Below are 115,343 nucleotides of genomic sequence, written 5' to 3' on the forward strand. Positions count from 1 at the left end.
TTAATATCAGCTCCGGTTCAGGCAGGGTAACCCGTCCATTCATGGGGCCTTATTCGGCTTCAAAGTTTGCCCTGGAATCTATGTCTGATGCTTTCAGAAGAGAACTTCTTGATATGGGTATCAAGGTAACCGTAGTAGAACCGGGTCCTATCAAGACTGATATCTGGACCAAGGCAAAAAACGAAGCTGATGATAATAAATATGCGGCTACAGTGTATGGGAAGGTCTACAAGAACCTGGAGAAGATGGTAGGTCAAATGGAAGCCATTGCACTGGACACTGAAAAGGTGGCAGCCTTGATCTATGATATCGCAGAAGGTAAGAAAAACAAGACAAGATATTTGATAGCACCCAAGCGGTGGATGTTCCTGGCAGCCATATATTTACTGCCAGACAGAACCCTTGATAAGCTCTTTAAAAAGCAATTTGAACGCCTGGTTGAAGGGGATAATTAATTTGTGATAAGAGATTTAAATTAGTTACTTTTGCCAGCTGAAAAACGACAATTTTTAAACACTCCATATACATGAGAGATTTATTTGATAGAATTATTGAGAACAAAGGGCCTTTAGGCAAATGGGCCTCACAGGCTGAAGGATACTTTGTTTTTCCAAAATTGGAAGGACAAATCTCCAACAGGATGAAGTTTAATGGTAAGGAAGTGATCACGTGGAGTATTAATGATTATTTAGGACTGGCCAATCATCCTGAGGTAATCAAGGCAGATGCCGAAGCAGCCGCTGAACACGGTGCTGCTTACCCCATGGGAGCCAGAATGATGAGTGGACATACTGATCTTCACGAGCAGCTTCAAAATGAACTGGCAGCCTTTGTAAATAAGCAGTCAGCCTATTTATTAAACTTCGGGTATCAGGGTATTATGTCGGCTATAGACGCCCTTGTTACCAAAGACGATATCATTGTTTATGATGTTGACTCTCATGCCTGTATCATTGACGGGGTTCGTTTACATATGGGGAAACGATTCACCTATCAGCACAATGATATGGAGAGCCTGGAGAAAAACCTTGAGCGCGCCACTAAAATGGCTGAGCAAACCGGAGGAGGTATCCTTGTAATTTCTGAAGGAGTGTTCGGAATGAGAGGTGAGCAGGGTCGTCTAAAAGAGATCGTTGCCCTAAAAGAGAAATTTAAGTTCAGACTCCTGGTAGATGATGCACACGGATTTGGTACCCTGGGTGCTACCGGGGCAGGAGCAGGAGAAGAGCAGGGAGTACAGGACGGGATTGATGTGTACTTTGCTACTTTCGCAAAATCTATGGCCAGTATTGGTGCTTTTCTTGCCGGTGATAAAGAAGTTATTGATTACCTGAAATACAACCTTCGTTCGCAAATGTTCGCGAAGTCATTGCCTATGATCTTTGTGAAAGGAGCTCTTAAAAGATTAGACATGCTGCGCACCATGCCTGAACTGAAGCAGAAGCTTTGGGATAATGTAAATGCGCTGCAGAATGGTCTTAAAGAAAGAGGTTTTGATATCGGAAACACCCAGAGTTGTGTAACCCCGGTATACCTGAATGGTAGTATTCCGGAGGCTATGGCCCTGGTAAAAGACCTGAGAGAAAATTACGGTATCTTCTGTTCTATCGTGGTATATCCTGTTATTCCTAAAGGATTGATCCTTCTTAGAATGATCCCTACCGCAACCCATACCATGGAAGATATCCAGGCTACCCTCGATGCCTTCTCAGCAATTCGTTCAAGACTGGAGAACGGAACTTATAAGCGCCTTTCCCAGGCCGTAGCAATGGCGATGGGAGAATAAATCAGAAACCTGATCATTACTATAAAAAAAGGGATCCGAAATTAACGGATCCCTTTTTTTATACTTCACTTCCTGTAAAAGAAGTGTGCTTTATTAGAGCTATGAAAGCTCCTTACGATACGTTCTCCATTTCTTGATAAGCCTAGGGTCGTAGTCTTTCCAAAGTGCCTGGATCTGGTTGTTTGTCTCCAACTCAGGGTTGGTTTCCACCACCTTGATCCCTTTACGATTAAAAAGCTCAATAACTTCTTTAAAAATAATGGCTGTTACCCCTTTTCCTGTATAGTCAGGGTGTACTCCGATCAACAGCAAAGTAGCCTTGTCATTGGTTTTCATGGCCTTCATCAAATGGTAGAACCCAAAAGGGAAGAGTTTTCCGTTGGCTTTTTGAAGGGCCTCCGTAAAAGAGGGCATCACTACAGAAAAAGCCACAAGGTCTCCGTTCTTATCTTCGATCAGTGAGATGTAATCAGGATGTATGAACTTAAGGAACTTTTCTTTGTAGTGGGCGATCTGATAGGGTTTGATGGGGGTGAAAGACTGTAGTGAACTATAGGTTTTGTTCATAAGGTCAAAAATACGATCTGCCTGTGGCAATAATTCCTTGTTCGATTTGAACCGAAGTAGCTTGAACCCGAATTTTTTCATGATCAGCCCTGAGAATTTGGCCACCTTATCCGGAATGCCTTTGGGTACATCGATCTCGTATTCCTTCCAATCGATCTCCTTGGTAAAGCCTTCTTTTTCCAGTAACTCATTGTAATAGGCAGGATTGTAATAGGTTGACATGCTTCCGGGACGGTCAAACCCTTCAAGGAGCATCCCTGCCTTATCCATATTGGTGAACCCAGCGGGTCCTTCTATATATTTCAAACCTAATTCGGCTCCTTTTTCTGCTACCTTCTGAAAGAGTCTGGAGGTAACTTCTGCATCATTTACAGCCTCGAACCACCCAAACCTTATTTTGGGTTTGTTCATTTCTTTAACTTCCGGCCAATTCACGATCACAGCAATACGTCCAACAGGTTTGCCCTGTTTGTAAGCCATATAGAACCATGCATCAGCTTCCTGATAGGCCGGATTCTTTTCAGGGTCAAAATTATCAACCTCTTCCTTAATGATGGGAGGTACCCAATAAGGAGAATTCTTATAAAGGGAAAAAGGAAATTTAACGAACTTCTCAAGATCTTTTCGTGAAGTGATCTCTTTTACCGTTACAGATTGTTCACTCATAGTTTAACCCTGCTCAAAGGGATTCTTTTTTTTAGACTTCTTCATTTTACGCAACGCTTTCTTTTCATAATCCGACATATTATCAATGCGCTTCTTCGGATCCTCGTGGAAATCCAATCGATAAGAGATCCCGGCTTCCCCAAAAATCCTGCTCGGAGTATCTTTGATATTCATCCCTCCGGAAACATCCACCTGCAGATTTTTATTGATAAGATAGGCTGCGCCTGCTCTGAACAATCCGTCTCCGTAAAAATCACTCTTAAACCCCTGGTGTTCGGCAAACAGAGAATATCTTCCGTTTGCAAGGGCATGAGTAAGGGTGATCACATAATTCAAAGACGGATCATCGGTGGTAAATTTATCATAAATGATATTGGAAACCAAGACCCATCGCGGGGTTATATGTTGTTGGGTGGCCAGCATGACCTTCGGACTTACCGTAGGTTCATTAGGAGGAAGAAAGGGGTTGTCGCCAAAATTAAAATTAGCACCTGCATAGATGGCTATGGCAGGCATCAGGTTTTTCCATTGAAAACTGTTGTTGGCTTTCCAACTGTAGATATTGGGTTTGCTGTTCGCATCATTCTTGAAAGGGTCGTAAATAAGGTATTTTATCCCAAGGGTGTTTCTCAGGAAATTGGTGCGATCGTATTCGGAAGCCGGTAGGGTTGAATTATCGGTTACAGATTCATAGGCAGCACTTCCGTCAAGAATAATTTCGAGGGCTTCAAAAAAAACTCCGTACCGTATCACATAATCCAGTCCCATTCGGCTTGCCTCGGTTCTGAGACCGGAATGATCTCTCATTTCATAAAAGAATCCGTTTTCACCCTGTATGACCCCGGTACCCACCGCATAAGCACTGTAGGAGTTACCCGGACGATTGGAGTTGATAACATCAGTATATTGAGCTTTTGCTGTTACTGTGATGCCTAAAACTAAAATAGCGCAGATCAAAAAATGTTTCATAGTAAGCTTGATTTTAAAGGGCTTTGGGTCAATGTGAATATTATTGTCTAAAATAAAAATATTGTATTATAAATCTTTCAAAATCTTGGCGACAATTTGGTTATATAACCCAATTATGGGGAATTTATTATTTTTTTAAGGTCGGCGGGTGCGGAAACCTTTATTTTTGCGCAGTAACCTTAAGTAGTATCGCATGCAGTTATTGAGAACCTTGCTCGTTATTTTACTCATTCTATTTGGTATGAGATTTTTTGCACGCCTGTTCGGACCATGGCTGGTAAAATATGCCTCCAAAAAGATACAGGATAAATTCAGGCAACGGTATGAACAACAATACGCTCAGCAATCCCGTAATTCGCGATATAAGGAGGGTGAGACCATTGTAGAGCCGGTTAAACCTTCTTCATCGTCAAAAAATTCTTCTGAAAAAGTTGGAGAATACATCGAATTTGAAGAAATTGATTAACCTAAACAACTACGCATCTTAATGACCGACCGATTTAAAAAAGCAGTACCTCATCTTGTGGTACTGTTGCTGTTTATTGCAACCTCTCTATTGTATTTCTCTCCTGTACTCCAGGGTAAAAAGATCTTTCAAAGTGATATCGTACAGTATATCGGAATGGCCCATGAGCGGGATGAATACAAACAGGCTACCGGAGAAGAGTCATACTGGACCAACAGTGCCTTTGGTGGTATGCCTACTTATCAGTTAGGAGCCAACTACCCTCATAATTATATAAAAGAACTGGATAGGGCCTTGCGATTTTTACCCAGGCCGGCCGATTATCTTTTTCTTTATTTCATAGGATGCTATCTGTTGTTGCTGGTATTGAGAGTGCCCTGGAAACTGGCAGCGATCGGTGCGCTTGGATTTGGGTTTTCTACCTATCTCATTATAATCCTTGGGGTGGGACATAACGCTAAAGCCCATGCGGTAGCTTATTTTCCCTGGGTGCTTTCGGGAATTATTCTTGCCCTGCGTAAAAAATATGTTTTCGGGTTCTTATTAACTGCTCTGGGTATGGCACTGGAGATCAGTGCTAACCATTTTCAAATGACCTATTATTTGTTATTGCTGGTATTGGTTTTGGGAGCCGTTTATTTGTATGATGCCATCAGGAAAAAGGAACTGCCTTCTTTTCTTAAATCTATAGGTGTTTTGGCAGCGGCAGTGGTTTTGGCAATAGGTACCAATGCCACGAATATAATGGCAACAAGTGAATATGCGAAATGGTCAACCAGAGGCCCTAGTGAATTAACCACAGACCCTCAGGGGAATGAATTAAAGAAGGAGAGCGGACTCGATAAGGAGTATATCACTGCTTACAGTTATGGTTTAATGGAGTCTTTTAACCTCTTCGCTTCCCGCTTGTTCGGAGGAGGAGATCAGGAGGATGTGGGACAGGAATCCAACACGTATAAATTTCTGATCAACCAGGGAGTTCCCCGTTCTCAGGCGCTTAATTTTACCAAAGCCTTGCCGATGTACTGGGGTGGTCAACCGGGGGTTGCCGCACCGGCCTATGTCGGGGCAGTGCTTTTGTTCTTCTTCGTGGTTGGTTTGTTTCTGGTTAAAGAAAAGCACAAATGGTGGTTGTTTGGGGGAGCGGTTTTATCCCTGGTCTTGTCATGGGGTAAGAATTTTGATCTCCTGACGAATTTTATGATCGACTATTTCCCTTTATATAACAAATTCAGAGCTATCACCTCAATTCAGGTGATTCTTGAACTTTGTGTGCCTGTATTGGCTGTGATGGCCCTGGCGGCTTTAATTGATAGATCGGTTAAAAGTTCAGAGAAGTTAACGGCCACACGCAATGCTGCCCTGGTGTTTGGTGGTATAGGTTTATTGCTTTTTATGATCAAGGGGAATTTTGATTTTTCCGGATCCTATGATGATTACTTCGCACAATCCATGGGGCCTGAATTGGTTGATATGATCGTTAGAGACCGTAAAGACTTTTATACCCACGACCTTCTCAGAAGTCTTTTATTTGTTGGAATTTCAGGTGTATTGTCATGGCTTCTCATTAAAGGAAAGGTTAAAGAGAATCTCTTCATTGCAGGAGTGGGGCTGCTGGTACTCATAGATCTGGTGAGCGTTGATAAGCGTTATGTGAATAAAGATGATTTTGTACAAGCCAGGGTTATGAATAAACCTTTTCAGGCAGATGCAGCTGATGCACAGATCCTTCAGGATGAGGGGCATTTCAGGGTATATGATACCCAGGAAGGACTCAACGGAGCAAAAAATTCTTATTTCCACAATTCCATAGGAGGTTATCATGCCGCAAAACCAAAACGCCTTCAAGAGCTCTTTGAATACCAGGTGTCGAAGAATAATACCGAGATCCTTTCCATGTTTAATGTAAAATACATTAAAAGAAGAACAGAAGAGGGGCAGGTAGTGGCTATGGAAAATCCGGAGGCTAACGGAAATGCCTGGTTTATTCAGGAACTTTCGGGAGTTAATGGTGCCGATGCTGAAATGAATGCTTTAGGAACTATAAACACCAGGAAACAAGCTGTCATTGACACGACCAAAGCAACATCAAAATCCATTTTGAATTATATCGGGAATTATGACCAGGATTCTACCTCAGTGATCACTCTGAAGAGTTCTAGTCCTGACAAGATGGTATATCAAAGTGAGAATGAACATGCAGGGTTTGCTGTTTTTTCTGAAATGTATTATCCCCATGGGTGGAAGGTAACCATAGACGGAGAAGAGGCACCTCACTATCGCGTAAATTATACCTTACGAGGATTGTATGTTCCGGAAGGTTCACATGAGATCATTTTTGAGTTCGTTCCACAGGTAGTGAAAACCGGAAGCACCATTTCGTTAATTAGCAGTCTGATTCTGGTCTTGTGTTTTGGAGGAGCCATTTACCGGTTTCGTAAACAAAATACTTTATGTGCATAGAAGTGGGTAAAGATGCTTTAAAAAAAGTCCTGATCATTACCTATTACTGGCCACCTGCCGGCGGACCGGGTGTTCAGCGTTGGCTGAAGTTTGTAAAATATCTCGGTGATTATGGGGTAGATCCTGTGATCTACGCACCCTCTAATCCGAATTACCCACTTATAGATGATAGCCTTGAAAAGGAAATTCCTAAGGGCGTTAAAGTATTTAAACAACCTATTTTTGAGCCCTATAAACTGGCGTCGATCCTCTCCAGGAAAGGTACCCAAAATATGAGCAGGGGCCTGATCCGGGAAAAACAACAGAGCTGGGTAGAAAAAGTTCTTCTGTGGATAAGGGGAAATTTATTTATTCCCGATGCGAGAAAGTTCTGGGTGAAGCCTTCTGTAAAATATTTAAAGAAACTCATTTCAGACGAAGATATAGAGGTTGTTATTACCACCGGACCCCCTCACAGCCTGCATTTGATCGGTGCTGAACTAAAGGGGTTGCCCGGGGTGAAATGGATCGCTGATTTCAGGGATCCCTGGACAGGGATAGGTTATCACAATAAATTAAAGCCGGGAAAAAGAGCCCGGAGCTTACACAAAACTCTTGAGAAAAAGGTGTTGCAGGAGGCAGATATGGTTCTGGCTACCAGTAAGACCACCGCAAAAGAGCTTTCTGATATTTCGGGGCGAAAGGTTAAAACCATCACCAATGGGTTCGACGAGGTTGATGCTTTGGAACATCCGGTATCTGAAAAATTTTGTCTTTCACATATAGGGTCATTATTAACCGGCAGAGATCCTGAGATCTTATGGGAGGTACTGGGGGAATTGTCAAGTGAGGTAGAAGGGTTTCAGGAACAATTAGAAGTAAGGCTTGTTGGAGCGGTGAGCGAAGATGTTTTGGGATCGATCAAAAAAGCCGGGATTGGTGAACATGTGAATGTGATAGGGTATGTATCTCATGACAAGGCTCTGGAATTGCAAAGGGAAGCGAGGGTCTTATTGTTACTGGAGATAGATTCTGAAATTACCCGTGGTATCATACCCGGGAAGCTTTTTGAATACATGGCTGCGCAGCGTCCAATCGTTGCTATCGGGCCCCAAGGTTGGGAGGTTGGCTCTATTCTCAAGGAAACAGGTGCCGGCCATATCTTCACCTATGGGGATAAAACTTCACTAAAAAAGAACATATTGGCATTGTATCAGGATTTCCTTAGCAACCGTAACCTTGCCAATCTGCAAATAGCACAATACTCCAGAAAAGCGCTGACAGAGGTGTTGGCGGGAGTCATAAAACAACTCTGATGGGGATCGTTAAAAAGCAATCTTTACAAAATATGATCAGTACCTATGCCGGATTTGGTATCGGTGCTATCAATACGATCTTATTGTACCCATACCTGCTTTCAGACAATCAATTTGGTTTAGTGAGTTTCCTGCTTTCTACTGCCAACCTGATGATGCCGCTTATGGCTTTTGGAGTTCAAAATACCTTGATCAAGTTCTATACCTCCTTTGATAAGGATGCAGAACGCGGAAAGTTTACAGCCTTAATGCTTTGCTTGCCTCTGGTGGTTGCCGTCTTAGTCGGATTGGTAGGAACTGTTGCTTATGAATGGATCTCATCTTTTCTGAGCAATAAGAACAAGGAGGTATCCGGTTATATCTGGATCATTTTTGTGATCGGCTTTGCCATGTCTTACTTTGAGGTATTTTACGCATGGACCAAGGTGCATTTGCAATCGGTTTATGGTAACTTTCTCAAAGAGGTTTTTCCCCGGCTTTGCGTATTGCTTTTATTGGCGGGGATCTTCTTTAATTGGCTGACTGTTTATCAATTTATCCTGGCACTCTCTGGTGTATACCTGTTAAGAATGCTTTTGATGGGGCTTAATGCCCTTAGTGTACAACGCCCTGAAATGGTTTGGGGTTTGCCACATAATACCTCGGCCATTTTGAAGTATACCACCCTTATTATTCTGGGGGGATCTGTGGCAGTTGTTTTTCTCGATATAGATAAGTTTATGCTCAACCAGTATCTGGATCTTAGTAACATAGCCTATTACAATGTTGCAGTTTATATTGCAGTGGTTATTGCAGTTCCTGCACGAGCGCTTCACCAGATCACTTATCCCTTGACCTCTAAATTGATGAATGAGGGCAATTTTAAAGAACTCAGCGCACTTTATAAGAAAAGCTCCATCAACCTATTTGTTGTAAGCGGACTCATATTTCTGTTGATCATTCTGAACATAGGGCAGTTATATGAGCTGTTGCCGGAGACCTACAGGGGAGGGGTCAGTGTGGTCTTTTTAATATCCATTGCTAAATTAGGAGATAACCTGATAGGCAATAATAATGCGATCATCTATAACAGCAACTATTACAGGATGGTATTATTTTTTGGCCTGCTTTTGGCAGTGCTGACCATTCTGCTGAATATGATATTCATACCTATTTGGGGAATAAACGGAGCTGCTTTCGCTTCTTTACTGGCATTTTTCCTTTATAATGCCGTTAAAATATGGTTTGTAAAACGTAAAATGGCACTTTTTCCATTTAGCCGTAATACCGTAGGGGTGTTGTTCTTGATCGCAGGATGTTCGGGGGTATTTTATTTCTGGGATTTTCCTTTTCACCCTGTGATCAACATACTTCTAAAATCTGTTTTGATCGCGGTGGTGTACCTGTTTTTAGCCTATCGTTTTAAGCTTGCTCCTGAAGTAAACGAAGAGATCAATAAATACCTTTAAAAAAAGGGTGCCTTGACAGACACCCTTTTCGTACTAACTAACTCAAATTTAAATTCCGGATTAAATTATTCTGACCTTTTCCCGGCATTTCCGTTTCTGGACGTTCTTGCGGTACTTTTTCTTCTTTCAACCTTTGAGGGTTTACTGCTTCTGGAATAGCTTTTACTTCTGCTTTCTGCCTTCCTGTAATCACGCCCTCCTTTGTTATAAGATCTATTTACATCAGACTTTTTTGATCCTTCAGTCCTCGAAACCCGTGTGGTTTTGGTGACTGTTTTTCCCGGACGCTTCACTGTGGTACTTCTTGTAGTAACCACCTTTCTGTTGGGAGATGCAGAACCGCTGTATCTTTTACCGTTATTTACCGTATTATTAGTGTTTCTGCTTCGCGGAGGCTTCGTATAGCCTCTATTTGTTTTGGCTTTAACCCGCTTCCCATTATTTCCTCTGTAGGCTTCATTCTTATTGTATCCTCGAGCGTTAACATAACCAAGACTTCGGTTTCTTACATCATTACGGGCTTTCATATCATTTCTTCGAACCACTCTTCGATCGTTTCTGTAAACATCTCTTCTGGGGTTCGCATCCTTATAGTGATATGTTCTTCCTATATGTGCGTGAGCCCTGCGGTAATTATTTCTATAAGGCCTGTAATAGGTATATCTGACAGGTTGATAATATCTTCTGTAAGGCCTTGGATTTACAAGACATAAACCAACGGCAGGTCTTACGAAATAATCGTAAACAGGTCTGTAAACGAAGTGTCTGTTGTACACATTTACGTAGCCTTGGAATCTGTTGAATTGTCCATAAGGATTGTAATACAGGTATAATCCGCCCACACGAGCCAAATGTCCACCATTGTAGTATACATTGATACTTCCTATTCGGTTGATACGCCCGTAAAAGTCATAGTAAATAGGAGTATTCTCGATCTGAATTACAGCACCATAGTCATCGTATTGCACCCAGGGACTGTAATTGTATCCTGCATTGAAGCTGATGTTAACTCCATTGCTATGGTATGAGGCACCAACATAGGCAGGATTATCGATGAAAAAGTCGAATTCACCATCAGGATATATAGAAAATGTAATTCCGTTCTCTACAAAGATCACTGCGTTGGTGGCACCAAAAGTACGGTTATGAGCAAAAGCTTCAGCTTCCTTGGCGAAGAGTGCTCCATAGCTTATTAAAAAGCTCAACAGGGTAGTAATTACGTGTCTCATAGTCATTAGGTTTTAAGGTTCAACAACTTTTGGTTGGTATGTATTATTTAAGAATCAAACAGCGTGCCAAAATTCAAAACGCTTGATTTTACTGGGGTTTCCAAAGACCTTGTATTTTTTGTAAAGCACTGAACCTCAGTAAAAAGAAAACTCCGCAAACCGGAAAATTTCCGATGTTGCGGAGTTTAGCAACTAACCAACCAATAATCAAAAAATTAGCCTAAGGCCAATACGTATATTTTTTTCAGGATCAGATTCGCCTGTGAAGAGTGTTGACGAACACAAAGAATACTTTGTTCAATGGTGTGCGGTCAAGCTTCTACTGATCCAGGGTTCTGATTCGATATGTATATTACAATTAGTGTGCCAAAAAATTTAAAACCCGGCTGAACCTGATTTTCCTTTTCTTATGAAACAATGTAGGGCTCAGGATTTTCCTTTGGATGATTATTGGTGAAAACACGGCGCATATGTTCGGATCAATCCCTTATTAAATTTGCCATTACGAGGTTTTTGAAATCCGGATTTCTTGTGGAGTTGGATGACGGATTGTAAATTAAAACATAAATGGGCTCCTTCCCCTGGTCAGGGAGGGATGAGCGTGAAGAAAATGTCCTGAGGACATTTTTAGCGATATAGCCGGCTGGCGAGAGTGATATGCCGCTATAAGCGGGGTCGGAAGGGGTTGTTTATTTAGGTTAATAACAACCCACCCCGTCTCGAGACCTTGTCTCGATTGCCCTCGCGCCATCTGGCTCCTTCACTAAAAACAGCCACTGGCTGTTTTCTAAACGTTCGGCCCTCTAACTAGGGCGGGGAGTCTCTATATATTTTTTCGTTTTATTAAAATCCATCAGTGACAGGAGCTACCTTGAATTATTGTACCTGTACTATCCCAATTAACTCTTAATGATGCTATAGCTTGTCTTTGAGGTACTCCCAGGTGTACCCTTTTTTGGCGGCAACCACTTCTTCAGGGGTTCCCCGGGCAATAACCTCTCCACCCTTGATTCCGCCATCGGGCCCCAGGTCTATAAGGTGGTCTGCACATTTAATGAGGTCCAGATTATGCTCTATAACGATTACAGAATGGCCCTTTTCAATAAGAGCATTCAGGGAGGTTAATAGTTTTTTAATGTCATGAAAATGAAGACCTGTGGTGGGTTCGTCAAAAATAAACAAGGCTTTATCCTTACTGTTTCCTTTCACTAAAAAGGAGGCCAGCTTGATTCGCTGAGCTTCTCCTCCCGAAAGGGTAGAAGAAGACTGTCCGAGCGTTACATAGCCAAGGCCGACGTCTTGAAGAGGTTTCAATTTGCTTACGATCTTCTTTTGCTCATGCACTCTGAAAAACTCAACAGCATCATCAATGGTCATATTCAGAATGTCATTAATGTTCTTATCCTGAAACCTTACTTCAAGCACGTCTTTTTTGAATCGTTTACCTCCGCAGGTTTCACATTCAAGATGCACATCGGCCATAAACTGCATCTCTATGGTTACTTCACCCTCTCCTTTACAGGTTTCACAGCGACCACCTTCTACATTAAAAGAGAAGTGTTTTGGTTTATAACCCCGCATCTTTGCCAGCTTTTGATTTGCCAGCAGGCTGCGAATATCATCGTATGCTTTGATATAGGTAACCGGATTGGAACGTGAGGAACGGCCGATAGGATTTTGGTCAACGAACTCTACTTGTTTCAGGTTACCCAGGTTACCCTCCAGGCTGCTGAATTGACCGGCTTTTTCACCATAACCACCAATTTCTTTTAATACGGCAGGGTAGAGGATCTTTTTAACCAGCGTACTTTTACCACTTCCTGATACCCCGGTAACTACCGTAAGACACTGCAGCGGGAAGCGAACATCTATATTTTTAAGATTGTTTTCACGGGCACCTTTGATTTCCACATAAAAGCTTCCTTTACGGCGTTTTTCGGGTACGGCGATACTTTCTTCGGTATTCAGGTATTTTGCGGTTAATGAGTCACTTTTGAGAATTTCCTCGAAACTTCCTGTGGCAACAACTTGACCGCCATGGGTTCCTGCTTCAGGACCGATATCTATAATTTCATCAGCGGCTTTCATAATGTCTTCATCATGCTCTACCACTATGACCGTATTCCCCAGATCTCTTAAAGAGCGGAGTACCCCGATCAGTTTTTCGGTGTCTTTAGGATGCAGACCAATACTGGGTTCGTCAAGTATGTACATAGATCCCACGAGGCTGCTTCCCAGAGATGTGGCAAGGTTAATACGTTGAGATTCTCCGCCGCTCAGGGTGTTTGACTTACGGTTTAGGGTAAGATAGTCCAGGCCTACATTCCCTAAGAACTCCAATCGGCTTCTGATCTCCTTTAGAAGGCGTTTTGCAATGGCCGTTTCATGATCATCGAGTTGCAACTGATCAAAATAAGTCTTGAGATCTTCAATTGGGAGTTCTACGAGTTCGGTGATATTCTTATCGCCAACTCTTACGTACGATGCCTCTTTGCGAAGGCGACGCCCTTTACAGACATCGCATCGTGTTTTACCCCGGTAGCGGGAAAGCATTACCCGGTTTTGTATCTTATAGCTTTTCTCTTCCAATTCAGTAAAGAACTCACTGAGACCGGTAAAATATTTATTTCCCTGCCAAACCAGGTCCCTTTGATCCTGTGTAAGCTCGTACCATGGTTTATGGATCGGAAAATCGAATTTATAGGCGTTATTAACCAGCTGATCGCGATACCAGCTCATACTTTCACCTCTCCAGGCAAAAATGGCATTCTCATAAACCGAAAGGCCGGTGTTGGGCACTATAAGCTCTTCATCAAGCCCGATCACATCACCATAGCCTTCACATTTAGGACAGGCCCCGTAAGGGTTGTTAAAACTGAACAGATGCACGTTGGGCTCTAAAAAACTGACTCCATCGAGTTCAAATCGATTACTGAAGTGATGTTCCTTGCCGGTTTTCAGATCTTCGATGATACATTCGCCCTTTCCTTCAAAAAAGGCTGTATCAACAGCATCTCCCAGCCGGTTGTAAAAGTCTTCTTCATGTTTTACAATGATCCGGTCGACCACCAGGAAAAAATCGTGATCAATTTCTTCGGTGATCTCATCGATACGAAGTACTTCTCCCTGGTATTTTATTCTGGCATATCCCTGTTGGGCGAGGATCTCAAGAGTTTTGAGAACACTTCGGTCATCAGGTATATGTACGGGGGCCAGTAATAAAAGCTTACTGCGTTCTTCGTAGTTCTTTACAAAACGGAGCACGTCAGAAACCGTGTGTTTTTTTACCATTTCTCCCGATAGAGGAGAGTAGGTTTTACCCACCCTGGCAAAAAGAAGTTTCAGGTAATCATAGATCTCGGTAGTAGTTCCAACCGTAGATCGTGGGTTGGTAGAGTTCACCTTTTGTTCTATGGCTATGGCGGGAGCAATTCCTTTTATATAATCTACTTTAGGCTTGTTGAGTCTTCCAAGAAATTGTCGGGCATAGGAGGAAAGACTCTCCACATACCGGCGTTGTCCTTCTGCGTATAAAGTATCAAAGGCCAGACTTGATTTACCACTTCCGGAGAGCCCGGTGATCACTACCAGTTTATTCCTTGGAATAGCAACATCTATATTGCGTAGGTTGTGGAGACGGGCTCCTTTTATAAGAATGTTTTTTTTGGGATCTAACGTCGAAATATCAGTCATAGCCTGCTTTGAAAAGAACAAAGATAAGAATCTAATAGGATTGATTTTAAACGCCTTGTAAAAGAAAGATTATAAAAAAATGCTAAAAATTTTTTGCTTATGTCTTTGAAATATTTTTATATTTGGTTCAACCAATGCCTAAATATACTACGCCTATACTATAAAATTACTTTTTATCAATCAACTAATTGCTATGCCTTTTTTTGAGAGGCAGCGGCGTTTAAAAAGTAATTTTATGGACCAACAGCTTCAGGATTCATGTTTGGTAGCCAACTACCTACGAGGTGATGAGAAGGCACTTGAAGTGCTGATTAACAGACATTCCCAACGTATTTACAGTTTTATTTTTTCGAAAGTCTACAACAGAGACATTACGGAGGATATTTTTCAGGATACCTTTATTAAGGTGATCAAAACCCTGAAAAAAGGAAAGTATAACGAAGAAGGTAAATTTTTACCCTGGGTCATGCGCATTGCGCATAACCTTGTTATTGATCACTTCAGGAGAAATGCGAGAATGCCAAAATTTGAAGGCAGTGATGATTTTAATATTTTTTCAGTTCTGGGCGATTCTTCCCTGAACGCAGAAAAACAAATAATTAAAGACCAGGTAGAGCTTGATGTAAGGCGTTTGATCGCAGAATTACCTGAGGATCAGCGTGAGGTGTTGAAAATGCGACTTTATAAGGATATGAGCTTTAAAGAGATCGCAGAAGTGACCGGGGTATCTATTAATACCGCGCTGGGCCGGATGCGTTATGCGGTGATCAACCTGAGAAAACTCATCGAAAAAAATAATATTATTTTAACCAATTAACACAATAACAGGAAGTTTGCCACGTTAAAAGAGAAGTAATCGTAAACTAACAGCATGGCAAATCTCTACATTTCAGAATCTTTTAAGAAACAAGAACTTAAGCCAAAAAAGGAAACCATTGATTTTCTGCTTAATTATTCTAAAGCTTTAAGTGTTACCAAGTACAAGGAATTAAGTTTTGAGACGATCTCAAACTGATCTTTGTTTAAAAGCCCGGTGAATCTCAGGATCTACCGGGGTTTTTTGTTTTTATACCAGGCATCGATCACACTTTTTCTTCCGATGGTTTTGGTAATAATATCCTTCTCCAGGTCCCAGCCACGTGCTGGAGAGTATTCACGACCATAGTATATGATCTGTAAATGAAGTTTATTCCATTTCTCTTTTGGGAATAATCTTTTTGCGTCCTTCTCAGTCTGCACTACATTTTTACCCGTGGTCAGATTCCATCGGTACATAAGTCTGTGAATATGGGTGTCTACAGGAAAGGCAGGAATTCCGAAAGCTTGTGCCACCACCACACTGGCGGTTTTATGTCCCACCCCGGGTAACTCCTCCAAAGCCTCTAAGGAGGTGGGTACTTCTCCCTCATGTTTATCGATAAGGATCTGCGAGAGTTCATGAATGGCCTTCGATTTAGAAGGAGATAAACCGACCGGTTTAATGATCTCCCTGATCTCATCCACACTCAGCTTCACCATATGATAGGGTGTTTGAGCTCGTTTAAATAGGATGGGGGTGATGGTGTTTACCCGTGCATCGGTACTTTGTGCAGATAACAAAACCGCTATCAACAAGGTGTAAGGGTCAGTATGGTCTAAGGGTATTGGTACTTGTGGATATAATTCTTCGAGAGTGTCTACCACGAAGGCTGCTTTTTCTGCTTTAGTCATTATTTCCTAATTTAGAGCGACGTAAAACTATTAAAAAAAATCTATGAAAACATTGAAAGCAGGAGATAAGGTGCCTTCTTTTACCGGTACTACGGATAAAGGTGAAACCCTGAGCCTGGATGATTTTAAAGGAAAAAAACTGATCGTATTTTTTTATCCTAAAGCGAGTACTCCGGGATGTACGGCAGAAGCCTGCAACCTTCGCGACCATTACAGCGAACTGCAGTCAAAAGGTTATGAACTACTGGGTGTCAGTGCCGATTCTGTGAAACGCCAATCCAATTTCAGCAATAAATATGAATTCCCTTTTCCGTTGCTGGCAGATGAAAATAAAGAAGTTATAGAGGCCTTCGGTGTTTGGGGACCGAAAAAATTTATGGGTAAGGAGTATGATGGAATTCATCGAATGACCTTTATAATTGATGAAACCGGTACGGTAGAGCGTGTTATTCAAAAGGTAAAGACCAAAGATCACGCTGCTCAGATCCTGGAGGATTAAGCCTGAAATAGAGAAGTAAAAAAGCCCTGAATGTTCAGGGCTTTTTTTATAGAATGCTTTTAAATCAGGATTTCGTCTTTTCTGTAAGCTGTTCAGGAGATTTGTATTCAAACAAATTCTTTTTCTTTATCAGCTCTGCGATACCCTTGGGCAACATATCCTCCCAGCCTTCTTCATTATTGGTGATCTTTTTAAGTACTTCTCTCGAGAAAATATTGAGGATCTCCGGATCGTAGTCAAAAATATCAACCACTTTGCCGTTGTATTTAAAGAACTTGTAAAGCTCTTTCATCCGTGGATGTACCTTCAGATTGTTGCTGGTAACCAGAAGACCTGTTTCCGGATCTACCATAGGGTAGAGGTATACCCTGAGGTCTTTATAGAAGAGTTTTCCGAATGCTTCCAGAATACCACCGCTCAGGTGACGATAATAGCGTTCATCAAAGATCTCCACCAGGTTATTAACGCCCATGGTCAAGGCCATGCGCTCACGGGTGTAGTTAGAGAAGTACTCTACCAACTTGTAATACTCCTGGAAATTCGAGATCAATACCGTCTGCCCCAGGGAACATAACAGGCGTGCTCTGTCCATGAAATCTTCTTCATCGATCTCACCTTCTGCTCTCAGGTTGGAAAGCGTGATCTCAAAGATCACAACCGTTTTTTCTTCTTCTACCTTGTTCTCGCGGATAAAGATGTCATAAGACTTCTGGAACATATCCATATTCACCTTGGTCACCGGTCGGAAACTACCTCTTAGTGCCAGAATATTCTTTTTGTAAAGAATGGCTGCAGGTAAAATATTGTTCCCGTCAGGTCCGAACATTACCGCTTCGGTCATTCCGTTCTTCACCAGTTGAAGACTCATCAGCCTGTTATCAACGTTCTCGAACCTGGGTCCTGAAAAGTTGATCATATCGATCTCAATAGTATCCTTGTCGATGTGATCGTAGAGGTATTTAAGTAGTTTCTTAGGCTTGTGGTGCTTGTAAAAAGCCCCATAGATAAGGTTAACACCTAAGATACCCAGGGTTTCCTGTTGCAGGCGTGCTTCGGTTTGCTTAAAACGAATATGTAAAACAATATCGTTATAAGCTTCTCCCGGTTCGAGTTGGAATTTTATTCCCAGCCAGCCATGACCAAGATACTTCTTGGCAAAATCAATGGTAGCTACCGTATTGGCGAAGGAAAAGAAAATTTTATTTGGATGCTCTTCTCTTGAGATTCGCTGCTCCATGAGTTTCATTTCATGGTCCAGCATTTTCTCAAGCCTGGCCTCTGTTACGTAACGTCCGTCATCTTCAGCACCGTAAATAGCGTCACTGAACGATTTGTCATAGGCACTCATAGCCTTGGCTATGGTACCCGATGCTCCACCGGCTCGGAAAAAGTGTCGTACCGTTTCTTGCCCGGCACCGATCTCCGAAAAGGTTCCGTATATGGTCTCGTTGAGATTTATTCTTAAGGCCTTGGCCTTGAGAGAAGGGACATTTTCGAAATTTTTATCACCTTTTAAAACTATTGGCATAGTTCAATATTCTTTGTGGCAAAGTTAAAAAAGTTTCATGAAGCTAATCAGATAATAAATGATAAATTTGGTAAAAAATCAGTGTGGAAGTTACATTTTTAGGCACCGGAACATCACAGGGAATCCCAGTAATTGCGAGTGATCATCCTGTTTGTAAAAGTGAAGACCCAAAGGATAAACGCCTTAGGGTGTCGGTTATGGTTTCCTGGAATAACCATAACTATATTATAGACTGTGGTCCTGATTTCAGGCAGCAGATGCTGGCCAACAATGTACAACACATAGAGGGTATTCTTTTTACTCATGAACATGCAGACCATATTATGGGGATGGATGATATACGCCCCTTTTTCTTCAGGCAGGGAGATATCCCTATTTATGCGCATAAACGGGTGTTAAGATCGCTGCAGGTAAAATTTGATTACATATTTGCCACCGAAGATCGTTACCCCGGGGCTCCGGCGGTAGATGCCCGGGAAGTTGTCAACGGAAAGCCGATCATGCTCAATGGGATAGAGGTAATACCTGTAAGCGCCAGGCACAACCGGCTTCAGGTCTTCGGATATCGCTTTAAAGATTTTGCCTACCTTACTGATGTGAGTGCCATAGAAGAAGAAGAGGTGGCTAAGCTTCACGGAGTAAAGGTTTTGGTGGTTAATGCCCTCAGAAAAGAACCGCATCACTCTCACTTCAACCTTGATGAAGCCCTGGCATTTGTCAGAGAGGTCAATCCTGAGCGTGCTTATTTTACTCATATCAGTGCTCATATGGGATTTCATGAGGAGGTTCAAAAAGAACTGCCTCCGAACATATATCTAGCATACGATAACCTTAAGATTAATATTTAAATAACCCAGACTAATTATGAAGACAAAGATCTTTATCTACCTCTTTCTGTTTTCTGCCTTGATAAACCTGTATCAGTTTGTAAGTGCTAAAAACTATGTAGACCGGGAAACTGCTAAGAACGACAGCCTCAGTATTCAAAACGATAAACTTCAGGATTCTGTACAGTCATTACTGCTTGATCGTATGGACCTTCAATATTTTGATCTTGACAATAACGATGATGCCTTTGCTTACTATGAGCATCTTAATATGGAGAATCCTTCTCGTTATATATCAGATAAGCTTCTGGAGACCAATGAACAAAGCGGTAACAATCCGTTGGTACCCTATGATGGTATGAGCGGGGCACCGATGAAGATCAATAAGATCAAGGTTTTGAACCACAAGTGGATCATTGCCGATTTCTCCGATGGAAAATACTGGGGGGAGATCTTGATTGAATACTACCTGAATGATGATCAAAGCATTGATTTTACTACCCTCGATCATTTATTATACACCAGAAGCTGAACACCGTGACCTGAGCATTAATTCCTCCCCTTAATTAAATTCCTGCCTCATGACAGAACGATTGGGAAAAGTCTTCACAGACGTCTATAAACGCAATATGCCTGATGCCTTTGTATTCGCTTTGTTGCTTACCGTTTTATGTACTGTATTGGCCCTCATCTTTATGCCTGTCAGCCCACTGGAAGTGGTCAGTGCCTGGTATGAAGGCTTCTGGATGTTACTTGAATTTGGGATGCAAATGGTATTGTTGGTCATTACCGGGTACAGTATAGCCTTGTCGCCATTTCTTAATAAACGTATTGATGCCCTGGGGGCTCTCTTAAAAAGCCCCAGGCAGGTATATTTTTTTGTGACCCTTGTAGGATGCGTACTTTGTTTGATAAGTTGGGGGTGGATCATTATTACGGCTATTCTTGCACGCGAACTGGCCTTAAGAGTAAAGGGGGTGCATTATCCGTATTTGATCGCGTGTGTTTATTGTTCCTTCATTAGCTGGGTTACAGGATTGTCAAGCAGTATTCCTTTATTGCTAAATACTGAAAATAATTTCCTGATAGAAGCAGGGGTTCTTAAGGATACTATTGGTACTGCTTTGACATTGGGTTCGGGGCTGAATCTTTTCATGATCGTTTTAATCCTGCTGCTTACCCCTCTGTTAATGCTGGTGTTAATGCCCCGGGAAACGGGAAGTAAGGAACTCTCAGACCTGTTGCAATCTGAAGAAAACACCCATGAGGAACGATCTATAAAGATGGAGGCAGAATCCATGCGTTTGCCCGGTAAGAACCTGTCTGATGTGCTGAACAATAATTTTCTGCTACAGTTATTGATCACTGTTTGCGGGTTCAGTTTTATCCTATATCATTTTTACAGCAGGGGACTTGATCTGAACCTGAACATCATGATCTTTATCTTTCTTATGCTCGGCATGCTGCTTCATCGCACTCCCTTGCGATATGGTTTAGCCATGAAACGAGCCAGCAGCAATGTTTCAGCTATTTTATTCCAATTCCCGTTTTATGCCGGAATCATGGGCATCATGATACATACAGGGCTGGCCAATGAGTTGGCATTATGGATGTCTTCTTCGGCTACGGCTACAAATTTCCCTGTGTTTGCTTATGTCACCGGTGGCTTGGTGAATTTTGCCATACCTTCTGCAGGCGGAGAATTTGCGGTTATCGGTCCGAGTGTATTGGAGGCGGTTGGCTACCTTGCCCATAGTGAAGTTCAAGGTCTTGAAATGATGGCCAGGTCGGCTATGGCTATCGCCTACGGTGAATCGCTGAGTAATTTATTGCAGCCGTTCTTTCTGCTATTGGTAATTCCCGTTATGGCTAAAGGGATAAAAATTCAAGCCAGAGATGTTATGGGCTACCTGGTATTACCCTTCATAGCTTTCTTTCTAGTGCAAATTCTGGTACTTTATTTCTGGCCGTTATAATTTGGTATTTATTTTGTCTAAGGGCCTTACCCGGTAATATTCGTGGGTAAAATATTTTACTGAACCGACCCGGAGCAGGGGTTTCCGTTTATCAGAAGAGTATACAAACAGGAGAAGCTATTTTTTTTCGATCAGTATAGCTTAGCTTACCGGTCATGGTATCTCTTTTGAATGCGACAAGTTCTCCTGACCGTTCATTGGCCACGACCAGAAATTGGTTGTCGGGTGTTATGGCAAAATTACGGGGCCAGTCTCCTTGGATATCTTCCCACCCGGATACTGTCAGGGTACCGTCTGATTGCGCTACTTCATAAATGACCAGTGATTGATGTCCGCGATTTGAAGCATATAAAAATTTACCGCTTTGATCCAAATGAAGATCGGCTCCCTGGCTATGCCCCGTAAAGTCTTCCGGCAGGGTAGAGATGGTTTGAATGAGCTTGAATTCGTTTTCTTTTTCTTTTTTACCAAGAACACTGATGGTGTTACTGAGTTCGTTCATCACATAGATACGATCTTGTTCAGCATTAAACTCCAGGTGTCTCGGTCCTGATCCTGGCTCCATGGCTATAGAAGTTACCGGTTGAAGACGCAGAGTATCATCCTTTTTTACGATCTGGTTTATCCACAAACGATCACTGCCAAGATCTGAGGTGATCAGGGTAGTGTCGTTTAAAAAATAGGAGCTATGGGCATGAGGGGCTTGCTGTCGATCATGGATGCTGTTTCCGGAAAAATTAAGGGTATCGTGCAAGATCAGGTCTTGATGCTCATTGACACCTAAAAGGGCAATGTTACCACTGCTGTAATTGGAAACAATGATGAGGCTGTCTTGGTGAATACTGATATGACAGGGATGTTCTCCCGGGATGGAAACGGCGTTTACAGTGCTCAGACCATCCGCTTCATTCATAAAGACACTCACCTGTCCGGAAGAATTTTCATTGACCGCATACAATAGTTTTCCTGAAGATGATCTGGCAAGAAATGAAGGGTTTTCACTTTCTTCGGCAAGCAGGGGGGCGCTAAGTAAACCTGCTACATTGATGGTTGCCTTATAGATGCCCCGGCTGTTTTCTCCGGTATAGGTTCCAATTAAAAAATCCATTTCAGAGCGCTCTGTTGTTGGTTTATCCTCTTTACAAGCCATCAAAGAGATCAGTAATAACAATACCGAAAGAAAGCGTTTTAAGCACATATTAGTTATGATTGTTTAACCATTGCAGCATGGAAAAGAAGTTTTGCGGGGCCACGCCGTGACCCACCGGGAACTCCTGGTATTCGTGTTCAATTTTAAGTTGGCTTAAAATTTCGGGAGTTTTACGGGCCCATTCCACAGGAATCACCTGATCTACACTGCCATGAGAGGCGTAAACAGCCAATTGGGAGTGATCTTTTGAAACATAAGACTCTTCCAGTAGTTCCGGGTTAACATATCCACTAAGGGCGATTACATTGCTTATTAAATGGGGGTGACTCAGGGCTACCGCATAGCTTAATATGCTTCCCTGACTAAAGCCCATCAGATTGACACTGGATCTATTGAGACCATAAGCGTTACAGACCTCCCCAATAAATTGAATGATCAGGTCTCTTGATTGTTTAGCCTGTTCATGGTCGCTCCATTTACCATCGGTTGCATCAAAGTTGATCGCGTACCACGCATATCCATAAGGCATAAGAGAGTAGGGGGCCCGGGCAGAAATGACAAAATATTTTTCAGGTAATTCGGAGGCGAAAGAAAAAAGATCCTCCTCGTTGCTGCCATACCCATGGAGCATAATAATTACGGGGGCCTGGTCAGTGTCAATGCCCTGTGATGGACGTATGAGATGTTTTAGAGATAGTTCTTTTACGTTCAAGGTGTAATGTATTTTTGTGATTAGAACTTAATGAATAAAGGTAAACCACTTTTGGCACAAGGGACCGATAACGGGAATGCTATTGTATTTTTGTTGGAGGGCTCCAATAAAACCATAGACCCACAGAGTGATGAACAGGATCCAATAGGCGGTATGCAGCATCCACAGATCAAAATTTCCAACGAAATAACCCAGCGTCCAATAAAGAATATGAAGGCCGAAAGCCTGCCTGATATGAAAACGGGCAAACGGGTTCCTGGGTTCCTGGTTCATAAAAATGGCAATAAGGGCACCAATGATAGTAAGGTAACTAACTATTGCGGTGGTCTTACCTTGTTCTTCGGTTGTTTTCATGGTGATCTTTAACTAAGGTCGGCTTCCAGATGATTCGCCCTGATAATTCCGTATACCTTGCCTTTAAGCTTCTGATCATAGAAAGCACTATTGGCAGAGGTAGAGATAACATGCGACTTCTTAAAAACATATTCCGGGGAAGGGTCAAAAAGCGATAAGTTAGCCATAGCACCTTTTTCGATTGCAGGTAGCTCCATTTTAAAACGACCTCTTCCTGAGGTAAGCAGGCTGATTGTTTTGTCAAGAGGCAGCAGGGTGTTCAAGGCCCCAAAAGCACTTTCAAGACCAATGGTTCCGTAATCAGCATAATCAAATTCAACCTTTTTACCCTCTATGTCCCTTGGGTCGTGGTCGCTCGTCACCATATCGATAACCCCGTCGGTTAACCCTTTTAAGAGCGCCTTTCTGTCTTCTTCTGTTCTCAGTGGCGGCATGGTTTTATAACGGGTGTCAAATCCATCAAGAACACTGTCATTCAAGAATAAGTTATGTATAGCAACACTACAGGTTACATCCAGTCCTTTTTTCCTGGCAGCCGAGATCAATTCCACCGATCTTTTTGTTGAAATGGTAGGGATATGCAGTTTACCACCGGTATATTCCAGTATGTAAAGATCTCTGGCTATCTGTAATTCTTCAGAAAGGGCCGGGATACCTTTTAAGCCAAGCCTTAATGCCGTTTCTTCTTCATTTACCACTCCTTTCCCGGCGATGCTTTTTTCAAGGGGGAAGGAAATGACCATTCCGTCAAAGTTCTGAACGTATTGAAGGGCGATCTTTAACAGGTTGGGGTTTGCTACCGGAGACCGATAATCACCGAAAGCAATGGCACCTGACCGGCTCATATCAAATAACTCGGCCAGATCAACACCCTCTCCCTTAGCGGTGAGGGCTCCGATCGGAAAAATTTCAGTTGCAGCCCCGTTACCCCGGGCTTTGATAAATGCCATATCAGCATTGGAATCTGCTACCGGGTGGGTGTTCGGATTCACTGCAACGGCGGTAAAACCACTTCTTGCGGCGGTAAATAAGCCATGGGCAATCGTTTCTCTTTCTTCAAAGCCCGGTTCACCAAAACTTACACTGCTGTCAAACCATCCCGGAGATACGTGCAATCCGGGGATCTCGATGATCTGAGTACCTTTCTCCGGCCCAATCTCAGGATCGATGTTTTCAATAATGCCGTTTTTAATGTAAATATCAGCAACTTGCTGGTTGTGCTTGCCTTGCGGATCGATGATCTTGACTGATCTGAGAAGAATATTCATTTAAGATATTTTAAAATGAGCATTTCGGTTAAGAAAAAGGCTATTGCAAAAATAACAAACCATTTCCAAAGCTCGTTGACCATGTTTTCACTTTTTACCTGGTCAAAACCGGCTGCAATTTCCTTATAGGTGGTAAGTTCAGGAAAATTAGTGTCTTCCAGGTATCGGAGTTGACTTTCTTCTCTTGAATGATTAATACTAAATGTTTCGATAACCTCTTCTGAGCGCAGCACATCGAAGTGCCCGGTACTTTTCCATTGTTCATCCAGAAAAAGGGTTACAAAACTACTGTAATTCTGTTGCCTTGGTATAAACCTGTTTTCACTACTCCCTACCTTCAGAATTTCATCTTTTTCCAGGGGGGTTCGAAGATCGGCTTGCTCATCTTTCCCTAAGGTAAAATAAGGCTGTGGTAGTTTCAGGCTTTGGAGCCCCAGGGAATAGAATACCGGGACCACAAGGGCAGAACTTAACAGATCTGAATTCTCAGGAGAAATAGATGCACTGAAGGCATAATTACCATTACTACCGTATAAAAAAGGAACCCCACCGGAGAATTCCAGAATATTTTGAGAACGTGAATTAAGGGTGTAATAACTTTTAACTACGGGATATTTAAAATTTGCAACACGGTCGTTAAACACCCCTTGTAACAAAGGGTGGTCGTAGTTAATGCGGTTTACCAGAACCTCATTAGCTACCACGCTGTCACGAGAGGGAAGACCCATCGCCAGGTTGAGGCTTTGCCAACTTTCGCGGTTTTCCTGCATGGAGGGTATCTGAAGAATGCTTATGCCGTTCTCCGACATCTCCTTCAGACTTCGTTGAAGTATTACAGGAAGTATCGGTAACTGATCGAGAATGATCAGGTTTTGCTCGCCTAAGGTATTGTAATCAATCCGGTTTGGAGGGGTAGATAACAGGTTGAATTCATCCTCGGTATAAATTCTCGACAGATAGGATGGGAGGGAGTCTCCTATATGTAAAACATTGATCTTAACATCTGAGGGCAGGTTAAAGTAGAATCGGTTATCATAATCCAGCCCGGGGTCTGAGATCTCGATCCTTGCCCTTTCAAGCCGGTCTTTTTTCAGGGTGAATTGTGCCGTTGCCATTTGGTCATTTAAGGTAACGGTACTCCGTGCTAACAGTTTATCTACGGAGAACACGGAAACAGGAACAGGTTTGGAATCAGCAGAATTACTGCTGCTAAGGAATACGGATATGGTAACATTTTCCGGGTCTGTATCAACCACAGCCATTGAGTCAATGGCAATATTATCGGCCTGAGATGGGGTAAGCTTAATTAATCTAAGATCAGTATTTCCGGGGTCGATGCTCGTTCCGGGATCCATTCTTTGTTGCAGGTCGCTCACCACATACAATACCCGGGGCTGAGACATGTTGGAAGCAGGAGCCGATTTAAGCAGGACCTCATTCAGGTCAAGCTGCCGGGTAGTGAAGTCGATACCCAGAAGCAGGTTACGTAATTCACCTTTTGGTGCCGGACCGTAGTCATTGTCATTAGTGATCACCTTAAGCGGTATATCTTCCGGCCAGTTATCCAATAATTGATTGATGGCCTGTTGCAATAAACTCCCTTGTGGCGCAGGCAATTGCATGGAATAGGAATTGTCAAGATATACGGTATAATCTACGGTTGTATCGTCCTGGGCATTATCTGCTGAGTAAGGCTGCGCAAAGGCTATTACCAGCATAGCGATTCCCAGCATTCTCATCAACAAAACGAGTAATTTTTTCAGGGTGGCGCTTTTGCGGGTTTGTAATTCGATCTCTTTGAGAAATCTGACATTGGTAAAGGCTTCCTTTTTAAAACGCCTCAAACGGAATAAATGAACTATGAGCGGGATAAACAGGAGTAAAAGTGCCCAAAGAATTTCCGGATGTTTCAAATGCATTCCCAATGATATATAGTCAAATATAGTATTATTAATCTATTACATCGCTCCTTTTATTGAACCAGGAGGTGAGCTGTTGCCAGAAGCCGGGTTCTGTTTTCTCCGGAATATCAAAGGATTGTTCTTTGGTATAGTTATAACCAATCTCAAAAAGCTCATCGGCTTTCTGGGTGTCAAAAATAGGGTAGGAGGCCAGCTCTTCCGGTCTCAGGTATATATCGCATTGGCCCTCGATACTCCGGTTGGCGGCATTAACACTTAATTGAAAGGTACGTGCGGCTATGCTGGCAATACCCCCCAGGGTTTCTATCTTATCCATTGGACTGATATTGATCACCACGGTATGATCGCAGCAATCTTTTAGGGGTTCCAGAGGGACATTGTTAAAAACTCCACCATCTACATAATACAGATCGTTGATCTTTACCGGAGAGAATAGCACAGGAATCGATGCCGATGCCTGTACAATAGTAGAAAGGTCACCTTCTTTAAAGTAGGTGACCTTACCGTTTAATATGTCTGTTGCCGCAATAACCAGGGGTATCTCCAGGTCTTTGATATCTTTATCGCCCAGATGTTCCTGCAGGAGACTTTTGAGACGATTCAGGTTGAACAGTCCAGTTTTGGGCATCTGAAAATTAGTGAGATCCCGAATGCTGAGCGACTTCATCAGCTCGTGGGTTGCTTCGGGAGATCTGCCCGCGGCAATGAAAGCTCCGGCTACGGCGCCGGCACTGACCCCGGAAATGATATCGGGTCTGATCCCTTTTTCTTCGAGAGCTTTGATGGCACCAAGATGGGCAAAACCCCTTGCCCCGCCCCCTCCAAGAACAAACCCGAATCGATATGGTTTTTGCGATTTAGCGCTCATATTTTGCTGCCTTATTGGTCGCTGCAGTATTGGAAATAAAAGTTCGCAGGTCATCATTGGCTTTTTGAAGATCTTCAGCCCTGAGGTACATCATATGACCACTTCGATATCCTTTAAAGCTTAAACGATCTTTCATTTTGCCTGATGGATCCAGCTGCCACATACTGTATTTTGTGTTGAAGTAGGTGGTGGCCCCATCGTAATATCCGGCCTGGTACAGTACATTCAGGTACGGATTTTGTGCCATGGCCTGACGCAGGTTGTCTCTGGTGTTATCGTTCTCTTCGTTCCAGGGACGTACAGGTCCGAATACATTGTATTTAATGTCTGTTCTGAACCCTAATTCTTCCTGAAGGTAATAGTTGATGGCCGGAGTAAATGAATGTAGCCATGATGTAAGCTCTGCACTGTAATCAGGCTCATCTCCTGAGTCTTTTTTATCAATACCCAGGTATCTTGAATCAAGTCGCCCTACCGTATATCCTTCTTCTCTTAAAAGCTCTTTCCAGAAAAAACGATTAGGTACCGATAAATTATGTTGCAGAATTACCCCTGCATCCATTCCGGTGTACATAGCCATTTTAGCAGCGATCCCGGATTTCTCCTCCTGACTGAGAAAACCACCCTTAGCCAGTGCGGGAATAAGTTCGTTAATGGTGAAATCTTCAGATTCCGGTAAAACTTCCAGCAGGTCCTTATTTTGAAGCGATGATTCCAGTACACCATGATGCCAGGCGGCAGCAGTGTAATACGGGGTATTAAGTGCTTCTGCCACAGGACCTCCTTGACGCAACACCTGGTAATCTGCCGGCGATACCATGATAACACCGTTGAGATACATCCATTCGCTGTTCTGTAATTCGAGGGCAAGACCGGCTACCCGGGTGCCTCCATAGCTTTCTCCAATGATATACTTCGGGCTCCTCCATCGGTTATGACGGGTAACAAACGTATTGATCCAATCAGCCAGGTATTGTATATCCTCATTGACACCGAAAAATAATTCCCGATCCGGCATTTCACCATCTTTATTCGGAATCATCCTCGAATATCCCGTGTTTACCGGGTTTACATAAACCACATCGGCTATATCAAGAATGGAGTGAGGGTTGTCTTTTACACCATAGGGCTGCACAGGGTACCCTTCTTCATCAATGCGAAGTACTTTGGGACCGGTATACGCCAGATGCATCCAAACAGAAGCAGATCCGGGCCCTCCGTTGAAGGATATCAATAAAGGTCTTTCTGCATTGTTCTTTACATCGGTTCGGTAATAATAGGTGTGGTACAAGGAGGCAATAACCTCACCCTCTTCGTTCCAGACGGGTTGGGTTCCGGTAGCCGCTTTATAATTAACCTGATTCCCTTTTATTCTAACCGAATGATCTGTAACTATCAGGGTATCAACAGGCAGCTGCTGCTTTTGTCCGTAACTGAATGAAGTTAAAGACATACAAATTCCTAGTACAAGTAGTTTAAGTCTCATAAATAGTGTGAATTTTAACGATAAAAATAGGGATTCCATTACATTTTTTAAGACCGGTGGACAGAAAATAATACACGGAAGCTTCTTTTTAAAGCTTTTGAAGCTCAGCCTTAGAATTTTTCGAAAACTCCCAGCCCAAAAAGGGCAAAATCATAACGAACGGGATCCTGAGGATCGAGCTCTCTTAAGGAGTAGTCCAGTTCCTCCAGGGCTTTTGCATCATTTTGTTTGCGTTTCAAAAGACCCAGTTTTCTGGCTACCTTACCCGAATGTACGTCTAAGGGGCAGGACAATTGGGAAGGAGATACGTTTTGCCAGATACCCAAGTCAACCCCCATATTGTCCTTTCTAACCATCCATCGGAGAAACATATTGATACGCTTGGCTGCAGAGCCTTTTAAGGGATTAGAAACATGTTTTTCTGAGCGGCTTAAATGTGGAATTTCGAAAAATTTTGAACGAAATTCTGCAATAGCACCTTGTAATCTGGGTTCATTTTGATGGGCTGCAAAAACAGCTTCCATCCCCCCATGATAGGTATAGATATGCCTGAGTGCACGTATAAAATGCTTTAGGTCGTCACCGTTAAACGTTCGGTGAACAAAGGTTTCAAAGCGCTGCAGATCCTCTTCAGAGGCGTTCATAACAAAATCAAAAGGACTATTGCCCATCAGCTCCATCATCCTGTCGGCATTATTGATAATGCTCTTGCGATTTCCCCAGGCGATTGTTGCTGTGAGAAACCCGGCAATTTCAATATCTTCCTTTAGTGCATAACGATGAATTACCTGGATAGGGTCACTGTCAATAAAATCCGGGTTGTTGTATTGGGTTGCCTTTTCATCCAGAAAGGCCTTTAGTTCCGGTTTTGACAACATTTAATCGGAGGTTTGCAGGTTCTCTACATCTTGGGGCACAATATTACCGTCTACCATGGTAAGCTTCCTGTCGGCCATATCAGCCAGTTCTTCGTTGTGGGTAACGATCACAAAGGTTTGACCAAATTGTTCCCGCAGTTCAAAAAATAACTTATGAAGGCGGTCGGCACTCTCAGAGTCCAGGTTTCCGCTGGGCTCATCGGCAAAAACAATATCAGGATTGTTCATCAGGGCTCTGGCTACCGCCACCCGCTGTTGTTCTCCTCCCGACAAGGTGTCGGGTTTATGGTGAAGCCTGTGTGACAGACCCAGAAAGCCAAGTAATTCAATTGCCCGCTTTTCTGCTTCAGCCTTAGGTGTTTTTTTGATGTAAGCGGGAATACACACATTTTCAAGAGCTGTGAATTCAGGAAGAAGCTGGTGAAACTGAAAGATGAAACCTATATGATCATTCCTGAAACGCGCAAGGGCCTTATCTTTTAAAGTATCTACCCTGATGCCGTTGATGATGATACTGGTATCGTTGCGGCGATCGGCCGTGTCAAGGGTTCCCAGGATCTGGAGGAGGGTGGTTTTTCCGGCTCCGGAAGCCCCCACCACAGAAACGATCTCTCCCTTTTTTATGTTCAGATCCACTCCCTTAAGTACCTCTAAAGTTCCATAGGTTTTGTGGATGTTACGAGCTTTTATCATAACTTGTCTAATATCTGAGCCAAAATACAGATTAAGCCACAGACTCCAAAAAATATCATCATTGGAATCTGAATTGACTCAGCCAAAATATCGTTAAAGAGGAGTTGTATGTTTAATAAATAAATATATTTGTTAAACAAAATAATCAAAGATCGGTTTTCAATAAAATAACTTACATGAACGTGGAGAAGGCTATATTGGCAGGTGGGTGCTTCTGGTGTACAGAGGCTGTATTTGAACGCCTGGAAGGTGTGTTATCGGTTCGATCCGGGTACACCGGAGGACAGATCAAGAACCCGGCATACCGCGAAATATGTACGGGAAGAACCGGTCATGCCGAGGCCGTTGAAATAGCATATGATCCGGAGGTGATCAGTTTCAGGGGATTACTAGAGATATTTTTTGCCACCCATGATCCCACAACGCTTAACAGGCAGGGTAACGATATGGGCACGCAATACCGTTCAGGAATCTTTTACCTGACCGAAGAGCAAAAGCTGCAGGCTGAAGCTTTTATTGAGATGTTGGAGGAAGAGAGGGTGTTTGACGATAAGATCGTAACAGAGGTTACTGAAGCAGGTCCGTTTTATGAGGCAGAAGATTATCACCAGGATTATTATGCTTATCATAAAGAACAACCTTATTGCAGGGTGATCATTGACCCGAAAATAAATAAGCTTAAAACATACTATTCACATAAACTAAAAAAGACGAATGCCATATAAGACCTTTGAGGAATACAATATGAAGATCACGGATGAAGTTCGTGATCGTTATAAGCAGATCATTACAGAATTAGGAGAAGATGCAGATCGTGAAGGTCTGATTAAAACTCCTGAACGTGCCGCCAAGGCCATGCAATTTCTTACCCAGGGATATTACCAGGATGCCTCTGCGATCATGAAAAGTGCCATGTTCAAGGAGAGTTATAATGAAATGGTCATTGTTAAAGACATTGAGTTGTATTCTCTTTGTGAACACCATATTCTGCCTTTTTTCGGGAAGGCACATATCGCTTACATTCCTGATGGTTACATTGTAGGGTTAAGCAAACTGCCCAGGGTGGTGGATGTCTTTGCCCGCAGGCTGCAAGTTCAGGAGCGGTTAACCCATGACATTTTGGAGTGTATCAATGAAACCTTAAAGCCAAAGGGTGTAGCAGTTGTTATTGAAGCCTCTCATATGTGTATGATGATGCGGGGAGTACAAAAGCAGAACTCAGTAACAACAACCTCAGGGTTTCGTGGTCAATTCGAAAAAATTGAAACAAGAAATGAATTCTTAAAACTCATCAGTTCTGATCTGACCTGATCTTAAGGCTTCCAAATTCTATTTTTAGTGTTACATTAGGGTCATGAAGTACGGAAAATTGGCTCTGGGACTGTTATTTGACCTTATCGGCATGGCCACTTATTTTGTGCCGGGATGGGGAGAGCTTGCCGATATTGCGTGGGCACCGGTATCAGGTTATCTGATCACTAGGATGTACCCTGACAAAAGCGGCAGGATAGGAGGCGTGATAGGGTTTCTGGAAGAACTGATCCCCGGAACCGATTTTATACCAACTTTCACCTTAATGTGGTTATACACCTATGTGTATAAAAAAGATACTGCCGGAAAGAAAGCACTGGGTAAATCTATTTGACCTTAATACCCAGGCGATACAGCATTTTCTTCTCAAAGTTCCAGAAGAATTCAAATTGCCCGAAGAGCCATCCGAAAACAACAAGAAGCACCTGGTAGACCGGGAATATCACCAAAATACGTACAGGCCAGTAGATAAAGCCGGAAGTGGTATCCTGATGTATCCCAATAAGATGGGTGAGGGGTTCTGCCAATTTAGCGGCCGAGGAACCGGTAACAGCAAATACAATAAATATTACTGCTAATTGAAAATTAGAATCGATTCCCCAACGTTCTTTGAGCTTCTTCATGTACTAAAATTTCAGGCTGCAAATATAAGCTAATTTATCCGTGGATAAAAAGGTCCCAACCTTTGATTGTATTTGCGTTGAAAATAAATGAAATAATTAAAAAGCATATAATTTACTTCGTAACCGTAATCGATATTCGGGTCATAATCAATACGCCAGAGATAGAGGTTCGGGTCATAGAGCTGTGGTTGTTGCGCTCGAATATTCCAATTCGTAACGAATATCCGGTTCCTGTTCTCCATAAAGCTTTGGGAATAATAACCTCTCGGCTGGGCAATACGATTTACCCATACCGAGAACCCGGGATCAATGATGATGATCTCGTACTCGGTAGAATCATTGCCAATTCGAACCGTATCACCTTCCTGCGCCTTAAAAACTTCCTGCTCTGCCCGACTGATGTCTTCAAGAGGTAGCTCATTCATTTTCTTTGTTCCGGAACAGGATGCAATGGCAGCTATGACTAAAATGGTAAGTATCATTCTCATTGTAAGCAGAAGATACAAAAAATAAAACAGGGAAGGGAGAGATGCTTTGATTCAAAGAAGCGGTGCTTCAACCTCCAAAGAGTCCGTCAAGTAATCCGGATAAGCCGCCCTTTTTACTTTTACTACCCAAAACAATATCACTCACATCATCCAGAACGCTGCCGTCTCCGTCGGCATCCAGCAGAGAAGTGATCAGGTCTTTGTTCTGCGAGGGTTGCCCACCCAACATACTTCCTAATAACGTGTTCAGATCTCCTGAAGAATTGATATTATTTTGTCTTGATTGTTTACCTAAGAGCCCCATGGCGATGGGAGCAAGGGTCATGAGCATTTTGCCGATATCCCCGGTATCCAGCCCTGTACGTTTACTCAACTGGTTCTCTACCTCAGGTTGTTGACCACCAAAAAGATGTCCAAGGATCCCTTTTCCGTCGTCCAGAACCTCCTGATTAACTCCACCTTGAAATAAGCCACCCAGGTCATCCAAAATACTTCCGTCATGACGATCAGAACCCACGGCACCCATAAGGCCATCAGCCATATCAGATTTCCGGGCATTCTTTTTCATGGCTCCCATGAGCAGGGGAAGGGCCATACTTAGCACCTCAGCAGTTTTATCTTTTTCAACCCTGGTTTCATTACTTAACCCATTGATCAATTCATTTCCTAACTCTCCTTCTAATAATTGCATTAACCCTGACATACCGTATGATTTTTAAAAATTGACACCGGAATATACAAAAAAAAGCCTTCCTTGATTAAGGAAAGCTTTTGATAATTAGGTAGTTAAGTGTTATTTCAGCAATTCTGATATCTGATCTGCCAGTTCAATTCCGATCCTGTCCTGAGCCTCTTCGGTAGCTGCCCCGATATGAGGAGTTAGTGAAACCTTGGGGTGCATAAGAACTCTTATGGCAGGGGTAGGCTCATTTTCAAAAACGTCCAGCCCTGCAAATGCAAGCTGTTCATTGTCAAGGGCCTCTACCATGGCCACCTCATCAATAACACCGCCACGGGCAGCATTAATAAGGCCTGCGCCCTTTTTCATGACCTTGAACTCTTCTTTCCCGATTACATAATCTTTTTGAGCCGGTACGTGAAGACTGATAAAATCTGAGGAGCTTAGCACCTCTTCCTTGGAAATGGTTTTGATCTTAAAGTCCAGGCTTTGTCCGTCATAAAAGGGTAAGTTCAACGTGACCTCTTCAATAAAGGGGTCAAAGGCTACTACCTTCATCCCCAATCCGATCGCGATCTTGGCAGTTTCCTGTCCGATACGTCCAATACCGATAATCCCCATGGTTTTACCTCTCAGTTCAGAACCTCTGGCGTAGGCTTTCTTGAGCTGTCCGAATTTACTTTCTCCCTCCAGGGGCATGTTACGGTTTGCATCGTGTAGATATCGTACCCCGCCAAAAAGGTGAGCAAATACCAGTTCTGCCACAGAAGACGAAGATGCTGCAGGGGTATTAATAACATGCAGCCCTTTTGATCTGGCATAATCTACGTCAATATTATCCATACCAACGCCTCCACGTCCGATAATTTTGAGGGAAGGACAGGCATCTATAAGTTCTTTTCGCACTTTGGTAGCACTTCTTACGAGCAGTACCCCAACCTCATGCTCGTTAATGTAATTTTCCAGTTGTTCCTGGGCTACTTTTGTAGTAATAACTTCATATCCGGCATTCTCCAAAGCGGCCTTTCCACTTGTTGAAATTCCGTCATTAGCTAATATTTTCATGGTATTAAGTTCTTTCTTAATTATTGATTCGGTTTATGCTTTGTTTTCGAGCTCTTTCATAATATCGGCAAGTACCTGAACACTCTCCGGTTCCATGGCATTATACATAGAAGCGCGGTAGCCGCCAACACTTCGGTGTCCGTTGATCCCATTTATCCCGGCCTCTTTGGCCATCTGGTCAAAAACAGGCTTCAGGGCTTCATCAGTAAGATTAAACGTCGCATTCATGATCGAACGATCTTCAGTGGCGGCAAATCCTTTAAACAATGGGTTTCTGTCTATTTCACGGTAAATGATGCCCGCTTTTTCGCGGTTTCGGGCTTCAATAGCTTCAATACCTCCGAGGTTCTTAAGCCATCTCATGGTTAACATCGATACATAGACGGCAAAAACAGGGGGGGTATTAAACATACTCTCCTTGCTTAGATGTATTTTATAGTCAAGCATAGACGGAATGATGCGGGTCACCTTTCCGAGAATATCTTCCTTAATAACCACTAACACTGTACCGGCAGGTCCCATATTCTTTTGAGCACCGGCATAGATGAGTGAAAATTTTGAGAAATCCAGTTTTCTGGAGAAAATATCAGAACTCATATCGGCAACCACAGGAACCGAGGTTTGAGGAAAATCAAACATCTGTGTTCCGAAAATGGTATTATTGGAGGTGCAGTGAAAGTAGTCTGCATCTTCCGGTATGGTGTAATTCTTAGGGATATAATTAAAGTTTGCATCCTTGGAAGATGCCACTTCAACAACCTCACCCAACAGTTTTGCCTCTTTCAGCGCCTTTGATGACCAGGTACCTGTATTGAGATAAGCGGCCTTATTCTCTAATAAATTATAGGCGACATTCAGGAATTGAAGACTGGCTCCACCTTGTAAGAACAAGGCTTTATAACCCTTATCCTGAAGTCCTAGTAGTTCAAGTGCCAGGCTCTGGGCTTCTTCCATGACTGCAATAAATTCTTTGCTTCGGTGGGAGATCTCCAGTATAGAGAGATCGATTCCGTTAAAATTTAAAACGGCCTGTGAGGCTTCCCGGAATACAGATTGAGGTAAGATACAAGGGCCTGCACTGAAGTTGTGTTTTTTCATAGAATAAATGGTACGTTGTGTTTTTGAAACCACTACAAAGTTGCTAATAATTGATCGAATAGCCTTGCATTAAAATCATAATTTTCGATGGTTATTTCATCTGGAAATTGTTGATAATTTAAAAGTTTCAGGCCTTCATTGGCATAATAATAATTTCAGCGCCAAGCTCCTATCTATCTTTAGGTTCGGGCCGGAAATTAAAAAATCCGAGGGATTCTATAAAGAACCCTTCGGATTTATGATCATTTACAATTAAATTACTGATGGTTTTGAAGCAACAGCCGGTTGATTAATTGCGATTGTGAACATCAACGACAACCACTCTGCTGTCATTTCCGTTACTTAAGTGCATCTTATATTCTTTTTTGATGAGCTTGTCATTTTTGAAAACAGATTTGTATTGATTTTTATCAATTTGCCATCCTTCATTTTCGTTATATACCTGGTCTCTTACAGGTTTAGGCAAGGAAATATCCTTATAGCGCTCAGAGCAAACTGAGATATCTCCGTTCTCATCATATAAAGCATACATATACCCCTTAGTAGAGAAGAACTCTACCACATAATCGGTTTCGGTAATATTATCGAGATGGGTTAAATAATAGGGGGTATGTGGCTGATTCAGTTCATAACGGGCAGCCAGGGCTTCCATTTCTCTGGCAACATCCGGTGTATAATCATCCTGAACCGCATTCAGGAATTTTTGATTTTTTGAAGATACTACCACATCTTCAAGAACCACAGGGGTTTCCTGTGCGGTAATGATCCCGAATGACAGGATCGCTAAAACGGTTACAACTAAAGTTTTCATGATTGTTAGATTTTTAAAGGTTGTTTAAATGATTCTCTTAAATGAGAAACTGATTGTGTAGCAGGAAAAAATTCAGACTTTTTGTTTGCATATCTATAGTGGTTTTAAATTGATGAATTCTTTAAAAGGAGGAAGGAATCCTGCCCTGGCAGAATTCCGACCTTCCTGTATATTGGTTGGGTGTTGTATTGGATAAGAAGATCCTATCTCAGGTCAATGATCATTATTTTTCGATCTTTCCCTTTTTTCAAAGTGATCTTATAAACCTTTTTATATACGGCTTCATCCTTGTACAGGGTAGCGTACTCCGTTCCTTTGAGTTCCCATCCTATATTATCCTTCAGGATCTCATCTCTTACTTCTACCGGGAGCGCAATATCTCTGTAATTCTCACGTGACTTGGTGATCTCACCTGTTTTGTCATAGGTGGTATACATACTTCCTTTGTCACTTTTGAATTCAATAAAATACTCTGATTTGGTACCTCCGCGGTATAGCTCACTATGAATAAGATCATAGGTAGCAGCTCTGTTTTGCATTTTTACGGCGTGATTTGGCGTATACTCATCCTGCATGGAGCTGATGTAATGAGAGTTCTTGGCTCTAACCTCTACGTCTTCTAACTCTACCGGCTTATCCTGTGCTATTAGTATGCTGAAACTAAATAGGGCGATAAGGCTTAATACTACAGTTTTCATAATTATTGGTTTAAATTGGTTTGTGATGCTTACAGGACAAAGATGTGAAGAATTACAAGGCAGGTGGTAGCACTAACGTCCCAACGTTTTATACTAACATCCCAATTTGTTAAAAGGATTTTTTAAAGGCTTTAAAATTTTTTTTAAATCCTGTAAATTATGTTTCAAGGATCTCCCGGAAGCCTTGTATTTATTGACTTTTAAGAAGTGTAAGCGAGTAAATAACCTCCGGAGGTATCACCCGTGATTTTTTAGGTGAAATCATGGATTACGGACGTATTTTATAGATAATTACAGTATGGTTTGTATAATAACTTCTGCAATGCAACGGAGTTTTATAAGATTTCGACATAAATTCACTCCATTTTTACTTTAAAATCAGATAAATACGTTAGATATTTCAATTAGTTCATCACGGTTAGTGCAGAGTGGTGAGAAAAAAAATCGATGTGGTTAATCCAGAAAACTGTTTTTTACATGCTTTCGCGCAGATTCGGGAAAATTCATGCTGTCTAATAAGGCCTGGTAGCGGGGTTCATTACCCAGAGGTGCCAGATCGGGTTCCTGGGCCAGCCAGGTCATTTCGACCTCCCGGGCGGCGTATGATCTTTCCAGCCAATCCAGGGCCTTTTCGTGGTCGTCCATATGGGCGTGATATAGGGCAAGGAACCAGGCCGGGCTTCCGGAGTCCCCTGTATGGTAAGCTGCTCTTAACCAATCAAGTTCCTTGTTTATGGTATACTGATCACCCGTTTGTTTTGCTGTGAGCGCACTTAACCAATGCATAATTGCAGGACGAGTTTCAAACGTATCATAATAGGTTCTAACAGCGAGCTCCATTTTTTCATATTCGCTAAGAAAATAGTAGGCTTTAGCGGCTTCTCTGAGATAATCATGATCATGTGTATACAGCCAATAACTATCTTCAAGCAGCTGTAAGGCTTTTTGGGTATCTCCTGTGAAATAGCTGATTAATGCCATCAAGGCTTCTATGTTTGGCCTCATAGATATCGCAGACTCACTGGAAGCCAACACATCTGCTGCTTTATCATATAACCCTAATTTAAGGGTGTAATCATAGTAACTATCCTCTAATTTATAATCGTTAATTTGGGGGTACTTTTGGCTTTTTGGATTAACGTTTAACTCATAATAAAATTCCCCCGTTTTTAATAAACGAATAGCTTTTTCATTCAAAGAATCCAGGTCCAAAACCCGGTACAGGTATTTTTGCGCTTGCCGCCATGCCAAATCTTGATTTGTATATGACCAAATAGTTCCGGAAACAAACCAATTAGCTGCGAGTTGATAATATGCGTTAACAAAGCCAGGGTCTTCAGCTATGGCCTGTTTGAGTAATTCATTAGAATTTTTTAGTCCGGTATTACTCTTTATTTGGGCCTGGTGTAAACTTTTCATGTATAAATTGTAGGCTTTATCAGATTTGGTAGGTTGTTCCTTTTTTGATAATTCGGGTGCTTTTAAACCCATTAGGGCGACAACATCTTTAGCAATGTTCTGTTGCATTTCAAATACCCCGGAATACTGTTGAAGAGGGAAGGTGAATACTCTTGACCACAATTGATGGTTATTTTCGGTATCGACCAAGTGAACAGAAAATTTGAGTTGATCACCTGATAATTCCATAATGCCTGTAAACAGGTGGCTCAAAGCTAATGATTTAGCAATTTCAGGATGGGTGTAGCCTTTTTCCATATAAGGCATGACTGACGACATTGGGACCACTTTTTCTATGATATTCAGATTGGAAATTTCGCTTATAATTTCATTTGCTACACTAAATCCCAAATAATCATAGGATTCATTACCCGTGAGATTCTTTAAGGGAGTCATAGCAACTGCCTTTATGTCTGTGGGGGAAGATTTACCTGAATTCTTATTATTATTGGAAGAGGCTACATAATACCAATAACCAAACCCTGACAAAAAAGCAAGGATAAACAATAGCCATATGCGGCGAGGAGTCCAAAACCCCGAAGATTTAGGTTTGGTATACTTCAAATGGTCATCATAGAGACTACCTCTGATAGGGGTTAAGCCGGAATCGGCCTCTCCGGGAGTGATCCCGAACTTGTCTTTGAAGCATTTACTGAAGTAGGTCGGGCTGTTAAAACCCACCTTATAGCCCACCTCAGAAGCGGTCCAGTCGGTATGCTGAAGAAGTTTTAGAGATTCTTCGAGGCGGATATCCCTGATGAAGTGGGTAACCGACTTTCCGGTAAGTTTTTTTATACGCCTGTAGAGTTCTGAGCGACTCACTCCGGCAAGGGCAGCGAATTCTTCCACATCGAAGTCTTCGCGCTCCATGTTTTCGTGAACAAGGTCGGACAACATTTTTATGGCAGTAGACGACTTATCAGGCATAGGGTTTCCAGTCATATGCTATTAATTCTTGATGATAATGGAATTATTAACGTGTTTTCTGGCTACAGGGGGAAATTGCATACTGTCGAGTAAGGCCCGGTATCTGGGGTGGTTGCCCAGGGGAGCGAGATCCGGTTCCTGGGCCAGCCAGGTCATTTCGACCTCCCGGGCGGCATAAGAACGCTCCAGCCATTCGAGGGCCATCTCATAATTTCCGTTACGGGCTTCATAAAGGGCCAGGAACCAGGCCGGACTTCCCGATCTGCCTTCATGATAGCTCTCCTGTAATATGGCCAGCTGTGCCTTCACTGTTTCTGTATCGCCCTGCTGATCGGCGGCAATGGCCTTCAGCCACCTCATAATTGGCGGTCGCTCTTTGAAATTTTCGAAGAAATAGTTAACGGCTTCACGCATCTTTTCATGGTCTCCCAGAAAATAATAAGCCTTAGCTGTTTCTCTCAGAAAATTAAGATCGTCTTTATACAGGTCGTAGTTATCATCTAATAAGGCTCTGCATTCAGACGTATTACCGATAAAGTAATTATCGATGGCCAGCAGGGCATAGGCGGCACCACTGAAAGGCTCCTGCTTTAACCATTTCGTATTTCCTGCTAAAGCCTCTTCATAACGTCCTGTTTTAAGAGCGTAATCTGAATTGGTGGCCATATGCACTTTGGCGGTAACACCGCTGATTTCAGGGATACGGTCGGCCGCATTTAACTCGTAATAGAAGTACCCGTCTCTTAGATAAACCGGGATGGAGGTGTTGTCTGGATCCAGGGTCAATGCCATTTCCAGGTATTTCCGATAATTCGTCCATGCCTCCTCCTGGGTAGTATACGACCAGATGAGTCCGCCCAAATGCCAGGTAAATGCCAGATATATATATGCCTGGAGGTATTCCGGATCTTCTTCAATAGCCTTATTGAAGAAGTGGATAGAGTTTTCCCAGGAAGCCTTAGTGAAAATATTGTACTGGTAAAACCCTTGCAGAAAGTAGTCATAGGCCTTTTTAGAGCTGGTAGGGGCATCATTATGCAAATAGGGTCTGCTATCAACCCCCAGGGCCATGACCACCTCATTGGCAATTTTTGATTGCATCTTAAATGCCTCTTCCGGTACCCAATCAATGATAAAATCGTCAGACCAGGTAATATCGTTGTTGAGTATGTTAATGAGTTGCACTGAGAACTTTAATTGGCTGCCTGCCTTTTGCACACTGCCGTGTAATATGTTCTCCACGTCAAGTTGAGAAGCAATATCGTGCAGGGCCTGTATCGAATCCTTGTACGGAATAACCGCACTCATAGGGGCTATCCGGTCTACGGTGTTCAGGTCGGTGAGCCTGGATATAATAGCATCTGTTACTCCGAAACAGATAAAATCTAAAGATTCGTCTCCGGTCCAGTTTAACATGGGAAGGATGGCCACAGAGTTATTGGATAAGCCGTTAACGGTAGCATCGATGTTTGTTTTGCCGGATGAGGGTACTGTTTGTTCTGTAGGAGTCTCTTCTGCTGAACTATCTCTTTGAGAGAAAAAGATAGAAATGACAACCCCTGCGGCCGAGAGAAGCACCACGATGAGAATAACGATCTTACTTAGTGATTTACTTTTCTTAGGCAAGGGTTCCGGCTGATTGAGCAACCTGAAGATCTCTTCCCGGTGGGCTTCGGTATCACCGGGGGTGAACCCGTATTTTTCTTTAAAGCATTTATTGAAATAGGTGGCACTGTTAAAGCCCACCTTATAAGCCGTTTCTGAGGCCGTATGCTCACCGTCAGAAAGAAATTCCAATGATTTTTGCAGACGTATATCACGAATGAATTGTGTAACCGACTTTCCGGTATTCTTTTTGATCTTTCGGTACAGTTCTGATCTGCTTAGCCCGGCTTCTTCGGCGAAGGTTTCCACATCAAAGTCCTCCCTGTCAAGATGATGGAGAACAATGCTCTTCATCCTGCTCATTAATGAATTGGACGTCAAAATGTCGGTATCCAAACTCATGAACGGATATTTATTGATTGGTGTACCTATAAAGATACTGAAAATCAGGTTTTTGTTACAGTTCAGGGCTATAAAACTATGTTAATCAGGGGGAGGCAGTTAGTTGTTCACGGTTTGCAGTATGCAGATTACAGTTGGAGGTTGGCGGTTGGCAGTTTGCAGTTTATAGTGGTCGGTATATGTGAAATTGAAGTCCCGACACTTCGGGAGAGGAATCGAGGAATCGAGGAATTGTAAAATTGAACATGCTTAAACTCTTAGTAACCCAGTAACCCAGTAACCCAGTAACCTTTGCTTATTTGCCTATTTACCTATTTGCGATTCATCATTCATAATCCATAATCCATAATCCAAACCTAATCTTTAAAAATAACATGCCTTCTGGCGCTTTCCGGGAAGTTCATGCTATCAAGCAGTGCCCGGTAACGGGGCTGATCGCCAACGATGTGGAGGTCGGGTTCCTGGGCCAGCCAGGTCATTTCAACCTCCCTGGCTTCATAGGATTTCTCCAGCCAATCTAATGTTTTATCTACATCATTCTTATATGCGTGAAAAAGAGCTAGAAACCAGGCCGGACTGCCGGATTCTCTATTTTGATAGCTCTCCAGAAGGTATTGAAGCTCTAGATCAACTGTCGCCTGGTCCTTATTTTTATCAGCCACTATGGCTCTTAGCCATCTGAGAATAGGAGGGCGTTCAGAAAAAGTATCATAAAAGTAAAGAACTGCCTCTTGCATTTTCTGATCTTCTCCTAAAAAGTAATAAGCTTTTGAAGCTTCCCTAAGAAAATTAAAATCATTTTTATGGGTTTCGTAATTTTCATCAAGTTTCCTAATGGCCTCCTCAGGTCGGTTTAAAAAATAGTAATTGAGAGCGATGATAGCATGAACAGTTGAGTTTGCAGGGTCTCGATTTTGAAAATTCAAATTAGATTCCAGTGAGATTTTATGTCGTCCGGTTTTTTCGGCATGATCGGGTCGCATAACTATCCATTCGTCATAAGGGATCCCAAAAAATTCCGGTACCGTATCCAAAACATTGAGTTCATAATAAAAGATCCCATTTGCGAGGCCTATCCGGCCATCAATACTATTTGTTTTTATTTCAAGTATTTTGTTGTAAAGTGCTTTAGCCTTACCCCATCCTTCTTGCTCAGAAGCATAAGACCAGTTCATTCCCGCATACAACCACAAATCTGCCAATTCCAAATAAGCATCAACAAATTCCGGGTCTTTTTCAATGGCCTTTTCAATTAATGCTACCCCTTTTTTCCACCCATCCCGGGTGTAATTGTTCGCTTCAAACAATCCTTCTGAGAAATATTTCATGGCCAATGAGTTCCCGGTTTTATTCACAGGGTCTGGGATACCAGAGATGTCTTTCCCTAATTCTTTAGCCACCAGGTTGGCGGTTCTAGAATATTCCTTATACATCTTATCAGCGTTATCGCCTTCATACTCGAACATATGATTCCATAGGAGGTTATCTTCAGCATCTAGTAATTCAAAGAAAATTTTGTAACCTGATGTATCATTTCCTTTCAAATAACCTTGCAGAATATACTCCACCTTCATTCGCCTGATTATTTCTGCCGTAGGAATGTTCAGAGAGTCCTTATACTTACCCACCGTACGCATTGGCGGGACTCGTGCAACCGAATCGATTTCGTTTAAACTGCTTATGATTTCCCATGTAGCGTAATAACCTATTGTTTCACTTTCCTGATTCTCCGTTTCATTTATAATTGGTAGTACCGCAATTGATAATCCCTTAACACCTTCCACACTTTCAGGGTCGGTAAAATTTGATGCCTGGATAAAATACCAACCTAGTACAACGATTCCAACCAGACTAATTGCTATCAAGCCACGCTTTGAAATGAAAAATTTACTTCCCGATTTTTTAGATTCCTTTTCAGTTATATCAATTAATTCTTTGATCTTTTCTTCATGAAAACTCGCCTCCCCGGGGGTAAATCCAAACTTATCCTTAAAGCATTTGTTGAAGTAGGTGGCACTGGAAAAGCCCACCAGATAAGCTACCTCTGAGGCGGTACGCTCCTCATCTTTCAGGTATTCCAATGACTTGTGCAATCGAATATCACGCACAAACTCCGTAACCGATTTCCCGGTGTGCTTTTTGATCTTACGGTAGAGTTCAGAACGACTGAGACCGGAAAGGTCAGCAAAGGTCTCTACATCAAAATCGGCCGCATCGAGATGCTCCAGCACAATAGCCTCCAGGCGTGCGATCAACGGATGGTTTCCCTTATTGGAAGCATTGGACGTCATTATTGGTTGGGTTGAGAATTTAGTCTGTATTAAAAATACATAATTATCGATAATTCTGATTATCTAACACTATAAGAAGGGTTTACAGTTATCGTTACGGTTTTAAGTGTGGCTACTTCGCTGAAACTACGCAGCCCGCAGGCTGTGGTCAGTGGTCAGGTTGAAAAACTTGATTCATCATTCATAACTCACCTTTCATAACTCACCATTCATCATTCATAATTCATCATTCATAATCCATAATCCAAACCTAATCTTTAAAAATAACATGTCGTCTCGCGCTTTCCGGGAAGTTCATGCTATCAAGCAGTGCCCGATAACGGGGCTGATCCCCTACGATGTGCAGGTCGGGCTCCTGGGCCAGCCAGGTCATTTCGACCTCCCGGGCTTCATAGGATTTCTCCAACCATTCAAGGGTTTTGTCTTCGTCTTTGTTATAGGCATGGTACAAGGCGATAAACCAGGCAGGACTTCCTGATTCTCTGTTTTGATAGCTATCCATGAGATGTTGCAACTGTTCCTCAACCATAGCCTGGTTATTATTCTTGTCGGCCACGATGGCACGTAACCAGCGTAGAATGGGAGGGCGTTCAGAGAATTTTTCAAAAAAATGTAAGATTGCATTCTCCATCTTATCGTATTCTTCCAGAAAATAGAATCCTTTTGCAGCTTCCCTAAGAAAATCAAAATCATCCTTATAAAGATGGTAGTTCTCATCCAGAATTTCCAATGCAAGATCAGGCTCACCTGATAAAAATTTATTTATAGCCATGAGTACATAGACTTGACCATATTCAGGATTTCTTTTCATATAATATTCATGCCCGACATGTGCCTCTGTGTAGTGGCCTGTTTTCGTAGCATAATCTGTATTGAAGGTAATATGGTCTTCGTGGCTAATTCTTTCAATCCCGGGGATAGAATCTCCAATTTTGAGTTCATAATAAAAGAAACCATCTTTTAAATTGCGTAATGCGTATGTATTCTCTGGATCTATTTCCAGAGCCTTTGAAAAAAATAATTTAGAATTTGCCCAAGCCTCTTCCTGGCTGGTATACGACCAGTTTAACCCCCCATATTGCCATGTGAGCGCAAGGTTTAAATAGGCATTAACAAACAGGGAATCCTCTTTAATTGCCTTATTAAATAAATCTATGGCATTTTTCCATGCATCCAATGTTGATTTATTCAATTGCTCAACCCCTTGATAAAAGTATTTATGAGCTTTTGCAGATGCTGTTCTTGCATCACGTACATCTTCATAAAATGGTTCATCAACCCCGATTTTTTTCATAACGAATTCAGCTATTTCATCTTGCATACGGAAAGGTTGGATAGAATCATATTGTTTAATCAAATTTTCAGACCAGACTTGAGTATTATCCTCTACATCAGTATAAGTAAGGGAGATTTTGAATTGTCTACCTGCCTTTTGAATAGACCCTTGTAATACATATTTGACTTTAAGAATTTCAGCAATCTTATCAGGTGTTAGTAAAGAATCTTTGAAAGGAGAAACAATACTGGCATGAAGAGCTTTTTGAGTTGAGTTATCAGCATTTATTGTTCTTATGATTTCATCAACTATACCTAAAGCAAGAAAATTAAATTCAGGATCGTCCAATAAGATAGTTAAGGGGATAACAGCAATACTATTCTCTTTCGAATGATTCTCAGGTAGCTCAGTTTTATCTGCCCCCGAATTGGGCGAATTTGTATTTGATTGATTGCTCAGAAAATACCATCCAAAAATTATAACAATAATGGCTGAGATGGTTATTGTGATAGTTTTAAACTTTGAACTTTTTAGTTTAGTTTCTGAATTCGGTCCAGGACTATAATTTAAAATTTCCCCAATCTTTTCCTGATGGTTCCCCGCCTCTCCCGGGGTAAATCCAAACTTGTCCTTAAAGCATTTATTGAAGTAGGTGGCACTGCTGAAACCTACCAGGTAAGCTACCTCTGAGGCTGTTCGTTCCTCATCTCTCAGGTATTCCAATGCCTTGTGTAATCGTATATCACGCACAAACTCCGTAACCGATTTGCCGGTGTGTTTTTTGATCTTACGGTAGAGTTCAGAACGACTGAGACCGGAAAGGTCAGCAAAGGTCTCGACATCAAAATCTGGCGCATCGAGATGCTCCAGCACAATAGCCTCCAGGCGTGCGATCAACGGATGGGCTGCTTTGTCAGAAGCATTGGATGTCATTGTTGGTTGGTTGAGGATTTAGTCTGCATTAAAAATACGTAATTAATTGATATTGAATCAATAAGCTAAAATGTCGAAGAAGCGAAGAAGCGAAAAGGCGAAGAAGCGAAGGAGTGAAGGAGTGAAGGAGTTTGAGTTTGAGTTTGAGTAGGGGTAGGATTATCAGTTTGAGTTTGAGTTTGAGTTTGAGTTTGAGTAGGGGTAGGATTATCAGTTTGAGTTTGAGTTTGAGTTTCAGTATGAGTTTCAGTATGAATTTGAGAATGAGTTTGAGAATGAGTTTGGGGTTTATACTATTTCCAACTACATAATGTACGCTGTAAACTGCATACGGTTAACGATTCCCGACGTCCATACTCTAAGGAATAATCGTCGTTGACTTCCGTCTTTTGAAATCACCTTCCGGGAAATTCATGGCCTCCAGGAGCTCAAGATACACCGGATGATCCCGGTAGGGTTTTAATATGGGTTCCACTTTTAGCCAGGTCATTTCAACCTCCCGGGACTCATAAGAACGTCTCAGCCAAGTGAATCCTTTTTCGAGGTCTTCTTTTAAAAAGTAATACATGGCCATGAACCAGGCAGGACTTCCGGCCGGACTCTCAGCGTACTTTGCTTCTAAGATCTCCAGGTTTTTCTTAGCGCTGTTCTCATCTTTTGAACGATGGGCTAATACGGCTTCAAACCAGAAATAAATAGGGGCTTCTTCATTGAAACGGGATTGAATAACTTCCCTGATCTTTTTCGCTTTCTGGTCTTCCCCCAGCAGGAGGTAGCATTTGGTTGACTCCCGCAAAAAGAAAAGATCTTTCGGATATTTTAAATACTGTTCGTCCAGAATAGCCAAGGCCTCTTTTGGCTGATTGGTTACCAGTGCATGCATGGCCAGCAAGGGGTAGGCCCCTCCATTATCCGGGTTGTCCTCAAGGGCCTTCAGGACGTTTTTCCGGGCTAGTTGGTACCTCCCGGTTTTAATTAAATAATCAAAGTCTATCGCCAACATGGAAAATTCATCCTCAGGGTCATAAATAGCTTCTACATAATCGAAATTCCATTCATAGTAAAAGGCACCGGTCATCAGGGCATAGGTGATGTTGGGATCGGTCGGATCGATATCCTGGGCAGTGAGTAATAAGGCCTCTGCTTTCTGCCAGCCCTGTTCAGGATTGCTCATGCCCCAGACTGCACTACCGAAAAGCCAAAGTGACGCCAACCCCACATAGGCATCGGTATATTGGGGGTCTATAGAAAGCGCCTTGCGATACAGGGGAAGGGCTTTTTTCATGTTTTCAGTACTTGAATTTGCTGCAGTGTACTGTGCTTTCAAATAGGCCCGGTAGGCTTCAGGATCGTTGGTGCCATGATCATATTTTCCCGGTCGCTGCTCATTTGAACCCTCTCCGAGGTCTAATGCCTTCATGACGCTTTCTGCAACCCTGTCCTGGAATTTAAATATGTCTTCAGATCCCGGATTTATTTGGTAGGACTGCTGCCATATTACCCTATTGTCTGCGGCCTGCAAACACTGAAGATTAATTTGAAAATTGTTTCCGAAAGTTTCCAGAGACCCTGTTATGAGATGATCTACCCCTAATTGTCCGGCAAGGTCATGTGCTGAAGCTCTGGAGGCATTTAGTTCCATCACCCGTATCATCGGTACCACCCTGCCAAACACTTCCGACTGACTTAAGTGAGATATCAGTGCATCGCTAATGCCGTAGGTCATATAATCTACCTCTGTATTCCCGCTCTTATTCTCCAGGGGGAGAACGGCAATAGAATTTTTTGGAGAGATGGTGGCAGCCCTGGAAACCGAACTGAAATTACTATCAGCAGATCTTATTAACAGTCCAAGGATAAATACCAGGACTGCTAAAGCGATCAGGTTTGAAAATAATTCAAGTTTCCGGGGCCCTTCTTTGTGGCCAACGGGTTTAAGGTCCTTGATTTGTCCTTGTTCACGGAAATCGCCGGGAGTCCTGCTATATAGGTCTTTAAATGCCTTGCTGAAATATGACGGACTCGAAAAACCTACCTTAGAGGCGATCTCAGCAATGGTGAAATCTTCTGACTTCAGGTAGTTAAGGGATTCTTCAAGACGTATATCCCTTATGAACCGCGTTGTTGATTTTCCGGTGAGTTTTTGGATCTTACGGTAGAGCTGCGACCTGCTCATACCGGAATTACGCACCAATTCTTTTGTTCCAAAGGTTCGGTCTTCCAGGTTTTCAATGACCAGGGATGTCAGTTCACTAAGGAGCTTTTGATCGTCAGATGATAGGTTACGCTTAAGCATTAGTCTTTTCCCGTATGGTTGCAAGCAGAAGGCTCAGCCAAAGGGAAATTGTGCTGTAGAAATGGTAAAAGCCATCTTCAAAGATACCCATTTTAAACCTAAAACAGGGCTTTTAACGGTTGGGAAAGACCTCCTTAAGCTAAACTTAAAAGGAAACGGATCACATCAACGCCATCTGCATAATCTTTAAGTCCGGGACGCTGGCTCATACCAAATGGAATGGCTTCTTCTAATGTATTCCCTACGATACATTGTATTTTTTCTTTATCGGCTTCCAGCTTTTTTTGCAGCGTATCAGCATCACTATAATGCTCATAAAATAAGGTGGCAATAGGGGAGGCATACCCTTCATCTTCTTTAAGCATGAGAAAGCCATTTTCGCGAATCTTAAAAAGACTCATCAGGTAAACTGCCTTATTATAATCGTAATTATTGGCGTACCTGATCTCGTCTATAATGTCGCGAAAGGGGTAGATACCCTGAAAGAACTGGTCAAAATCATATCCTACCGGTACAAATAGTTTAGAAACACTACGGCAACCTAATCCGTAATAACGAAATATATCTTCTCCAAGAGCTTGTAATTCCTCTTTACTTTCCTGCCCGGTTAGTACTGCTACAGAGTTTCTGTTCTTGCGAATTATATGGGGCTTTCCCTTAAAGTAATACTCGAAGTAACGTGCGGTATTATCACTCCCTGTTGCGATCACGGCATCGTAATTTTTAAGGTTTTGAGTATCAAAGTTCACCTTATTCTTAAAAGATGGCTCTACCGTTTCGAGGTATTTGATCAGGTAAGGAATAAGGTGTTTGTCATTTGAAGACATTTTTACAGAGGCCTTATGTCCTAAGATGAGCACAGATAACAGGTCGTGGAATCCTACCATAGGAATATTACCCGCCATTACCAGCCCAATGGTCTTTGGCGATTGATTCTCTAAAAGGTAGGCAGCCATCCATTTTTTCAGCTTTGAAGTGGTTAAAAGGTCACTCCACCCTTCAAAGGTAAAGGCTAATTGAGAAGGGTTGAACCACGGATTGTGTTCTCCGGCCAGTTTGATCTGATGCTTAAACCCTTCAAAGAACAGTTCATTGTGGGGTATGTCATCGAGCATTGATGGTTCCGGCTGACTGAATTGTTTAAGAAAACGTCCTAAATGGTCTAAAGCTTCTATTCTTCTGTGGATGTCCATTTTCAGTTTGCAGTTTACAGTTTGCAGTTTACAGTTTACAGATTTCGGATGCGAAGGTACAAAGTTAACTTGGTTATGCCGTTATACGGTTATACGGTTATACGGTTATACGGTTATACGGTTATACGGTTATACGGTTATACGGTTATACGGTTATACGGTTATACGGTTATACGGTTATACGGTTATACGGTTATACGGTTATACAAAATTAAAATTTTGGAATTTAGATTACCCGTATCGCCCTCGCTCGGGCTGGCTCCATCGTTAAAAAGGTCTGCGAGACCTTTTTTTACGCTCGGCCCTCTGTCTACCTGTCTACCCACTTACCCGTTTACCCGCCTACCCGTCTACCTTAAAGAAACATTTATGACAGTATTTAAGGAATTGTTTTTAAAAAAAGAGTGAATTGCCGTATTTTTGAATCGGATTTTAACATGAGGAAAACAAAAGATTTATATGGCTATTATAATCACTGACGAATGTATTAATTGCGGAGCTTGCGAGCCGGAATGCCCGAATACTGCGATCTATGAAGGTGCAGACGACTGGCGTTACAGTGATGGGACCGACCTGGAAGGCAATGTTGTGTTACCCGATGGTAAAGCAGTTGACGCCCAGGAAGCGCAGACACCTATCAGTGATGAGATCTATTATATAGTTCCAGATAAGTGTACTGAATGTAAAGGTTTTCATGAAGAGCCTCAGTGTGCCGCCGTTTGTCCGGTAGATTGTTGTGTGCCGGATGACAACCATGTGGAAACTGAAGAAGAACTGTTGGCCAAGCAACGCTTTATGCATCCGGAAGGTTAAAAATACCGGGGATAAGAAATTAAAAAAAGGGAGGCTTTGCCTCCCTTTTTTATGGATATGTATTTCGTTTTAGAAATTGAAATTCATTCGGGCATAGTAAAATGCACCTCCGAATCCCATTTGTACTGAGTCCCAGTATCCACCGGCTTCAGTCCAGTCGTCCTGTTGGTCAGGGTATACGTTTAACAGGTTGTTTGCACCCACGTTCAGGTTTAGAGATTCGCTCAGTTTCACCCCAACAACCAAGTCGGTAACGATCTTAGGATCATAGGTGTCTGTTGCTCCGATCACCAGTTCATCAAAATTGGCATAACCAAGATCTTCCGGTGCTTCATACATCTGGTAATCCAGGATCTCGATCTTACTGAAACGTGTAAATGCAAGGCCATACGTCATCAGGTTACCCGAATAGTTAAGGTTCAGAGCCATTTTACTGTCAGGAGCCGAGGCAAGCAGATATACCTGGTCTCTTCGGGCAAAGAAGGTCTCTTCCTCCAGGTCGCCGTTCTTTATCTCCAGGATCTCCATGTCGTTAAAGTTTCCTGTAAATACGGTTGAAAACCTTCCGTTTCCTAAAGTGGTATTGTAAGATAAAACCACGTCAACCCCTTTAGTTCTGGTGTCCACTCCGTTTGCAAAGAACTGTGCGGCCTCCACATTTGGAATCTGTGGAGCATCAAAGTTTCCGGTAAGAACGATCCTGTCGTCAATATCTATATAATACCCGTCTACAGTAGCGCTAAAGTCTCCAAAGGTTGCAGTGAATCCGAGTCCGGCATTCAGGGCAGTTTCTTCTTTAAGAGGACCGATCCCGAAGGAGCCCGTAACGGGGCTTGCGTTTGGCGAAAGCAATGATTCCAAAGCCTGACCCCCAATAAAGTTGGTGAATTTCAGGTTATAGTAGAGCTGTGCCAGAGAAGGGGCGCGGAAACCTGTGCTCACAGACCCTCTCAGGTTAAAATGTTCGCCCAGCTTTAAACGCGATGCTAACTTTCCATTTAGAGTACTTCCAAAATCGGTGTATTCTTCAAATCGTACTGCAGTACTAACCATGAAGGCTTCGGTCAGGTCAAATTCTGCATCTGCATACAGGGAAACGTTCGAGCGGTTGCGGTCAACCTCATTATCAGGGGCATACCCTGGGAATCCCTGGGAACCTCCCGGACGGGGATCGCCTGTTACCGGGTCAACAGGTAAACTCTGGTTGGCGGGATCTGTAATAAGCACTCCGTTCTCATCATAAGTACCCCATGAGGCTTCTTCACCTGCAAAAATGGTAAAATTCTCCGTGCGGTATTCTGCTCCGAATGCCAGGTTCATCCCTGCAAATACATCCTCGAAGTATTTACTGAAATCAAGGTTAATGGTATTCTGACTCAACGTATGTCCTCCGGCATCAAAATCGGTTGGAGAAATCTCTCCAAGAGAGGCGTTGAGGGTACCTTTAATATAGTAGTGGAAATCGTTTTTCCCGTAGGTGTTGCTGATGTCAAGGTTCCATTCGCTTGGCAGCACTGTTCTGAAACCGGCCGATACAGAATTGTCGGTAATATTCGAGGTGATTCTCGGAGTAAATCCGTCAGGATAGATCTCCACCACATTTCTTGAAGTAGGGTTATTACGGGTAAATGCGTAGGCATCTGTATCCCTGTAATTGCGTCCTCCGAAGGCATAGAATTCGGAATTCTCAGAAACCGGGATCACCGAGTTTACCATAAAGTTGAAACCGCTGATGGCTGCTTCTCCAAATCCTTTTCTGAATTCAAAGGCAGGTCTCAGAGTCTTATCTTTCTTAATGAATTCGCTGGTAAAGTTCACATATCCACGTTCTCCGATGCCAATCCCATAGTTGACCCCTGCTTTGATAGAACCACCGTCAAAATTCTTGTCTTCACCGATCTGATTCCCATCTTTACTGGTGTCCAGTCGGTACCCATCAGTGTTCCATAGTCCGTAAGGATCGGTACCAAAATCTCCCTCTGCGTTGGTGTTGTATGCACCATAGCTTATTACTCCGTTAACGCCTTCTCTCTGATCATTAAGAACAATATTGATCACACCGGCAATCGCATCCGAACCGTATTGTGCAGCAGCACCGTCACGAAGCACTTCAATACGTTTGATGGCCGTTACCGGTATGGCATTCAGGTCGGTACCGGTATTTCCCCGTCCGCGGGTACCAAAAATGTTGATCAGCGACGACTGATGTCTCCGCTTTCCATTAATAAGCACCAAGGTCTGGTCCGGGCCAAGTCCTCTCAAGGAAGCCGGGTCAACGTGATCGGCCCCGTCTGATCCGGTTTGTTTGTTCGCATTAAAGGAAGGAGCAGCATATTGAAGCATTTCGTTCACTTCTATTCTTCCGCTTTGCGTAACCACATCGGCTACATTGATCACATCTACCGGAACAGCAGTATCTGTAGAGGTACGCTTTTTACTTCGCGAACCCACTAATTGTACTTCGTCCAGCAGGAGCCCCTCTTGCATCACGATATTTATTTTAGTGCGTCCCGCCACGGCCTCTTCAACGGTGGTAAAGCCTATGTAGCTAAAGATCAGTGTATCTTCTTCTGATACGCTCAGTATATAGTTTCCGTCAAAATCTGTAGCAGTACCGGTAGTAGTGCCTTTAACCACAACGTTAACCCCCGGAAGAGGTTCTCCTGAAGGGTCGGTTACCGTACCGCTTACCTCGATCTGAGCAAATCCTGTTACCGAAAAGAGCAACAGGGTCAATAAAGTAAGAGATTTCCTCATAAAATTATGTTTAATTTTTTTAAGTCCGCAAAACTAAAAAATAATCCCTTCGCTGCTTACTCAGAATTCTAATAACTCAAGTTTTATAACAATTAATTTTATAGCTGTTATTAAAAAAGCCTGGGGCCACCAATAACAAGAGTGAATATTGTATATTTGCGCCCAAATTTTTAAGCATATGAAAGCCGGTATCGTAGGTTTGCCGAATGTTGGAAAATCGACACTGTTTAATTGTTTGTCGAATGCCAAAGCTCAAAGCGCAAACTTTCCTTTTTGTACTATAGAACCGAATCTTGGGGTGGTAAATGTTCCGGATCCAAGAATTCAGAAACTGGAATCACTCGTTAACCCTGAGCGGGTTATGCCTGCAACCGTAGAGATCGTAGACATTGCAGGTCTGGTTAGAGGTGCCAGTAAAGGAGAAGGCCTGGGAAACCAGTTTCTCGGTAATATTCGCGAATGTAACGCCATTATACACGTGCTGCGTTGTTTTGATAATGATAACATCGTACACGTAGACGGGAATATCAACCCCATACGCGATAAAGAGACCATCGATATCGAACTGCAGTTAAAAGACCTTGAAACCGTAGAAAAAAGGTTGGAAAAAGTAAATCGAGCTGCAAAAACCGGCGATAAAGACGCTCAAAAAGAACAGGCAGTTTTACAGCGATTTAAGCAAGCCCTGGAAAGTGGTATTTCTGCCCGTGCTGTAGAAGTAAATGAAGATGAGGAGGAGCTGATGGCCGGTTTCCAACTACTTACTGCCAAGCCTATTCTTTACGTATGTAATGTAGATGAGGCTTCTGCCAAAGACGGAAATGCATATGTAGAGCAGGTAAGAGAGGTGGTGAAGGATGAAAATGCAGAGATCCTGGTATTGGCCGTAGCAACCGAGGCTGATATCGCAGAGCTGGAAAGCTATGAAGAACGGCAGATGTTTTTGGAAGACATCGGATTGGAGGAACCGGGAGTTTCTAAACTGATCCGTTCGGCCTATAAACTATTAGATCTTCAGACTTATTTTACAGCCGGAGTAAAGGAGGTTAGGGCCTGGACCATACCTGTAGGCGCCACTGCACCGAAGGCTGCAGGGGTTATCCATACCGATTTTGAAAACGGGTTTATCAGGGCAGAGGTTATTGCCTATGATGACTATGTTGCTTACGGAAGTGAAGCCAAGGTAAAAGAAGCCGGTAAAATGCGAGTGGAAGGGAAGGAGTATATCGTAAAAGATGGCGATGTGATGCACTTCCGATTTAATGTGTAAAAAAGCCCACCATCAATAAAAGGATAAAAAAAACAGGCTGTTCAGGCCTGTTTTTTTGTTTCTATCGTGTCTGATTAGGGGCTGTCTGGGTAAAATTTATAAAAAGCCCCCTTGTTTGTAATAAACAACTCACAAATAATCAGATTCTTAACATTTAGAGGATAACTCTTGTTAATTACTTTAGGAGTTTACATATTTTATATTATAAGGCGAAACATTATATTAGCACCAAACCCATTTGTAATCACATGTCGCAAACCGTTCAATACACCGAAGATAATATACGTTCATTAGACTGGAAAGAACATATCCGGATGCGTCCGGGGATGTATATCGGAAAGTTAGGGGATGGATCTTCTGCTGACGACGGGATCTATATCCTGATCAAGGAGGTATTGGATAACTGTATTGATGAGTTCGTCATGGGAGCCGGAAAAACCATTGAGATCTCTGTACAGGGTGAACGTGTTACCGTAAGGGATTACGGGCGAGGTATACCGCTTGGAAAAGTAGTAGATGTGGTTTCTAAAATGAATACCGGGGGTAAGTATGACACCCGGGCTTTTAAGAAGTCGGTAGGTCTTAATGGGGTGGGTACCAAGGCAGTGAACGCCCTTTCCACTTATTTCCGTGTTGAATCGAACCGTGACGGGCAATCGATGGCTGCTGAGTTCGAAAAAGGAAATCTCACCAACGAAGAAAAACTGGAGGAAACCTCACGAAGAAGGGGAACCAAAGTAACATTCGTGCCCGACGAAAGTATCTTCAGGCATTATAAATTCCGCCTGGAGTACATTGAGCGTATGGTACGCAACTATGTCTATCTCAACCCGGGGCTGACCATCGTGCTCAATGGCGAGAAATTCTACTCAGAAAATGGCTTAAAGGATCTGCTGGAAGACACTACCAATAAGGAAGACATGCTATATCCGATCATTCATCTCAGAGGTGATGATATTGAATTAGCCATGACCCACAGTCGTAGTCAGTACAGCGAAGAATATCATTCATTTGTAAACGGACAAAATACGACTCAGGGAGGAACCCACCTGGCTGCTTTCAGAGAGGCCGTTGTAAAAACAGTACGTGATTTTTACGGGAAAAATTACGATGCTTCTGATGTTAGAAAGTCGATCATTTCAGCCATTTCTATTAAGGTGATGGAGCCTGTATTTGAGAGTCAGACCAAGACCAAACTGGGCTCTACTGAAATGGGAGGGAATCTGCCCACTGTAAGGACCTATATCAATGATTTTGTGGGAACCCATCTTGACAACTTCCTACATAAGAACCCGGAAACCGCCGAGAAGATCCAAAGAAAGATCCTCCAGGCTGAGCGGGAACGTAAAGAGCTTTCCGGTATCAGGAAGCTTGCCAAGGAGAGGGCTAAAAAGGCCAGTCTCCACAATAAAAAACTAAGAGATTGTCGTGTTCATTTAGGCGACATGAAGAAAGACAGACGTCTGGAATCCACTTTGTTTATTACTGAGGGAGACTCAGCATCGGGTTCCATTACCAAGTCGCGCGATGTAAATACCCAGGCCGTGTTCAGTCTAAGGGGGAAACCCCTTAATACCTACGGTATGTCTAAGAAGATCGTTTACGAAAATGAGGAATTCAACCTGCTGCAGGCGGCTTTAAATATCGAAGAGTCGCTGGAAGATCTGCGCTATAACAATATTGTGATCGCAACCGATGCCGATGTTGATGGTATGCACATTCGTTTATTGCTGATCACCTTTTTCCTTCAATTCTTCCCGGAATTGATCAAAGAAGGCCATCTTTATATATTGCAAACACCTCTCTTTAGAGTTCGTAACAAAAAAGAAACCATTTACTGTTATAGTGAAGAGGAAAGACGAGCTGCAATTAATAAGCTAAAGGGAAAACCTGAGATCACCCGATTTAAAGGTTTGGGTGAGATCTCTCCTGACGAGTTTAAATACTTTATTGGAGATGATATCCGCCTTGACCCTGTCATGCTCGATAAGGCCATGTCTATTGAGAGTCTGCTACAATTCTATATGGGTAAGAATACCCCCGACAGGCAAAAGTTTATCATTGAAAACCTGAAGGTAGAACTTGATGTGATCGAGGAAGAGGAGGCATAGAAGGAGTGTCGCCAGGACCTCTGCAGCCTTACTGCATTGACCAAAAAAACCAATTAAGCCGATTAAAAGTAAAGAAAACCCAATAGCCAATGTCTGAGGATATTAATCTTAACCAGGAAGGACCTGAAGAAAACCAACAGGATACCATAACCCGTGTAGGGGGCATGTATAAGGATTGGTTTCTCGATTATGCTTCTTATGTGATCCTGGAACGTGCCGTACCCGCCATCGAAGACGGATTCAAACCTGTACAGCGAAGGATCATGCATTCTATGAAGGATCTGGATGACGGGCGGTATAACAAGGTGGCTAATATCGTAGGACACACCATGCAGTACCATCCGCACGGAGATGCCAGTATTGCAGATGCCATGGTTCAGATCGGGCAGAAAGATCTTCTGATCGATACACAGGGTAACTGGGGGAATATACTAACCGGAGACAGCGCTGCTGCATCCAGGTATATCGAAGCCCGTCTTTCAAAATTCGCCCTGGACGTACTTTTCAGTCCGAAGATCACAGAATGGCAGGCCAGTTATGACGGTAGAAAGAAGGAGCCCGTTAACCTTCCCGTTAAATTCCCCCTGTTATTGGCTCAGGGGGCAGAAGGTATTGCGGTAGGATTGTCTACCAAATTATTGCCACATAATTTTAATGAATTACTCGACGCCTCCATCAAGCATTTGAAAGGCAAACGATTCACCCTGTTTCCTGATTTCCCAACAGCAGGAGTCATGGATGTTTCCAACTACAACGACGGAAACAGGGGTGGCAAGATCAGGGTTCGAGCAAAAATTGTTCAGGAAGATAAAAACACGCTGAAGATCACCGAAATTCCTTTCGGCACAAATACCTCAAGCCTTATTGATTCTATTCTTAAGGCCAATGAGAAAGGTAAGATCAAGGTCAAACGCATTGAAGACAATACAGCAGCAGAGGTAGAGATCCTGGTGCATCTTCCTCCTAATATCTCACCTGATAAGACTATAGACGCGCTGTATGCCTTTACCGCCTGTGAAACCTCCATCTCTCCTCTGGCCTGTGTTATTGAAGATAACAAGCCATTGTTTATAGGGGTTTCAGAGATCCTGAGACGTTCTACCGATAATACGGTAGAATTGCTGAAACAGGAATTGGAGATAGAGCTTCAGGAGCTTGAAGAGCAATGGCATTTTGCCTCCCTGGAAAGGATTTTCATTGAGAACAGGATCTATCGCGAGATAGAGGAAGAGGAAACATGGGAAGGCGTTATTAAAGCCATTGACGAAGGTTTAAAACCTTACATTAAACACCTAAAGCGCGCTGTAACTGAAGAAGATATCGTAAGACTTACCGAGATCAGGATCAAGAGGATCTCTAAGTTTGATATTGATAAGGCGCAGCAAAAGATCGAAGCCCTTGAAGGAGAGATCGAGAAAGTTAAGTACAACCTGGCACACCTTATAGAATTTGCTATTTCATATTTTGAAGAGCTTAAAAAGAAATACGGTAACGGCAAGGAACGTAAAACCGAGATCAGGGTTTTTGATGATATTGAAGCCCAAAAGGTAGTCATCAGAAACTCCAAGCTTTACGTGAATCGCAAAGAAGGGTTTATCGGAACTTCTCTGAAAAAGGATGAATACGTTTGCGATTGCAGTGACATAGACGATATTATCGTATTTACTGCCAACGGTAAAATGATGGTTACAAAGGTTGACGCTAAAACCTTTGTCGGGAAAGAGATCATTCATGTGGCCGTGTTCAAGAAAAAAGACAAACGCACCATTTACAATATGGTGTACAGAGACGGTAAAACAGGTCCTACCTACATTAAAAGATTTTATGTAGCCAGTGTTACCCGCGACAGAGAGTATGACCTTACTAACGGGAAGGCAGGTTCTGAAGTGCATTATTTCACTGCCAACCCAAATGGAGAGGCAGAGGTGATCACCGTACAGCTAAGACAAAAAGGGAGTATTAAAAAACTCAAGTGGGATATTGATTTTGCAGATATCCTCATTAAAGGACGAAATTCTAAGGGGAATATCGTGACCAAATACGCAGTAAAGCGTATAGAACTCAAGGAAAAAGGAGTTTCAACCCTCAAGCCACGCAAGATCTGGTTTGATGAAACCGTAAAAAGACTCAACGTTGATGGACGAGGAGAATTACTCGGTGCTTTCAAAGGGGAAGATCGCCTGTTAGTGGTTAATTCAGACGGGATGGCAAAAACCATTGTTCCTGAACTGACCACGCATTTTGACGACAAGATGATCATTCTTGAAAAATGGAACCCCAAGAAACCATTGTCTGCTATTTACTATGAAGGCGAAAAGGAACGCTACTACGTAAAACGATTCCTTATTGAAAATGAAAACAAGGAAGAATCGTTTATTTCAGATCACCCGGACACCAAACTTGAATTGGTTTCTACCGCATGGAAACCCAGGATCATTATTGATTTTGTGAAGCCAAGAGGTAAAGACCCTAAACCTCAAATGGAATTACTGCCTGAAGAATTTATTGCGGTAAAAGGTATAAAGGCCCTCGGAAATCAGTTGTCTGCCGACAAGATCAAATCAACCAAAGAATTGGAACCTATTCCTTTTGAAGAAGAGGAAGAACTTCAACCTGAAGAAATGGAGGTAGTGGATGAGGAGAACCTTGGTAAGGAAAAATCAGGCGATGAAGGACAGATATCGATGGAGCTGGATTAAGTTTTTAAAGGTAAAGGAGCTAAGGAGCTAAGGAGCTAAGGAGCTAAGGAGCTAAGGAGCTAAGGAGCTAAGGAGGGCCAATCGATAATGAAAGATTTAGTGAGCCTTTCATTGTGAGGAGCCAGCCGGTGCGATGGCACGCAAAGGATGTTTTGCTAAAAACGAGCTTTCAGGTTCCGCTTAAACCTTTTGTTTAAAACAGGGCGACAAACTCTTTACCTGTAAAGGATAAGGTGATTTACTTGCAGTAAAACTTTAGGTGATAATTATTCAACTTTTTATTATAAAAGGGCAAACTTCTTCGCCTCTTAGCTCATTCGCCTATTTACTTATTCACCCCTTTACTTCTTCGCTTCTTAGCGGCATCAATCTTTCAAATTCTTCCTCAACCGCATATTTAAAAATTCGATCAGAAGAGAAAAAGCAATGGCAAAATACAGATACCCCTTGGGTATGGCTCCTATACTTTGTTCAAAAACAACGGTATGAGACAGGTGAGCAGCTTCGGTGATCAGCATAAAACCGATCAGGATAAGAAAGGAAAGTGCCAGGAGCTGCATAGAGGGATGGGACTGAATAAATTCCCGGATCTTATTGGCAAAGATCATCATGATCAGGATAGAGATGACCACTGCAATGATCATGATAACCAGGGCGTGATTCGGGTTTTTACTGATCCCATTGGTCATCCCCACAGCTGTTAATATGGAATCGACCGAAAAGATGAGATCGATGATCAAAATTTGAATAATGGCTCCTCTCAAAGTATTTATCTTCTTCGACTTAAGCTGCTCTTCGTCATGATCAGGATATTCTACCTTTTCGTGGATCTCACTGGTTGATTTATAGAGCAGAAATAATCCTCCGGAAAACAGGATAATGCTCTGCCAGCTTATACCCGCCTGTACCCAGGAGGTGTCAAGGTAAATAAACGGGTTTCTGAGCCCCACCAGAAAAGAAACGGCCATTAGCAGCAAGATCCGCTGAATCATGGCAGCTGCCAGACCTATATTTGTAGCCTTTTTTCGTTGATGCTCAGGAAGCTTGTTGGCTGCGATAGAAATAAATACAATATTGTCAATTCCCAGTACGATCTCAAGAAATGTAAGTGTTATCAAGGCCACCCATGTATCAATACTGGAAAAGATCTCTATCATATGTTATTGAATTTTATAAGCGGTACCTCGCTGCTTGTTTTTCAGGTCTCCTAAAAGAGAATATTCGAAGGTATAACTTTCTTCGGAGGTAGACAATATCCTGAAATGCAAAGGTTTGGCCTCATTCAGGTTGACCGGATTCACCTTCTTTACGATGTATTCACAATCGTTAACCCATTTCACGGTATTCGTATCAATATGATCTTCAAAATAATCATATTCCATGCTGTCAGTACGTATAAAACGACTTTCTTTTTCTTCTCCGTTAAGCGTGTATTTAAAAACGAATTCTCCTGTTTTAAAATTTTCGCAATCCCTGGTGGTTTGATAGCAGGATTGTAAGGTTAAAAAGATTAATAGGATGGGAAAGATTCGCTTCATATACCTGATTTTAGACGGCAAAGGTATCAATTTTATAAGATTTCTCCCTTACCACTGTAACTAACAAAATCTACCCGGGTTATCTTATGGTCATTTACTGATCTCTTCGAAGGTATGGTCGTCATAAAATACTACAACCTTCAGGATCTTCCTTGAGTTTCCGTTAGGAGTGCTGTGAGTAATCTTGTCTTCTGAATCATAAGATTCTTTATTCACTGGAGGTTGAGGGGTTGTTGAGCTGTTAAAAAGGTCTGCAGTTTCTTCATTAGATTCTTTCACAGGTCCGGGGCCTTTCCCGTTTAGAAGCCAATACAATTCTACATCAGGGTAGGCTTCCAGGATCTTTAATACGAAGTCAAGGCTGGGTTTGTTTCTTCCTGACAGGATATGGGAGATAGCAGAACGCTGTACGCCAACACTTTCAGCAAAAGCGGAGGCTGTTAGCTGATATAATTCCATGATCTTCTGAAGACGCTGGGCAAATTCCGTTGAGTTTATCATAGATTACAATTGTAAACAAAGTTAGAGCGAAGATGCTTGTTACAAATGTAAACAATAAGAGCATCTAAAACAATATAATTAAGCTAAGATCATAGTTGTAACATAAATCATAAGATTAAATATAGCGCTTTAAAGAACTGAATTACAGATAGTTAATAGTGTATGCATTTCAATTATAGATATCTCTTATACTGTGGTTTATGTGGTGTTTATAATGGGTAGTCCTGTCTTTACAGTTGTTTACAATTGTACTCACGTTGGGCGCGAATAAATGATTACATTTGTAAACAATAATCGGTTTAACTTTGTAAACAATAATTGTTGACATGAATAAACAAGATCCATACATAGAAGAATACGAACGCTACAGATATCAGGGATTAAACGGGCGTTATGTAAACCGGGACCATCTTTTAGATTTTTACCGGGTTCTTGCCGTGAAAGATATTCATCCGCAAAAGGTGGGTGTTTCTGTAAACGAAGAAGTTATTGATCTGTTTAGGATCGGTAACGGGCCTGTAAAAGTGCTGATGTGGTCTCAAATGCACGGCAATGAGTCAACCACCACCCGGGCATTAACGGATTTGCTTCATTATATGATATCCGATTCACGCTTTACTAGAGAACTTTCCCAGCGAATTAGCTTATATATCATTCCAATGTTAAGTCCCGACGGCGCCCGGGCTTATACCCGAGTAAATGCCAATAATGTTGACCTTAATCGCGATGCACAGGATAGAACACAGCCTGAAAGCAGGGTACTCCGAAAGGTTTTTGAGGAAGTTAAACCTGATTTTTGCTTTAACCTTCATGACCAGCGAACCATTTTTAGTGCAGGTCCGGTTAATAAACCGGCTACGATCTCTTTCTTGAGTCCTTCTTACAATAAAGCCCGTGATATCAATGAAGTGCGAAGCACGAGCATGAAGATCATTGCCAACATGAACTCCAGGCTGCAAGAACATATACCGGGGCAGGTAGGGCGCTACGATGACGGCTTTAATTTAAATTGTGTGGGCGATACCTTCCAAAGTGAGGGGGTACCTACCATATTATTTGAAGCGGGACACTTTCCTGATGATTACCAACGGCACGAAACCAGAAAATACATTTCTTTTGCTATAAAGACCGCCCTGGAGAGTATTTTAAATGAAGAATGGAAAACGACAGACCATAGAGATTATTTTGATATTCCTGAGAATGAAAAATTATTCTGTGATATCCTTATAAAGAATGTCCCGGTAAAACCAAAGGGAGAGCATACTCAATATAAGTCCCTTCATTATATGTACAAGGAAACCCTGAAGGACGGGGAGGTGGTTTTTATTCCCGAATTCAGTTTGCTGGAAAATACACAGGGGGTATTTGCACACCGTGTTCTCATAGTTCCGGATGATTATGAGCTGGAATATTCAAGTGAACAGGAGCTGCAACAAAAATCCATGAGTTTACTGTTCAGGATATTGTAATCAACTATAACGATTTCGCAGAAAATTGGGCGTTAAAAGCAATAAATATTATGAAATATTTAGTTTTTTTGCTTTAGCTTTGCATTATCCTTAATAATTAATTCAAATATGGCCAAATTTAAGTTAGACGAGGTTGATCATCAGATCCTAGATATGCTTATTGATAATACGCGTACTCCGTTTACTGATATTGCTAAAAGATTGCTTATTTCTGCAGGTACGGTTCACGTTCGTGTTAAAAAGATGGAAGATGCCGGTATCATCAAAGGATCTTCCCTGACTTTAGATTATGAAAAACTGGGCTATTCCTTCATCGCTTATGTAGGTGTTTTTCTGGAAAAAACCCATCAAACCAAGTTCGTACTGGAGCGATTGAACCAGATCCCTTATATTACCGTGGCTCATATCACCACCGGAAAATTTAATATTTTCTGTAAGGTAAGAGCCAGAGATACGAATCATGCCAAAGAGATCATTTTTAAGATCGACGATATTGAAGGAGTATACCGAACGGAGACCATGATCAGTCTTGAAGAGAGTATAAACGACAAGAAACGGCTGATGCATACCATATTCAACGAGATATGACCATAATAACCAAACCGTAATAAAAAGCCCTCTTGAAGTTGATTTAAGAGGGCTTTTGTACTTCAACCAAAAACCGAAAAAAATGCACAGAAAACCGAGGGTGGAGCGATTTAACGAAAGCGTTCTTTCCAAATACCAGATATATAACAGCATATTCATGACCCTCCCGTTTGATGAGATCACCAATACGGGCGTCTTGCTTCCGCTGTTCACAGAAACCTGCGTTAAAGGGTTTGAAGAGAATAAGGATCCTGAAGCCATTGTGGATGCCTTTTTTCGTCAGTATTTCGAAAACCCCAATGAGGAAGAGCGGTTTTCGTTGATGTTTCGGTTCATACAATATATAGAGCGCCAGGTGGTGTTGTTTGATGCTATTGAGGATGCCGCTTTTGAGGTCGTAAATAATATGAACGGTCGCGGTACCTTGAGAAATGTGAAGGAGGAGGCCGAAGCCAAAGGAGTCATGAACGAGCTTCGTGATTTCCTTGAGCATTTTAAAGTGAGACCTGTGCTGACCGCTCACCCCACACAATTTTATCCGGGTTCGGTCTTGGGTATCATTACAGACCTTGACCAGGCCATACGCGCCAATGACCTGTCATTTATCAAGAAATTACTTGCCCAACTAGGCAAGACTCCCTTCTTCAAAAAAGAAAAGCCTACGCCATATGATGAGGCCGTCAGCCTGATCTGGTACCTGGAGAATGTTTTTTATCATTCTATCTCTACCATATTTGGGTACCTGAAGAGTAATATTTATGGGGATATGCCCTTAAACAATGAGGTGCTCAATCTCGGGTTCTGGCCCGGAGGTGACCGCGATGGCAATCCCTTTGTGGACTCCGAAACTACACTAAAGGTAGCCGATCGTTTGAGGAGTACGGTTTTGAAAAATTATTACAGAGATGTGAGGCGATTAAGAAGAAGGATCACCTTCCGTATCGTCGATAAAATGAGCAGTGACCTGGAACAAAAGCTCTATGACAATATTTTTCTGGATCACGGGCGTATCGATATTACAGCAGAAGAAATGCTGAATACTTTGCAAGAGATCAGGGATATACTGATAAACAAGCACCAGTCGCTTTTTGTAGAGCAGGTAGACGACCTGATCAATAAGGTGCATTTATTCGGATTTTACTTTGCCAGCCTTGATATCCGGCAGGATTCACGGGTACACCATGATGTCATGTCTCATATCGTTAAAGAAAGCCGGGAAATGGGGTTGGATATATTTCCTGATAATTACGAAGATCTTGGTGAAAGCGAGCAGGTGAACATTCTTTCTGAAGTAAAGGGGAAACTGGACCCGGCTAACCTCAATCATGAAATGGCGTCAAAAACCCTGGGGTCTATTTACGCCATCAAGACCATTCAAACCAATAACGGAGAATTGGGGTGTAACCGGTATATCATCAGTAATAACGGGAGCGTACTGAATGTCATGGAGGCCTTTGCCATGATAAGACTTTGCGATTGGGAACAGCCCACCGTAGATGTGATTCCGCTTTTTGAAACCGTAGACGACCTTCGCGTGGCCCACGAAGTCATGGAGACCCTGTATAACAACCCTGAATATGCAGCCCACCTCGAAAGAAGGGGTAACAAACAAACCATCATGCTCGGTTTCTCTGACGGTACGAAAGACGGGGGCTATCTCATGGCCAACTGGAGTATTTATAAGGCTAAGGAAGCGTTATCGAGGGTCTCAAGAGAATACGGAATTGAGGTGATGTTCTTTGACGGACGTGGTGGTCCGCCGGCAAGAGGAGGAGGAAAGACCCATCAGTTCTATGCTTCCCTGGGGCCAACTATTGAAAACAAGGAGATACAACTTACCATTCAGGGGCAGACCATCAGCTCGAATTTTGGAACCCTGGCCAGCTGTCAGTATAATCTTGAGCAGCTGCTCTCTGCCGGTATAATGAACGGTATAGACCTCAGTGCCCATGCCACCCTCGATGAGAATTGCCGAAGCACCATGGAAGAGCTGGCAACACTCAGTTACCAGGCTTATACTGATTTCAAGAATCATCCGTGCTTTGTGCCCTACCTGGAGCATATGAGCACCCTGAAATATTATGCCAAAACCAATATCGGAAGTCGTCCTTCTAAAAGAGGAAAATCTGATAAGCTGATCTTCAGTGACCTGAGAGCCATACCCTTTGTAGGCAGCTGGAGCCAGTTAAAGCAGAATGTACCCGGGTTTTTCGGGGTAGGCTATGCCATTGAGAAGTTTAAGGACAGGGGAGAGATCGATAAGGTAAAAGATCTTTACGAAAACTCAGCTTTCTTCCGTACCCTGATCGAGAACAGTATGATGAGCCTTACCAAATCATTCTTTAAGCTAACGGCCTATATGGCCAATGACCCTGAGTACGGAGAATTCTGGAATCTGATCTACGATGAATATCAGCGAAGTAAAGCCATGATCCTGGAGATCAGCGGATATGAAGAGCTTATGCAGGATTCCATGACCATGAAGGCCTCTATACAGGTAAGAGAACAGATCGTGCTGCCATTGCTCACCATTCAGCAGTACGCCCTTTTACAGTTGCAAAAACTCAATAAAGGCAAAGACGATCCGGAAAAACGCGAGATCCTGGAACGCATGGTAACCCGTTCGCTTTACGGGAATATCAATGCCAGCAGGAACTCTGCGTAACACCATAAAAAAAGGCCGCTTGATATCGGCCTTTTTATTTCTAGAAATTCGGACTGAGGTTGTATTTATTATAGAACTTGTTGAGCACCTCACATACTTCATCGGCTGTATCAACCACGGCAAAAAGGTCAAGATCGTCAGGGGAGATGTTCCCGGCTTTTTCCAGCAGGGTATCCTTGATCCAGTCTACGAGTCCGCCCCAAAATTCAGTACCTACCAAAATGATAGGGAATCGGGCGATCTTATGGGTTTGAATGAGGGTGAGAGCCTCGAACAATTCATCTAACGTACCAAAACCACCGGGAAGCACTACAAAGCCCTGGGCGTATTTGACAAACATAACCTTACGTACAAAGAAGTAGTCAAAATTCAGGTTCTTGTCAGCATCAATATAAGGGTTGTCATGCTGTTCAAAAGGCAGGTCTATATTGAGGCCCACCGAAGTTCCTCCGGCCAGGTGTGCTCCTTTATTACCGGCTTCCATAATTCCCGGGCCACCCCCGGTAATAATACCATAGCCAGATTCTACGATCTTTCGTGTCACCTCTTCTGCAAGCTTGTAGTATTTATGATCGGGTTTGGTTCTGGCCGATCCGAACACCGATACACATGGCCCGATCTGACTGAGCTTTTCATAGCCGTTCACGAATTCTCCCATGATCTTAAAGATCGCCCAGGAGTCGTTCGTCTTTATTTCGTTCCAGCTTTTATGATGCATGTCTTTTCTCATTTTCTGTAATTTAAAGTTCCTTTTTCAGGTATTTGGCTGTATAACTTTTTTTGTTCTTTATGATCTCTTCCGGGGTGCCGATGGCAACCACCTTACCGCCACCTTTTCCGCCTTCATAACCAATATCGATAATGTGGTCTACCATTTTAATAACATCCAGGTTGTGTTCTATGATGAGAACAGTATTGCCCTTATCGGTTAATTTGTGCAATACATTCATCAGCACCCGAATATCCTCAAAATGCAGTCCGGTGGTAGGCTCATCCAGGATATAGAATGTATTCCCGGTATCTTTTTTTGAAAGCTCTGTTGCCAGCTTTACCCGTTGTGCTTCTCCCCCCGAAAGAGTAGTGGATTGTTGCCCCAGGGTAATGTAACCCAGCCCTACATCCTGTATGGTTTTCAGTTTTCTGTGGATCTTGGGAATGTTCTCGAAAAACTCCACCCCCTGGTTAATGGTCATATCCAAAACATCAGCGATCGACTTTCCTTTATAACGAATTTCAAGGGTTTCCCGGTTGAAGCGTTTTCCCTGGCAGGTTTCACACTCTACGGTCACATCGGGTAAAAAGTTCATTTCGATCACTTTTACTCCGCCACCCTGGCAGGTTTCACAGCGTCCTCCTTTGACATTAAAGCTGAAGCGCCCCGGTTTATAACCTCTTATAGAGGCCTCCGGAGTCTGGGCAAAGAGTGATCTGATCTCCCCGAAAACCCCGGTATAGGTAGCAGGATTAGATCTCGGAGTTCGTCCTATCGGACTCTGGTTGATGTCGATCACCTTATCAATATGCTCAATACCCTTGATACTCTTATAAGGCATGGGCTTTTTTACCGCATTAAAGAAATGTGTATTTAAGATAGGGTAGAGGGTCTCATTGATAAGGGTCGATTTACCACTTCCAGATACCCCCGTAACCCCGATCATCTTCCCTAAAGGAAAACTGACATTTACATTTTTAAGATTATTCCCTGTGCATCCTTTCAATACGATCTCATGGCCATTTCCTTCCCTCCGTTTTTCCGGAACTGGAATATTCTTAGTCCCGTTAATATAGCTGGAAGTTAAGGTGCCGTCTTTCAGGATCTCCTTAGGACTTCCCTGGGAGATGATCTCGCCCCCATGCCTGCCCGCCTTCGGGCCTATGTCGATCACGTGGTCTGCTCTTACGATCATATCCTTATCGTGTTCTACCACGATCACGGAATTTCCGATATCCCTCAATGACTCCAGGGAATGGATGAGTCGGTCGTTATCTCTTTGATGCAAGCCAATACTGGGTTCGTCAAGAATGTACAATACTCCTACCAACTGAGAGCCGATCTGGGTAGCCAGCCTGATACGCTGGGCCTCACCCCCTGAGAGCGACCTGGAACTGCGGTGGAGGGAAAGATAATCCAACCCTACATCCAGTAAAAAGCTGATCCTTGCACTGATCTCCTTTAAAACCTCTCCGGCAATAGCTTGTTGTTTCTCATTTAGTTTTTCAGGCAGGGTATCAAAGAACTGTTTCAGGTCGGCAATATCCAGGTGTGATAACTCTGCAATATTTTTTTCACCTACCTTAAAATACAGTGATTCCTTGCGCAATCTCGCACCATGACAGGAGGGACAGTCTACCTGGTCCATAAACTCTTTGGCCCATCGCTTAATGGAGGAAGATCCGCTTTCTTCAAACTGATTTCTTATAAAATTCTCGATCCCTTCAAAATCGATCTTATAATCACGGGTTACGCCCAGGGTTTTAGAGGATACAGAGAACTTCTCGTTACCTCCTTCAAGAATCATTTTAACGGCCTCTTCAGGTATTTCCTTAACAGGGTCAGTAAGTTCAAATTCGAAGCGTTGCGCAATAGTTTCCAGCTGCTTGAAGATCCACGATTTCTTGTAATTCCCCAGAGGAGCTATCCCCCCATTTTTGATAGAAACCGTATCGTCAGGTATTACCTTATGTCGGTTTACCTTGTAGATTTTACCCAGTCCGTTACATTCGGGGCACATCCCTTTGGGCGAATTGAAAGAGAAGGTATTGGGCTCCGGGTTGGGGTAGGAGATCCCGGTGGTGGCACACATCAGGTTTCGGCTGAAGTACCTGGTATCTCCCGTATCATGGTCCATCACCATCAATACATCATCACCGTGATACATGGCAGTATTGATCGACTCCATGAGGCGCTTCGTGCCATCATCTGTCTGACCATCAACCTTTAAGCGGTCAATTACGATTTCTATATCATGAGTTTTATAGCGGTCAAGCTTCATCCCTTTCTCCAGGTCACGCACTTCACCGTCAACCCTTACTTTTACAAAACCCTGCTTGGAGATCTGCTCAAATAACTCCCTGTAATGCCCCTTACGGCTTTTTATAACAGGGGCCAGTACATTGATTCGTTTCCCTTCAAAGTCATTCAGGATCAGGTCTTTGATCTGTTCATCGCTGTAACTGACCATCTTTTCTCCTGTATTATAAGAGTACGCGTCGGCAGCTCTGGCAAACAGGAGCCTTAAAAAGTCATAGATCTCAGTAATGGTACCTACGGTTGAACGAGGAGATTTAGAGGTGGTTTTCTGCTCAATGGCGATCACAGGAGAAAGTCCGTCGATCTTATCAACATCAGGACGTTCCAGTCCGCCAAGAAATTGTCGTGCATAGGCGCTGAAGGTTTCTATATATCTTCGTTGACCTTCGGCGTAGATGGTGTCAAAGGCAAGGGAAGATTTTCCACTTCCTGAAAGGCCGGTGATCACTACCAACTTTTCCCTGGGAATGGTCACATCTATGTTCTTGAGATTGTGCACCCTGGCACCCTTAACCTCAATATTTTCTTCAAATTCGGTCATATTCATAGCAAAGAAGCGAAGTTACGCATTTGCAAGGTAATTTAGAAGTAAGCACAACTATTCTAAAGGAGTCCCGGAGTAGGGTAAATTTTGAAATTTCTAAGCCTTAGGGGTAGATAGAACTCCATTTTACTCAATGATCCCATAGCCTTTTACATTATTTAATTTCAGGTCGAAAAACAGGATCTTATGCCCGGTGGGAAGGTTGGTGGCAGTTTCTGTAAATTTCCATTGCTTCCAGCCCGCCTTCAGGCCCCCGATGGGTATGATGCTCACCCACATTTTAAAACCTATGGGATATCCCTTATCGTCAAAGAACCATAAATAGGAATCTCCGGGAGTGCTCCCACCCGTGGTATAGGTAACCAGCAAGGCATCTCCGTATTTATCAGTTTTTACCAGTCGGCGTTCCACCCCCTTGTCGTAGATCTTAAAAGGAGCCACTACCCAGAAGGAGTCGTTATTGAAATAATTCACGGCCTTGTTAATAAGCGCATACTTTTCTTCAGTATTCACCTCTGCACCTTCGGTATATACCTTGCTGCTGCCATAATCCTTAAGGTGTAGTATTACCCGATGATCGTCCCAGGTAACATCGGCAGTATGGGTTTGTCGGTCCCATTTGTAGGCGTGCAGTCCGTTGAAATCCCATTCCAGGAACCGTGTTTTTTCATAGTTCACATGGTTGAGCGATCTCAGCATGGTTTGTGCCAGGGCCTCAGCTTCCGGGCCTTCTTCGCCTTGTGGCAGGGGTTCGTTGAAAATAAGGTAGAGCACCCCGCCGAGAACCACAAGGAACAAGAAAAAATATAGTATTCGTTTAAAAAATCGTTTCATGATCTGATTATTAATATCCTTTCGCCGAATCATCACCCCGCGGGTCGGCACCGGCTTCCAGTTTACCGTCCTCACGAACCAGAATAGCATCAACCTTCCCGATTACCGGGCTTTGTTCAAGATTTACTTTATAACCTCGTTCCTTTAGTTCTTCGATCACTTCATCAGAGAATCTTCCCGGTTCCATTCTGATCTCATCCGGGAGCCATTGATGGTGAAATCGCCCCGCATTCACCGCCTGCTGCATGGTCATATCATAGTCGTAAACATTTATGATGGTTTGCAGTACAGAGGTTATAATGGTGGAACCGCCCGGAGTACCTACTACCATGGATAGCTCACCGTCTTTTTCAACAATGGTTGGGGTCATACTGCTGAGCATACGTTTTCCGGGAGCTATGCTGTTAGCCTCAGCTCCGGTTAACCCGAACATATTCGGAACCCCGGGTTTAGCACTGAAATCATCCATTTCGTTATTCAGGAAGAATCCGAGTTCATTACTATAAAGTTTAGACCCGTAGGCCCCATTAAGGGTGGTGGTAACCGCAATGGCATTACCCTCACTGTCAACGATTGAATAATGGGTTGTTTCCATACTCTCTGCATAATTGATCTGACCTTCCTGAATCTCTGAGGAGGGCACAGGTTGCCCGAATTCAAAGTCTTCCATTCGGCTGTCAAGGTATGAGGAGCTCAGCAGCACCTCCATCGGTATTTCCACGTGATCAGGATCTCCCAGGTAATAATTTCTATCGGCATAGGCTCTCTTTTCGGCCTCCGACAGAAGTTGGATCATATTTACCGAGTGATGTGCATATTGTTCAGGTTCATGCGCTTCGATCATCTTCATGATCTGGGCCAGGGTAACACCACCACTGCTTGGAGGTGCCATGGAGATCACATGGAGGTTCTTATAATTGAACTCTATAGGATCACGCCATACCGCCTGGTAATCCTGGAGATCTTCCAGGGTTACATAACCGCCTTCTTCCTGTATAAAATCAGAAAGGGATTTACCAAGCTCTCCCCCGTAAAAAGAGTCTATCCCGTCTTCTTGAATCTTTTTCAGCGTATTGGCCAGGGCCTTTTGAACCAGGGTGTCTCCGCCTTTAAAAGTTCTCGAGAAAAGGGAGTTTTCACCGTTCAGTTCCGAAAAGATCTCAGTATACCGGTTCAAACTTTTTGCCTGGTTTTCAGAAACGATCACCCCGTTCTCAGCCAAAGCAATCGCCTGATCGAGCAACTGCTCAAAGGGGAGTTTCCCGAATTTTTTATGAGCCATATAGATTCCCCTTAGACTCCCGGGAACTCCCACAGCCGTAGCGCCCAGGGTGCTTTTATCAGGAATTACGTTGCCCAGAGAATCAAGGTACATATCACGATGGGCTGCTGAGGGCGCCTTTTCACGAAAATCAAGGGTGCCCTTACTGCCGTCCTTTAAACGGTAAACAAGGAAGCCTCCGCCTCCCAGGTTTCCGGCAAACGGATAGGCTACTGCCAGGGTAAGATGGGTAACTACCATGGCATCAAAGGCATTACCGCCATTGCGCATGGTATCAAGGGCCAATTCAGAAGCTTCAGCTCTGGCACTGACCACCATGGCATGATCGGCAAGATAGGGTTCCGGGATGCCATCAGAGGTTTTGCAGCCTTGAACAAAGATCAAGAAGGCTAAGAAAAGGGGTAGTAATTTTATTCTCATAGTAAGGTGTTTTCCAGTTCGGTTAATTTTTGGTGACTGGCTTTTTGAAGCTCAGAAAAAAAAGTCCTGAATTCCTGCTCAAAAGCATCGTAATGCAGCCTGAGGTCATCTATAGCCTCATTCATACCCACACGGTTCCCGGTGCGACGGTTCATGCCGGCAAGTACCCTTGCAATTCCATCCAGGTTGGAATAATTGTAAAGCCAGTTATCTGCGATAAGATAAGGCAATAATTTTTTTACCTGCATGGGCAGGATATCATAATACCGGTGGAGGATTTCAAAAAAATCATGGGTATACCCCAATAATGGCTCCGGGTGATACTCAGACCAATACCGGGCTAAAAAATGATCGTAATAGATGTCAACAATAACGCCACTGTAATGACTGTAGTTCTTATGCAGCCTTTTGGTGCTTTGACGAAATACCGGATGTGCATCAGTGTAGGTGTCAATAAACCGGTGAAGGAGAATACCCTGCTGAAGTTCGGGGGCGTAATCCATATATTTTTTACCCCGGATACTGTCGGCCATGAAATTACCAACCTTGACAGCCTCTTTTTCACCCGATAAATAGATATGCGCCAAAAAATTCATTGGCTTAAAAATACAAATTAGGGAAAAACTAAAGTGTTTTGGAATCGTATATTTGTCCCAGCTAATAAAACGATCATTAATGACATTAATCAAATCAATATCAGGAATAAGAGGAACTATTGGCGGACAACAGGGGGAGAATTTAACCCCTCTCGATGCCGTTAAATTTGCCGGAGCCTACGGGAGCTGGTTAAAGAAAAGCTATCCCAACCAACGATTGAATGTGGTTATCGGGAGAGACGCCCGTCTGTCAGGACCCATGATACAATCGCTGGTAACTTCAACCCTGACCGGGTTAGGCATCGATGTAACCGACCTGGGGCTCTCCACAACTCCAACGGTGGAGCTTGCTGTACCTATGGAAAAGGCGCAGGGAGGGATCATTTTAACGGCAAGTCACAACCCTAAGCAGTGGAACGCCTTGAAACTATTAAATCACAAGGGAGAGTTTTTAAGCGGAGACGACGGTAAAGCCATTCTTGAGATCGCAGAGGCCGGCGACTACAGTTTTGCCGAGGTTGATGACCTGGGGCAGGTTACTACCAAAAATGATTATATAAGTAAGCACATACAAGCGGTACATGACCTGGAACTGGTACTTCCGGAAAAGATCAAAGCTGCCGGATTTAAGGTAGTTGTTGATGGGGTTAATTCTACAGGAGGTATTGCTATTCCTGAGTTATTAAGGTCGTTAGGCGTTGAAGTGATCGAGCTTTACTGTGAACCCAACGGGCATTTCCCACACAATCCGGAGCCTCTTAAGGAGCACCTTGGAGCGATCATGGAGAAGGTTGTAGAAGAAAAAGCAGACCTCGGTATTGTGGTTGATCCAGATGTTGATCGCCTGGCTTTTATCAGTGAAGACGGAACGATGTTTGGAGAAGAGTACACCCTGGTGGCCTGTGCTGACTATGTTTTGGGTAAAACCCCCGGGAATACGGTTTCTAATATGTCGTCTTCAAGGGCATTAAGTGATGTTACAGAAAAACACCAGGGGAGTTATAAAGCTTCTGCTGTAGGTGAGGTAAATGTAGTAGAGCTTATGAAGGCCAGTAATGCCGTGATTGGAGGCGAAGGTAATGGCGGTATCATTTATCCTGCCAGTCATTACGGAAGGGATGCCCTTGTGGGTACCGCCCTTTTTCTGACACACCTGGCTGAAAAGAACATGAGGGTGAGTGAATTGCGAAATTCGTATCCTGCCTATTTCATGAGTAAAAAGAAGATAGAGCTTACCCCGGAACTGGATGTTGACAAGATCCTGGTAGAGATGAAAGAGAAATATGCCCATGAGAGGGTGAGCACCGTGGATGGTGTGAAGATCGATCTTGCCGATCACTGGATCCATCTTCGTAAATCAAATACTGAACCCATTATACGGATCTATACAGAGGCCCCGGACCAGGAAAAGGCCGATGCCGTTGCCGACAGGGTCATCGCAGAAATTAAAGCTATTGCTGGCTTATCATAAAGAGCTCAGCCTGCGAATAAACTTAAGGTTCCGGTCACCTATCTTTTCAGGACGGCCGGAACCTTATCTTTATGTTTGAACCTGTTGTGGGACCATAAGTAATAGGCCGGATCAGCCTTGATCTGTTCTTCCAAAAGCTCGGTAAACCGATCAGTGATCTCGTAGTCATCAAATTGCCTTGGCGTATCGGTGATCACCTTGAAAGTTGCTTTATAATAACCCCGCTTTTCTTTATTGATACCACAATACATCACCGGGAGGTCCATCTCTTTTGCCAGCGATTCTGCATAGGTGAATACCGGTACCGTGACCCCCATAAAAGGCCTCCAATACCTTGCCTTATGTGCCTGGGGAGACTGATCGTTAGCAAACCCGTAAATAGCCGGGGTACCATCTTCCTTATGTTTTTTAACCAGGTCCAGCACATGGTATCGCGATACCATATAGGCATTGTGCTTAGAACGGATCTTTTTAACCAATCGGTCTAAATACTTATTTGATAAGGGTGCATAAATAGCGTGTCCTTCGTGCTTAATAAAGTATCCTAAAGACATAAACCACTCGTAACTGCCATAGTGACCTATCACCATCACAATACTCTTCCCTTTTTCTTCATATTCGGAAAGCAGCTCCAGGTTACTGTATTGAAATCGCTTGATCATCTCTTCCTTAGAAATATTCATTGATTTGATCATTTCTAAGAACAGATCAACCATATGCTGATAAAATCTTGACTCAATAAGATCTAATTCAGCCTTCGATTTTTCCGGGAACGACAATTCCAGGTTTTTTCGAACCACCTTCTTACGATAGCCGATAATCTTATACACAAGAAAATATATAGCATCAGATACCCAATAGAATATTCTGAAGGGCAGGATAGAGATCACCCAAAGAATAGGGTAGAGGATAATAAAGACCAATAGTTGCATTCACGGTAATTTTGGGCAAATTTATATATTTGAAGTCAAACCCTTCACGAAAAATGAATTTAAGCTTACTCCTCATCATTGCTGCCAATGTAGTCGTCTCTCTAAAAGGATTCAATGATTTCAGTTTTTTTGAACGCTATAAGTTTAATATCGGCGCTATTCAAAGAGGAGAACACATCAGGTCGGTAACTTCCGGGTTTTTACATGTAGATTATACCCACCTGTTCTTTAATATGATCACCCTGTATTTTTTTGCACCCCTGGTGATCAGGAATTTTAACGGGTCAAAGTTTTTACTGATCTATTTCGTTTCATTACTGGCGGGGAGTTTACTCGCCACGGTATTTCACAAAAATGAATATCACTACAGTGCGGTTGGTGCAAGTGGCGCTGTAACAGGGGTATTGTATTCGGCAATTCTGCTGCAGCCGGGTATGAAACTCTTTCTGTTCTTCATTCCCATCCCTATCCCTGCTTATATTTTCGGAATCGGGTATTTGCTGTACTCCATTTACGGAATGAAGAATCGCTTGGGTAATATTGGTCATACCGCACACTTCGGAGGAGCTATCGGAGGGTACCTCGTAACCCTGTTGTTAATGCCTTCTTTGGTGGTGGAAGAAACACTGATGGTCATCCTTCTTGCCATTCCCATCGTTATTTTGTTCGTTCTCGAAAAAACAGGAAAGATTTGATAGTTAGCAGGGAGTCGAGAGTCGAGAGTCGGGAGTAGAAATGGTCATTTAGATCATGTACCTCACATTTTATCCTGTCTTAACGATTTCATAGCAGGTGAGGTAGATGACTATTCGGGAAATTTGATATTTTACATTGTAAATATCTCTGCTATGAAACTTAAACTCTTCCTTTTTCTCTTGCCATTTTTAGCGGCCACCCTATGTACCGATGAAGAAGAGCTGATCTCTCCGGATCCGGAGTCGCGCTACCAACTACAGAATAACACTACTACCGACCTGTATTTGTTAACAGATAACGGTTTCCTGGAGATTCCCGCCCAGGCTACCACTGTGGTTGGCAGTGAATACAATTCCACAGACGGAAAGATGATCTCTCCCTCAGAAACCATCCTTTTTCAAAACCTCAAATTGTATCGTCTGGAAAATGGTGATTATATGTTGGTGTATGAACAAGACCCTGTAGATGATGCCCTGTGGAACTTCGAAGAGGATGAAAATGCTGATTACAGGCTTTTTGAGTACACCCTTGTTATTTCCGAAACCTTGTTTAATTAATTGAATTTCTGTATTCTTCCCAAGTATTTTTAATAAGATAAATTGTGGTCTCCAATATTGGCACACTCCTTGTAATTACCAGTTCAAAACGTAATTACCATGAAAAACTATGTGTCCTTTTTACTGCTATTACTTTGTGTGACCCCATTCGTAACAGCCCAGGAATCTGAAGGCTCAAAAATCTCTGTGACCGGAGAAGGAATTATTCGCACCGTTCCTGATCAGGTGCATTTATATTTTGCTGTTCAGAATGAAGGGGAAGACCCCCTCGAGGTAAAACAGCGTAATGATGAACTGACCGGGAAACTCATAGAACTTTTAAAAGAAAATGGGGTGGATGGCAAGGATTTGCAAACCCAACGATTAAACCTTCGTAAACAATACAATAATCGTACGGAAGATTCCGAAAAATACATGGCCACCCAATCTTTTTCTCTGTTAATACGAGACCTGAAATCTTATGATGAAATCAATATTTTACTCCTCTCTGCCGGAGTCAACCAGATCGAACAGGTGGTTTTCAGTTCTACCCGCTATGAAGAACTAAAGAACAGAGCCAGAGAAAAGGCAGTAAAAGATGCTCTGGGAAAAGTAGCTCTCTACGGGGCGTCCCTCGGTATGAGCCCGGGAAAACTTATCAATATGGAGGAGGTTGATACAGGTGGCGCAATGCCGGTATTCCGGGAGGCCGTGGCCGATTATAGTGGCGGCAACCGTTCTCAAATTGCACCGGGAGAAATTATCATTTCCAACAAGATACATCTCACCTATAGCTTACAATAAAAAAAGGCATCCATTCCGGATGCCTTTTTTTATAATTTTCTAAGGTATTCTGGGGTTATTAAGGCAGCAGTTCAGCGATCTTTTCGTAAAGTGCTTCCCCACGTAGTCCTTTTGCAATGATCACTCCATTCTCATCAAGAACAAAGGTTGCAGGAATACTGTTTACCTGGTATTCTCTGGCGATAGGGTCATTACCCCCCTGTAGGGTAGATACCTGGTACCATGGCAATTGATCTTCTTCAATGGCCTTTACCCAAGCTTCTTTTTTCTGGTCTAAAGATACCCCGATCACGTTAAGACCTTTATCGTGATATTGCTCATACAGCTTTACCATGTTCGGGTTTTCTATTCGACAGGGTTTACACCAGGCAGCCCAAAAGTCAATAATGGTTACCTTTCCTAGGGCTTCTTTTAAGCTCATTTCAGCACCCTCAGGGGTAGCAGCACTGAAAGACGGGGCAGTGGCACCTACCTTAACCTTATTCAGGGCTTCAAGGCTTTTGCCGATAAATTTTCCGTATTCTGAAGCTTTAACGTCTTCATCAAGGCTATTGTACAAGCTGCTAAGGCTGTCTGCCGGTTGCGATTTAGACCTTAGCATGTTGTTCATCAGGATAGGAGAAAAATAGGAAGCCGGATGATCTTTCACGAATTCGTATTCTAAATTCATGGCATCTTCCTGTAGTTCAGCGTAGGTTTCTCTCATGACATTCATGGTAACTGTATCTCCCGTTTTTGAGGCTTCCTGCAGCTGATCACGAATATCCATATATTTCTTGCTCAGTACCATTGAAGACTTCTTGAATGTCTTTATCTCTTCATTGGTTGGGGTTCCCTCCACCACAGATTGACCTAAAGAATCTTTATAGGCGATAACTTCTATGTTTCCTTCTTCCAGAACAAAAGGAAAACCACCTCTGATGTTTTCTACGTATAGAACGTGAAGCATAGGCTGCTCGGCTATACCGGTTCCTTCTGCCTTTCCGTTCATGATCTGAAGGGTGTCAACGAACTCACCCTGAGTTTCAGGATTGATTTTCTGAATGAAAACCTTGGTACTGTCGGCAATGCCTTCAGCCTGAATGTTTAAGGTGTATGAATTTTTTGGGGTTTCACTACAGCTTGCTAGAAGCATCGCGAAACTGCATATGAAAAAGAGTTTTTTCATGAGATCTGGATTATTTTAAGGTTTGTGCAAATTTAAGAGTTCAACAGGGCTATCAAAGTGAATTAACAAAAAAAGCCCTGTCTTTTAAGAACAGGGCTTTTATATGGTAATCATTCTGTTAATTAAACTGGTAGCGTATACCCAAAGCGATATCAAAATCGAGGTCGCCATCATAAAAATCTCCGAAGCCTAATTCAGGTCGGAAATCCAGCGAAAGTAACAGCGGGATATTAAAGTCGTACTCAATACCTATGTCTCCTGCAACAAACAGGAAAGTACCGTCGTCGTCAAGGTCATTATTGAAGGAGAAATCATCATCATAATCATAAGCTCCAACACCACCACCGGCACCTACGTACCAATGAAAGTTTCCGTCAAGCGGCATTACCCACTGATAAAGTCCGGTTAATTTAAAGGCATCAAAATTATTGTTGTCTCTCCAACCGAGGTCTGCCTCCAGTCGATTATTTGCCCCTAATGAGCGCTGATACGAGATCTCAGCACCGAAACCATCACTGTCACCCAATCGTAAACCTAAAGCGTTCGGGGCAATACGCTGAGCCTGAACGAATGACAATACTCCTGCAAAAAACAACAAGAAGAAAACTACTCTTTTCATTAAAATTGATTTTATGATTTGTTAATTTAACGACGAATTTACTCTAAAATTATGTAGTCACCCAATACCATGAGCGAAAACTTATCATTAAACAGGCTTAAAGATTCTGTCAAAGGAGAATTTTATACGGATGAACTGCATCGTATGATATATGCCACAGATGCTTCGGTATACAGGGCATTACCCCATGCTGTAGTCTACCCTAAAGACACAGCAGACCTTCAGAAGCTCATCGCTTATGCGAACCATCATAATATGGCGCTGACACCCAGATCTGCCGGCACCTCTCTGGCCGGACAATGTGTTAGTGACGGGATCATTGTAGATATGTCCAGGCATTTCACCAAAATACTGGATTTCAGACCTGATGAAATGACAGTTAAAGTAGAACCAGGTGTTATCAGAGATGAATTAAATAGTGATATTGCTGCCCAGGGGTTGTTTTTCGGACCTAATACCTCGACTTCTAACCGCTGTATGCTCGGAGGGATGACCGCCAACAATTCTTCAGGTTCAACCTCTATCAAATATGGGGTTACCCGTGATAAGGTGCTGGAGGTCGACATGGTGCTCAGTGACGGAAAAGAGGTGGTATTCAGGGAACTCTCGGCGGAAGAACTCGACACGAAATTAAAGCTTGACGACAGGGAAGGGGAGATCTATCGTTTTGTAATAGACACCTTCAGTTCAAAAGAAACCAGGAAAAACATAAAAAAGGCCTACCCCAAACCCGATATTCACAGACGTAATACGGGTTATGCCGTTGATGTACTTTCAGAGATGCATCCTTTTAAACCTGATGGCTCCCCCCTGAACCTGGCCAAGGTAATTGCAGGAAGTGAAGGCACTCTTGGCATCATGACGGCCATTACCCTGCAATTAGATCTCTTACCGCCAACAGAAAAATATATGATCGCAGCGCATTTCAATTCCATTGAAGAGACTTGCAATGCCGTTGTTCCGCTGATGAAACACAACCTGTATGCCTGCGAAATGATGGATAAGGTGATCCTGGACTGTACAAAGAACAACAAGTCGCAGCTAGCCAATCGTTTCTTCATTAAAGAAGATCCTGCAGCCATTTTACTTCTTGAAATTTGTGATACTGATAAAAAGGGGCTTAACGATCAATTAAAGGCTCTTTTGCAAACGCTGGAGACCGTGACTTCTTCCTATGCAAATCCTGTATTGGAAGGGGAAGACATCGAGAAGGCTTTTGAATTGCGAAAAGCCGGTTTAGGATTGCTGGGGAATATGATAGGAGATGCCAAGGCGGTAGCCTGTATTGAAGACACTGCTGTAAGTATCGAAGATCTTAGTCCTTACATAAAGGAGTTTGAACAATTAATGGAAGCCCATGGCCAAAAAGCCGTTTACTACGCTCATGCGGGCGCAGGTGAGCTTCACCTCAGGCCGATCTTAAATTTAAAAGAGCAGTCCGGGGTCAAAGAATTTCGGGAGATCACCACTGCCGTAGCCAGGCTGGTGAAAAAATACGGAGGAGCCATGTCAGGGGAACATGGAGAAGGCAGGGTGCGTTCTGAATTTATTTCCATGTTGATCGGTGAACAGAATTACAGGTTACTGGAAAAACTGAAATATGCGTTTGATCCAAATAACATTTTTAACCCCGGAAAAATTGTAGCACCGGTGGCCATGGATGAAAGCCTGAGGTATGAGGTGAACAGAGAGGAACCTGAAATTAAAACCTTTATGGATTTTTCAGATGATCAGGGTATTTTACGGGCTGTGGAAAAATGCAACGGGAGTGGAGACTGTAGAAAAACGGAACGCAGCAATGGCACCATGTGTCCAAGTTACCACGCCACAAAACATGAAAAAGATACCACCCGGGCAAGAGCGAATGCCCTGCGTGAAGTGCTCACCATGCCCAAAAATGGTAATAAATTCAACAGCAAAGAGTTAAAGCAGGTGTTGGACCTTTGCCTGAGTTGTAAGGCCTGCGGCAGTGAATGTCCGTCAAACATTGACATGGCAAGCTACAAAGCAGAATTTCTTTATCAATATCAACAAGCAAATGGGTCTTCGCTTCGGGACAAACTCTTTGCCTATAACGGCAAACTTAATAAGCTGGCTGCATTATTGCCAGCCGGGGTTAATAATAGGCTGATTCAAAAAATTATTAGTAGAACAGTAGGAATAGCACCCCAAAGAAAATTACCTAAGATCGGCAGCACCAATCTTGAAAAGCTTCTTGAAAGATCTTTAGATCCGAATAAGAACTACCGCAAAGTAATATTATATGTTGATGAATTCAGTGAGTACCTCGATGCTTCCATAGCCGAAGATGCTGTCTGCCTGCTTCTGGCTTTGGGTTATGAACCTGTTTTTCTGAAGGGAGAGAGCGGAAGAACCTATATTTCTAAAGGATTTCTTGCGGAGGCAAGAACATGTATAGATACATTGTTAAAGAAAGTGCAAGAAATGGATATGCCTGACAGCCCTGTCATTGGTATAGAGCCATCGGCTATATTAGGGTTCCGCGATGATTTTTTAAAGCTGGCTTCAGACAAAAGTTTAGCTAAAAGCCTGGCCAAACGGGCTCAAACCTTTGAAGAATTCACAGCTGCTCTTTTCGAAGCGGGAGGTATTGACACCTCGTTGTTCTCTCCTGAAAAGCGAACGATTCGATATCATGCTCACTGTCATCAAAAAGCACTTTCTGATATCAAATCAACCTTTACCATGTTGAGCCTACCGCAAAATTATACTGTCACTATGATCAATTCAGGATGTTGTGGAATGGCCGGTTCTTTCGGGTATGAAAAAGAACACTATGATATCAGCATGGCCATTGGAGAGCAGCGTTTGTTCCCGGCAGTAAGAAAATCAGAGAAGGATGTAATTATTGCTGCAAACGGCAATAGCTGCCGACATCAGATATCTGATGGTACAGGAAGAACCGCTCTGCATCCCATAACCGTATTGCGCAATGCATTAAGGAGTTGATACTGAATAAGTATCCAGTTCCTGAATGATCAGTTCGTTGTTGATATCAGGAAATGTTATACCTGCAGCATCAAGATTGGAAAATACGGCATTGAGGGTTGCTGCTGCATAGACCAGTCCAATATCCCTGGCGAAGTACAATTCCATCCTCAGGATCTCTTGTTGTGCAAGTACGGGAACGGTTACAGGTACACCGTCAAGAGTGCCCGAAATGACGCCGGTGCCATTCACACTGATCACAGAGCCTGCTACATCATTATAGGTTGTTCCATTTACCGTAATACTGTTGTTTCCGTCAAGCATTTCTGATACAACCGTCAGGTCAAGGGTTATCGTATTACCCTCAAAGGGTATGACTACCTGGCTGCTTTGTTCCCCCAAAAGAGAGCCGCCATCTCTTCCGGTATCAAGGATTATAAGATCCTCAAGGTCAAGCACCACCGGAACCGGCAGATCCAGCAACAGATCGAACTGACCGCGAACCCAAAGCTTACCGTTTTCGCTTCTTACAAACGATTGGCTTAGCAATCCTGTATAAAGTCCGTAAACAGGAGTCCTGGCCTCAAAAGCCTGGTATTCACTACCGTCAATAACAAGGGTCTCCTTGGTATAAATACTATCTCTGCCATTTTCGGCTGCAGTAACATCATAGGTCCAGAAGCTTCCTTCTGCTAAGGGGTAATATTCACCTACACCTGTACTGTCATCATCACTGCTGGAACAGGAAACCAGACCGGAAATTAAAACCAGGGTATAAAAAAGTCTTTTCATAATACAACCATTTTCTCCCTTAATTTACTGAAAATAGCAAGGCAAAACACCAAATATCGGTACTGTACCGGATGTTTTGTTTAGATGCATTAATTACCCTGCGTAAGAAATGATAAGGTCAGGAAAATCATTTTATGGGTAAGATTAAAATATGCCACCCCCCCGTATTTATTGATTACTAACCTTTTGTGAGAATAGGGGTGTTTAGTAAGGCAACACTTGTAAATAACTTTAATTTACCTTAGTTGTTTTTAATTTTTGATTATTGGCTTTAACGTCTATTTTTGTTCAAAATCGATATGAATGGCAGGAAATTCCTTTGGCAATCTCTTTAAAGTAAGCACCTTCGGGGAATCGCATGGCGAGGCTCTGGGAGGTGTCATTGACGGTTGCCCGGCGGGTATTGAAATAGATCTGGAAGCTGTTCAACAAGAGTTGAACCGCCGAAAGCCAGGTCAATCTTCTATTGTAACCCAGCGAAAAGAGCCTGATCAGGTTCGTTTGGTTTCCGGAATATTTGAAGGGAAAACCACGGGTACGCCTATTGGATTTATTATTGAAAACACCAATCAGCGCTCAAAGGATTATTCTCACATAAAAGATCAATACCGGCCTTCTCATGCTGATAAGGTGTATGATGAGAAGTACGGATTTCGCGATTACAGGGGTGGGGGCAGAAGCTCAGCCAGAGAAACTGCCAGTAGGGTAGTGGCCGGAGCCATTGCCAAACAATTCCTTGCGGGTATCGAGATCAAGGCCTATGTATCGTCTGTAGGAACCCTTCATTTGAATAAACCCTATAACGAACTGGATCTTCAAAATACGGAAAATAACCCGGTAAGATGCCCTGATGCCGCCATGGCCGAGACCATGGAAGACTACATTAAAAAGATTCGTAAAGAAGGGGATACGGTTGGCGGTGTTGTATCGTGTGTGATCAAAGGAGTGCCTTCAGGATTGGGAGAACCGGTATTCGACAAGCTGCACGCTGAACTGGGTAAGGCCATGCTTTCTATCAATGCAGTTAAAGGCTTTGAATACGGGAGTGGTTTCGCGGGAGCAGAAATGAAAGGCAGTGAGCATAACGATCTTTTTAATGCCGATGGCACCACAAGATCTAATTTTTCAGGCGGTATCCAGGGTGGTATCAGTAACGGAGAGGATATTTATTTCCGTGTGGCCTTCAAACCGGTAGCTACCATTATGCAAAAACAATCGACCATCAATAAAGACGGTGAACAGGTGGAAATGCAGGGTAAAGGACGACACGACCCCTGCGTCGTACCCCGGGCAGTTCCTATAGTAGAGGCTATGGCAGCCCTGGTACTTGCCGACAATATGCTTACAAAACGAAGTAATAAAATTTAACCCTAATACTTGATACATGAAAAAACTCGCTTTGCATTGGCAAATCATTATAGGATTGGTGTTGGGTGTGGTCTGGGCTATTCTCTCCAGTAAATTCGGATGGAGTGAATTTACCCTTAACTGGATCGCCCCTTTTGGAACCATCTTTATAAACCTGTTGAAATTGATCGCTGTTCCCCTGGTATTGTTTTCTATTATCAATGGGGTAGCGAATATCGGAGACCCTTCCAGTTTAGGCAGAATGGGAGGGAAGACCCTTTTAGCGTATCTGATCACCACCATACTGGCAGTTACTGTAGGGTTAACCTTGGTGAACCTTATGGTACCAGGAAAGCTTGTTGATGAACAAAGCCGGATCGATAACCGAATAAGTTATGAGATCTGGGCTGCATCTGAAGGTCTGGAGATCAAAGACGGTATCAATTATCTCCAGGATCCTGCCTATATGCAGCGCGCCAAAGAGATCTCAGACATTTCGGGAAAAGAACTACAGGACGCGGTGGTCAATGAAAAAATGCAAACTGCGAGCAAGGCCAAGGAAGCAGGGCCTTTACAGCCATTGGTAGACATTGTTCCTCAGAATATTTTCATTTCACTGGGCGATAACGGCCTCATGCTACAGGTTATATTCTTCGCCCTGTTCTTTGGTATCAGTTTACTATTTATCCCAAGAGATAAAGCACAACCGGTAATGGATTTTATGGATGGCGTTATGGAGGTTTTCCTGAAAATGGTAGACCTCGTTATGAGAGCCGCCCCCTTCTTTGTGTTCGCTTTATTAGCCGGAGTAGTAAGCCAGATGGCAGGAGATGATATCAATAAGGTTACAGAGATCTTTAAAGGTTTGAGCTGGTACTCGCTGGCCGTATTCCTCGGACTCATGCTTATGATCTTTGTGGTTTATCCTTTGATCGTTAAGATCTTTATCAAAGGGATCTCATATATAGGCTTTTTCAAGGCGATCAGCCCTGCTCAGACCCTTGCCTTTTCAACATCCAGTAGTGCTGCCACCCTTCCGGTAACCATGGAATGTGTAGAAGATAATTTAGGAGTAGATAAGAAGATCACCAGCTTTGTACTTCCGATAGGAGCTACAGTAAATATGGATGGAACCTGTCTGTACCAGGCAGTGGCCGTTGTATTTCTTGCCCAGTTGCACATGATCGATCTTACCCTGGGACAACAGCTAACCATTGTACTTACAGCTACCCTGGCCTCAATAGGTTCTGCAGCAGTGCCAAGTGCAGGTCTGGTCATGTTGATCATTGTATTGCAGTCGGTAGGATTAAATCCGGCCTGGATCGCCATTATTCTGCCGGTAGACCGTATTTTAGATATGTGCAGAACAGTTGTGAATGTTACCGGAGATGCCACAGTGTCTTCGCTGATCGCCAAGAGTGAAGGGATGTTAAATTATCCCGGAAGAAACCTCAGAAAAGGATGGTAAAACCACTCTAAGTAAAACCCTTAAAAGCGTTCTTTTCAGAACGCTTTTTTTATGCCTTATTTTTAAACAAGAAATTGCCCAAAAACAGGGGGCGATTTTCACATACAAAAACAGCGACTTCACAACAAAAATTTGAAATCATCCTACTAGGTAGATATTTTAGATGGCAGATTAAAGGAATATTTTAGCCCTAAAGAAATATGAGCCTACAGATCTTACCTGAACCCTACATAAGAAAGCTTTCGGTACCCTAGTTCTGAAAGCTTTTTTCTCATTTTTAAAACAAAATGACTAATCCCCCAAACACTAAAAAAATTGATCTTGAATACTACAGATAAAACACAAAGGGTAAATATTTTAAAATTGTTTGAATATTGCCTGAATGACAGAGAGAACCTGAAGGAGTTACTCGAGCTTCTCAATGAAAGGGTAGAAGAGTTCCTTGCTTCGGCCAGAATGTACCTTAAGGCCAAAGACCGGTTTTCGATCGCAAGAGTGAGTCACAGGCTGCGAAACAGTTTACTGATGATCGAAGCGAGAGGGCTGCTTGACTTTCTCGATGTTATTGAACACGAATGTCAGCAACTTGATTCGATAGTATTCCTTGAAAAACTCCTGGAAGACTTTGAGGCAGAATACCGTTTGGTACAAGCAGATATTCAACAACAAATGAAGAGACTTTATGCCTGATAAAAAACTAATACTCATAGCAGAGGAAGATAAGATGCAAGCTACCTTGTTGGCTTTCCGCCTGAGACGGAATGGTTACAGGGTAGAACAGGTAAGTCATGGAGAGGCTGCTTTGAACTTCCTTAAACAATATATTCCCGATATGATCATCTGTGGTATCGAAATGCCGGGACTTCATACGTTTGACCTATTAAAATTTGCCCGTAAGCGATACAATAGAGAAGTTCCTATTGTAGTACTGACCACCAGTTCGGAGAATCGTTTACATTCCAAACTGTTTGAAGCGGGAGCTACCGAATGTATGACCAAACCCGTTGATCCATCATCCTTTCTCGATATGGTAGAACTGGAATTAGGGCAGTATAAATTTTAAAGCTTATGTACTGACACCTGTTTTTCAGTTACTAAGTCCGAAGAATTAGAACCGTGTAATTGATTGTTTTTCTGTAAGTTAAAACTCCAAACTCCCCAAGTATAATCTTTCACAACGTAATAAAACAGTTACACAACATTGAATTTTTTAATCCGAATATAGCGTCTACATTTACTTTGCTCCTGAAGGTTAACCCAAATAGCTTTCAGGAACTGAACCTAAAAAATTAACTGCAAATCTTATCTGAACTTAACCTATTGATTGCAGCTTAAAATTTGGAAAATTTTAGATGAGAAGATCGCCCCATTAGTTCTTCTCAGATTGAAGAGAGTTTTTTCGGGTTTTCATCAAAACCGATTGGTTGTTTTCATTGCCGGCCTTCTTACTTTGAGTTCTAAGATGCATTTGCACAAGAGTTTAAAGTAAGGAGGCCGGCTGCTTTCACAATGTTTTAAGACTTTCTTTTCAAGGAAAAATCGTATCTTTTATATCAAAAATTACGCTTTCCATGAGATCATATTATACACCCATCCTTACCTGCCTGCTCTTCTTTCTTCTGGCAGCTACCAAAGGGTTTGCCACCAATGCTTTTGATCATGCAGAATTTGTTCAGGATTCCGTTCAGGTAAAAGAGTTCAAAGGAACGGTGATCGCGGCCGATACCGAAAAAGAATTGGTATTTGCCACCATAGCGGTAGAGAATACCAACATAAGTACCATTACCAATGCAGAGGGTAGCTTTTCTCTTAAGGTACCCCTTGCCATGGCCGAAGGGTACGTGACCATCTCCTTTTTGGGCTACGAAACCCAGAGGATCAGCCTGAACAAATTCACAAGGAACGGAAACATCATAAGATTAACTCCGGCTGCCATTCCTTTACAAGAGGTGAGTGTAAGCAGTCCTAAAAACGCCTTGTCTCTTGTGGAAAGCATGCTTAAAAAACGAGGCGACAATTACATTGACACCCCTGTTAAAATGACCGCTTTCTACAGAGAAACTATTAAAAAAAGACGGCGGGATGCCTCCTTATCTGAAGCAGTGGTCAATATCTATAAACAACCCAACAGCAGTACCCGGGGTGATATTGTTACCTTATTCAAATCGAGAAAAAGCACCAATTATAATCGCCTTGACACCATAGCAGTAAAGTTACAAGGAGGTCCCTTTACGCCTCTCTACCTTGATATAATGAAATATCCGAGCAATATATTTACCGATTATATGATGGAGAGTTATGACTTCACCTTTGACCGACCTACCCAGGTAAACGATCGTTCTGTATATGTTGTAAACTTTAAGCAAAAACCGGAAGAGCTTGAACCCCTTTATTACGGGAAATTGTACATAGAAACAGAGACCCATGCCCTGGTTAGTGCCGTTTTTAATCTCAATGTTGAAAACCGCGAATTAGCCAGTGAACTTCTGGTTCGAAAAAAACCTGCGGGTACCAGTGTATATCCCACCGATGCAGCCTACCGTGTAGACTACCGCATTAAAGATGGCAAATGGTATTACGGCTACAGCAACGTGCAGTTGGCAGTGGTGGTGAACAAAAAAAGAAAATTATTCAATTCCAAATATTACCTGAACAGCGAAATGGCCATTACCGACTGGGAACCCTATGACAATAGTGAGCGTATTCGGTCTAAAAACCGGCTTCGTTCCAGTATTATAATTTCTGACAAGGCGTCCGGATTTTCAGATCCTGATTTTTGGGGGCCTTATAATGTTATTGAGCCTGAAAAATCCATAGAATCTGCTATTGAAAAGATCCAAAGGCAGTTGGAAAAGGAAAATGACGCCTGATAAAACGCCTGCCATAGCTTTTTAAAGTAATTATGATGTAATCCGCTTTTTTGGCATTATTTTAGCGGTATGTTGGATGATCAACCCGTGTAAAAGTTACAATGAAGAAACAGTTCTTTTATATCACCTTTTTTCTGATCTTCTTCTTAGGAGGGATTATTCAGGTATCTGCCCAGGGAGAGCTACCCAAGGAACCGATAAAAATAGAAGGTATTAACACCAAAAAGGACAACAATACAGGGTTAATGGAGTTGTTCAAACTACCCCCAAGCAATGCCAACTCTATGCCTGACCTGAACGAAAAAAGAAACTTTATGATGCGGGAGCAGTTTCTTGATCCCGGAACCCAATACAAACGCAAATCGAAGAAACCGGATGCAGAGAATACCCAGGCAGGTGCCACCACGAATCAATTTCTTGGCGATTTTCGCAGTAATGGGAAGTTCGTTAAGATCGTGTGCCGGGATCACCAGTATGTAGACGGTGATCGTGTGCGAATCTTCATGAATGATAAGGTGGTACAACCCAATGTATTACTTGATGCATCCTACAGGGGCATCTATGTAGATCTCGTTCCCGGTTTTAATAAAATTGACTTCCAGGCCCTGAATCAGGGGAGTTCCGGCCCGAACACTGCTGCTTTAGCCGTTTTTGATGATCAGGGCAATGTGATCTCGGTTAAAGAATGGAATCTGGCAACCGGGGTTAAGGCTACCATGATCATTGTAAAAGAAGATTAATTTCTTCTGTTTTCATTCCTTGTTTTTTAAAAGTGCTTCTTTAGTTTTATCAGACAGAATTCTTCTCAAAAAACATCTACTCTTTTTTGATAAATCACCCCTAATTCACTGTAAATGTGTAACTTGCAATAGCCGTCTTATTGGCTTAGAGCCTTTAAAACCAAGTGCATATGACAACCAACACCAACAATTCAACCGCCAGGAATCCGGAAGATTTTGGTAAAAGAATCCTAGCCGCCGTTCCTCATATTTACCCCTATTTAAAGCACCGATTATACATTGCAGAAGCCTCCGGGCTCATTCCACGCAATATGTATAAATCGCAGGGATTACTCGATGATGCCATCGTAAATCTCTATGATTCAGAGCAAGACCTGAATGATGATCTTAAGCTCAAACTAAAACTGTTCTCCCTTGTAGATCAACGGCTTGATGAGCTCTATAAAACAGAATCCTTTCACCGGAATACCATGAGTACCAGCGATATTCTGAAAAAGGAATTAAATAGCCTCGAAGAGAAATTTTTCATGGATGCCGATGAAGATACCCTGATGAGTGATGAGCTGGATGATATTTCCTATCATCAGCAGGATCAGCAGAAAGATGTTTTCCTTTATGATGATGCAGAAAAGAATATTATCAGAACCCTTGAATTGAGCAATAGTGAAAGGGATCTCGATAAAAGCGAACGATTATTGCTCAATAAGATATATACCTGGTTACCCAGAAAAACCTCCAATGTTCTCGATCTCTACGTGTTTGGTAAAATGTCAGTAGATGAGATCGCAGAAATAAAAGAAGTAGACCCTGAAGAGATTCATCAGCTTATGCGAGCAGTACGCAAAAGTTTCAGAAAAAACCTGGGATAAAAAAAGGGAGCATTAATGCTCCCTTTTTTCTGTGTTAACAATTAATTTATCCGGGGGATAAAGATTTATTCTGCTGCCATCAGGGCAAAGAATTTATCGATGTTTGGAAGAATTACAATTCTTGTTCTTCTGTTTTGTGCCTGCCCTTCTTTTGTCTCGTTATCGGCAATAGGGTGGAAGCTTGCTCTTCCCGCAGCGATAAGTTTTTCAGGAGCCACACCAAAATCATTTTGAAGTTTTTGAACTACAGATGAAGCTCTTAAAACACTCAGATCCCAGTTGTTTCTTAACTGCTCGGTTCTTACCGAACGGTCATCCGTATGACCTTCAACCATTACTTCAAGACTTTCTTCAGAATTGATAACATCTGCCAGTCTTTTTAGAATATCATCAGCTTTATTGCTTACTCTGTAACTTGCGGTGTTAAAAAGCAACTCATCAGCAATAGAGATCATAACTACAGTTTCGTCGATATTAACAGCGATATCCTGATCTTCATTGATCTCACTGGATTCCATGTGTTGCTTCAGGTTATAAGCAATGGCAACATTCATAGAATCTTTAAGTGTTTTAGCATTGGCCAGTTCAGCGGGATCAACCTTTTCTAAGGTTGCCATCATTGCCGCTTTTGCGTCATTCGAAATTACTGCAACATCATTTACGTTAACCAATCTTGCATTGTTCTCTTCAGTCAGCGAATTGATCTTGTTATTGTAGTCTTCAACACGAGCCTCGATCTCAGCAAATTTAGCTTCCAACTCCTCCTTTTCAACAGTGGTCTTGGTAAGCTCACTTGTAATTTGTCCATTCTCTTCCTGAAGTGCTACATATTTCTTTTTAGAAACGCACGAAGTCATCAGCGCTATGGCCAGAACTGTAATCGAAATTTTCTTCATAATGTTATTTTGAATTTGTTATATCTACGTCTGATCTTTCCAAATAGATTTTTTGTCTCTCATTGAAGTAGGTGGTTTCTTATGTAAAACGGGGGTTGTAAGACAAATTAAATACTGAATATCAAGAGGGTAGAAGCTTAAAAAAATAATGAAAAAATTTTAAAAAAACTTAGTGTTCTACAGCTATAAACCATACCCAAGTCTTAAAATCTCCAATTCAATTGGACGTTTAAAGCAAAGAGATGACAGAAGTAAAGTGTTTCTTTGGCGGAAAACCCTGCCGTTCAAAGGGGGAGGACAACAGAAAATAAATATTTACGTAATTTACTGTTGAGTAGATAGTTACACCTTAAAACAGTTGATGAAAGCGTTTCGAGTTATTATCCTTTTTTTATGCCTGGGCCAAGTGGCCTGTGATAATGACGGAGCAGAGAACATGAATGAAGGGCCGTTGACCCCTGAATTGGTTGCTCCCGAAGACAATGTGTTGTTGCAGTCTACATTGGTAACTTTTCAATGGAATTCAGTGACAGACCCGGAAGGGGAGGCCATTACCTATAACCTTCAGGTCTCTACAAAACCCGACTTTACCAATATCATTTTTTCTAATACCCTTACCGAACCCAGGTATGAAACAACCCTGGAGATTGGTAAATATTACTATTGGCGAGTAAGAGCAAAAGATGCCTCCAACAACACCAGTGAATTTAGCAGAAGACAAAATTTGATCGTCGCAGATCCTGCCATACTTAATTACCCGCCTTTTCCGCCTGACTTACGATTTCCTGAACTGGATGAAGAGATCGATATTAACCAGGCCAGACTTGGATGGACAGGATTCGATATTGATGATACAGATCTGGTTTATGATGTTTATCTCGGTACAGAGTTTGGTAATTTAACGCTGGGAGCAGAAAATATTGAAACTACAGAAGTTACCCTGAACCTTGACCCTGAACCTTTTTATTACTGGAGGGTAGAGGCTAAAGACCCATCAGGGCAGATAACAAGCAGTCCTATATGGTGGTTTAAATCGGCTGAATAAATCCTTACCTGCTGTATTTATTATGATATATCAATTATATTTACCGTATTAAACTACTGCAAAGATGACAATGCCCCTTAAAACGGTCTTTTATACCATAGAAAAAACTATCAAAGAGTACCGGAAGTTTTCTCAAAGAAATTTGATCAAAATCGAAAAACATATTACTGTTGATCAGGCCCTTGTGCTTAATATATTGAAAGAACAACCCGGGTTGAGTCAAAAGGAAATCGCGGGTTTATTGTATAAGGACGTAGCCGCCATGACAAGAATGATAGAAGGTATGGTAAAGAAAGGAATGCTTAAGAAGTTACCTTACCCTGAAGACAAGAGGCGTTCATTAATACAACCAACAGATAAAGGTGAGGCTATTTTAGAAAAGATCATTCCGGTGGTGCTGAAAAACAGGAAGCTGGCTTTAGAAGGCTTGACAGAGGAGGAGGTTCATACCTTGAACGCACTCCTGAATAAAATATTGACTAATTTAAACCGAAATAGCTGAAGCATTGACGCCAACCAATCGGTTTCCCCCATCCCAAAGATCCCTTTCAATCATGAAGGGGATCATTTTTTTAAAAGCTCTCGTTTAATTTTCAAGGCAATGTGCAGAGATCAGGATCTCATTTACATATCCCGACCGTATCACCGTATTTATGCATTGTCCCGTAGTATTGTTAAACCAGGTACGGTAGGAGTTTCCTCCAAGCTGGTGACTTAGCACTTCCTGAAAACCATCGTTCTGAAGCACTGCATAGGCCTGTCTAACTGACACTCCCTCAAGCTTCCGATAGTTTGCAATGGCAGATAAGGAATTCTGCTCACCTTGTTCCCTTAATTTAACACCCTTGCTATAGCCGTTGGTGTAGGCACTTTTCTGTAGTTTAGCAGAGAAGTAGTTGTTTTCAAAGCTGCGGTTTCTAAGCCCGTCCGTATAACCCCGATCATAAGCAACACTCATGGCGTCAAAGTTTCCGGGACCTGGAATATAGTTACTTTGGTATGAATCAGAGGTATCATCTGTTTGATAGCATTCACCTTCAGAAACGTTTAGCACAGCTATTACCCGACTATTATCGACCTCTATGCTAACGCATTGATTTTCGTCTGCGTTCCACCAATACTGTATTGAATTTCCATGTTCTCTGTCGGTCCTTACAAACCGGTACCCTGAATCTTTCATGGCGTTGTCTATGGTACCCGGATGACTGTCTATAAGATACTCAAATTCGCCGGCGTGGTCCTGGCCCTTTATATAGTTAAAGGGTAGAAGCAAAATAATAAGGAATACAAATATCCGGGAATTGATCATGACAAGTATATATCACTGAATAACAGTCATTTATAAAGTTATTTAATACTGTAAGAACTAATATACATCTCGGATGATCCTTATATTATTTCTGTTGTCAGGCATTAAGGAAAGATAATTACTACAATTTTTCTACTTTTTTAGTTTGCATAAAGCCTTCAAATAGCTGAAAATGAAATGTTTAGTATCTTTAAGAGAATAAATTCAATAATAAAACAACCTAATCACGATCATTATGTATTTTTTTAATCAATTAAAACCAATTTTGTCCCTGGTCGCTATTTTTATTTTTTGCTGCGGTGGTTTATATGCCCAGGAAGAAAGTGGCATGAGTTCTGAAGGCAATTCCCTGGCAATTAACACGGCTGAGGCCACTGAAAATTTGGATGTACTGGCTTGCCCGGAATGGATGGGAGAAGGCTGTAACTGGACCTTATTACAGGGCGATCCTGAAAAGGGAAATTTTGATATTCTCTACAGAATACCGGCAAACCACACGGTACCCAATCACTGGCATACCTCACCGGAAAGAATTATTGTTCTGGAAGGTACCCTTGAAGTAACATATGAAGGCGAAGAAACACAGGTATTGAACAAAGGAGATTACGCCTACGGTCCGGCCAAAAAGCCACATGTAGCCAGATCGGTTGATGGACCATGTACACTGTTTATTGCTTTTGTAGATCCGTTCGATGCCGTACCTGTTGAAGAATAGATTCAGCGTACAGCATTCTTCAAGAGAGAAAATAAGAACCGGTACTAAAATGTTACCGGTTTTTTTATGCGTGGCATTATTATTCTTATGATAGCATGAGCTCTCATAAATCCCTTTTACATAATACCTGCCGAAAACCTTTCCATGTAATTCATATAAACGATGAGGGGTCCCATAAATCCCTTTTACATAATACCTCCCGATATAGCCACGAATAGGGCTATATCTGGTATTATGGTAAAATAGCGAGCTATACGGGATTTATTATAGTTGCACTATAAACCTTTCCAGGTACTTCATATAAACGATGAGGGGTCCATAAATCCCTTTTACATAATACCTGCCGATATAGCCACGAATAGGGCTATATCTGGTATTATGGTAAAATAGCGAGCTATACGTGATTTATTATAGTTGCACTATAATTTATATTATGTAAAATAGGAGTAATGAGTATTGAGATCAATAAACAAACCTTACCCCTCTAAGGAATATCTCTTTCGTTGAATAATCTTTTTCATTGATCATAATATCCTTACCAAATACCGGCCTACTCTAATTCGATCCAAAACGAATTTTAAAGATGCCCTTTTAAGCTGCCTTATTTATGTAAATTTGCCCAATGATCAAAAAACGGCCATCTTCCCAACTGGAATTTATTGCTCTAATGGCTTCCCTGATGTCTATTGTAGCCCTGGCTATAGACGCCTTGTTACCTGCCTTAGACCTGATCGGATTTGATATTGGTATTACCGAAACTGCCAATAATCAATTGTTGATCACCATGATATTCCTTGGCCTGGGTATTGGTCCTCTGTTATTTGGACCTGTTTCCGACAGTCTCGGGCGTAAACCCATCGTTTTTATTGGCTTTGTTGTTTTTCTGATGGGAAGCATTGTCTGTGTGAATGCTTCCTCATTATCTGTCATGATCGCCGGTCGTATTTTACAGGGAATTGGTCTTTCAGCACCACGAACAATCAGTATTGCTATGGTTCGTGATCTCTATCGCGGCGATTATATGGCTCGTATCATGAGTTTTATTACCGTGGTTTTTCTTCTGGTACCTATTGTAGCTCCGGCTTTCGGAAAATTTATTCTTGATATCTATAACTGGCAGGCTATTTTCTACGCACAGTTGATATTCAGTGTACTGGTTTGTCTCTGGTTTTGGAAAAGACAGCCGGAAACTCTGTCAATTCAAAACAGAACCCCTCTCTCCTATACGCTGTTTACACGTGGTACCCGAGAATTATTTAAGTACCCGAGAACACTGGGATTCACCATGATATCGGGGTTTATCACCGGATCTTTCCTGGTTTACCTGAGTGCCTCCCAACATATTTTTCAGGAACAATACGGCCTAAAAGAGGAGTTTCCATATATATTTGCAGGACTTGCAATTTCTGTTGGGCTGGCTACTTTTCTAAATGGAAAGTTCGTTGTGAAGCTTGGAATGGAACGATTGGTAACCTTTGCTCTCTTGGGCTATTTTATATTTTCGGCCACCTACCTTATTTTGTTTTTCAATGCTGAAAATCCCCCGGTAGCAGTTTTACTAACCTTCTTTGCCTTGCAATTTTTTGCTGTAGGATTCTTATTTGGTAACCTCAGGGCCCTGGCCATGGAACCTGTAGGCCATATAGCCGGAATAGCTGCGGCCATCACGGGGTTAATTTCCACGCTAATGGCAGTGCCCATAAGTACCTTTATCGGCAGATTTGTTTCCGGAAACCGGGTATATCCACTATTTATTGGTTTTACAACCTGCGCATTCCTCTCGATCATCATTTTAGGGTATTTAAAAACTTACGGATTTCGCTTTTTACAAAGCCGTATGCGCAGGTAATCTCATGATCTTCATTACCATTTTCAGGTTTAAAATTCTGATCAGGAAACGCATATAATCCCCCTTTATATATTCATTATAACTATTTGCAGTTCAACACGTTAAAAGTCTTTGCGACTGCACATAAAATCTTTATCTTTCTAAACATGATTTAAGTCATATTTGTCTTGCTTTACCCTGCGTATCTTAGAATTGTAAGAAAAGCTTTAAAGCAAATTGTTTAACCTAAAAAAGTATACATTATGCAAATTAATTTCGAGTATGATGCCGTAAGTGCAAGCCCCAGATTAGAAGAAATGGTAAGTAATAAGATCAATAAGCTCGTTGATAAATATGATTTTATTGTCCGTGCTGATGTATTCTTTAAAACAGAGAACACTTCCACTCCTGATTCTGGTAAAATTTGTAATATTCAATTAAGTGCTCCGGGTCCGAGGTTATTTGCTCAGGCGAATACAAAAAGTTATGAAATGTCAATCGCAGAAGCCACGGAGGATTTATCCATTCAACTGCGTAAACGCAAGGAAAAAATGAAGGCACACCATTAATTAGAATGCCTGGATAACATATAAAAGGGGCCCTCAAGGCCCCTTTATTTATGATATACCGGTAATTAAACCCTTTCAGAATACTTCTTTAAGCAAAGCCTGTAACTCTTGCCATGATTTTTCAGCGGCTTCTGCATCATATGCCATGGGCATCTGAAATTTTTGCCCTAAAGAATCTGCTGCCTTAGAGGTAAATGAATGCATCGCATTTTCATAAGACACGTATTTATAATCGGCGCCCACACTATCCATCGCCCCGGTAAAGGCCGCCACATCTTCGGCAGCGATCATGGGGTCTTTAGCTCCATTGCAAACCAAAACCTTCGCCTTAAGATCGGCCGACGGTCCTACAGGTAAATTTATCCCGCTATGAAATGCGGCTACTGCATCCAGGTCGGCCCCGGTATTAGCCATGGTTAAGGCTACAGAACCACCAAAGCAATAGCCTATTGCTGCGATCTTTTCAGGATCTACATTTTCATTGTTTTTAAGCACTTCCAAGGCTGCATTGAACCTGGCTCGTGCCTCGTCCATGTTTTGCATGACCATTCCGGCAAACTTCCCGGCTTCATCCGGATGCTCAGCCTGCTGCCCGTCTCCATACATGTCTACCGCAAAAGCAACATAACCGAGCTCGGCAAGCATATCAGCTCGTTGTCTTGTGTAATCATTATGCCCCCACCATTCGTGTATTACCAGGATACCGGGACGCTTTTCCCCCGCATTCGCATTCCAGGCTATATAGCCCCTCATGGTTGTTGAATCGGTTTGGTAGGCAACTTCCTTTCCCATTACCTCTACTTCTTCTGTGATGACTTCTTCAGAAGGGGTCTCGGTTTTTTCCCCTTGCTCCTGCTTACACCCTACAAGTATTGTCAATGCTAATAACAGGAAGGATCCAAGTTTATTGATCTTCATGATTTTTTGTTTTACGATTAATAAAAAAAGGTCCGTTTTAAAACGGACCCTGAAGTTACAAAATATAATTTCTGTTTAATTTCCTTGCTTCGCCTCTTCGATCATTTCCTCAGAAGCAACAATACCCAATTCTACTCTTCGATTCTTAACCCTTCCTTCCTCGGTGTTGTTATCGTACTTAGGCTGGGTTTCTCCATACCACTTAGTGGTAAGTCTTTCTTTGGCAACTCCTTTAGAGACCAGGTATTGGGTAACCGATTCTGCCCTTCTCTTAGACAATGCCATATTGTAATCCTCCTTACCGGAACTATCGGTATGCCCTTCAACCAGAATGTTAGTATCATCATATTCAACGAATACTTCTGCCATCTTATCAAGGGTAGACTGTCCCTGAGGAGTAAGTTCAGCCTTATTCAATTCAAATTGAACCCCGCTGTTCTCATCAAAGGTCACATTGATACCCTCTCCTATACGGGTCACTTCGGCCCCTGGTACTGCTTCAGAGATAGCTTCAGCCTGCCGGTCCATATTGTTTCCTATCCGGTTTCCGACTGCTCCCCCAACAGCAGCCCCGATAATGGCTCCTACCACCGAGTTGTTCCCATCGCCTACATTATTTCCTATGATTCCTCCTATAACAGCTCCTGACGAAGCTCCAACAGCAGTTCCCCGCTGTGTATTATTTGAATTCTTTATAGCTTCACACCCTGTTCCCAATAGCAGGATAAGGCTGAATGCAAAAACTGTAACAACAGATGTTTTCATGGTTTTCTATAGTTGAATTTTATTAAATTGATAGATCAGTTCAACAGGATCTCCTCCCGCACTCTCAGTACCGGAAAGAACCATAGTGTTTTCGGTAATGCTTTGGATATTGAACACATAACCTGCCCCTCCGTACAGATCCTTCTTCTGTTCATCGGTGAATTTAAAGGTGAAGGCAACAGGATTTCCTTCGGCATCGTTTTGTATTGACCAGCGAATATAGCGTACACCCGGATTGCATTGGTCTCCTGATAATTCATAGGTGCCGGTGCTGTTATTGGACCGGAAGAACCATTGACTGCCTTCATAGCATTTGGCATTAGCGTCATTAAACAGGGTTGACTTATAGTAGCCTTCACCATTATAGGTTACCTCGGCCAATTGCCATGTACCGTCCAGGGTACTTCTCATACTTCGGTTTTCTTTTCCAAGGCTGGAACTACCCCCGCAGGAGGTAAAAAGAATAACACCAAGCAACAGGAAGAAGTGATTTAATTTTCTTTTCATAACTAATTGATTTTCAATATTGTAAAAATATAACTTACAGTCCTCTCTACCAAAAATTCAAACCTGAAAACCATTCAAAGATCAATAGGACAATAATGCATCGAGCACCGACTTTAATCGTTCGTTGGGTAGAAATTCATTTTCCAGGTTTCTGGCAAAAGGCACGGGTGTATCCAGACTGCCTATTCTTTTTACAGGTGCATCCAGATATTCAAAACAATGATCTTGGATAGTAGCGGCCAATTCGGCTCCAAAGCCCATGAAAGCAGTGTCTTCCTGTAATATTAAAACCTTTCCGGTATGTTTTACCCATGTCATTATAGTATCCAGGTCAACGGGCTGTAATGTTCTGAGATCAATAAGGGCAACCTCATTATACTGCTCATCGTTCAAAAGATCTAAAGCCCAGTGCACCCCTGCCCCATAGGTAATAATCACCGCCTGGCGGCCTTCTTTTAACACACTGGCTTTTCCGAGTGGGATCGTGTAATAACCTGCAGGCACTTCACCCTTGATGGTTCTATATAATGCTTTGTGCTCAAAGAACAGCACCGGGTTCGGGTCTTCAACAGCTGTGGCCAACAAACCTTTGGCATCATATGGAAAGGCCGGGTAAACCACTTTTAAGCCCGGGGTTTTCAAAAACCATGCTTCATTGGTTTGAGAGTGAAACGGTCCTGCCCCTACTCCGGCTCCACAAGGCATTCGCAAAACCACATCTGCCGGTTGCCCCCAACGGTAATGTACCTTAGCAAGATAATTTACAATGGGATTAAAGCCGGTAGAGACAAAGTCTGCGAACTGCATCTCCACCACAGATTTGATCTTTTTAATTGATAATCCCATGGCTGCAGAAACCACTACCGACTCGCAGATCGGGGTGTTTCTTACCCTGTCTCTTCCGAATTTTTCCAGGAATCCCTGGGTGATCTTAAAAACCCCACCGTATTCGGCTATATCCTGCCCCATAATAACCATATCCGGATGTTCTTCCATGGCCTGTTCCAGTCCTTGTGAAATAGCGTCTACCATACGTAATTCCTCCATAGGCCCTTTGGGCTCCTTTTCCTTATAATCGAAAGGAGCGTAAACATCTGCAAGTTCAGAATCCGGGTTCGCCTGCACCTGCTCTTCAGCAAAAGCCCTGGACAATCCTTCGTCGATCTCTTTTTTTAAATCTGAAGTTAATTGTTCAACATGTTCCGGTTTCAAAACCCCCTCTTCGATCAAAAACTTTTCATAATTGGCTATGGGGTCTTTTTCTTCCCATTCTTTAATAAGTTCCTTGGGTACATAGGCCACCCCGCTGGCTTCTTCGTGCCCTCTTCTTCTAAAGGTTTTAAACTCCAGTAAGACCGGCCGGGGGTTTTTCCTGAGATCTTCTGCGAGAGATTTTACGGTCGTATATACTTCCAATATATTATTACCGTCTACGATCCTCGATTCCATACCATACCCCACCCCCCTGTCGGCAAGATCTTTACAGTTGTATTGTTCGTTGGTTGGCGTAGACAATCCATACCCGTTATTTTCAATACAGAACAGCACGGGCAGGTTCCAAACCGATGCAAGATTCAGGGCTTCGTGAAAATCGCCTTCACTGGTACCCCCCTCCCCGGTAAAAACAGCTACCACCTCTTCCGATCCTTTCAGAAGCGACCCCAGCGCTAATCCACTGGCTACCCCCAGTTGAGGGCCCAGATGGGAGATCATGCCTACCAGGTGATGGTCATTACTGCCAAAATGAAAACTTCGGTCTCTGCCTTTGGTAAATCCTGATAATTTACCCTGCCATTGGGCAAACAATCGGTACAGCGGAATGTTACGGGAAGTAAATACGCCGAGGTTACGATGCATTGGCAAAATGTATTCCTGCTCCTCAAGAGCCAGGGTTATCCCAACGGAAATAGCTTCCTGTCCGATACCACTGAACCATTTAGAGATCTTGCCTTGTCGAAGCAGGATAAGCATTTTTTCTTCGATCAACCTTGATCTGAGCATATTACCATAAAGGTCGCGCTGTACAGTTTCAGATACTTGTCTGTTATCGTAATCGATATTCATAATTTTTGGCAGTTCATTCATCCGTGTAAGGGGTTTGCTCAAATTTAGAAAAAACGTGTACGTATACTTCATTCTACGGCGATTTTCTTACGTATGTTTCTGCATAAAGGTTTTGGAATTGTGTAAATTTGCATGGATAAACTCATTTAAATAACTGTATTACAATGAATAAGATACCAAGTGTTGACCTCCGGGAATTTCTTTCAGAGAACCCCGAAACGAAACAAAAATTTATAGATGAGATCGGTAAGGCATATGAGGAAATTGGTTTTGTGGCTCTTAAAGGACACTTTTTACCTGATGAGCTGGTAAAAGAGCTCTACGCACAGGTAAAACGCTTCTTTGACCTTTCTGAAGAGGTGAAAAAGAAATACGAGATAGAAGGACTTGGCGGGCAACGTGGTTACACCTCCTTTGGTAAAGAACACGCTAAGGGTCGTAAAGCCGGAGATCTTAAAGAATTCTGGCATTTCGGGCAATATGTGGAAGACGATGCGAGATTGGAAAAAGAATATCCGCCCAATGTGATCGTAGAGGAAGTTCCTGAATTTAACGAAGTTGGTAAAAAAGCCTACAAGGCACTTGAAAAGACAGCACGATATGTATTGAGGGCCCTGGCACTCCATCTGGGCCTGGAAGAAACCTATTTTGACTCCTATATAAAAAACGGAAATTCCATCCTCAGGCCAATTCATTACCCTCCTATTACAGAAGAACCGGATGATGCTGTAAGAGCGGCTGCCCACGGAGATATTAACCTGATCACCCTGCTCATGGGAGCCCAGGGTCGGGGGTTACAGGTGCAGAACCATAAAGGAGAATGGATCGATGCCATTGCCGAACCCGATGAACTCATGATCAATGTTGGAGATATGCTGTCAAGGCACACCAACAACAGGCTCAAGTCAACCATCCACAGAGTTATAAATCCTCCGAGAGAATTATGGGGCAGTTCCCGGTATTCCATCCCGTTCTTCATGCACCCGGTAAGTGATATGCCGTTAAATGTTCTCGACAATTGTATAGATGAAGATCATCCGAAACAATTTGAAGATATCACCGCCGGCGAATTTCTTCACGAAAGATTGGTCGACCTCGGACTGATTAAGAAATAATTATTTATAAACGTCTTAATGTTATGGATTTACAGGATCAGTTAAAAAACCTGTTCCCTGATCACGATTTCAAGGAAGAAGCTGAAGAAAATAATGAAGAAGGTATCTGGATGCAGGAAGAGCCGCTTTTGTGTAAATATGTAAAACGAAAAGGCAAACCTGTTACCATCATTGAGGGATACACCGGGGCCGATGACGATTTTAAGAAGCTCGCAAAAGAGATCAAGGTAACCCTAAGTGTTGGTGGCAGTTTTAAAAACGACCAAATTATCATTCAGGGTGATTATCGTGATAAAATAATAGATATTCTTAAAGAAAAAGGCTTCAAAACAAAACGCGTTGGTGGTTAATATTCCTGTCATTTCTTGTTTATAAAAGTATTTTTATAAATTTATAGAACCTAACTAACTAGAAATGACTACACCACTACACATCACCAATGGGGATTCCATGACCGGATCCCTTATGAGACTTGAACTAAAAGGAGACATCATCACCTGGCGTGAAATGCTTTGTGAGGGAAAAACGACCATCGACGTGGGCAGTGAATCTTTCTGGCGGCAGCGTTTTGAATTTTTACATTCCCGTTACAAGGTTTCCAAGCAAAATTTCATAGACCTTACCTTAAAAGAGTATCGTAACCTTTGTAATCATAAAAAACAACAAGAGATCGTCCTTTGGTTTGAGGACGATCTTTTTTGTCAGGTCAATATGCTGGGGGTTTTGAGTTGGTTGCTTAAACAACGGCCATATGCAGATGTTTTCCTGGTATCCTTAAGTAAGACTGATACGAAAGGAGCACTAGTACCTTTAAGCCAACTCAGTGTTGATGAATTGAAGGAATGTTACTCCAACAAGGTTCTGCTTTCTACGGATGATATGGAATATGCCGACTTCATCTGGCAATTATACTGTGAGAAGAATCCAATCAGACTTTACAATGCCGTTAAAAGGGAACGGGCTGCTTTTCCATACCTGAAAAAGGCCATTCACGCTCATTGCAAAAGATTCCCTTCAGTGCAAAACGGACTTAACTTTCTGGAAAACCAAATGCTTCGCATTGCTACAGAAGAACGACCGGCGTCACGGGAGCAGCTCATCGGGTCTATTTTGATGAACCAGGAAAATTACGGGTATGGCGATCAGCAATATTACAGGATGTCTAAACGCCTTCGCCCCTTGTTTAAATCTCTTAACCCGGTATTACTAAACAGTAAAGGCATGGCTGTTCTTGAGGGCGATACTAATTTTTATCCTGTTTTAAGAAATGACAATGATTATTTGGGAGGCGCTCCCAAGTACTCGTTCCTTTACTACGAGGAAAATGATCAATTACTAAAACTCTGAAAACTTGATCCCATCGTCCGAACTCATATTGAATGCAGATGGCAGTATTTATCACCTGGCTTTGTTGCCTGATGAGATCGGAAAGACCATCATCACCGTGGGCGATCCGGGAAGGGTTAAAATGGTATCTCAATATTTTGATGAGATCCTGGTAAAGCGTGAAAAAAGGGAATTTTTTACTCATACCGGCAGGTATAAGGGGAAAAAGATCACCGTGATTTCTACCGGGATCGGAACCGATAATATTGACATCGTTTTTAATGAACTGGATGCCCTGGCAAACGTTGACCTTAAGAAACGTGAGATTTATCCCGAATTAACCCGACTCAACTTTATTCGTATTGGAACTTCCGGTTCTCTGCGCAAAGAGATCCCTGTTGACAGCTTCCTGCTCAGTGAGTACGGAGTTGGCCTTGATAATCTTTTGCATTTTTACAAGGCCGACCACATTCTGAAGCATGATATGGGCCAGGCCCTGGCAAATCACATGTCATGGTCGCCATTTCACAGCCGTCCTTATGTGGTGAAGGCAGATCAGGAGTTGCTGGATGTATTTCACTCTGAAAAAATGCACCTTGGTGTTACTGCTACCAACTCTGGATTTTACGGACCTCAGGGACGTCAGTTGCGAATTCAGGTGAACGATCCTGAACAGAATGATAAGCTTTATCATTTTGAATATCAAGGCCTTCGCATTACCAACCTGGAAATGGAAACCGCCGGAATCTATGGATTAGCTGCCTTAATGGGGCATCGCAGTATTTCCTTGAATTGCATTTTAGCCAACAGGGAAAGTGGTACTTTTTCCAGCCGGGGAAAACAGAAGATCGATGAACTGATTCTGTATACACTTGACAAGATCGCGCATTCCGATCTTTTTGACGTCTAGACAGGTTATTTAAGGGCTAAATAGTTCCATATATTGAAATTCCATCTTACTTTTAGATAGGTTTTAAACAGATGGTGTTGTGAAAGAGATCAAGATCGTTGGAGTCCCCGAACATTTTAACCTCCCATGGCATCTGGCTCTGGAAGAAGGTGTTTTTGCAGATCGAGGCATCGAACTACTTTGGGAAGATGTTCCTGAAGGAACGGGACGGATGTGTGAGATGCTAAGAAACGGTGAAACCGATCTGGCCATTATTCTTACCGAAGGAATTGTAAAAGATATCATTGGAGGCAATCCCTCCAGCATAATTCAGGAGTTTATAGCCTCTCCCCTATATTGGGGCATTCACGTAGATGCCCACAGCGCTTTCAGAGAACTTTCAGACCTGGAAAATAAAACTGCAGCCATCAGCAGGTATGGCAGCGGAAGTCATTTAATGGCTTATATCAATGCAGATAATGCGGGCTGGGACCCTAAAAAGTTAAAATTTCATGTGGTCAATACCATTCATGGAGCCGTTGAAGCTTTAGCAGATGGGAAAGCAGATTATTTCATGTGGGAACATTTCACCACCAAACCCCTGGTGGACGAGGGTACTTTCCGACGGTTAGGAGACTGCCCTACTCCCTGGCCCTGTTTTGTGATCGCAGCAAGTAATCACATTCTTCAAAAGGAACCTTCCGCGGTGAAACATATACTTGAAGTGATAAACTCTATTACCTTAGATTTCAGAGACATACCAAGTATTGACCGAATGCTTTCAAATCGTTACGAACAAAATCTGGATGACATAAGAGAGTGGTTAGGGTTGACAAGCTGGAGCCAGGAACAGATCGATGCAGATGTGATCAAAAATGTACAGGAACAGCTTTTAAAATTGAATATTATAGAAAAGACCCTGCCTTACACTGAACTCACTACCAATCTATAGGTTCTTTACCGAGTTTTTTTAAGATCTGATTACAGGAAGAAAAGTGCTGATTACCAAACCAGTATCCTCGGTTAGCGCTTAAAGGCGATGGATGTCCCGATTTGAGAACATGATGGTTTTTTGTATTGATCAGTTTCTCTTTCTTCTTCGCGTATCCGCCCCACAACATAAACACAATGTCACTGAAATTCCCTGAAACGGTTCCTATAACGCGGTCTGTGAACTGCTCCCAACCCTGCCCCTGATGACTTCCGGCTTCTGACTCCCTTACAGTAAGAGTAGCATTCAGCAACAGTACTCCTTGCCGGGCCCAATGACTGAGGTCACCTGATTCAGGAACAGCCTTCCCCAGGTCTTGTTGCATTTCTTTAAAGATATTCGCTAACGATGGCGGGTGTGGCACTCCGGGGTTCACCGAAAAACAAAGGCCGTTTGCCTGCCCTTGCCCATGATAAGGGTCCTGTCCGATAATAACAACCTTTACACTGCCGGGATCACAAAGTGACAATGCCCGAAAGATCTGATCTTTTGGCGGGTAACATTGGTAGAGCTCGTATTCCCGTTTTACATAGTCTTGTAAACGGTTAAAATAATCAGATTCAACCTGGTCTTTCAGATAAGGGCTCCAGGCTTCGGGCAGATTTTTGAGCATACTTCAAATTGATATTTAGACAGGCATATCATCAAGAATGCCTTAAAATGCAGCATAAGTTATGTAAATTTGTGCGGCTTGAAAAGCGACTATCTTTGCTATGAATAAAATAAGTGACAAAACATTAAATGACCTCGAACTTCATAAAGTTCTTTCTCAGGTCGCCGAATATTGCACCACTGCCCCCGGAAAGGCCAAGGCCCTGAAGGTGGCTCCCTATCGCACAGAAGACACCATACTAACGGCGCTCAGGCAAACCCATGAGTACCTGGCTTCTTACGATAATAACAATAAGATACCGAATCATTATTTTGACCCTATAGACGAGGAGCTGAAAATGCTGAAAATCGAAAACAGTGTTTTAGAGGTTGAAAGTTTCAGGAAGATCGGTAACCTCTCAGTTACTGTAAATGAGCATTTAAAGTTTTTTGGCAAGTTTGAAGAGTATTACCCCAACCTCGCTAACGCCTGTAAGCATATGGAGCTAACCACCTTGTTTGCAGACGAAGTAGGAAGAGTTATTGACAGATTTGGTGATATTAAAGACGATGCTTCAGACGCTTTATATCACATAAGAAAGGCTATTGGCCTGGTGAGAGGTAAGATCAATCAAAGTTTCGGGTCGGCACTTTCCACCTATGCTTCTTCAGGCTTTTTAGATGACATCAGGGAAAGTGTTATTGACAACAGAAGAGTCCTTGCGGTAAAGTCAATGTACCGTAAAAAGGTAAAGGGCAGCATCATGGGGCACTCAAAGACCGGCAGCATCGTTTATATGGAACCTGAGGCCACCCAGCAATACAACCGGGAGCTCAACAACCTGGAATACGAAGAAAAGGAAGAAATTCAACGCATCCTCAAGGAACTCACCGATATTATCAGGCCTTTCTCTCCCTTGTTACACGACTATCAAAGCTTTCTATCTCTGATGGACCTGGTAGCTGCAAAGGCAAAATACGCCCATGAGATCAATGCTGTACTGCCCGAGATCACAAAAGAAAAGCGTTTGTTTTTCAGAGATGCTTATCACCCTTTACTTTTGGTGACGAATAAAAAGGATAATAAACCTACCTATCCTCAATCGGTAACCCTGGAAACCGATAACAGGATCATAGTGATCTCCGGGCCTAATGCCGGGGGTAAGAGTATTACCCTAAAGACGGTTGGCTTGCTTCAGTTAATGTTGCAATGTGGTATTCTTATTCCTGTACACGAGCGCAGCAGCACCTGTTTATTTGATCGAATTCTTACCGATATCGGCGACAATCAGTCCATCGAAAATCATCTCAGCACTTATAGTTACCGGTTAAAGAACATGAACTACTTTCTTAAGAAATGTAATGACCGTACCTTGTTCCTGATCGATGAATTTGGAACCGGGAGTGACCCGGAATTAGGGGGTGCCCTGGCAGAAACTTTTCTGGAAGTTTTTTATGAAAGAGAGGCTTTTGGTATTATTACCACCCATTATGCCAACCTTAAAATATTGGCGAACGAATTACCCCATGCCATGAATGCCAATATGATGTTTGACCGAAGTACGCTCGAACCTGTTTTCCAACTGGTATTGGGTGAGGCGGGAAGCTCTTTCACGTTTGAAGTAGCACAAAAGAACGGGATCCCTTACAGCCTGATCAATCGGGCCAAGAAAAAGATCGAACGCGGGAAGGTCCGGTTTGATGCCACCATTGCAAAACTTCAAAAAGAACGCAGCAAAGTAGCTAAAACTTCCAGTTCTCTTAAAGAAGAAGAGATCAAAACAAGAGAGGAAACCAAGCGCCTTGAACAATTAAACAGCAAATTAAAGATCAAACTTGAGCGATATCAGGAGATGTTTGACCACAATCAACGTATGATCTATTTAGGAAATAAGATCAATGAGATCGCTGAAAAGTATTTTATCAATAAAAAGAAACGTCCGCTTATTTCTGAGTTTCTGAAAATTGTGGAAACCGAGAATTCCAAGCGTAAACAAGCCTCAGCTGCCAAAAAAAGAGCCGAACGCCAGGAACGGGAAAAAGTTGCAAAAGAACTTGAAGCCAAGGTAGCCGTTATACGAAAGAAGAAGAAAGAAGAAAAAAAGAAAGACTCGGTCATCGAGAAACCTAAACCAAGCCCCCTCCTAAAAGTAGGTGATCGGGTACGGCTTGAAGACGGGAAGGCTGTGGGAAGCATTGATGCCATAGAAAAGAACAAAGCCATTGTAAATTACGGGATGTTCACCACCTCTGTTGCCCTCGAAAAACTGGAGCTGGTGCAGGCCGCCAAGCGAAAATAAAATACCTATATTTATCCTGTGAAATTGGAAAACGGAAAGAAACTGATCTTATTTGACGGTGTTTGCAATCTTTGCAACGGCGCGGTTAATTTCGTGATCAAAAGAGATCATGGAGATGTATTTCGTTACGCCTCCCTGCAAAGCAACCTGGGGAAGAAAATGTTGGAAGAAAGAAATATCGATCCGAAAAGCATCGATTCTATTATTCTGATCGAACCTGAAATAGCCTATTTCATTAAATCAGATGCGGCCATCGAAATTGCAAGACACCTGGGTTGGCCATGGAAAGCCCTGACCCTTTTCAATTATATACTACCGGTATCTATCCGTGACGGAATATACGACCTTATTGCCCGTAACCGTTATCGATGGTTTGGCAGAAAAGACCAGTGCATGTTGCCTACCCCGGCGTTAAAAGCTAAATTTCTTGATCTGTGATCCAATTTCTTTAAAACTTGTGATTCCCTGATATACTAATGATGACCGGAATTACGTTAACCCTAAAGATCTAAAACCTATTTTGAACGCTATGAAATTTCTAAAATCCCTGAGTTTACTGTTATTAACCAGCCTGTTCCTGATATCCTGCGGAAATTCTGATGATGATTTTGCAAGCCAGCAAGCTATTGACCCCTGCCTTGACCTTGGAGCTCTTGATCTGAAGATCACCATACAGGACGAATTTGTTTCGCTTCCGGCAAAAGTTTCCGTGTTTTTTAAGGTAAATGATAAGGACGGCAATCCGGTTGCGGGACTTACCCCCAGTGATTTCAAGATCTATGAGAAAGGAAGAAATGATAATTGCTTTAACACCATTTCATCCTCAGAATCGAATGCCCGGATCTCCCCTAACGAACAGATCTTTAAACAGCATACCATTTTAGTGTTGGATCTTAGTGGCAGTGTACTTAACCAGAGTCTCTTTGAATTAAAAGCAGCCACCTCAAGTTTTATCAGAAATGTGATGCCCGATACCCCGGTGGCCTCCAATCAGATGGCCATTTATTGGTTTGACGGGGAAGACAAGCTTCATCAGCTCCAGGAATTGACCGGCGACCAATCAGTATTACTTGCCGCTGTGAATAGTATCGATGAGAATATCAGCCAGGATTCTTCTACCGACCTTTATGGGGCTGTTCTCAAATCGACTGCTGTGGCAGAAGATCTTTTAAATGAAACTGCACAGCAAGAGATCATCTCTGCAGCCTCAGTTGTCATCTTTACTGACGGAACCGATCAGGCAGGACGCTATAACAGAGATGCTGCTTTAAAAAGCGTTAATGAAGCCAGTGATAATATCAGCTTTTTCAGTATCGGACTCGGTTCGGAGATCGATGAGGCCGTGCTTGCCAACATCGGTAAAACCAGTAGTGTTTTTGCTGAAAACAAGGAAGAACTAGAAGCTACTTTTAACGAAATTTCGGATGCCGTTGGCGGACAGGCCAGAAGTTTCTACCTCTTTGAGTACTGCAGCCCAAAACGAGACGGGAGCGGTGTAAATCAATTAGTGATCCAGGCTTTTGACGGTTCCCGTACCGGAGCCGTACAAACCAGTTTCAGCGCCGAAGGTTTTACTTCCGGATGCGAATAATAAACTCAACACACAACACATAAAAATGCCCCCAGAATGAATAGTCATTTTGGGGGCATTTTATATCAAGTACTTTTATATCCTATTGATAGGCTTTAACAATATTTATCCGAAGCTTCTTAAAATAATCCTCGGCGAGCCAATCCCTGTAATTCTTAGTGCTTTTACTGATACATTGGGCATAACGATTAATACGACAATCAATATCATCTTTAAGCTCCATAGCCAACATTCTGGCTTCATAGGCATCTTCACTGTTATCTACACACATACTGGTGTGCTGTTCAAGGGAGCGTTCCAGAATTACCTTCGATCGCAGGCCGTTCTTTAAAACCTGATCATAAACCTCTTCCACATCAAAAGAGACTTCAGGGGTATTGGCAAACTTCTCTCGCAGCTTCTCCGGCATCTTATAAAAGAAATTTCTTTCGATCTCTTCATCGTCTTTAATGCTCTCCAGGTAGAAATCCGGATATTTGAATATGTGCTGCCAATCTACAGGGTCACTCCATAGCCCGAATCGTGCCACATTGTTCCCGAGGTCAATGACGGTAAACTTATTTTTATTAGGCAATACCCTTGACCCCCGACCTATCATCTGAAAATAAAGGGTGAGCGAACGTGTAGCGCGGTTTAGAATGATACTCTCTACTGTGGGTTCGTCAAACCCGGTGGTTAGAATACTCACCGAGCTCAGAATAGCATCGGGAGTGTTTCTGAACCATCTGAGGATCTCTTTCCGGTCTTTGCTGCTATGGGTGTTATCAAGATGTCGAACCGGATAGCCTGCCTCCCGAAACAATTCATAAACATACCAGGAAGTATTTATACCGTTATTGAATATGAGGGTTTTCTTCCCTTTCGATTTTTCCTCGTAAGCCGTCAACAGTTTCTCCTGCATATCGATCTTCGAGTATAGCGCTTCTGATGATTTAACAGTATAATCACCATTGATACCCACCTTCAGCGAGGTCAGCCCCACATCATAAGAGTAGATGTCTGCCTTGGCTAGAAAGCCTTTATCTATCAAGGCCTGTATAGGCTCTCCCGTGATAAGTTCATTATAATTATCCTTCATAGGAAGCTTAATATTAGAACTTAAGGGAGTGGCTGTTACCCCAATGATGAAGCTTTGTTTAAAAAAAGAAAGAAGTTTACGAAAAGAGTTGTAGTGGGCCTCATCAATGATGACCAACCCTACATTATCGATCTCCAGTTTATTGTCATTCAAACGGTTTTTCAAGGTCTCTACCATCGCAACAAAACACATGTATTCGTGTTGATCGGGCAGTTCCTTTACTTTACTGTTTATGATCTTATTCTTAACATTAAAACCACGCAGCATTCTGGAGGTTTGTTTGCTCAACTCAATTCTGTGCGTGAGCACCACCACCTTTTTACCGTACTCTTCTATATACCTTCTTACGATCTCAGAGAAAATCACCGTTTTTCCTCCTCCTGTTGGCAGTTGGTATAACAAATGATAATTGGAGGGGCGATTATCTATGCGATCGAAAATCTGATCTATAGCTCCTTTTTGATATCCGTATAGCTCTTTTTTCTCTATTTCATCTATCGCATGCATAGTTCCAGGGCGCCTAAAGTTTAAACCAGCAAAATTAATTGAAATAAGGGATACCTTGAAATTTTAAACAAACAAATCTGGAAATTAACAAATTGACACCTCCCTCACCCGTCGGTAATCAGACTTCTTATAGGAATCTTAACATAATTCATATGGCTATCACGATGATAAAGCCTAGTTTCGCACTTTTAACTTAAGAACAGGCATTTAGCCTCACAAAATTCATTTTATGAGTCAAGTAAAAGCAAATGACACAGTAAAAGTGCACTACACCGGAAAACTTACCAACGGACAGGTTTTTGACAGCTCCCTGGAAAGAGAACCTCTTGAATTCACCCTGGGACAAGGTATGCTGATCCCCGGATTCGAGAAAGGTATTCTGGATATGGCAGTAAATGAGAAAAAAACACTTGAAATTCCTTCAGAGGAAGCCTATGGTGATGTTAAGCCTGAACTGGTACAAGAGGTTATGAAGAGTGAGTTACCGTCTGAGATCGAACCTAAAGTAGGTATGGGACTGGTTTCTAAAACCCCGGACGGAAGAGAGATTCCTCTGGTAGTTTCTGAGATCAAAGAAGAAAGCATCATGGTAGATGCCAATCACCCTCTTGCAGGAAAAGATCTGATCTTTGAAGTAGAAGTGATCGAAATTCTTTAATTAGAAGTTCCTTGAATAAAACAAGATCCGGTTACCTGAATGGGTAACCGGATTTTTTATTTCCGGGAGGCGCAAACCATTTATTTACAGCATATAATTCGGTTTTTACTTAAATAAATCATAAAATTTAGCCAAATATCCTTAAATAAAGGGGGTAGACTTGCTTTTTCAAAAAAAAAATGTTATTAAGTGTGGGTAATTACCTAATAACATTTATATGAGACAATTAAAGATCGTTAAGCAGGTTACCAACCGCGAATCCAAATCCCTTGACAAATACCTACAGGATATCAGCAAGATCGACATGATCACCGCTGATGAGGAGGTTGAATTGGCCAGGCGGATCAAACAGGGCGATCACGCTGCCCTTGAGAAGCTGACCAAATCAAATTTAAGATTCGTTGTTTCGGTTGCCAAACAGTACCAAAATCAAGGGCTGAAGCTTTCCGATCTTATCAATGAAGGTAATATAGGACTGGTTAAGGCTGCCAAAAGATTTGATGAGACCAGGGGTTTTAAATTCATTTCGTATGCCGTATGGTGGATCCGCCAATCGATACTGCAGGCCCTTGCCGAACAGTCGCGTATCGTTAGACTGCCTTTAAATAAAATAGGTTCGATCAATAAGATCAATAAAGCCTATTCATTCCTGGAGCAACAGCACGAACGTCCGCCGTCTGCAGAAGAGCTGGCAAGAGAGTTAGATATGACCGTGAAAGATGTGAAGCAATCCTTGAAAAATGCCGGTCGGCATGTTTCCATGGACGCTCCTTTAAAAGAAGGAGAAACATCAAATCTCTACGACGTGGTAAAATCGGCCGAATCTCCTGTTCCCGACAAGAAGTTGATCCATGATTCCTTACATACCGAGATTACACGAGCACTTGACACCTTATCTACTCGTGAGGCTGATGTGATCAAATTAAATTACGGTATAGGCCAGGAACAACCGATGACCCTTGAGGAGATTGGCGATATTTTTGATCTAACCAGAGAAAGGGTAAGGCAAATTCGCGAAAAAGGTATCAGAAGACTCCGTCATAATTCAAGAAGTAAGATACTTAAAATGTATCTCGGATAATTTTCACATATTTTAAGAAGATTTAAACATCTCAAAGGCTCTTTAAAACGTATACAGTTGTAAAGCTTTTAAATGATCCTAAGATACCTTACCAAACATAAAAAGACATTGGCTATCATTTCGGGTAGCCTTTTCTTTTTGTTATTACTGTTCATCCTATCAGTCTTCGCCGGTTTATGGGGAAGAATTCCTTCCGAAGACGAGCTCCTGAACACTCAACTGGACAATGCTACCCTGATCACAGATCGTAACGGAAAGTCTTTGGGTTCTCTGCATAATCAGGACCGGCTTACGGTAGAATTCAGCGAGATCTCTCCTCACCTTATCGATGCCCTGATTGCTACAGAAGATGTTCGGTTCTATGAACACGATGGTGTTGATGTAAAAAGCCTGTTCAGAGTATTCTTTAAAACACTTTTACTGGGCGATGCTTCCTCCGGGGGTGGCAGCACAATTTCGCAGCAGTTAGCCAAGAATCTTTACCCCAGGGTGGGTTCGGGAACTACTGCCCTTGTCGCAGCAAAGATCAGAGAATCTGTGATCGCTAATCGCATTGAAGAACTTTATTCAAAAGAGGAGATCTTAGAAAAATACCTCAATACCGTGCCGTTTTCAGATAATACCTATGGGGTGGAAAGAGCGGCAAAACATTTTTTCAATAAACCAGCCAAGAATTTAAATGTAAAAGAATCTGCCCTCCTTATCGGCATGCTGAAGGCTACCCATACCTATAATCCACGACTTTTCCCTGAAAGAAGTTTAGAGAGACGAAATACCGTTCTAGCGCAAATGGTTAAGTATGGAAAGCTGGACAGTGAAGCATTTGATGAGCTCAGCACCCAGGAATTGGATCTTAACCTTACCAGGATATATGCCGAGGAAGCAAGTGCTTTGTACTTCAAGGAGCAGGTAAGAAAAGAGCTGGAAACATGGGCTTCCCATTATGAGAAAGAAACCGGAAATACCATCGACATCTATGCTGAGGGACTTCAGGTAAAGACCACTCTTGACCTGGACATGCAAATAAAGGCTGAAGCGTCAATGAAACAGCACCTGAAAACCCTGCAGCGTCAATTCGAAAAGGGTTATACCAAAAGTGCTCCATGGAATAATGATGTCCTGCTGGAGAAAGTCATCAAAACCTCTCCTGTCTATAAAGATCTTAAAGATCAAGGGTACTCAAACCAAAAGATCCGGGAGATCCTGCAAAAAAAGGAAAACAGACATGTGTTTGACTGGTCAGGTCAAAACCAGAAGTCTATGAGCATAAAAGACAGTCTGGCGCATTACCTGAAACTCCTGAATACGGGTTGGGTAAGTTTAGAAGCTTCTACCGGTGCTGTAAGAACCTGGATCGGGGGTATTGACTACCGGTTTTTGCAATATGATCATGTTCTTCAGAGCAAACGGCAGGTCGGTTCCGTATTTAAACCGCTGGTCTATGCCACAGCCATCGAAGAAGGGATCTCCCCCTGTAAACATTACGATCTTCGAAAGGTAGAGTACGAAAATCTGGAAGGATGGACCCCTAAAAACACCTCTCGTAAAGAGAATACCGATTACCTGAATTATTCAATGCAATATGCCCTTAGTCATTCGGTAAATACTGTTGCCGTAAAGGTTCTGGAGGATGCCGGTATTGACCCCGTTATTAATACCGCCCGCAACCTCGGTATTGTTTCAGATCTGCCAAGGGTACCCTCGCTGGCCCTGGGTACGGCTGAAGTTTCGGTACTGGAGATCGCTACCGCTTACACTGCCTTCCTGAACGAAGGTACAGCCAGTACGCCTTATTTTATTACCTCGATCACAAACAGGCAGGGAGAGGTTTTGTACGAGCATCAGGACAACGCTGAGGATGAACGCGTACAAGCCATATCACCGGGCACGGCCAGGGTGGTATTAGAAATGATGCGTTCTACCATTGAAGAAGGAACCGCTAACCGTATAAGAACCGCCTATCATATAAAGAGCGATCTGGGAGGAAAAACAGGTACAACACAAAACAACAAGGATGGTTGGTTTGTGGGGTTAAGTAAGGATCTGGTGAGTGTTTCCTGGGTAGGACTTGATGATCAACGCCTGGGATTCCCTTCTACCCAAATGGGTCAGGGCGCCAATTCAGCCTTGCCTCTTTTTGCCCTTTGGTGGAAGAAACTGGAGCATGATCCGCAATACAAAGATTTAACCTCTGCCACCTTTCCTGAAGCCGATGAGGAAATAACGGCCATGCTGGATTGCGAACCTGTGAAAAAGGATGGTTTTTTCAAACGTTTGTTTAAAAATCCAAAAAAGACCAGAAAAAGAGACTTTAAGGGCCTGTCAGAAGCTACAGAATAATGTTCAGGCTGCGTTTTTATACTCAGGAAATCCTAATTACTTTTGTGCGTGAAAACCAATGTCTCCTATGACTGAATACGATTATTTAGCAGAAATATCCACCTATCTGAAGCAATTCCTTGTTGAACAGGGTTATTCTGAACTACTGGCACAAAGGATTAATCTCGGCGTGAATCTGCTGATAGCCATCATTTTTATTTTACTTCTGGATCAAATATTAAGAAGGATCATTATCTCAGGTTTCCGCAGATTTTCAAACAAGACCAAAACAACT

The 115,343-nt window shown here is 42.5% G+C and carries 100 protein-coding genes (2 of these 100 running past the window's edge); 52 read left to right on the forward strand and 48 right to left on the reverse strand.

Annotation, left to right across the window (positions count from 1 at the left end; genetic code table 11):
* Both E7Z59_RS09205 and E7Z59_RS09210 read left to right on the forward strand, forming a co-directional pair.
* Positions 1-455, forward strand: partial view of an SDR family oxidoreductase gene (locus E7Z59_RS09205; RefSeq protein WP_136336022.1) — the 3' portion only. The gene continues 403 nt to the left of window position 1, outside the view; 455 of the gene's 858 nt are visible here — the last part of the coding sequence; its start codon lies off the left edge, out of view; the stop codon is at positions 453-455.
* 71 nt (positions 456-526) lie between these two features.
* Complete coding sequence (locus tag E7Z59_RS09210) at positions 527-1,786, forward strand: aminotransferase class I/II-fold pyridoxal phosphate-dependent enzyme (protein ID WP_136336023.1); 1,260 nt, start codon at positions 527-529, stop codon at positions 1,784-1,786.
* Positions 1,787-1,885: 99 nt separating this feature from the next.
* On the opposite strand, the gene E7Z59_RS09215 is transcribed toward E7Z59_RS09210, so the two are convergent.
* Both E7Z59_RS09215 and E7Z59_RS09220 read right to left on the reverse strand, forming a co-directional pair.
* Entirely contained in the window at positions 1,886-3,019 is a 1,134-nt protein-coding gene (locus tag E7Z59_RS09215; RefSeq protein WP_136336024.1) for a GNAT family N-acetyltransferase, read from the reverse strand.
* Between the two features lie 3 nt (positions 3,020-3,022).
* The gene (locus E7Z59_RS09220; RefSeq protein WP_136336025.1) at positions 3,023-3,988 is read right to left on the reverse strand and encodes a transporter; all 966 of its coding nucleotides are present in this window, start codon (positions 3,986-3,988) and stop codon (positions 3,023-3,025) included.
* 193 nt (positions 3,989-4,181) lie between these two features.
* Between E7Z59_RS09220 and E7Z59_RS09225 the strand changes: the two genes are divergently transcribed.
* The 4 genes from E7Z59_RS09225 to E7Z59_RS09240 are packed head-to-tail and all read left to right on the forward strand — an operon-like array spanning position 4,182 to position 9,660.
* Positions 4,182-4,454: a DUF4834 family protein gene (locus E7Z59_RS09225; RefSeq protein ID WP_136336026.1), complete on the forward strand. Its 273-nt coding sequence runs from the start codon at positions 4,182-4,184 to the stop codon at positions 4,452-4,454.
* Between the two features lie 21 nt (positions 4,455-4,475).
* Positions 4,476-6,917, forward strand: coding sequence for a YfhO family protein (locus tag E7Z59_RS09230; protein ID WP_136336027.1), 2,442 nt, complete (start codon positions 4,476-4,478; stop codon positions 6,915-6,917).
* Entirely contained in the window at positions 6,908-8,212 is a 1,305-nt protein-coding gene (locus tag E7Z59_RS09235) for a glycosyltransferase family 4 protein (RefSeq protein ID WP_136336028.1), read from the forward strand. The genes E7Z59_RS09230 and E7Z59_RS09235 overlap by 10 nt, the downstream gene beginning before the upstream one ends.
* Complete coding sequence (locus E7Z59_RS09240; RefSeq protein ID WP_136336029.1) at positions 8,212-9,660, forward strand: oligosaccharide flippase family protein; 1,449 nt, start codon at positions 8,212-8,214, stop codon at positions 9,658-9,660. Before E7Z59_RS09235 ends, E7Z59_RS09240 begins: the two co-directional genes overlap by 1 nt.
* Positions 9,661-9,725: 65 nt before the next feature.
* Here E7Z59_RS09240 and E7Z59_RS09245 read toward each other — a convergent pair whose 3' ends face one another.
* Both E7Z59_RS09245 and uvrA (E7Z59_RS09250) read right to left on the reverse strand, forming a co-directional pair.
* Positions 9,726-10,889 (reverse strand): hypothetical protein, encoded by a 1,164-nt coding sequence (locus E7Z59_RS09245; protein ID WP_136336030.1) that lies wholly within the window; start codon positions 10,887-10,889, stop codon positions 9,726-9,728.
* A 915-nt stretch (positions 10,890-11,804) separates the two neighbouring features.
* Positions 11,805-14,582: an excinuclease ABC subunit UvrA gene (uvrA, locus tag E7Z59_RS09250; protein ID WP_136336031.1), complete on the reverse strand. Its 2,778-nt coding sequence runs from the start codon at positions 14,580-14,582 to the stop codon at positions 11,805-11,807.
* A gap of 235 nt (positions 14,583-14,817) precedes the next feature.
* On the opposite strand from uvrA (E7Z59_RS09250), the gene E7Z59_RS09255 reads away from it, so the two are divergent.
* Together E7Z59_RS09255 and E7Z59_RS15260 are read left to right on the forward strand one after the other, a co-directional pair.
* Entirely contained in the window at positions 14,818-15,399 is a 582-nt protein-coding gene (locus E7Z59_RS09255; protein WP_136336032.1) for an RNA polymerase sigma factor, read from the forward strand.
* A gap of 54 nt (positions 15,400-15,453) precedes the next feature.
* Positions 15,454-15,597 carry a hypothetical protein gene (locus E7Z59_RS15260; protein WP_168731274.1) on the forward strand — a complete coding sequence of 48 codons (144 nt, stop codon included), beginning with the start codon at positions 15,454-15,456 and terminating at the stop codon, positions 15,595-15,597.
* 32 nt (positions 15,598-15,629) lie between these two features.
* On the opposite strand, the gene nth is transcribed toward E7Z59_RS15260, so the two are convergent.
* A complete protein-coding gene (gene nth, locus E7Z59_RS09260; protein ID WP_136336033.1) occupies positions 15,630-16,292 on the reverse strand; it encodes an endonuclease III in 663 nt (220 codons plus the stop codon).
* A 43-nt stretch (positions 16,293-16,335) separates the two neighbouring features.
* Between nth and bcp the strand changes: the two genes are divergently transcribed.
* Positions 16,336-16,791: a thioredoxin-dependent thiol peroxidase gene (bcp, locus tag E7Z59_RS09265; RefSeq protein ID WP_136336034.1), complete on the forward strand. Its 456-nt coding sequence runs from the start codon at positions 16,336-16,338 to the stop codon at positions 16,789-16,791.
* Positions 16,792-16,855: 64 nt separating this feature from the next.
* On the opposite strand, the gene E7Z59_RS09270 is transcribed toward bcp, so the two are convergent.
* On the reverse strand, positions 16,856-18,319 hold the full coding sequence (locus E7Z59_RS09270; RefSeq protein WP_136336035.1) for a TonB-dependent receptor: 1,464 nt from the start codon (positions 18,317-18,319) through the stop codon (positions 16,856-16,858).
* Positions 18,320-18,402: 83 nt separating this feature from the next.
* Between E7Z59_RS09270 and E7Z59_RS09275 the strand changes: the two genes are divergently transcribed.
* From E7Z59_RS09275 to E7Z59_RS09285, 3 genes are read left to right on the forward strand one after another with little or no spacing between them, the layout of a single operon-like run.
* Entirely contained in the window at positions 18,403-19,167 is a 765-nt protein-coding gene (locus tag E7Z59_RS09275) for an MBL fold metallo-hydrolase (RefSeq protein WP_136336036.1), read from the forward strand.
* 16 nt (positions 19,168-19,183) lie between these two features.
* Positions 19,184-19,678 carry a hydrolase gene (locus E7Z59_RS09280; RefSeq protein WP_136336037.1) on the forward strand — a complete coding sequence of 165 codons (495 nt, stop codon included), beginning with the start codon at positions 19,184-19,186 and terminating at the stop codon, positions 19,676-19,678.
* Positions 19,679-19,727: 49 nt separating this feature from the next.
* Positions 19,728-21,122, forward strand: a complete 1,395-nt coding sequence (locus E7Z59_RS09285; protein ID WP_136336038.1) for a TIGR00366 family protein — start codon at positions 19,728-19,730, stop codon at positions 21,120-21,122.
* A 91-nt stretch (positions 21,123-21,213) separates the two neighbouring features.
* On the opposite strand, the gene E7Z59_RS09290 is transcribed toward E7Z59_RS09285, so the two are convergent.
* Both E7Z59_RS09290 and E7Z59_RS09295 read right to left on the reverse strand, forming a co-directional pair.
* Positions 21,214-22,320: a lactonase family protein gene (locus E7Z59_RS09290; RefSeq protein ID WP_136336039.1), complete on the reverse strand. Its 1,107-nt coding sequence runs from the start codon at positions 22,318-22,320 to the stop codon at positions 21,214-21,216.
* Between the two features lies 1 nt (position 22,321).
* Positions 22,322-22,984 (reverse strand): alpha/beta hydrolase, encoded by a 663-nt coding sequence (locus E7Z59_RS09295; RefSeq protein ID WP_136336040.1) that lies wholly within the window; start codon positions 22,982-22,984, stop codon positions 22,322-22,324.
* 30 nt (positions 22,985-23,014) lie between these two features.
* Between E7Z59_RS09295 and E7Z59_RS15490 the strand changes: the two genes are divergently transcribed.
* On the forward strand, positions 23,015-23,350 hold the full coding sequence (locus tag E7Z59_RS15490; RefSeq protein WP_168731275.1) for a hypothetical protein: 336 nt from the start codon (positions 23,015-23,017) through the stop codon (positions 23,348-23,350).
* Here the strand turns inward: E7Z59_RS15490 and E7Z59_RS09305 are convergent.
* The 6 genes from E7Z59_RS09305 to E7Z59_RS09330 all read right to left on the reverse strand — a co-directional run bounded on the left by E7Z59_RS09305 (position 23,347) and on the right by E7Z59_RS09330 (position 30,453).
* The gene (locus E7Z59_RS09305; RefSeq protein WP_136336042.1) at positions 23,347-24,606 is read right to left on the reverse strand and encodes a dihydroorotase; all 1,260 of its coding nucleotides are present in this window, start codon (positions 24,604-24,606) and stop codon (positions 23,347-23,349) included. The genes E7Z59_RS15490 and E7Z59_RS09305 overlap by 4 nt on opposite strands.
* The gene (locus tag E7Z59_RS09310; protein ID WP_136336043.1) at positions 24,603-26,525 is read right to left on the reverse strand and encodes a BatA domain-containing protein; all 1,923 of its coding nucleotides are present in this window, start codon (positions 26,523-26,525) and stop codon (positions 24,603-24,605) included. The genes E7Z59_RS09305 and E7Z59_RS09310 overlap by 4 nt, the downstream gene beginning before the upstream one ends.
* Positions 26,526-26,556: 31 nt before the next feature.
* Positions 26,557-27,396 (reverse strand): patatin-like phospholipase family protein, encoded by an 840-nt coding sequence (locus E7Z59_RS09315; RefSeq protein ID WP_136336044.1) that lies wholly within the window; start codon positions 27,394-27,396, stop codon positions 26,557-26,559.
* On the reverse strand, positions 27,386-28,882 hold the full coding sequence (locus tag E7Z59_RS09320) for a S10 family peptidase (protein WP_136336045.1): 1,497 nt from the start codon (positions 28,880-28,882) through the stop codon (positions 27,386-27,388). The genes E7Z59_RS09315 and E7Z59_RS09320 overlap by 11 nt, the downstream gene beginning before the upstream one ends.
* 110 nt (positions 28,883-28,992) lie before the next feature.
* Positions 28,993-29,757, reverse strand: coding sequence for a TIGR02757 family protein (locus E7Z59_RS09325; RefSeq protein WP_136336324.1), 765 nt, complete (start codon positions 29,755-29,757; stop codon positions 28,993-28,995).
* A gap of 3 nt (positions 29,758-29,760) precedes the next feature.
* Positions 29,761-30,453: an ABC transporter ATP-binding protein gene (locus tag E7Z59_RS09330; RefSeq protein WP_136336046.1), complete on the reverse strand. Its 693-nt coding sequence runs from the start codon at positions 30,451-30,453 to the stop codon at positions 29,761-29,763.
* A gap of 176 nt (positions 30,454-30,629) precedes the next feature.
* Here E7Z59_RS09330 and msrA point away from each other — a divergent pair, with 176 nt between their 5' ends.
* The 3 genes from msrA to E7Z59_RS09345 are packed head-to-tail and all read left to right on the forward strand — an operon-like array spanning position 30,630 to position 32,098.
* Positions 30,630-31,178: a peptide-methionine (S)-S-oxide reductase MsrA gene (msrA, locus tag E7Z59_RS09335; RefSeq protein ID WP_136336047.1), complete on the forward strand. Its 549-nt coding sequence runs from the start codon at positions 30,630-30,632 to the stop codon at positions 31,176-31,178.
* The gene (gene folE, locus E7Z59_RS09340) at positions 31,168-31,764 is read left to right on the forward strand and encodes a GTP cyclohydrolase I FolE (RefSeq protein ID WP_136336048.1); all 597 of its coding nucleotides are present in this window, start codon (positions 31,168-31,170) and stop codon (positions 31,762-31,764) included. The genes msrA and folE overlap by 11 nt, the downstream gene beginning before the upstream one ends.
* Positions 31,765-31,807: 43 nt before the next feature.
* Positions 31,808-32,098, forward strand: a complete 291-nt coding sequence (locus E7Z59_RS09345) for a hypothetical protein (RefSeq protein WP_136336049.1) — start codon at positions 31,808-31,810, stop codon at positions 32,096-32,098.
* Here E7Z59_RS09345 and E7Z59_RS09350 read toward each other — a convergent pair.
* From E7Z59_RS09350 to E7Z59_RS09410, 13 genes are all read right to left on the reverse strand, one after another.
* Entirely contained in the window at positions 32,091-32,387 is a 297-nt protein-coding gene (locus tag E7Z59_RS09350) for a DUF6787 family protein (protein ID WP_136336050.1), read from the reverse strand. The two genes, E7Z59_RS09345 and E7Z59_RS09350, sit on opposite strands and share 8 nt — an antisense overlap.
* A 29-nt stretch (positions 32,388-32,416) precedes the next feature.
* Positions 32,417-32,875: a DUF6146 family protein gene (locus tag E7Z59_RS09355; protein ID WP_136336051.1), complete on the reverse strand. Its 459-nt coding sequence runs from the start codon at positions 32,873-32,875 to the stop codon at positions 32,417-32,419.
* 67 nt (positions 32,876-32,942) lie between these two features.
* The gene (locus E7Z59_RS09360; protein ID WP_136336052.1) at positions 32,943-33,578 is read right to left on the reverse strand and encodes a DUF937 domain-containing protein; all 636 of its coding nucleotides are present in this window, start codon (positions 33,576-33,578) and stop codon (positions 32,943-32,945) included.
* A gap of 90 nt (positions 33,579-33,668) precedes the next feature.
* Positions 33,669-34,619, reverse strand: a complete 951-nt coding sequence (locus E7Z59_RS09365) for a D-2-hydroxyacid dehydrogenase (protein ID WP_136336053.1) — start codon at positions 34,617-34,619, stop codon at positions 33,669-33,671.
* Positions 34,620-34,652: 33 nt separating this feature from the next.
* Positions 34,653-35,717, reverse strand: coding sequence for a 3-phosphoserine/phosphohydroxythreonine transaminase (gene serC / locus E7Z59_RS09370; RefSeq protein ID WP_136336054.1), 1,065 nt, complete (start codon positions 35,715-35,717; stop codon positions 34,653-34,655).
* Between the two features lie 289 nt (positions 35,718-36,006).
* Positions 36,007-36,528 carry a hypothetical protein gene (locus tag E7Z59_RS09375; RefSeq protein ID WP_136336055.1) on the reverse strand — a complete coding sequence of 174 codons (522 nt, stop codon included), beginning with the start codon at positions 36,526-36,528 and terminating at the stop codon, positions 36,007-36,009.
* A 203-nt stretch (positions 36,529-36,731) separates the two neighbouring features.
* Positions 36,732-37,226, reverse strand: a complete 495-nt coding sequence (locus E7Z59_RS09380; RefSeq protein ID WP_136336056.1) for a hypothetical protein — start codon at positions 37,224-37,226, stop codon at positions 36,732-36,734.
* A 453-nt stretch (positions 37,227-37,679) separates the two neighbouring features.
* Positions 37,680-39,626 carry a helix-turn-helix domain-containing protein gene (locus E7Z59_RS09385; RefSeq protein ID WP_136336057.1) on the reverse strand — a complete coding sequence of 649 codons (1,947 nt, stop codon included), beginning with the start codon at positions 39,624-39,626 and terminating at the stop codon, positions 37,680-37,682.
* Positions 39,627-39,632: 6 nt separating this feature from the next.
* Entirely contained in the window at positions 39,633-41,618 is a 1,986-nt protein-coding gene (locus tag E7Z59_RS09390) for a helix-turn-helix domain-containing protein (RefSeq protein ID WP_136336058.1), read from the reverse strand.
* Between the two features lie 356 nt (positions 41,619-41,974).
* A complete protein-coding gene (locus E7Z59_RS09395) occupies positions 41,975-43,909 on the reverse strand; it encodes a helix-turn-helix domain-containing protein (RefSeq protein ID WP_136336059.1) in 1,935 nt (644 codons plus the stop codon).
* A gap of 250 nt (positions 43,910-44,159) precedes the next feature.
* On the reverse strand, positions 44,160-46,118 hold the full coding sequence (locus E7Z59_RS09400) for a helix-turn-helix domain-containing protein (protein ID WP_136336060.1): 1,959 nt from the start codon (positions 46,116-46,118) through the stop codon (positions 44,160-44,162).
* Between the two features lie 358 nt (positions 46,119-46,476).
* Positions 46,477-48,414 (reverse strand): helix-turn-helix domain-containing protein, encoded by a 1,938-nt coding sequence (locus tag E7Z59_RS09405; protein WP_136336061.1) that lies wholly within the window; start codon positions 48,412-48,414, stop codon positions 46,477-46,479.
* Positions 48,415-48,548: 134 nt separating this feature from the next.
* On the reverse strand, positions 48,549-49,607 hold the full coding sequence (locus tag E7Z59_RS09410) for an acyl-CoA reductase (RefSeq protein WP_136336062.1): 1,059 nt from the start codon (positions 49,605-49,607) through the stop codon (positions 48,549-48,551).
* Positions 49,608-50,066: 459 nt separating this feature from the next.
* On the opposite strand from E7Z59_RS09410, the gene E7Z59_RS09415 reads away from it, so the two are divergent.
* Positions 50,067-50,420 carry a 4Fe-4S dicluster domain-containing protein gene (locus tag E7Z59_RS09415; protein WP_136336063.1) on the forward strand — a complete coding sequence of 118 codons (354 nt, stop codon included), beginning with the start codon at positions 50,067-50,069 and terminating at the stop codon, positions 50,418-50,420.
* A gap of 69 nt (positions 50,421-50,489) precedes the next feature.
* Here the strand turns inward: E7Z59_RS09415 and E7Z59_RS09420 are convergent, their stop codons facing one another.
* Complete coding sequence (locus E7Z59_RS09420) at positions 50,490-53,177, reverse strand: TonB-dependent receptor (protein ID WP_136336064.1); 2,688 nt, start codon at positions 53,175-53,177, stop codon at positions 50,490-50,492.
* Positions 53,178-53,355: 178 nt separating this feature from the next.
* On the opposite strand from E7Z59_RS09420, the gene ychF reads away from it, so the two are divergent.
* From ychF to E7Z59_RS09435, 3 genes are all read left to right on the forward strand, one after another.
* The gene (gene ychF / locus E7Z59_RS09425) at positions 53,356-54,447 is read left to right on the forward strand and encodes a redox-regulated ATPase YchF (protein ID WP_136336065.1); all 1,092 of its coding nucleotides are present in this window, start codon (positions 53,356-53,358) and stop codon (positions 54,445-54,447) included.
* 248 nt (positions 54,448-54,695) lie between these two features.
* Entirely contained in the window at positions 54,696-56,558 is a 1,863-nt protein-coding gene (locus tag E7Z59_RS09430) for a DNA topoisomerase IV subunit B (protein WP_136336066.1), read from the forward strand.
* A gap of 89 nt (positions 56,559-56,647) precedes the next feature.
* Positions 56,648-59,257: a DNA gyrase/topoisomerase IV subunit A gene (locus E7Z59_RS09435; RefSeq protein ID WP_136336067.1), complete on the forward strand. Its 2,610-nt coding sequence runs from the start codon at positions 56,648-56,650 to the stop codon at positions 59,255-59,257.
* A 365-nt stretch (positions 59,258-59,622) separates the two neighbouring features.
* On the opposite strand, the gene E7Z59_RS09440 is transcribed toward E7Z59_RS09435, so the two are convergent.
* The 3 genes from E7Z59_RS09440 to E7Z59_RS09450 all read right to left on the reverse strand — a co-directional run bounded on the left by E7Z59_RS09440 (position 59,623) and on the right by E7Z59_RS09450 (position 61,296).
* Entirely contained in the window at positions 59,623-60,414 is a 792-nt protein-coding gene (locus tag E7Z59_RS09440; protein ID WP_136336068.1) for a TerC family protein, read from the reverse strand.
* A 3-nt stretch (positions 60,415-60,417) separates the two neighbouring features.
* Positions 60,418-60,795 (reverse strand): hypothetical protein, encoded by a 378-nt coding sequence (locus E7Z59_RS09445; RefSeq protein WP_136336069.1) that lies wholly within the window; start codon positions 60,793-60,795, stop codon positions 60,418-60,420.
* A 90-nt stretch (positions 60,796-60,885) separates the two neighbouring features.
* Positions 60,886-61,296: a helix-turn-helix domain-containing protein gene (locus E7Z59_RS09450; RefSeq protein WP_136336070.1), complete on the reverse strand. Its 411-nt coding sequence runs from the start codon at positions 61,294-61,296 to the stop codon at positions 60,886-60,888.
* Positions 61,297-61,622: 326 nt separating this feature from the next.
* Here E7Z59_RS09450 and E7Z59_RS09455 point away from each other — a divergent pair, with 326 nt between their 5' ends.
* From E7Z59_RS09455 to E7Z59_RS09465, 3 genes are all read left to right on the forward strand, one after another.
* Complete coding sequence (locus E7Z59_RS09455) at positions 61,623-62,765, forward strand: M14 family metallopeptidase (protein ID WP_136336071.1); 1,143 nt, start codon at positions 61,623-61,625, stop codon at positions 62,763-62,765.
* 108 nt (positions 62,766-62,873) lie between these two features.
* Positions 62,874-63,353, forward strand: coding sequence for an Lrp/AsnC family transcriptional regulator (locus tag E7Z59_RS09460; RefSeq protein ID WP_136336072.1), 480 nt, complete (start codon positions 62,874-62,876; stop codon positions 63,351-63,353).
* An 82-nt stretch (positions 63,354-63,435) separates the two neighbouring features.
* The gene (locus E7Z59_RS09465; RefSeq protein ID WP_136336073.1) at positions 63,436-66,018 is read left to right on the forward strand and encodes a phosphoenolpyruvate carboxylase; all 2,583 of its coding nucleotides are present in this window, start codon (positions 63,436-63,438) and stop codon (positions 66,016-66,018) included.
* A 40-nt stretch (positions 66,019-66,058) separates the two neighbouring features.
* On the opposite strand, the gene E7Z59_RS09470 is transcribed toward E7Z59_RS09465, so the two are convergent.
* The 5 genes from E7Z59_RS09470 to E7Z59_RS09490 all read right to left on the reverse strand — a co-directional run bounded on the left by E7Z59_RS09470 (position 66,059) and on the right by E7Z59_RS09490 (position 72,725).
* The gene (locus E7Z59_RS09470; protein ID WP_136336074.1) at positions 66,059-66,748 is read right to left on the reverse strand and encodes an LOG family protein; all 690 of its coding nucleotides are present in this window, start codon (positions 66,746-66,748) and stop codon (positions 66,059-66,061) included.
* A gap of 10 nt (positions 66,749-66,758) precedes the next feature.
* Positions 66,759-69,590, reverse strand: a complete 2,832-nt coding sequence (gene uvrA, locus E7Z59_RS09475) for an excinuclease ABC subunit UvrA (RefSeq protein ID WP_136336325.1) — start codon at positions 69,588-69,590, stop codon at positions 66,759-66,761.
* Positions 69,591-69,719: 129 nt separating this feature from the next.
* Complete coding sequence (locus E7Z59_RS09480; RefSeq protein WP_242015679.1) at positions 69,720-70,427, reverse strand: hypothetical protein; 708 nt, start codon at positions 70,425-70,427, stop codon at positions 69,720-69,722.
* Between the two features lie 10 nt (positions 70,428-70,437).
* Positions 70,438-72,129 (reverse strand): gamma-glutamyltransferase, encoded by a 1,692-nt coding sequence (gene ggt / locus E7Z59_RS09485; protein ID WP_136336076.1) that lies wholly within the window; start codon positions 72,127-72,129, stop codon positions 70,438-70,440.
* Complete coding sequence (locus tag E7Z59_RS09490) at positions 72,126-72,725, reverse strand: acyl carrier protein phosphodiesterase (protein WP_136336077.1); 600 nt, start codon at positions 72,723-72,725, stop codon at positions 72,126-72,128. Before E7Z59_RS09490 ends, ggt begins: the two co-directional genes overlap by 4 nt.
* Before the next feature lie 79 nt (positions 72,726-72,804).
* Between E7Z59_RS09490 and glmM the strand changes: the two genes are divergently transcribed.
* On the forward strand, positions 72,805-74,196 hold the full coding sequence (glmM, locus tag E7Z59_RS09495; RefSeq protein WP_136336078.1) for a phosphoglucosamine mutase: 1,392 nt from the start codon (positions 72,805-72,807) through the stop codon (positions 74,194-74,196).
* 38 nt (positions 74,197-74,234) lie between these two features.
* Here the strand turns inward: glmM and E7Z59_RS09500 are convergent, their stop codons facing one another.
* The gene (locus E7Z59_RS09500) at positions 74,235-75,128 is read right to left on the reverse strand and encodes a lysophospholipid acyltransferase family protein (protein ID WP_136336079.1); all 894 of its coding nucleotides are present in this window, start codon (positions 75,126-75,128) and stop codon (positions 74,235-74,237) included.
* A 53-nt stretch (positions 75,129-75,181) separates the two neighbouring features.
* On the opposite strand from E7Z59_RS09500, the gene E7Z59_RS09505 reads away from it, so the two are divergent.
* The 3 genes from E7Z59_RS09505 to E7Z59_RS09515 all read left to right on the forward strand — a co-directional run bounded on the left by E7Z59_RS09505 (position 75,182) and on the right by E7Z59_RS09515 (position 77,164).
* Entirely contained in the window at positions 75,182-75,823 is a 642-nt protein-coding gene (locus tag E7Z59_RS09505) for a rhomboid family intramembrane serine protease (protein WP_136336080.1), read from the forward strand.
* Positions 75,824-75,976: 153 nt separating this feature from the next.
* Positions 75,977-76,381, forward strand: a complete 405-nt coding sequence (locus tag E7Z59_RS09510; RefSeq protein ID WP_136336081.1) for a hypothetical protein — start codon at positions 75,977-75,979, stop codon at positions 76,379-76,381.
* Between the two features lie 99 nt (positions 76,382-76,480).
* Entirely contained in the window at positions 76,481-77,164 is a 684-nt protein-coding gene (locus E7Z59_RS09515) for an SIMPL domain-containing protein (RefSeq protein WP_136336082.1), read from the forward strand.
* Between the two features lie 58 nt (positions 77,165-77,222).
* Here E7Z59_RS09515 and E7Z59_RS09520 read toward each other — a convergent pair whose 3' ends face one another.
* Together E7Z59_RS09520 and E7Z59_RS09525 are read right to left on the reverse strand one after the other, a co-directional pair.
* Positions 77,223-78,332, reverse strand: a complete 1,110-nt coding sequence (locus tag E7Z59_RS09520; protein WP_136336083.1) for a TlpA disulfide reductase family protein — start codon at positions 78,330-78,332, stop codon at positions 77,223-77,225.
* Between the two features lie 118 nt (positions 78,333-78,450).
* Positions 78,451-78,951, reverse strand: coding sequence for a hypothetical protein (locus E7Z59_RS09525; RefSeq protein ID WP_136336084.1), 501 nt, complete (start codon positions 78,949-78,951; stop codon positions 78,451-78,453).
* Positions 78,952-79,020: 69 nt separating this feature from the next.
* On the opposite strand from E7Z59_RS09525, the gene E7Z59_RS09530 reads away from it, so the two are divergent.
* Positions 79,021-81,921 (forward strand): FAD-binding and (Fe-S)-binding domain-containing protein, encoded by a 2,901-nt coding sequence (locus E7Z59_RS09530; protein WP_136336085.1) that lies wholly within the window; start codon positions 79,021-79,023, stop codon positions 81,919-81,921.
* Here the strand turns inward: E7Z59_RS09530 and E7Z59_RS09535 are convergent.
* A complete protein-coding gene (locus E7Z59_RS09535; RefSeq protein WP_136336086.1) occupies positions 81,910-82,692 on the reverse strand; it encodes a hypothetical protein in 783 nt (260 codons plus the stop codon). The genes E7Z59_RS09530 and E7Z59_RS09535 overlap by 12 nt on opposite strands.
* A gap of 303 nt (positions 82,693-82,995) precedes the next feature.
* On the opposite strand from E7Z59_RS09535, the gene aroC reads away from it, so the two are divergent.
* From aroC to E7Z59_RS09570, 7 genes are all read left to right on the forward strand, one after another.
* Positions 82,996-84,060, forward strand: a complete 1,065-nt coding sequence (aroC, locus tag E7Z59_RS09540; protein WP_136336087.1) for a chorismate synthase — start codon at positions 82,996-82,998, stop codon at positions 84,058-84,060.
* Positions 84,061-84,076: 16 nt separating this feature from the next.
* Positions 84,077-85,507 carry a dicarboxylate/amino acid:cation symporter gene (locus E7Z59_RS09545; protein ID WP_136336088.1) on the forward strand — a complete coding sequence of 477 codons (1,431 nt, stop codon included), beginning with the start codon at positions 84,077-84,079 and terminating at the stop codon, positions 85,505-85,507.
* Positions 85,508-85,828: 321 nt separating this feature from the next.
* Positions 85,829-86,197 (forward strand): hypothetical protein, encoded by a 369-nt coding sequence (locus E7Z59_RS09550; RefSeq protein WP_136336089.1) that lies wholly within the window; start codon positions 85,829-85,831, stop codon positions 86,195-86,197.
* Positions 86,190-86,570, forward strand: a complete 381-nt coding sequence (locus E7Z59_RS09555; RefSeq protein ID WP_136336090.1) for a response regulator — start codon at positions 86,190-86,192, stop codon at positions 86,568-86,570. The genes E7Z59_RS09550 and E7Z59_RS09555 overlap by 8 nt, the downstream gene beginning before the upstream one ends.
* Before the next feature lie 508 nt (positions 86,571-87,078).
* Positions 87,079-88,377 (forward strand): carboxypeptidase-like regulatory domain-containing protein, encoded by a 1,299-nt coding sequence (locus tag E7Z59_RS09560; protein ID WP_136336091.1) that lies wholly within the window; start codon positions 87,079-87,081, stop codon positions 88,375-88,377.
* Between the two features lie 101 nt (positions 88,378-88,478).
* A complete protein-coding gene (locus tag E7Z59_RS09565) occupies positions 88,479-89,117 on the forward strand; it encodes a hypothetical protein (RefSeq protein WP_136336092.1) in 639 nt (212 codons plus the stop codon).
* A gap of 170 nt (positions 89,118-89,287) precedes the next feature.
* Entirely contained in the window at positions 89,288-89,986 is a 699-nt protein-coding gene (locus tag E7Z59_RS09570; protein WP_136336093.1) for a hypothetical protein, read from the forward strand.
* 65 nt (positions 89,987-90,051) lie between these two features.
* Here E7Z59_RS09570 and E7Z59_RS09575 read toward each other — a convergent pair whose 3' ends face one another.
* Positions 90,052-90,882 carry an OmpA/MotB family protein gene (locus E7Z59_RS09575; protein ID WP_136336094.1) on the reverse strand — a complete coding sequence of 277 codons (831 nt, stop codon included), beginning with the start codon at positions 90,880-90,882 and terminating at the stop codon, positions 90,052-90,054.
* Between the two features lie 361 nt (positions 90,883-91,243).
* Between E7Z59_RS09575 and E7Z59_RS09580 the strand changes: the two genes are divergently transcribed.
* Positions 91,244-91,927, forward strand: a complete 684-nt coding sequence (locus tag E7Z59_RS09580) for a fibronectin type III domain-containing protein (protein WP_136336095.1) — start codon at positions 91,244-91,246, stop codon at positions 91,925-91,927.
* Between the two features lie 64 nt (positions 91,928-91,991).
* A complete protein-coding gene (locus E7Z59_RS09585; RefSeq protein WP_136336096.1) occupies positions 91,992-92,429 on the forward strand; it encodes a MarR family winged helix-turn-helix transcriptional regulator in 438 nt (145 codons plus the stop codon).
* An 84-nt stretch (positions 92,430-92,513) separates the two neighbouring features.
* On the opposite strand, the gene E7Z59_RS09590 is transcribed toward E7Z59_RS09585, so the two are convergent.
* Positions 92,514-93,236 carry a hypothetical protein gene (locus tag E7Z59_RS09590; protein WP_136336097.1) on the reverse strand — a complete coding sequence of 241 codons (723 nt, stop codon included), beginning with the start codon at positions 93,234-93,236 and terminating at the stop codon, positions 92,514-92,516.
* Between the two features lie 235 nt (positions 93,237-93,471).
* On the opposite strand from E7Z59_RS09590, the gene E7Z59_RS09595 reads away from it, so the two are divergent.
* The 3 genes from E7Z59_RS09595 to hpf all read left to right on the forward strand — a co-directional run bounded on the left by E7Z59_RS09595 (position 93,472) and on the right by hpf (position 96,348).
* Positions 93,472-93,951: a cupin domain-containing protein gene (locus E7Z59_RS09595; protein ID WP_136336098.1), complete on the forward strand. Its 480-nt coding sequence runs from the start codon at positions 93,472-93,474 to the stop codon at positions 93,949-93,951.
* Between the two features lie 622 nt (positions 93,952-94,573).
* Complete coding sequence (locus tag E7Z59_RS09600; RefSeq protein WP_136336099.1) at positions 94,574-95,800, forward strand: multidrug effflux MFS transporter; 1,227 nt, start codon at positions 94,574-94,576, stop codon at positions 95,798-95,800.
* 242 nt (positions 95,801-96,042) lie between these two features.
* On the forward strand, positions 96,043-96,348 hold the full coding sequence (gene hpf, locus E7Z59_RS09605; protein WP_136336100.1) for a ribosome hibernation-promoting factor, HPF/YfiA family: 306 nt from the start codon (positions 96,043-96,045) through the stop codon (positions 96,346-96,348).
* A 75-nt stretch (positions 96,349-96,423) separates the two neighbouring features.
* Here the strand turns inward: hpf and E7Z59_RS09610 are convergent, their stop codons facing one another.
* The 4 genes from E7Z59_RS09610 to E7Z59_RS09625 form a co-directional block, all read right to left on the reverse strand.
* Positions 96,424-97,266: a dienelactone hydrolase family protein gene (locus E7Z59_RS09610; RefSeq protein ID WP_136336101.1), complete on the reverse strand. Its 843-nt coding sequence runs from the start codon at positions 97,264-97,266 to the stop codon at positions 96,424-96,426.
* A 75-nt stretch (positions 97,267-97,341) separates the two neighbouring features.
* Positions 97,342-98,031 (reverse strand): OmpA family protein, encoded by a 690-nt coding sequence (locus tag E7Z59_RS09615; RefSeq protein ID WP_136336102.1) that lies wholly within the window; start codon positions 98,029-98,031, stop codon positions 97,342-97,344.
* A gap of 6 nt (positions 98,032-98,037) precedes the next feature.
* On the reverse strand, positions 98,038-98,538 hold the full coding sequence (locus E7Z59_RS09620) for a lipocalin-like domain-containing protein (protein ID WP_136336103.1): 501 nt from the start codon (positions 98,536-98,538) through the stop codon (positions 98,038-98,040).
* Positions 98,539-98,619: 81 nt separating this feature from the next.
* Positions 98,620-100,623, reverse strand: coding sequence for an alpha-ketoacid dehydrogenase subunit alpha/beta (locus E7Z59_RS09625; protein WP_136336104.1), 2,004 nt, complete (start codon positions 100,621-100,623; stop codon positions 98,620-98,622).
* Between the two features lie 143 nt (positions 100,624-100,766).
* On the opposite strand from E7Z59_RS09625, the gene E7Z59_RS09630 reads away from it, so the two are divergent.
* From E7Z59_RS09630 to E7Z59_RS09650, 5 genes are all read left to right on the forward strand, one after another.
* Positions 100,767-101,717, forward strand: a complete 951-nt coding sequence (locus E7Z59_RS09630) for an isopenicillin N synthase family dioxygenase (protein ID WP_136336105.1) — start codon at positions 100,767-100,769, stop codon at positions 101,715-101,717.
* A gap of 23 nt (positions 101,718-101,740) precedes the next feature.
* A complete protein-coding gene (locus E7Z59_RS09635; RefSeq protein ID WP_136336106.1) occupies positions 101,741-102,067 on the forward strand; it encodes a translation initiation factor in 327 nt (108 codons plus the stop codon).
* Between the two features lie 64 nt (positions 102,068-102,131).
* On the forward strand, positions 102,132-103,064 hold the full coding sequence (locus tag E7Z59_RS09640; RefSeq protein ID WP_136336107.1) for a DUF1835 domain-containing protein: 933 nt from the start codon (positions 102,132-102,134) through the stop codon (positions 103,062-103,064).
* A gap of 4 nt (positions 103,065-103,068) precedes the next feature.
* Complete coding sequence (locus E7Z59_RS09645; RefSeq protein ID WP_136336108.1) at positions 103,069-103,953, forward strand: nucleoside phosphorylase; 885 nt, start codon at positions 103,069-103,071, stop codon at positions 103,951-103,953.
* Positions 103,954-104,032: 79 nt separating this feature from the next.
* On the forward strand, positions 104,033-104,884 hold the full coding sequence (locus tag E7Z59_RS09650) for a substrate-binding domain-containing protein (protein ID WP_136336109.1): 852 nt from the start codon (positions 104,033-104,035) through the stop codon (positions 104,882-104,884).
* Here E7Z59_RS09650 and E7Z59_RS09655 read toward each other — a convergent pair.
* On the reverse strand, positions 104,871-105,536 hold the full coding sequence (locus E7Z59_RS09655) for a uracil-DNA glycosylase (protein WP_136336110.1): 666 nt from the start codon (positions 105,534-105,536) through the stop codon (positions 104,871-104,873). The genes E7Z59_RS09650 and E7Z59_RS09655 overlap by 14 nt on opposite strands.
* Positions 105,537-105,636: 100 nt before the next feature.
* Here E7Z59_RS09655 and E7Z59_RS09660 point away from each other — a divergent pair, with 100 nt between their 5' ends.
* The 3 genes from E7Z59_RS09660 to E7Z59_RS09670 all read left to right on the forward strand — a co-directional run bounded on the left by E7Z59_RS09660 (position 105,637) and on the right by E7Z59_RS09670 (position 109,405).
* On the forward strand, positions 105,637-107,814 hold the full coding sequence (locus tag E7Z59_RS09660; protein WP_136336111.1) for an endonuclease MutS2: 2,178 nt from the start codon (positions 105,637-105,639) through the stop codon (positions 107,812-107,814).
* Between the two features lie 18 nt (positions 107,815-107,832).
* Positions 107,833-108,252, forward strand: a complete 420-nt coding sequence (locus E7Z59_RS09665; protein WP_136336112.1) for a thiol-disulfide oxidoreductase DCC family protein — start codon at positions 107,833-107,835, stop codon at positions 108,250-108,252.
* Positions 108,253-108,343: 91 nt separating this feature from the next.
* Positions 108,344-109,405 (forward strand): VWA domain-containing protein, encoded by a 1,062-nt coding sequence (locus E7Z59_RS09670; protein WP_136336113.1) that lies wholly within the window; start codon positions 108,344-108,346, stop codon positions 109,403-109,405.
* 82 nt (positions 109,406-109,487) lie between these two features.
* On the opposite strand, the gene E7Z59_RS09675 is transcribed toward E7Z59_RS09670, so the two are convergent.
* Entirely contained in the window at positions 109,488-110,990 is a 1,503-nt protein-coding gene (locus tag E7Z59_RS09675; protein WP_136336114.1) for a DEAD/DEAH box helicase, read from the reverse strand.
* Positions 110,991-111,219: 229 nt separating this feature from the next.
* On the opposite strand from E7Z59_RS09675, the gene E7Z59_RS09680 reads away from it, so the two are divergent.
* The 4 genes from E7Z59_RS09680 to E7Z59_RS09695 form a co-directional block, all read left to right on the forward strand.
* Positions 111,220-111,648 carry an FKBP-type peptidyl-prolyl cis-trans isomerase gene (locus E7Z59_RS09680; protein ID WP_136336115.1) on the forward strand — a complete coding sequence of 143 codons (429 nt, stop codon included), beginning with the start codon at positions 111,220-111,222 and terminating at the stop codon, positions 111,646-111,648.
* A 217-nt stretch (positions 111,649-111,865) separates the two neighbouring features.
* Entirely contained in the window at positions 111,866-112,729 is an 864-nt protein-coding gene (locus E7Z59_RS09685) for a sigma-70 family RNA polymerase sigma factor (protein WP_136336116.1), read from the forward strand.
* 72 nt (positions 112,730-112,801) lie between these two features.
* On the forward strand, positions 112,802-115,069 hold the full coding sequence (locus E7Z59_RS09690) for a transglycosylase domain-containing protein (RefSeq protein WP_136336117.1): 2,268 nt from the start codon (positions 112,802-112,804) through the stop codon (positions 115,067-115,069).
* 67 nt (positions 115,070-115,136) lie between these two features.
* A protein-coding gene (locus tag E7Z59_RS09695) for a mechanosensitive ion channel family protein (RefSeq protein ID WP_136336118.1) crosses the window boundary here: on the forward strand, positions 115,137-115,343 show its 5' portion. The gene runs 1,065 nt beyond the window's last position; 207 of the gene's 1,272 nt are visible here — the first part of the coding sequence; the start codon lies at positions 115,137-115,139; the stop codon falls past the right edge of the window.

This window comes from Robertkochia marina (assembly GCF_004799345.1).
Lineage (GTDB): Bacteria > Bacteroidota > Bacteroidia > Flavobacteriales > Flavobacteriaceae > Robertkochia > Robertkochia marina.

What these genes read in the sequence shown, in the direction of transcription:
- E7Z59_RS09210 (WP_136336023.1), top strand. Translation starts at nt 527, where the DNA reads ATGAGAGATTTATTTGATAGAATTATTGAGAACAAAGGGCCTTTAGGC.
- E7Z59_RS09215 (WP_136336024.1), bottom strand. Translation starts at nt 3,019, where the DNA reads ATGAGTGAACAATCTGTAACGGTAAAAGAGATCACTTCACGAAAAGAT.
- E7Z59_RS09220 (WP_136336025.1), bottom strand. Translation starts at nt 3,988, where the DNA reads ATGAAACATTTTTTGATCTGCGCTATTTTAGTTTTAGGCATCACAGTA.
- E7Z59_RS09225 (WP_136336026.1), top strand. Translation starts at nt 4,182, where the DNA reads ATGCAGTTATTGAGAACCTTGCTCGTTATTTTACTCATTCTATTTGGT.
- E7Z59_RS09230 (WP_136336027.1), top strand. Translation starts at nt 4,476, where the DNA reads ATGACCGACCGATTTAAAAAAGCAGTACCTCATCTTGTGGTACTGTTG.
- E7Z59_RS09235 (WP_136336028.1), top strand. Translation starts at nt 6,908, where the DNA reads ATGTGCATAGAAGTGGGTAAAGATGCTTTAAAAAAAGTCCTGATCATT.
- E7Z59_RS09240 (WP_136336029.1), top strand. Translation starts at nt 8,212, where the DNA reads ATGGGGATCGTTAAAAAGCAATCTTTACAAAATATGATCAGTACCTAT.
- E7Z59_RS09245 (WP_136336030.1), bottom strand. Translation starts at nt 10,889, where the DNA reads ATGAGACACGTAATTACTACCCTGTTGAGCTTTTTAATAAGCTATGGA.
- uvrA (WP_136336031.1), bottom strand. Translation starts at nt 14,582, where the DNA reads ATGACTGATATTTCGACGTTAGATCCCAAAAAAAACATTCTTATAAAA.
- E7Z59_RS09255 (WP_136336032.1), top strand. Translation starts at nt 14,818, where the DNA reads ATGGACCAACAGCTTCAGGATTCATGTTTGGTAGCCAACTACCTACGA.
- E7Z59_RS15260 (WP_168731274.1), top strand. Translation starts at nt 15,454, where the DNA reads ATGGCAAATCTCTACATTTCAGAATCTTTTAAGAAACAAGAACTTAAG.
- nth (WP_136336033.1), bottom strand. Translation starts at nt 16,292, where the DNA reads ATGACTAAAGCAGAAAAAGCAGCCTTCGTGGTAGACACTCTCGAAGAA.
- bcp (WP_136336034.1), top strand. Translation starts at nt 16,336, where the DNA reads ATGAAAACATTGAAAGCAGGAGATAAGGTGCCTTCTTTTACCGGTACT.
- E7Z59_RS09270 (WP_136336035.1), bottom strand. Translation starts at nt 18,319, where the DNA reads ATGCCAATAGTTTTAAAAGGTGATAAAAATTTCGAAAATGTCCCTTCT.
- E7Z59_RS09280 (WP_136336037.1), top strand. Translation starts at nt 19,184, where the DNA reads ATGAAGACAAAGATCTTTATCTACCTCTTTCTGTTTTCTGCCTTGATA.
- E7Z59_RS09285 (WP_136336038.1), top strand. Translation starts at nt 19,728, where the DNA reads ATGACAGAACGATTGGGAAAAGTCTTCACAGACGTCTATAAACGCAAT.
- E7Z59_RS09290 (WP_136336039.1), bottom strand. Translation starts at nt 22,320, where the DNA reads ATGTGCTTAAAACGCTTTCTTTCGGTATTGTTATTACTGATCTCTTTG.
- E7Z59_RS15490 (WP_168731275.1), top strand. Translation starts at nt 23,015, where the DNA reads ATGAATAAAGGTAAACCACTTTTGGCACAAGGGACCGATAACGGGAAT.
- E7Z59_RS09305 (WP_136336042.1), bottom strand. Translation starts at nt 24,606, where the DNA reads ATGAATATTCTTCTCAGATCAGTCAAGATCATCGATCCGCAAGGCAAG.
- E7Z59_RS09310 (WP_136336043.1), bottom strand. Translation starts at nt 26,525, where the DNA reads ATGCATTTGAAACATCCGGAAATTCTTTGGGCACTTTTACTCCTGTTT.
- E7Z59_RS09315 (WP_136336044.1), bottom strand. Translation starts at nt 27,396, where the DNA reads ATGAGCGCTAAATCGCAAAAACCATATCGATTCGGGTTTGTTCTTGGA.
- E7Z59_RS09320 (WP_136336045.1), bottom strand. Translation starts at nt 28,882, where the DNA reads ATGAGACTTAAACTACTTGTACTAGGAATTTGTATGTCTTTAACTTCA.
- E7Z59_RS09330 (WP_136336046.1), bottom strand. Translation starts at nt 30,453, where the DNA reads ATGATAAAAGCTCGTAACATCCACAAAACCTATGGAACTTTAGAGGTA.
- msrA (WP_136336047.1), top strand. Translation starts at nt 30,630, where the DNA reads ATGAACGTGGAGAAGGCTATATTGGCAGGTGGGTGCTTCTGGTGTACA.
- folE (WP_136336048.1), top strand. Translation starts at nt 31,168, where the DNA reads ATGCCATATAAGACCTTTGAGGAATACAATATGAAGATCACGGATGAA.
- E7Z59_RS09345 (WP_136336049.1), top strand. Translation starts at nt 31,808, where the DNA reads ATGAAGTACGGAAAATTGGCTCTGGGACTGTTATTTGACCTTATCGGC.
- E7Z59_RS09350 (WP_136336050.1), bottom strand. Translation starts at nt 32,387, where the DNA reads ATGAAGAAGCTCAAAGAACGTTGGGGAATCGATTCTAATTTTCAATTA.
- E7Z59_RS09355 (WP_136336051.1), bottom strand. Translation starts at nt 32,875, where the DNA reads ATGAGAATGATACTTACCATTTTAGTCATAGCTGCCATTGCATCCTGT.
- E7Z59_RS09360 (WP_136336052.1), bottom strand. Translation starts at nt 33,578, where the DNA reads ATGTCAGGGTTAATGCAATTATTAGAAGGAGAGTTAGGAAATGAATTG.
- E7Z59_RS09365 (WP_136336053.1), bottom strand. Translation starts at nt 34,619, where the DNA reads ATGAAAATATTAGCTAATGACGGAATTTCAACAAGTGGAAAGGCCGCT.
- serC (WP_136336054.1), bottom strand. Translation starts at nt 35,717, where the DNA reads ATGAAAAAACACAACTTCAGTGCAGGCCCTTGTATCTTACCTCAATCT.
- E7Z59_RS09375 (WP_136336055.1), bottom strand. Translation starts at nt 36,528, where the DNA reads ATGAAAACTTTAGTTGTAACCGTTTTAGCGATCCTGTCATTCGGGATC.
- E7Z59_RS09380 (WP_136336056.1), bottom strand. Translation starts at nt 37,226, where the DNA reads ATGAAAACTGTAGTATTAAGCCTTATCGCCCTATTTAGTTTCAGCATA.
- E7Z59_RS09385 (WP_136336057.1), bottom strand. Translation starts at nt 39,626, where the DNA reads ATGACTGGAAACCCTATGCCTGATAAGTCGTCTACTGCCATAAAAATG.
- E7Z59_RS09390 (WP_136336058.1), bottom strand. Translation starts at nt 41,618, where the DNA reads ATGAGTTTGGATACCGACATTTTGACGTCCAATTCATTAATGAGCAGG.
- E7Z59_RS09395 (WP_136336059.1), bottom strand. Translation starts at nt 43,909, where the DNA reads ATGACGTCCAATGCTTCCAATAAGGGAAACCATCCGTTGATCGCACGC.
- E7Z59_RS09400 (WP_136336060.1), bottom strand. Translation starts at nt 46,118, where the DNA reads ATGACATCCAATGCTTCTGACAAAGCAGCCCATCCGTTGATCGCACGC.
- E7Z59_RS09405 (WP_136336061.1), bottom strand. Translation starts at nt 48,414, where the DNA reads ATGCTTAAGCGTAACCTATCATCTGACGATCAAAAGCTCCTTAGTGAA.
- E7Z59_RS09410 (WP_136336062.1), bottom strand. Translation starts at nt 49,607, where the DNA reads ATGGACATCCACAGAAGAATAGAAGCTTTAGACCATTTAGGACGTTTT.
- E7Z59_RS09415 (WP_136336063.1), top strand. Translation starts at nt 50,067, where the DNA reads ATGGCTATTATAATCACTGACGAATGTATTAATTGCGGAGCTTGCGAG.
- E7Z59_RS09420 (WP_136336064.1), bottom strand. Translation starts at nt 53,177, where the DNA reads ATGAGGAAATCTCTTACTTTATTGACCCTGTTGCTCTTTTCGGTAACA.
- ychF (WP_136336065.1), top strand. Translation starts at nt 53,356, where the DNA reads ATGAAAGCCGGTATCGTAGGTTTGCCGAATGTTGGAAAATCGACACTG.
- E7Z59_RS09430 (WP_136336066.1), top strand. Translation starts at nt 54,696, where the DNA reads ATGTCGCAAACCGTTCAATACACCGAAGATAATATACGTTCATTAGAC.
- E7Z59_RS09435 (WP_136336067.1), top strand. Translation starts at nt 56,648, where the DNA reads ATGTCTGAGGATATTAATCTTAACCAGGAAGGACCTGAAGAAAACCAA.
- E7Z59_RS09440 (WP_136336068.1), bottom strand. Translation starts at nt 60,414, where the DNA reads ATGATAGAGATCTTTTCCAGTATTGATACATGGGTGGCCTTGATAACA.
- E7Z59_RS09445 (WP_136336069.1), bottom strand. Translation starts at nt 60,795, where the DNA reads ATGAAGCGAATCTTTCCCATCCTATTAATCTTTTTAACCTTACAATCC.
- E7Z59_RS09450 (WP_136336070.1), bottom strand. Translation starts at nt 61,296, where the DNA reads ATGATAAACTCAACGGAATTTGCCCAGCGTCTTCAGAAGATCATGGAA.
- E7Z59_RS09455 (WP_136336071.1), top strand. Translation starts at nt 61,623, where the DNA reads ATGAATAAACAAGATCCATACATAGAAGAATACGAACGCTACAGATAT.
- E7Z59_RS09460 (WP_136336072.1), top strand. Translation starts at nt 62,874, where the DNA reads ATGGCCAAATTTAAGTTAGACGAGGTTGATCATCAGATCCTAGATATG.
- E7Z59_RS09465 (WP_136336073.1), top strand. Translation starts at nt 63,436, where the DNA reads ATGCACAGAAAACCGAGGGTGGAGCGATTTAACGAAAGCGTTCTTTCC.
- E7Z59_RS09470 (WP_136336074.1), bottom strand. Translation starts at nt 66,748, where the DNA reads ATGAGAAAAGACATGCATCATAAAAGCTGGAACGAAATAAAGACGAAC.
- uvrA (WP_136336325.1), bottom strand. Translation starts at nt 69,590, where the DNA reads ATGACCGAATTTGAAGAAAATATTGAGGTTAAGGGTGCCAGGGTGCAC.
- E7Z59_RS09480 (WP_242015679.1), bottom strand. Translation starts at nt 70,427, where the DNA reads ATGAAACGATTTTTTAAACGAATACTATATTTTTTCTTGTTCCTTGTG.
- ggt (WP_136336076.1), bottom strand. Translation starts at nt 72,129, where the DNA reads ATGAGAATAAAATTACTACCCCTTTTCTTAGCCTTCTTGATCTTTGTT.
- E7Z59_RS09490 (WP_136336077.1), bottom strand. Translation starts at nt 72,725, where the DNA reads ATGAATTTTTTGGCGCATATCTATTTATCGGGTGAAAAAGAGGCTGTC.
- glmM (WP_136336078.1), top strand. Translation starts at nt 72,805, where the DNA reads ATGACATTAATCAAATCAATATCAGGAATAAGAGGAACTATTGGCGGA.
- E7Z59_RS09500 (WP_136336079.1), bottom strand. Translation starts at nt 75,128, where the DNA reads ATGCAACTATTGGTCTTTATTATCCTCTACCCTATTCTTTGGGTGATC.
- E7Z59_RS09505 (WP_136336080.1), top strand. Translation starts at nt 75,182, where the DNA reads ATGAATTTAAGCTTACTCCTCATCATTGCTGCCAATGTAGTCGTCTCT.
- E7Z59_RS09510 (WP_136336081.1), top strand. Translation starts at nt 75,977, where the DNA reads ATGAAACTTAAACTCTTCCTTTTTCTCTTGCCATTTTTAGCGGCCACC.
- E7Z59_RS09515 (WP_136336082.1), top strand. Translation starts at nt 76,481, where the DNA reads ATGAAAAACTATGTGTCCTTTTTACTGCTATTACTTTGTGTGACCCCA.
- E7Z59_RS09520 (WP_136336083.1), bottom strand. Translation starts at nt 78,332, where the DNA reads ATGAAAAAACTCTTTTTCATATGCAGTTTCGCGATGCTTCTAGCAAGC.
- E7Z59_RS09525 (WP_136336084.1), bottom strand. Translation starts at nt 78,951, where the DNA reads ATGAAAAGAGTAGTTTTCTTCTTGTTGTTTTTTGCAGGAGTATTGTCA.
- E7Z59_RS09530 (WP_136336085.1), top strand. Translation starts at nt 79,021, where the DNA reads ATGAGCGAAAACTTATCATTAAACAGGCTTAAAGATTCTGTCAAAGGA.
- E7Z59_RS09535 (WP_136336086.1), bottom strand. Translation starts at nt 82,692, where the DNA reads ATGAAAAGACTTTTTTATACCCTGGTTTTAATTTCCGGTCTGGTTTCC.
- aroC (WP_136336087.1), top strand. Translation starts at nt 82,996, where the DNA reads ATGGCAGGAAATTCCTTTGGCAATCTCTTTAAAGTAAGCACCTTCGGG.
- E7Z59_RS09545 (WP_136336088.1), top strand. Translation starts at nt 84,077, where the DNA reads ATGAAAAAACTCGCTTTGCATTGGCAAATCATTATAGGATTGGTGTTG.
- E7Z59_RS09555 (WP_136336090.1), top strand. Translation starts at nt 86,190, where the DNA reads ATGCCTGATAAAAAACTAATACTCATAGCAGAGGAAGATAAGATGCAA.
- E7Z59_RS09560 (WP_136336091.1), top strand. Translation starts at nt 87,079, where the DNA reads ATGAGATCATATTATACACCCATCCTTACCTGCCTGCTCTTCTTTCTT.
- E7Z59_RS09565 (WP_136336092.1), top strand. Translation starts at nt 88,479, where the DNA reads ATGAAGAAACAGTTCTTTTATATCACCTTTTTTCTGATCTTCTTCTTA.
- E7Z59_RS09570 (WP_136336093.1), top strand. Translation starts at nt 89,288, where the DNA reads ATGACAACCAACACCAACAATTCAACCGCCAGGAATCCGGAAGATTTT.
- E7Z59_RS09575 (WP_136336094.1), bottom strand. Translation starts at nt 90,882, where the DNA reads ATGAAGAAAATTTCGATTACAGTTCTGGCCATAGCGCTGATGACTTCG.
- E7Z59_RS09580 (WP_136336095.1), top strand. Translation starts at nt 91,244, where the DNA reads ATGAAAGCGTTTCGAGTTATTATCCTTTTTTTATGCCTGGGCCAAGTG.
- E7Z59_RS09585 (WP_136336096.1), top strand. Translation starts at nt 91,992, where the DNA reads ATGACAATGCCCCTTAAAACGGTCTTTTATACCATAGAAAAAACTATC.
- E7Z59_RS09590 (WP_136336097.1), bottom strand. Translation starts at nt 93,236, where the DNA reads ATGATCAATTCCCGGATATTTGTATTCCTTATTATTTTGCTTCTACCC.
- E7Z59_RS09595 (WP_136336098.1), top strand. Translation starts at nt 93,472, where the DNA reads ATGTATTTTTTTAATCAATTAAAACCAATTTTGTCCCTGGTCGCTATT.
- E7Z59_RS09600 (WP_136336099.1), top strand. Translation starts at nt 94,574, where the DNA reads ATGATCAAAAAACGGCCATCTTCCCAACTGGAATTTATTGCTCTAATG.
- hpf (WP_136336100.1), top strand. Translation starts at nt 96,043, where the DNA reads ATGCAAATTAATTTCGAGTATGATGCCGTAAGTGCAAGCCCCAGATTA.
- E7Z59_RS09610 (WP_136336101.1), bottom strand. Translation starts at nt 97,266, where the DNA reads ATGAAGATCAATAAACTTGGATCCTTCCTGTTATTAGCATTGACAATA.
- E7Z59_RS09615 (WP_136336102.1), bottom strand. Translation starts at nt 98,031, where the DNA reads ATGAAAACATCTGTTGTTACAGTTTTTGCATTCAGCCTTATCCTGCTA.
- E7Z59_RS09620 (WP_136336103.1), bottom strand. Translation starts at nt 98,538, where the DNA reads ATGAAAAGAAAATTAAATCACTTCTTCCTGTTGCTTGGTGTTATTCTT.
- E7Z59_RS09625 (WP_136336104.1), bottom strand. Translation starts at nt 100,623, where the DNA reads ATGAATGAACTGCCAAAAATTATGAATATCGATTACGATAACAGACAA.
- E7Z59_RS09630 (WP_136336105.1), top strand. Translation starts at nt 100,767, where the DNA reads ATGAATAAGATACCAAGTGTTGACCTCCGGGAATTTCTTTCAGAGAAC.
- E7Z59_RS09635 (WP_136336106.1), top strand. Translation starts at nt 101,741, where the DNA reads ATGGATTTACAGGATCAGTTAAAAAACCTGTTCCCTGATCACGATTTC.
- E7Z59_RS09640 (WP_136336107.1), top strand. Translation starts at nt 102,132, where the DNA reads ATGACTACACCACTACACATCACCAATGGGGATTCCATGACCGGATCC.
- E7Z59_RS09655 (WP_136336110.1), bottom strand. Translation starts at nt 105,536, where the DNA reads ATGCTCAAAAATCTGCCCGAAGCCTGGAGCCCTTATCTGAAAGACCAG.
- E7Z59_RS09660 (WP_136336111.1), top strand. Translation starts at nt 105,637, where the DNA reads ATGAATAAAATAAGTGACAAAACATTAAATGACCTCGAACTTCATAAA.
- E7Z59_RS09670 (WP_136336113.1), top strand. Translation starts at nt 108,344, where the DNA reads ATGAAATTTCTAAAATCCCTGAGTTTACTGTTATTAACCAGCCTGTTC.
- E7Z59_RS09675 (WP_136336114.1), bottom strand. Translation starts at nt 110,990, where the DNA reads ATGCATGCGATAGATGAAATAGAGAAAAAAGAGCTATACGGATATCAA.
- E7Z59_RS09680 (WP_136336115.1), top strand. Translation starts at nt 111,220, where the DNA reads ATGAGTCAAGTAAAAGCAAATGACACAGTAAAAGTGCACTACACCGGA.
- E7Z59_RS09685 (WP_136336116.1), top strand. Translation starts at nt 111,866, where the DNA reads ATGAGACAATTAAAGATCGTTAAGCAGGTTACCAACCGCGAATCCAAA.
- E7Z59_RS09690 (WP_136336117.1), top strand. Translation starts at nt 112,802, where the DNA reads ATGATCCTAAGATACCTTACCAAACATAAAAAGACATTGGCTATCATT.